The organism is Terrabacter sp. AAH1, assembly GCF_054456855.1.
Map to the genome: position 1 here is coordinate 112,361 of NZ_JBTJJV010000007.1, position 97,628 is coordinate 209,988.

At 71.9% G+C, this 97,628-nt stretch carries 80 protein-coding genes, 1 rRNA gene and 1 riboswitch (1 of these 82 cut by a window edge); of the genes, 67 read left to right on the forward strand and 14 right to left on the reverse strand.

Going from position 1 to position 97,628, the window contains the following annotated elements; translation table 11 throughout:
- A protein-coding gene (locus ACXR8F_RS12855; RefSeq protein ID WP_458800975.1) for a 13E12 repeat family protein crosses the window boundary here: on the forward strand, nucleotides 1-1,420 show its 3' portion. It extends 374 nt beyond the left edge of the window; 1,420 of the gene's 1,794 nt are visible here — the last part of the coding sequence; its start codon lies off the left edge, out of view; its stop codon occupies nucleotides 1,418-1,420.
- A gap of 64 nt (nucleotides 1,421-1,484) precedes the next feature.
- On the opposite strand, the gene ACXR8F_RS12860 is transcribed toward ACXR8F_RS12855, so the two are convergent.
- The gene (locus ACXR8F_RS12860; RefSeq protein ID WP_458800977.1) at nucleotides 1,485-1,631 is read right to left on the reverse strand and encodes a hypothetical protein; all 147 of its coding nucleotides are present in this window, start codon (nucleotides 1,629-1,631) and stop codon (nucleotides 1,485-1,487) included.
- An 86-nt stretch (nucleotides 1,632-1,717) separates the two neighbouring features.
- The gene (locus ACXR8F_RS12865) at nucleotides 1,718-3,163 is read right to left on the reverse strand and encodes an ADP-ribosylglycohydrolase family protein (protein ID WP_458800979.1); all 1,446 of its coding nucleotides are present in this window, start codon (nucleotides 3,161-3,163) and stop codon (nucleotides 1,718-1,720) included.
- A 140-nt stretch (nucleotides 3,164-3,303) separates the two neighbouring features.
- On the opposite strand from ACXR8F_RS12865, the gene ACXR8F_RS12870 reads away from it, so the two are divergent.
- Genes ACXR8F_RS12870 through ACXR8F_RS12880 form a run of 3 tightly spaced genes read left to right on the forward strand, consistent with a single transcriptional unit; the run spans nucleotide 3,304 to nucleotide 5,515 of the window.
- Nucleotides 3,304-3,666, forward strand: coding sequence for a hypothetical protein (locus ACXR8F_RS12870; protein WP_045193058.1), 363 nt, complete (start codon nucleotides 3,304-3,306; stop codon nucleotides 3,664-3,666).
- Complete coding sequence (locus ACXR8F_RS12875; RefSeq protein ID WP_458800981.1) at nucleotides 3,659-4,192, forward strand: hypothetical protein; 534 nt, start codon at nucleotides 3,659-3,661, stop codon at nucleotides 4,190-4,192. Before ACXR8F_RS12870 ends, ACXR8F_RS12875 begins: the two co-directional genes overlap by 8 nt.
- Before the next feature lie 24 nt (nucleotides 4,193-4,216).
- Nucleotides 4,217-5,515: a lipid II:glycine glycyltransferase FemX gene (locus ACXR8F_RS12880; protein WP_458800983.1), complete on the forward strand. Its 1,299-nt coding sequence runs from the start codon at nucleotides 4,217-4,219 to the stop codon at nucleotides 5,513-5,515.
- Between the two features lie 10 nt (nucleotides 5,516-5,525).
- Here the strand turns inward: ACXR8F_RS12880 and ACXR8F_RS12885 are convergent, their stop codons facing one another.
- The 3 genes from ACXR8F_RS12885 to ACXR8F_RS12895 all read right to left on the reverse strand — a co-directional run bounded on the left by ACXR8F_RS12885 (nucleotide 5,526) and on the right by ACXR8F_RS12895 (nucleotide 8,011).
- Complete coding sequence (locus ACXR8F_RS12885) at nucleotides 5,526-6,425, reverse strand: hypothetical protein (protein ID WP_458800985.1); 900 nt, start codon at nucleotides 6,423-6,425, stop codon at nucleotides 5,526-5,528.
- Between the two features lie 70 nt (nucleotides 6,426-6,495).
- Nucleotides 6,496-7,278 carry a hypothetical protein gene (locus tag ACXR8F_RS12890; RefSeq protein ID WP_458800987.1) on the reverse strand — a complete coding sequence of 261 codons (783 nt, stop codon included), beginning with the start codon at nucleotides 7,276-7,278 and terminating at the stop codon, nucleotides 6,496-6,498.
- Between the two features lie 112 nt (nucleotides 7,279-7,390).
- A complete protein-coding gene (locus tag ACXR8F_RS12895) occupies nucleotides 7,391-8,011 on the reverse strand; it encodes a DUF4232 domain-containing protein (protein WP_458800989.1) in 621 nt (206 codons plus the stop codon).
- Between the two features lie 99 nt (nucleotides 8,012-8,110).
- On the opposite strand from ACXR8F_RS12895, the gene hrpA reads away from it, so the two are divergent.
- Complete coding sequence (gene hrpA / locus ACXR8F_RS12900) at nucleotides 8,111-12,046, forward strand: ATP-dependent RNA helicase HrpA (RefSeq protein ID WP_458800991.1); 3,936 nt, start codon at nucleotides 8,111-8,113, stop codon at nucleotides 12,044-12,046.
- Between the two features lie 103 nt (nucleotides 12,047-12,149).
- Nucleotides 12,150-13,073, forward strand: a complete 924-nt coding sequence (locus tag ACXR8F_RS12905) for a PAC2 family protein (protein WP_458800992.1) — start codon at nucleotides 12,150-12,152, stop codon at nucleotides 13,071-13,073.
- A gap of 18 nt (nucleotides 13,074-13,091) precedes the next feature.
- Here ACXR8F_RS12905 and ACXR8F_RS12910 read toward each other — a convergent pair whose 3' ends face one another.
- Both ACXR8F_RS12910 and ACXR8F_RS12915 read right to left on the reverse strand, forming a co-directional pair.
- Entirely contained in the window at nucleotides 13,092-14,849 is a 1,758-nt protein-coding gene (locus tag ACXR8F_RS12910; RefSeq protein WP_458800994.1) for a DNA polymerase, read from the reverse strand.
- Nucleotides 14,842-16,026, reverse strand: coding sequence for a MalY/PatB family protein (locus tag ACXR8F_RS12915; RefSeq protein ID WP_458800996.1), 1,185 nt, complete (start codon nucleotides 16,024-16,026; stop codon nucleotides 14,842-14,844). The genes ACXR8F_RS12910 and ACXR8F_RS12915 overlap by 8 nt, the downstream gene beginning before the upstream one ends.
- 194 nt (nucleotides 16,027-16,220) lie before the next feature.
- Here ACXR8F_RS12915 and ACXR8F_RS12920 point away from each other — a divergent pair, with 194 nt between their 5' ends.
- From ACXR8F_RS12920 to ACXR8F_RS12945, 6 genes are all read left to right on the forward strand, one after another.
- Nucleotides 16,221-16,970, forward strand: a complete 750-nt coding sequence (locus tag ACXR8F_RS12920; protein ID WP_458800998.1) for an EcsC family protein — start codon at nucleotides 16,221-16,223, stop codon at nucleotides 16,968-16,970.
- Nucleotides 16,967-17,467 carry a YkvA family protein gene (locus ACXR8F_RS12925; RefSeq protein WP_458800999.1) on the forward strand — a complete coding sequence of 167 codons (501 nt, stop codon included), beginning with the start codon at nucleotides 16,967-16,969 and terminating at the stop codon, nucleotides 17,465-17,467. Before ACXR8F_RS12920 ends, ACXR8F_RS12925 begins: the two co-directional genes overlap by 4 nt.
- A gap of 97 nt (nucleotides 17,468-17,564) precedes the next feature.
- On the forward strand, nucleotides 17,565-18,737 hold the full coding sequence (locus tag ACXR8F_RS12930) for a DUF4192 domain-containing protein (RefSeq protein WP_458801001.1): 1,173 nt from the start codon (nucleotides 17,565-17,567) through the stop codon (nucleotides 18,735-18,737).
- A 102-nt stretch (nucleotides 18,738-18,839) separates the two neighbouring features.
- Nucleotides 18,840-18,954, forward strand: a riboswitch (SAM riboswitch).
- A 15-nt stretch (nucleotides 18,955-18,969) separates the two neighbouring features.
- On the forward strand, nucleotides 18,970-20,232 hold the full coding sequence (gene metX / locus ACXR8F_RS12935) for a homoserine O-acetyltransferase MetX (RefSeq protein WP_458801003.1): 1,263 nt from the start codon (nucleotides 18,970-18,972) through the stop codon (nucleotides 20,230-20,232).
- A gap of 133 nt (nucleotides 20,233-20,365) precedes the next feature.
- Nucleotides 20,366-20,764: a universal stress protein gene (locus tag ACXR8F_RS12940; protein ID WP_045193071.1), complete on the forward strand. Its 399-nt coding sequence runs from the start codon at nucleotides 20,366-20,368 to the stop codon at nucleotides 20,762-20,764.
- A gap of 341 nt (nucleotides 20,765-21,105) precedes the next feature.
- The gene (locus tag ACXR8F_RS12945; protein ID WP_458801097.1) at nucleotides 21,106-22,737 is read left to right on the forward strand and encodes an RNA polymerase sigma factor; all 1,632 of its coding nucleotides are present in this window, start codon (nucleotides 21,106-21,108) and stop codon (nucleotides 22,735-22,737) included.
- Between the two features lie 54 nt (nucleotides 22,738-22,791).
- On the opposite strand, the gene ACXR8F_RS12950 is transcribed toward ACXR8F_RS12945, so the two are convergent.
- The 3 genes from ACXR8F_RS12950 to ACXR8F_RS12960 are packed head-to-tail and all read right to left on the reverse strand — an operon-like array spanning nucleotide 22,792 to nucleotide 27,375.
- Nucleotides 22,792-25,110 (reverse strand): transglutaminase family protein, encoded by a 2,319-nt coding sequence (locus ACXR8F_RS12950; protein WP_458801005.1) that lies wholly within the window; start codon nucleotides 25,108-25,110, stop codon nucleotides 22,792-22,794.
- The gene (locus ACXR8F_RS12955) at nucleotides 25,107-26,315 is read right to left on the reverse strand and encodes a DUF58 domain-containing protein (protein WP_458801007.1); all 1,209 of its coding nucleotides are present in this window, start codon (nucleotides 26,313-26,315) and stop codon (nucleotides 25,107-25,109) included. Before ACXR8F_RS12955 ends, ACXR8F_RS12950 begins: the two co-directional genes overlap by 4 nt.
- 49 nt (nucleotides 26,316-26,364) lie before the next feature.
- Complete coding sequence (locus ACXR8F_RS12960; RefSeq protein WP_045193075.1) at nucleotides 26,365-27,375, reverse strand: AAA family ATPase; 1,011 nt, start codon at nucleotides 27,373-27,375, stop codon at nucleotides 26,365-26,367.
- A 492-nt stretch (nucleotides 27,376-27,867) separates the two neighbouring features.
- On the opposite strand from ACXR8F_RS12960, the gene mraZ reads away from it, so the two are divergent.
- From mraZ to ACXR8F_RS13050, 18 genes are all read left to right on the forward strand, one after another.
- Nucleotides 27,868-28,299 (forward strand): division/cell wall cluster transcriptional repressor MraZ, encoded by a 432-nt coding sequence (gene mraZ, locus ACXR8F_RS12965; protein WP_386053978.1) that lies wholly within the window; start codon nucleotides 27,868-27,870, stop codon nucleotides 28,297-28,299.
- Nucleotides 28,300-28,646: 347 nt separating this feature from the next.
- The gene (gene rsmH / locus ACXR8F_RS12970) at nucleotides 28,647-29,657 is read left to right on the forward strand and encodes a 16S rRNA (cytosine(1402)-N(4))-methyltransferase RsmH (protein WP_458801010.1); all 1,011 of its coding nucleotides are present in this window, start codon (nucleotides 28,647-28,649) and stop codon (nucleotides 29,655-29,657) included.
- Nucleotides 29,654-30,343 carry a hypothetical protein gene (locus tag ACXR8F_RS12975; RefSeq protein WP_458801012.1) on the forward strand — a complete coding sequence of 230 codons (690 nt, stop codon included), beginning with the start codon at nucleotides 29,654-29,656 and terminating at the stop codon, nucleotides 30,341-30,343. Before rsmH ends, ACXR8F_RS12975 begins: the two co-directional genes overlap by 4 nt.
- A gap of 32 nt (nucleotides 30,344-30,375) precedes the next feature.
- Nucleotides 30,376-32,640, forward strand: a complete 2,265-nt coding sequence (locus ACXR8F_RS12980; RefSeq protein WP_458801014.1) for a peptidoglycan D,D-transpeptidase FtsI family protein — start codon at nucleotides 30,376-30,378, stop codon at nucleotides 32,638-32,640.
- A 47-nt stretch (nucleotides 32,641-32,687) separates the two neighbouring features.
- The gene (locus tag ACXR8F_RS12985; RefSeq protein ID WP_458801016.1) at nucleotides 32,688-34,286 is read left to right on the forward strand and encodes a UDP-N-acetylmuramoyl-L-alanyl-D-glutamate--2,6-diaminopimelate ligase; all 1,599 of its coding nucleotides are present in this window, start codon (nucleotides 32,688-32,690) and stop codon (nucleotides 34,284-34,286) included.
- Nucleotides 34,283-35,659, forward strand: coding sequence for a UDP-N-acetylmuramoyl-tripeptide--D-alanyl-D-alanine ligase (locus ACXR8F_RS12990; protein WP_458801017.1), 1,377 nt, complete (start codon nucleotides 34,283-34,285; stop codon nucleotides 35,657-35,659). Before ACXR8F_RS12985 ends, ACXR8F_RS12990 begins: the two co-directional genes overlap by 4 nt.
- On the forward strand, nucleotides 35,656-36,741 hold the full coding sequence (gene mraY, locus ACXR8F_RS12995) for a phospho-N-acetylmuramoyl-pentapeptide-transferase (RefSeq protein WP_045193082.1): 1,086 nt from the start codon (nucleotides 35,656-35,658) through the stop codon (nucleotides 36,739-36,741). The genes ACXR8F_RS12990 and mraY overlap by 4 nt, the downstream gene beginning before the upstream one ends.
- A complete protein-coding gene (murD, locus tag ACXR8F_RS13000) occupies nucleotides 36,738-38,228 on the forward strand; it encodes a UDP-N-acetylmuramoyl-L-alanine--D-glutamate ligase (RefSeq protein ID WP_458801019.1) in 1,491 nt (496 codons plus the stop codon). The genes mraY and murD overlap by 4 nt, the downstream gene beginning before the upstream one ends.
- Complete coding sequence (gene ftsW, locus ACXR8F_RS13005; RefSeq protein ID WP_045193084.1) at nucleotides 38,225-39,499, forward strand: putative lipid II flippase FtsW; 1,275 nt, start codon at nucleotides 38,225-38,227, stop codon at nucleotides 39,497-39,499. Before murD ends, ftsW begins: the two co-directional genes overlap by 4 nt.
- The gene (murG, locus tag ACXR8F_RS13010) at nucleotides 39,496-40,605 is read left to right on the forward strand and encodes an undecaprenyldiphospho-muramoylpentapeptide beta-N-acetylglucosaminyltransferase (RefSeq protein ID WP_458801021.1); all 1,110 of its coding nucleotides are present in this window, start codon (nucleotides 39,496-39,498) and stop codon (nucleotides 40,603-40,605) included. Before ftsW ends, murG begins: the two co-directional genes overlap by 4 nt.
- Nucleotides 40,602-42,113, forward strand: coding sequence for a UDP-N-acetylmuramate--L-alanine ligase (murC, locus tag ACXR8F_RS13015; protein WP_458801023.1), 1,512 nt, complete (start codon nucleotides 40,602-40,604; stop codon nucleotides 42,111-42,113). The genes murG and murC overlap by 4 nt, the downstream gene beginning before the upstream one ends.
- Nucleotides 42,113-42,880 (forward strand): cell division protein FtsQ/DivIB, encoded by a 768-nt coding sequence (locus ACXR8F_RS13020; RefSeq protein WP_458801098.1) that lies wholly within the window; start codon nucleotides 42,113-42,115, stop codon nucleotides 42,878-42,880. Before murC ends, ACXR8F_RS13020 begins: the two co-directional genes overlap by 1 nt.
- 327 nt (nucleotides 42,881-43,207) lie before the next feature.
- On the forward strand, nucleotides 43,208-44,551 hold the full coding sequence (gene ftsZ / locus ACXR8F_RS13025; RefSeq protein WP_045193087.1) for a cell division protein FtsZ: 1,344 nt from the start codon (nucleotides 43,208-43,210) through the stop codon (nucleotides 44,549-44,551).
- A gap of 82 nt (nucleotides 44,552-44,633) precedes the next feature.
- On the forward strand, nucleotides 44,634-45,380 hold the full coding sequence (gene pgeF, locus ACXR8F_RS13030) for a peptidoglycan editing factor PgeF (RefSeq protein ID WP_458801025.1): 747 nt from the start codon (nucleotides 44,634-44,636) through the stop codon (nucleotides 45,378-45,380).
- Nucleotides 45,377-46,129 carry a YggS family pyridoxal phosphate-dependent enzyme gene (locus ACXR8F_RS13035; RefSeq protein WP_045193089.1) on the forward strand — a complete coding sequence of 251 codons (753 nt, stop codon included), beginning with the start codon at nucleotides 45,377-45,379 and terminating at the stop codon, nucleotides 46,127-46,129. The genes pgeF and ACXR8F_RS13035 overlap by 4 nt, the downstream gene beginning before the upstream one ends.
- Before the next feature lie 39 nt (nucleotides 46,130-46,168).
- Nucleotides 46,169-46,651 (forward strand): cell division protein SepF, encoded by a 483-nt coding sequence (locus ACXR8F_RS13040; protein ID WP_045193090.1) that lies wholly within the window; start codon nucleotides 46,169-46,171, stop codon nucleotides 46,649-46,651.
- Between the two features lie 96 nt (nucleotides 46,652-46,747).
- Complete coding sequence (locus tag ACXR8F_RS13045) at nucleotides 46,748-47,032, forward strand: YggT family protein (RefSeq protein ID WP_045193091.1); 285 nt, start codon at nucleotides 46,748-46,750, stop codon at nucleotides 47,030-47,032.
- Nucleotides 47,033-47,162: 130 nt separating this feature from the next.
- The gene (locus ACXR8F_RS13050) at nucleotides 47,163-48,455 is read left to right on the forward strand and encodes a DivIVA domain-containing protein (protein WP_045193092.1); all 1,293 of its coding nucleotides are present in this window, start codon (nucleotides 47,163-47,165) and stop codon (nucleotides 48,453-48,455) included.
- A gap of 131 nt (nucleotides 48,456-48,586) precedes the next feature.
- On the opposite strand, the gene ACXR8F_RS13055 is transcribed toward ACXR8F_RS13050, so the two are convergent.
- The gene (locus ACXR8F_RS13055) at nucleotides 48,587-49,447 is read right to left on the reverse strand and encodes a hypothetical protein (protein ID WP_458801027.1); all 861 of its coding nucleotides are present in this window, start codon (nucleotides 49,445-49,447) and stop codon (nucleotides 48,587-48,589) included.
- A gap of 19 nt (nucleotides 49,448-49,466) precedes the next feature.
- Here ACXR8F_RS13055 and ACXR8F_RS13060 point away from each other — a divergent pair, with 19 nt between their 5' ends.
- The 8 genes from ACXR8F_RS13060 to ACXR8F_RS13095 all read left to right on the forward strand — a co-directional run bounded on the left by ACXR8F_RS13060 (nucleotide 49,467) and on the right by ACXR8F_RS13095 (nucleotide 63,375).
- Nucleotides 49,467-49,949, forward strand: coding sequence for a TraR/DksA family transcriptional regulator (locus tag ACXR8F_RS13060; protein ID WP_458801028.1), 483 nt, complete (start codon nucleotides 49,467-49,469; stop codon nucleotides 49,947-49,949).
- A 44-nt stretch (nucleotides 49,950-49,993) separates the two neighbouring features.
- On the forward strand, nucleotides 49,994-50,599 hold the full coding sequence (gene lspA, locus ACXR8F_RS13065) for a signal peptidase II (RefSeq protein WP_458801030.1): 606 nt from the start codon (nucleotides 49,994-49,996) through the stop codon (nucleotides 50,597-50,599).
- Entirely contained in the window at nucleotides 50,592-51,524 is a 933-nt protein-coding gene (locus ACXR8F_RS13070) for an RluA family pseudouridine synthase (protein WP_458801032.1), read from the forward strand. The genes lspA and ACXR8F_RS13070 overlap by 8 nt, the downstream gene beginning before the upstream one ends.
- 115 nt (nucleotides 51,525-51,639) lie before the next feature.
- On the forward strand, nucleotides 51,640-55,230 hold the full coding sequence (gene dnaE, locus ACXR8F_RS13075) for a DNA polymerase III subunit alpha (protein ID WP_045193094.1): 3,591 nt from the start codon (nucleotides 51,640-51,642) through the stop codon (nucleotides 55,228-55,230).
- 10 nt (nucleotides 55,231-55,240) lie between these two features.
- Nucleotides 55,241-56,383, forward strand: a complete 1,143-nt coding sequence (locus ACXR8F_RS13080; protein WP_458801034.1) for a winged helix DNA-binding domain-containing protein — start codon at nucleotides 55,241-55,243, stop codon at nucleotides 56,381-56,383.
- Entirely contained in the window at nucleotides 56,384-57,349 is a 966-nt protein-coding gene (locus ACXR8F_RS13085; protein ID WP_458801036.1) for a pseudouridine synthase, read from the forward strand.
- 173 nt (nucleotides 57,350-57,522) lie between these two features.
- Nucleotides 57,523-60,954 carry an ExeM/NucH family extracellular endonuclease gene (locus ACXR8F_RS13090; protein WP_458801038.1) on the forward strand — a complete coding sequence of 1,144 codons (3,432 nt, stop codon included), beginning with the start codon at nucleotides 57,523-57,525 and terminating at the stop codon, nucleotides 60,952-60,954.
- Between the two features lie 312 nt (nucleotides 60,955-61,266).
- Nucleotides 61,267-63,375: a S9 family peptidase gene (locus ACXR8F_RS13095; protein WP_045193097.1), complete on the forward strand. Its 2,109-nt coding sequence runs from the start codon at nucleotides 61,267-61,269 to the stop codon at nucleotides 63,373-63,375.
- A gap of 33 nt (nucleotides 63,376-63,408) precedes the next feature.
- Here ACXR8F_RS13095 and ACXR8F_RS13100 read toward each other — a convergent pair whose 3' ends face one another.
- The gene (locus ACXR8F_RS13100) at nucleotides 63,409-64,668 is read right to left on the reverse strand and encodes an endonuclease (RefSeq protein WP_458801040.1); all 1,260 of its coding nucleotides are present in this window, start codon (nucleotides 64,666-64,668) and stop codon (nucleotides 63,409-63,411) included.
- A gap of 233 nt (nucleotides 64,669-64,901) precedes the next feature.
- Here ACXR8F_RS13100 and ACXR8F_RS13105 point away from each other — a divergent pair, with 233 nt between their 5' ends.
- From ACXR8F_RS13105 to ACXR8F_RS13150, 10 genes are all read left to right on the forward strand, one after another.
- The gene (locus tag ACXR8F_RS13105; RefSeq protein ID WP_458801042.1) at nucleotides 64,902-65,498 is read left to right on the forward strand and encodes a DedA family protein; all 597 of its coding nucleotides are present in this window, start codon (nucleotides 64,902-64,904) and stop codon (nucleotides 65,496-65,498) included.
- 44 nt (nucleotides 65,499-65,542) lie between these two features.
- On the forward strand, nucleotides 65,543-66,910 hold the full coding sequence (gene hisD / locus ACXR8F_RS13110; RefSeq protein WP_045193099.1) for a histidinol dehydrogenase: 1,368 nt from the start codon (nucleotides 65,543-65,545) through the stop codon (nucleotides 66,908-66,910).
- Entirely contained in the window at nucleotides 66,907-68,082 is a 1,176-nt protein-coding gene (locus ACXR8F_RS13115) for a histidinol-phosphate transaminase (protein ID WP_458801044.1), read from the forward strand. The genes hisD and ACXR8F_RS13115 overlap by 4 nt, the downstream gene beginning before the upstream one ends.
- A complete protein-coding gene (hisB, locus tag ACXR8F_RS13120) occupies nucleotides 68,079-68,708 on the forward strand; it encodes an imidazoleglycerol-phosphate dehydratase HisB (RefSeq protein WP_458801046.1) in 630 nt (209 codons plus the stop codon). The genes ACXR8F_RS13115 and hisB overlap by 4 nt, the downstream gene beginning before the upstream one ends.
- Before the next feature lie 16 nt (nucleotides 68,709-68,724).
- Nucleotides 68,725-69,363: an imidazole glycerol phosphate synthase subunit HisH gene (gene hisH / locus ACXR8F_RS13125; RefSeq protein ID WP_458801048.1), complete on the forward strand. Its 639-nt coding sequence runs from the start codon at nucleotides 68,725-68,727 to the stop codon at nucleotides 69,361-69,363.
- Between the two features lie 52 nt (nucleotides 69,364-69,415).
- Complete coding sequence (locus ACXR8F_RS13130; RefSeq protein ID WP_458801050.1) at nucleotides 69,416-69,784, forward strand: hypothetical protein; 369 nt, start codon at nucleotides 69,416-69,418, stop codon at nucleotides 69,782-69,784.
- Between the two features lie 101 nt (nucleotides 69,785-69,885).
- Nucleotides 69,886-72,138, forward strand: a complete 2,253-nt coding sequence (locus tag ACXR8F_RS13135; protein ID WP_458801052.1) for a peptidase M6 — start codon at nucleotides 69,886-69,888, stop codon at nucleotides 72,136-72,138.
- Between the two features lie 130 nt (nucleotides 72,139-72,268).
- A complete protein-coding gene (priA, locus tag ACXR8F_RS13140) occupies nucleotides 72,269-73,021 on the forward strand; it encodes a bifunctional 1-(5-phosphoribosyl)-5-((5-phosphoribosylamino)methylideneamino)imidazole-4-carboxamide isomerase/phosphoribosylanthranilate isomerase PriA (protein WP_458801054.1) in 753 nt (250 codons plus the stop codon).
- Nucleotides 73,018-73,818 (forward strand): SseB family protein, encoded by an 801-nt coding sequence (locus tag ACXR8F_RS13145; RefSeq protein ID WP_458801056.1) that lies wholly within the window; start codon nucleotides 73,018-73,020, stop codon nucleotides 73,816-73,818. Before priA ends, ACXR8F_RS13145 begins: the two co-directional genes overlap by 4 nt.
- A gap of 26 nt (nucleotides 73,819-73,844) precedes the next feature.
- The gene (locus ACXR8F_RS13150; protein WP_458801058.1) at nucleotides 73,845-75,242 is read left to right on the forward strand and encodes a DUF445 domain-containing protein; all 1,398 of its coding nucleotides are present in this window, start codon (nucleotides 73,845-73,847) and stop codon (nucleotides 75,240-75,242) included.
- A gap of 13 nt (nucleotides 75,243-75,255) precedes the next feature.
- Here ACXR8F_RS13150 and ACXR8F_RS13155 read toward each other — a convergent pair whose 3' ends face one another.
- Nucleotides 75,256-75,720: a MarR family winged helix-turn-helix transcriptional regulator gene (locus ACXR8F_RS13155; protein ID WP_045193106.1), complete on the reverse strand. Its 465-nt coding sequence runs from the start codon at nucleotides 75,718-75,720 to the stop codon at nucleotides 75,256-75,258.
- Between the two features lie 65 nt (nucleotides 75,721-75,785).
- Between ACXR8F_RS13155 and ACXR8F_RS13160 the strand changes: the two genes are divergently transcribed.
- Both ACXR8F_RS13160 and ACXR8F_RS13165 read left to right on the forward strand, forming a co-directional pair.
- Entirely contained in the window at nucleotides 75,786-76,214 is a 429-nt protein-coding gene (locus ACXR8F_RS13160; RefSeq protein WP_458801060.1) for an organic hydroperoxide resistance protein, read from the forward strand.
- Between the two features lie 46 nt (nucleotides 76,215-76,260).
- Nucleotides 76,261-77,262, forward strand: a complete 1,002-nt coding sequence (locus ACXR8F_RS13165) for an NADP-dependent oxidoreductase (RefSeq protein ID WP_458801062.1) — start codon at nucleotides 76,261-76,263, stop codon at nucleotides 77,260-77,262.
- A gap of 108 nt (nucleotides 77,263-77,370) precedes the next feature.
- On the opposite strand, the gene ACXR8F_RS13170 is transcribed toward ACXR8F_RS13165, so the two are convergent.
- Entirely contained in the window at nucleotides 77,371-79,437 is a 2,067-nt protein-coding gene (locus ACXR8F_RS13170) for an elongation factor G-like protein EF-G2 (protein ID WP_458801064.1), read from the reverse strand.
- A 169-nt stretch (nucleotides 79,438-79,606) separates the two neighbouring features.
- On the opposite strand from ACXR8F_RS13170, the gene ACXR8F_RS13175 reads away from it, so the two are divergent.
- From ACXR8F_RS13175 to ACXR8F_RS13255, 17 genes are all read left to right on the forward strand, one after another.
- Nucleotides 79,607-80,950: an MFS transporter gene (locus ACXR8F_RS13175; RefSeq protein ID WP_458801066.1), complete on the forward strand. Its 1,344-nt coding sequence runs from the start codon at nucleotides 79,607-79,609 to the stop codon at nucleotides 80,948-80,950.
- A 328-nt stretch (nucleotides 80,951-81,278) separates the two neighbouring features.
- Complete coding sequence (gene infC / locus ACXR8F_RS13180; RefSeq protein ID WP_458801068.1) at nucleotides 81,279-81,887, forward strand: translation initiation factor IF-3; 609 nt, start codon at nucleotides 81,279-81,281, stop codon at nucleotides 81,885-81,887.
- Between the two features lie 105 nt (nucleotides 81,888-81,992).
- On the forward strand, nucleotides 81,993-82,187 hold the full coding sequence (rpmI, locus tag ACXR8F_RS13185) for a 50S ribosomal protein L35 (protein WP_020144695.1): 195 nt from the start codon (nucleotides 81,993-81,995) through the stop codon (nucleotides 82,185-82,187).
- A gap of 96 nt (nucleotides 82,188-82,283) precedes the next feature.
- Complete coding sequence (gene rplT / locus ACXR8F_RS13190) at nucleotides 82,284-82,676, forward strand: 50S ribosomal protein L20 (RefSeq protein ID WP_045193113.1); 393 nt, start codon at nucleotides 82,284-82,286, stop codon at nucleotides 82,674-82,676.
- Nucleotides 82,677-82,731: 55 nt separating this feature from the next.
- Nucleotides 82,732-83,535 carry a TrmH family RNA methyltransferase gene (locus ACXR8F_RS13195; RefSeq protein WP_458801071.1) on the forward strand — a complete coding sequence of 268 codons (804 nt, stop codon included), beginning with the start codon at nucleotides 82,732-82,734 and terminating at the stop codon, nucleotides 83,533-83,535.
- Between the two features lie 36 nt (nucleotides 83,536-83,571).
- Complete coding sequence (locus tag ACXR8F_RS13200) at nucleotides 83,572-84,699, forward strand: sensor histidine kinase (RefSeq protein ID WP_458801073.1); 1,128 nt, start codon at nucleotides 83,572-83,574, stop codon at nucleotides 84,697-84,699.
- A gap of 105 nt (nucleotides 84,700-84,804) precedes the next feature.
- On the forward strand, nucleotides 84,805-85,914 hold the full coding sequence (pheS, locus tag ACXR8F_RS13205) for a phenylalanine--tRNA ligase subunit alpha (protein WP_458801075.1): 1,110 nt from the start codon (nucleotides 84,805-84,807) through the stop codon (nucleotides 85,912-85,914).
- Nucleotide 85,915: 1 nt separating this feature from the next.
- Nucleotides 85,916-88,474 (forward strand): phenylalanine--tRNA ligase subunit beta, encoded by a 2,559-nt coding sequence (pheT, locus tag ACXR8F_RS13210; RefSeq protein WP_458801077.1) that lies wholly within the window; start codon nucleotides 85,916-85,918, stop codon nucleotides 88,472-88,474.
- 45 nt (nucleotides 88,475-88,519) lie between these two features.
- The gene (gene argC / locus ACXR8F_RS13215) at nucleotides 88,520-89,563 is read left to right on the forward strand and encodes an N-acetyl-gamma-glutamyl-phosphate reductase (protein WP_458801079.1); all 1,044 of its coding nucleotides are present in this window, start codon (nucleotides 88,520-88,522) and stop codon (nucleotides 89,561-89,563) included.
- Nucleotides 89,560-90,720, forward strand: a complete 1,161-nt coding sequence (argJ, locus tag ACXR8F_RS13220; RefSeq protein ID WP_458801081.1) for a bifunctional glutamate N-acetyltransferase/amino-acid acetyltransferase ArgJ — start codon at nucleotides 89,560-89,562, stop codon at nucleotides 90,718-90,720. Before argC ends, argJ begins: the two co-directional genes overlap by 4 nt.
- Nucleotides 90,717-91,700 carry an acetylglutamate kinase gene (gene argB / locus ACXR8F_RS13225; RefSeq protein WP_045193121.1) on the forward strand — a complete coding sequence of 328 codons (984 nt, stop codon included), beginning with the start codon at nucleotides 90,717-90,719 and terminating at the stop codon, nucleotides 91,698-91,700. Before argJ ends, argB begins: the two co-directional genes overlap by 4 nt.
- The gene (locus ACXR8F_RS13230) at nucleotides 91,697-92,890 is read left to right on the forward strand and encodes an acetylornithine transaminase (RefSeq protein ID WP_458801083.1); all 1,194 of its coding nucleotides are present in this window, start codon (nucleotides 91,697-91,699) and stop codon (nucleotides 92,888-92,890) included. The genes argB and ACXR8F_RS13230 overlap by 4 nt, the downstream gene beginning before the upstream one ends.
- Entirely contained in the window at nucleotides 92,887-93,372 is a 486-nt protein-coding gene (gene argR / locus ACXR8F_RS13235; protein ID WP_458801085.1) for an arginine repressor, read from the forward strand. Before ACXR8F_RS13230 ends, argR begins: the two co-directional genes overlap by 4 nt.
- 43 nt (nucleotides 93,373-93,415) lie before the next feature.
- On the forward strand, nucleotides 93,416-94,867 hold the full coding sequence (argH, locus tag ACXR8F_RS13240; RefSeq protein WP_045193124.1) for an argininosuccinate lyase: 1,452 nt from the start codon (nucleotides 93,416-93,418) through the stop codon (nucleotides 94,865-94,867).
- A 21-nt stretch (nucleotides 94,868-94,888) separates the two neighbouring features.
- Entirely contained in the window at nucleotides 94,889-95,521 is a 633-nt protein-coding gene (locus ACXR8F_RS13245; RefSeq protein WP_045193125.1) for a DNA-3-methyladenine glycosylase, read from the forward strand.
- 117 nt (nucleotides 95,522-95,638) lie between these two features.
- Nucleotides 95,639-96,898 (forward strand): tyrosine--tRNA ligase, encoded by a 1,260-nt coding sequence (gene tyrS / locus ACXR8F_RS13250; protein WP_045193126.1) that lies wholly within the window; start codon nucleotides 95,639-95,641, stop codon nucleotides 96,896-96,898.
- 632 nt (nucleotides 96,899-97,530) lie between these two features.
- Nucleotides 97,531-97,628, forward strand: a 16S ribosomal RNA gene (locus ACXR8F_RS13255); the annotation flags it as partial.

Consider the following 97,628-nt stretch of genomic DNA (forward strand, 5'->3'; position numbering starts at 1 on the left):
GCGGGTCGAGGAGCTGGAGGCCGTGAAGGCGCGCGTGGAGGCGGACCTGATGGCTGCGTACGGGGCGTTGCACACCATCGCCGAACAGCAGATCCAAGCCTTGCCGGCGGGGTCCTCGCGGCGGGCCGCGGCGCTGGTCTCGCCGGTGCGGGTCGTCGCGGAGGAGATCGCGCTCGCGACCGGCGTCGGGGCCGGGGAGGTCGGGCGCCGGTTGACGCTCGCGACAGCCCCACGGCGACACCGGCGTCTGCTGGCCGCGCTGCGAGAGGGCGGCACGTCGCTCTACCGGGCGGTGCAGGTCGCGTCCGAGACGGTCCAGCTGCCGGATGGGGACGTCGCGGCGGTGGAGGAGGCGGTGCTCGCCCCGTCGCGGGACGGGCGCCCGGTGGGGCAGCGGACGTTCACGGCCCGGTTGCGGCGGGCGGTCGCCTCGGTCGACACCCGCGGCACGGGTGAGCGGCGCGACCAGGCGCGGTCGCGGCGGGGCGTGTTCGGGCGGATGGTCGAGGACGGCATGGGCTGCCTGACGATCACCGCTGACGCGGGAACGGTCGCGGCGATCCTGGACCGGCTCGACACGACCGCGCGGGGTCTGCGCGGCACTGGCGATCCGCGCACGCTGGACCAGCTGCGCTGCGACCTGGCCACCGAAGCCCTGCTGCGCAACGCGCTCACCGCGGGCGGCGCGGGCACTGGCGCTTCGGGTGCCACCCGGCCCGAGGGGGCCGGCGCCGTCCGGACCGCCAGCACCCTGGCCGACGCTGCCGGGACAGCGGGCGGCGCCGCGGGTGCGGGTGCCGGTGTAAAGGGTGTGCCGGAGTCGTTCACGGGTGACGCGGCGGCGCGGGTGTGGCTGGTCGTGCCGTTCGAGGTCGCCACCGGGCAGAGCGACGCCGCGTGCGAGCTGCCCGGGCACGGCTGGGTCACCGCCGCCCACGCCCGCGAGCTCATGACCCGCCCCGGCTCAGTGTGGCAGACCCTCCCGGTGCATGTTCGCGACGGCCACGCGATCAGCCGCCCGACGAAGACCTACCGGCCCACTGACGCGATGGTCGAGCACGTCCGGGCCGTCGACGGCACCTGCCGCGGACCCGACTGCCACGTCCCCGCCGCCCGCTGCGACCTCGACCACGAGACGCCCTGGCCGGCCGGTGAGACGTCGGTGGGCAACTTCTACGCCAAGGAACGCCGGCACCACAACCTCAAGACCCACCAGGTCTGGACCAGCACCCCGGTCGAGCACGACGGCTTGCAGTGGACCACCCTCACCGGGGCCAGCTACACCACCTACCCCAAGAACTGGCGGGACGGCATTGGTCCGCCACAGGGCACGGATCCACCCGATTCGGCTCCGGCAGTGCACGATCCGTCAGATGAACCCCCGCCACCGTTCGGGCTCGACGACGTCCCGCCGTTCTGAGGCTGTCCGAGCTGCACCTCGCTGGTCTCGGGCCTGGACCTGCACGAGAGCGCGCTGACCGGCCTCACTGCTGGGGGAGCGCGGCCTCGTCGGTCAGGCCCAGCACTGCATGCACGCGCGACAGGAGCCAGTGGCGGCGACCGAGGTTGGCATCCCGTACATCCGGCACGAGGCTCCAGTGGCGCAGAGACGCGTAGGCGCGGGCCAGCATCGCGTCATCGTCCTCGGGAGAACGACGCTCGCGACCAAGCAGCTCCCGCGTCGCGTTGTCGAGCTCGACGCCGAGACGCTGGCAACCTAGGCGCCGTGGGCGGCGACGTGCCAGAGCCGTCCCTCACCGCGGAGTCCCGGCAGGGCGTCGCGGATGGAGCGTTCGGCCAGCTCGGGCGCGACACCGAGGTCGACGGCATACCGCAGGGCGACCGCGGGGGTGCGCTTGGTGCCGAGCCGGCAGTGCACGAGCACGCGCTTGCCCTCGGCCCGGAACTGGCGCAGCGCCGAGGACGCGTCGTCGAGCACGAAGTCGAGGTGCGGGTTCGAGTCCTCGTGCTCGCCGTCGTTGATCCAGAACTCGATGTGGTCGCGGGCGGTCATGCCCTCGGCCGGGATGTCGTCCAGCCCGAGCGGACACAGCGACACGATGGCCTGCACCCCGAGCTCGCGCACGCGGCCGAGGTCGGTGATGGTTCCCAGCACGATGTCCGGGTCGATCGGGTGGGGGATGCCCTGCGCGGGGATGTCGGCGTCGGCCATGGTCTCGACCGACGGCCAGATGCCGGGTCGGCGGCCACCCACGGACACCGACACCGCCAGCTCGACGAGGTCGTGGGCGCGCAGGCCGGGCCAGCCGTGGACCATGCGACGCCACTGCGTGGGCACCGCCGACGCGCCGTACCGCGCGCCGAGCAGCGATCCGGCGATGGCGGCGACCGTGTCGGTGTCGTGTCCGGCGCGCACCGCGGCCTGCAGCCCGCGCTGCAGGTGCATGGCCGAGCCGTCGCCGCGGTCGGTCGTCGTGATGGCTGCCCACGCGTCCTGGAGGGCCGTGACCGTGAAGCCGTTGTTGCCGAACTGTCCGGGCTCGGCTCCGGTGGCCGCCTCGATCCAGTCGCCCCACTTGCCGACGTTGGCGGCGCTGACGAGGTCGACGCCGGCGGTGAGGTCGAGCCGCCCCTCGGTGACAGCGACGCGGATGGCTTCCGACCACAGCACGGCCGAATCACCGGCGAGCGGGTCGGCATGGGTGAGCTGCGCGATGGCGCGCGCCGCGCGGGCCGTGCCCTGCCGGTCCTCGAGCGCCGAGAGCCCGACGATCGGGGTGCGCATCAGGGCGCCGTTGCCGGCAGTGAGGCCCGTGCGTGCGTGCAGCGCCTCGCTGGCGGCAGTGAGCCGCTCGTGGGGTGAACCTCGCAGCGACTTGGCGTCGGTCAGCACCGCTTGCGTCTGCACGCCGACGTCGGTGGCTCCGCCGTCCAGCCAGGCGGTGAACGCGTCGGCGATCGCATCGAGCGCCTTCGCCGACGTGAGGTCGTGCCCCTCGGCTGCCACGCGAGCGACGCACAGCGTCATCTGGGTGTCGTCGCTCCACTCGCCCGGGTCGTAGGGCCCGAGGCCGCCGCCCTTCATGACGGCCTCGCCGACGGGCGGGGCCGCCATCTCGTACGGCACCCCCAACGCGTCGCCGCAGGCCTCGCCGAGCAGCACGCCGGCTGCGCGGTCCATGGCGAGGGGCCGGATCGACACGGTCGCTCCTCGAGGTCGGGCCGCGTGGCAGGCAGGGGCGGCAGGTGGCTCGTCGAGAGCAAAATACCGGGCCATGACCTTCGGGCTCGCTCCCGGGACCGCGCGTCGGACAGAGCCCGCGTACGCCGTAGGCTTCTCGCGTGCTGCAACCCCTGACCGTCGTGCTGCTCGTCGCGTGCGCCGTGCTCGGCCTGCTGGCCGCCCATCACCTCCTTCGCGGCCGTCTCGTCGACGACCCGATCGTGCTCGTCGGCGCCGCACTCGAGCTGGCCCTGCTCGTCCAGCTCGTCGTCGGGCTCGGCAAGGCGTCGGCCATCGGGGACGGTGCCGAACGCGCCACCTTCATCGCCTACCTCTTCACCGTGCTGGTGGTGACGCCGGCTGTCGTGCTCATCGCCATCAAGGAGAAGACCCAGTGGGCGATGGGGGTCGTCCTGGGCGGTGCCTTCGTGGTGGCGATCCTCGTGGCCCGTCTGCAGCAGGTCTGGAGCCTCAATGTCTGAGCCGAACGTGAACGCCGAGACCGGTGCGACCAGCGAGACGGGACCCGCCGAGCGACCCCACACCGGCCACGGCTTCGGGCGCCTGCTCGTCGCCGTCTACGGCCTGCTTGCCCTGGCGGCCACCGGTCGCTCGATCCTCCAGATCACGGAGTACTTCGACCGCGCTCCGGTGCCGTTCCTCCTGTCGGCGCTGGCCGCGCTCATCTACCTCGTCGCGACGTTCGGGCTGGCCCGAGGCGACCGCGCGTCGGTGCGGCTGGCCACGATCGCCCTCGTCATCGAGCTGGCCGGTGTGCTCGTCGTCGGCACGTGGTCGCAGGTCCGGCCGGAGGCCTTCCCGGAGAAGACCGTCTGGTCGCACTTCGGGCAGGGTTACGGCTACGTGCCCCTGCTGCTGCCGGTCCTCGGCCTCTGGTGGATCCGCCGCACCGCCCGCGCCACCGAGGACTTCGACCCCGCGGCCGTGGCCGGGCCGGACGAGCACGGCGACCCGACCGGCACGAACCCCGCGCGGTCAGCGGACTGACGCCGCGCCGATAGGGTTGCGGCCATGAGCGAGCAGACCCCTGCCCCTGCGCCGACCACCGCGCCGACCCCCGCGCCGCCCACCTCGCCGAGCCCGGACAGCACGTCCGTGTCAGCGCCCGTGGCCGGCCCGCTGACGGTCCGTGAGATCAGCGCCGACGAGGCCGTCGACACGCTCCTCGAGCTCGGCGGCAGCTTCCTGCAGACCCCCGCGTGGGGTCGGGCCAAGCAGGGCTGGCGCCGCACCCACCTCGGGTGGTTCGACGCCAGCGGCGCCCGGGTGGGGGCCGGTCTCGTGCTCTCGCGCACCATCCCGCGGCTGTCGCGCTCCTACGCGTACCTTCCCGAGGGGCCCGGCCTGCCCTGGGACCTCGTCGCCGCAGAGCCCGCCCGGTGGCTCGACCCCCTCGTCGCCTGGGCCAAGGGCCGCAAGGCGTTCGCCCTGCGCCTCGGCTATCCGGTCGTCTCGCGCATCTGGGACCGCGAGCCGGTGAAGAAGCAGGTCGTCGAGAACGGTCTCCTGAGCTTCACGACCCTGCCCACGGCAGTCGACAACCCGACCGCACGCACCCTCGAGGCGTGGCTCGACCGAAACGGCTGGCTGCCGCTCGGCGCCGACGGCGTGGCTGTGGGCCAGCCGCGACTGCTCTGCATCGTCGACCTGCGCGGGCGCACCGAGGCCGAGCTGCTCAAGGGCATGAACCAGCAGTGGCGCCGCAACGTCAAGAAGGCCGAGAAGGCCGGCGTGCAGGTGCGGGCTGTCGGCCCCGAGGGCCTCGACACCTTCCACGACCTCTACGTCGAGTCGGCGCAGCGTGACAACTTCCTGCCGCGACCCAAGGCGTACTTCGACGCGATGGTCCGCGCCTTCGACTCCGAGGGCGCCGCCGCCAGTGAAACCGAGCCGCGCGTGTCGGCCCGGTTCTACGAGGCGCACGTCGACGGCGACGTGCTCGCCTCCGCCCTGATGATCCGTTTCGGCCGCACGTTCTCCTACCTCTACGGTGGGTCGACCGAGCGCAACCGCGACGCCCGCGCCTCCAACGCCCTGCAGTGGCAGGCGATGCGCGACGCCTCCGCCGCGGGCTGCGACGCCTACGACTTCCGCGGTTTCAACACCTCTCTCGGTGCGACGAGCCCGCTCACCGGGCTGCTGCTCTTCAAGCTCGGCGCCGGCGCCGACGTCGTCGAGATGGTGGGGGAGCGCGAGCTCGTCATCAGTCGTTTCTGGCACTTCGCCTTCGCGCGGGCGATGGCCGCTCGGATCGCGATCAACAAGCGCCGCAAGGCTGCTCGCGCCAGCACCGACGCCGCGGACGTCTGACGGCCACGGCTCAGCGGCGCTGGATGTCGTAGTACGGGCTGATGTAGCAGTTCGCGTAGCCGCGACCCTGCTGAGACGTGACCACGATGCCGTCCACCAGGATGCGGCACGACACCGCCCCGCGGTCACCGGAACCCGTGGGGTCGTAGAGGCGTACGCGAAGGCTGTAGTAGTCGTTGCTCGACACGTTCTTGCCGATCGGTGTCTCGAACGCGACCGGCGCGGTGCGGACCGGGTAGTCGTAGCGCGTGTGGCGGGCGTCCGAGAGCGACACCTCGACGCGGGCGCCGCCGGCGGCATACGACTCGAAGCGGATCGTCCGGGCATCGGTCGGCACCGGGGTCACCGGGATGTCGGGCACCTTCACGATCGGCGGCGGGGCTGTCCGAGGTGAGCGCGTGGGCGCCTGCGCGCCGGAGGGTGGGCGTGGCGCGGCCGGCGACGTGACTCCGGGCAGCTGGGGAACCGCGATGGAGCGCGACGGAACGGCCGGGCGAGACAGGGTGGGCCGGACGCGCGTGGCGCCGGTCGTGGCCCGTTCCAGGGGGTTGTCCGTCCGGCCCGCGACGGCCCAGACGCCGGCCGGGATGAGCAGTCCCGCCACGATCGCGACGATGTGCCACGCCTGGAGGCGGCCGCCGAGGAGGCGGGCAGCCTGACCGCCACGCAGGTCCAGGGTCCGGGATGCGGGGACATCAGGCGCCCCGGACCGCACGGGCGCGTGACCCGTGGGCTGCGCGCCCGACCGCTGCGGCACCCAGCTGGGCTCGGCCGGTGCCTCGCGCCCGAAGGAGCTGTCGTATGCCGGCGGCCCCGCGGGATCGCTGCCGTCGTCGCCCGGGTCGGGCAGGTCGGCAGGGGAGGCCGGGGAGGCCGGGGAGGCCGGCGGCGTCGAGGGCTGGTCTGTCATGGGTTCCCCTGTGTCATGTGGATGCTCGCGAGTGCGCAGCGATCTGGTGTGCCGGTCGCGTCCTGCTGCTTCACATGCGCGGTGAGCAGGTCACGTCCGAGGTCCCGGTGTCGACGGCGACGAGGATGTCGTCGGCGTAGATGCGGCACTGGAGCGGGCCGGGGTCCGGGGTCGAGGTCCGGGCGGTCACGGTGAGCGTGGCGGGACGCTCGTCGAGGAAGAGCTCCTCGGCGTACGGCGCCTGACTCGTGCTGCTCCCCACGGACTGTCCGGCAGCGAAGGACTCGACGTCGATGTAGGAGCCTTGCGCACCGACGACCTCGACGCGGAGGACGGTCGAGTCCGCGGGGACGTCGAGCACGGTCGGCTGGCCCTCCAGGAGAGTGTCTTCGATCGAGGCGGCGTCGACGACGGGTTCGCTGCGGACGAACACCGGGTCGGGACCGGCGCCGCCCATCGGCATCTCGACGCCGGTGCCCCCGTCGCCGGTGTAGCCGACGTCGTCGTGGAAGCCGCCGGAGAAGAAACCGAGCATGACCGGTACGAGCACGAGCGCCGCCAGCACCTTGGCCCCGCGCGAGCCGTTGCCGCTGCGGGAGACCGACGCATACGCACGGTTCGGCGGTGTCGTCAGGACCGAGCCGGGCGGCACGTTCGGCTGCCACGACGACACCGAGGGCGCCGGCTCGGCGGGCCGCGGAGCCCAGGCCTCCGGGGGGAGCGACGTCCCCGCCCCCGCGGCAGCACCCGCTGCGGAGCCGTCCCGACCGATGCCGTCGTCGTCGGGGAAGGCGACATGACGGTCGTGCTGCGGGTCCGGGAGCTCCGGGCGGTGGGGGTCTGAGTCGGACAACTCTGCCTCGTTTCGGGTCGGGACCACGGTAGGTCCTGTGCCACGTCGTTCGTCGCACATCAGACCGCCAGGTTGCTCGGCGAGTTCCCGACGTGGCGGAGACGCTTGCGGCTCAGTCGGCCCCCGGCCTCCACCCGCCCACCCGCACCTCGGTGCCGTCCACGATGTCGACCGGCGAGGTGGGGTCGAGCTGCACGACGGCGGGCGTGGAGCCGTCCGTGACGACGAGCCACAGGACTCCCGCGCGCTCGACGCCGGCGGCGGCAAGGTCGCCGCGCCACCCGAGGTCGACGTGCGCGCTGCCGCCCGGCTCCAGCGGGACCGTCTGGGGGTCGCCGCCGTCGCCGGTGAGGCGGCCGCGCGGGTTGGTGAACGCCGTCCCGGCCGTACCGCGGGCCGCGACCGTCGCGTAGCCCTCCAGCACGCACGGCACACGGCTGTGGTTCGTCACCCTGACCCTCATCTGTCGGTAGCCCAGAGCCGGCTCCACCGGACCAGCCACGAGGTCGAGCTGACCGGGCGAGCAGGGCCCGTCGGGAAACAGCGGCTCGGCAGGGTCGCCCGGCGTCGGCGTGCCCGTGCCGGGCACGGCGATCGACGGCTCCGTCGGCAGCACCGTCATGGCTGTCGAGGTCGGCTCCGGCAGCTCGGGTGGGGGTGGCGATGCGCAGCCCGCGAGCAGGCAGGCCAAGACCACGACGGTGCCGAACGGAAGGGTCACGGTGGATCGCACGACCGCAACGCTAGGCGAGCGATGCCGCCACCCGCGCGCCGAGCACGTGCACGGATATCCGTTCGGAGGCACCGACCCGGCCCGCCTATCCTGTCCGTCATGCCCGAAGAGCCTGCGAACGCCCCAGCGCGCTCGCGGCCACCCCGGCGTCGGGGTCGCCCCGGGCAGGGTTCCCGCCGGCGACCCACGCAGGGCGGACCGACACCCGAGCAGCGAGAAGCACGTCGCGCGGCACGCGCGGCGACCGTCCCGCCGATCACGTATCCGGAGCACCTGCCCGTCGTCGACCGGCGCGAGGACATCGCCGAGGCCATCCGCGACCACCAGGTCGTCGTCATCGCCGGAGAGACGGGTTCGGGCAAGACGACCCAGATCCCGAAGATCTGCCTGGAGCTCGGGCGCGGCCTCGACGGGCAGATCGGGCACACGCAGCCCCGCCGCATCGCAGCCCGCGCGGTGGCCGAGCGGCTCGCCGAGGAGCTCGACGTCGAGCTGGGGCAGGCCGTCGGCTACCAGGTGCGCTTCACCGACCACGCCACCCGCGACACCCTCGTCAAGGTGATGACCGACGGCATCCTGCTCGCCGAGATGCAGCGTGATCGCGAGCTCCGGCGCTACGACACGATCATCATCGACGAGGCCCACGAGCGCAGCCTCAACATCGACTTCATCCTCGGCTACCTCAAGCAGCTGCTGCCGCGCAGACCCGACCTCAAGGTCGTCATCACGTCCGCCACAATCGACCCCGAGAAGTTCGCGGAGCACTTCGCCGACCCGACGACGGGGGAGCCCGCCCCGATCATCGAGGTCTCCGGTCGCACGTTCCCGGTCGAGATCCGCTACCGACCGCTCGTCGACCCCGACCGTCCCGGCGACGACGAGCGCGACATGGTCACGGGCGTGTGCGAGGCCGTCGAGGAGCTGTGGACCGAGCGCCACACCGGCTCGAGCAGCGACATCCTCGTCTTCTTCTCCGGCGAGCGTGAGATCCGCGACGCCGCAGACGCGCTCAACGGCATGAAGCTGCCCGTGACGGAGGTCGTGCCGCTCTACGGCCGCCTCTCCGCCGCCGAGCAGCACCGGGTCTTCTCGCCGCACACCGGACGACGGATCGTCCTGGCCACCAACGTCGCCGAGACGTCCCTCACCGTCCCGGGCATCCGCTACGTCATCGACACCGGCACGGCGCGCATCAGCCGCTACAGCCAGCGCACCAAGGTGCAGCGGCTGCCGATCGAGCCGATCAGCCAGGCCTCGGCGAACCAGCGCAGCGGCCGCTGCGGGCGTGTCGCCGACGGCATCGCGATCCGGCTCTACTCCGAGGACGACTACGACAGCCGCCCCGAGTTCACCGACCCCGAGATCCTCCGCACCAATCTCGCCTCGGTCATCCTCCAGATGACGAGCCTCGGCCTCGGCGACATCGCGCGCTTCCCGTTCGTCGACCCACCCGACTCGCGTCAGATCGTCGACGGCATCAGGCTGCTCGAGGAGCTCCAGGCGTTCGAGCCGGAGGACGACACCCGTCCGACAGGTCGAGGTCGCCGGCGTCCGGGACGCCGCCTGACGGCATACGGCCGCACCATCGCGACGCTGCCGATCGACCCACGCCACGCGCGCATGGTGCTCGAGGCCGACAAGCGCGGCGTGCTGCGTGAGGTCCTCGTCATCGTCGCGGCGCTCTCGATCCAGGACCCCCGCGAGCGGCCCCAGGAGAAGCAGGAGCTCGCCAACGCCTCGCACAAGAGGTTCGCCGACGAGACGAGCGACTTCATCGGCTGGCTCAACCTCTGGGCCTACCTCAAGGAACAGCAGAAGGCCCTGAGCTCCAGCGCTTTCCGCCGTCTCTGCAAGGCCGAGTTCCTGCACTACCTCCGGGTGCGCGAGTGGCAGGACCTGCACAGCCAGGTGAAGCAGGCCGCCAAGCAGGCCGGCCTCGACGTCACGCGCGGCAGCGTGCACGGCGAGGTCGACGCCGACGCCGTGCACCAGTCGCTGCTCTCCGGTCTGCTCTCGCACGTCGGCGTCCGCGACGAGCAGAAGCGCGAGTATGCCGGCGCGCGGGGTGCGCGTTTCGGCATCAGTCCAGGGTCGGCACTCTTCCGCAAGCAGCCGCAGTTCGTCATGGCCGAGGAGCTCGTCGAGACGACACGCCTCTGGGCCCGGATGAACGCGCGCATCGACCCGGCGTGGGCCGAGCAGCTCGGCGAGCACCTCGTGAAGCGGCAGTACTCCGAGCCTCGCTGGTCCGGACGTCGTGGTTCTGCCGTGGCCACCGAGCGCGTCACGCTCTACGGCGTGCCGCTGGTGGTGGGTCGCCTCGTCGGGCTCGGCCGCATCGACCCCGAGCTCGCTCGCGACCTCTTCGTCCGACACGCCCTCGTCGAGGGCGACTGGCACACCGAGCACGCCTTCCTGCGCGACAACGCCGCCCTCGTCGAACGCCTCGGCGAGCTCGAGGCGCGCACCCGTCGACGCGACATCGTCGTCGACGACAGCACCCTGGTCGCCTTCTACGACAAGCGGATCCCGGCCGAGGTCGTGTCGGGCCGGCACTTCGACACGTGGTGGAAGAAGGCCCGGCGCCAGACGCCCGACCTGCTGACCTTCACCGAGGAGCTGCTGCTCCGCGAGACGGCCGGCAGCCTCGCCGACGACGACCACCCGACCACGTGGACGCAAGGTGAGAACGTCCTGCCGGTCACGTACCAGTTCGAGCCCGGCTCGGAGCAGGACGGCGTCACGGTCCACATCCCCGTCGACCGGCTCAACCAGGTCACCGCCGACGGCTTCGACTGGCAGGTGCCTGGCTTCCGGGAAGAGCTCGTCACGGCGCTGATCCGCAGTCTCCCCAAGGGGATCCGTCGCAACCTCGTGCCTGCGCCCGACCACGCGCGGGCCGTGCTGCCCGAGCTCGACCCCTCGACCGGCCCGCTGCTCCCGACGCTCGCGACCGTGCTGCGCCGCCGGGCCGGGGTCGCCGTGAGTGCCGCCGACTTCGAGTTCGAACGCGTCCCCGCGCACCTTCGCGTGACCTTCCAGGTGGACGGTCCCGACGGAAAGCCGGTTGCCACCGGCAAGGACCTGGAGGCCGTCCGTGAGGTCGCGACGCCGCAGCTGCGGCGGCAGGTGAGCCGGGCCGGGTCGGGCATCGAGCGCGCCGGGCTCACCGAGTTCCCCGACGAGGGGGTCGCACCGACCTTCGAGAGCGCGAGCGGCATCCAGGGCTTCCCCGCGCTCGTCGACGTCGGCACGGCGGTCGACCTGCGGGTGCTGCCGACCCGGGCCGAGGCCGACGCGGAGCACCGCCTCGGCGTCCGCCGCCTGCTGCTCCTCGGCATCACGCCGCCGTGGAAGCAGATCCTCGCCCGGCTGACCAACGCCCAGAAGCTCGCGCTCGGGCACAACCCGCACGGCAGCGTGCCCGCCCTGCTCGACGACTGCCTCGCCGCCGCCGTCGACGCGATCCGGGACGATGCCGTCACGGACCGCATCGACCACACCGTGCGCACCCGCGAGGACTTCGAGTGGGCGCTGTCCGCCGTCCGCACCCACACGACCGCCAAGGTCGTGCAGGTCGTCGGCCTCGTCGAGCCGATCCTCGCCAAGCACCTCGCGCTGACGAACCGGCTCGCCGAGCTCGACCGGTCGAGCAGCACCGCCATCCGGCCGATGTTGGCCGACGTGCGCGCCCAGCTGCGCGAGCTCGTGCGACCCGGTTTCGTCGCCGACACGGGCATGCGCCGCCTGCCGGACCTCGACCGCTACCTTCGCGCCATCGCCCACCGGCTCGACAAGGCCCCGGCCAACCTCGCCCGCGACGCGCAGGCCCTCGACCAGGTCGACCTGGTCGAGGGCCGCTACGCCGACCTGCTCGACTCGCTCCGGCCCACCCAGCGGGGTGCCGCCGACGTCGTCGACATCGGCTGGATGATCGAGGAGCTGCGGGTCTCGCTCTTCGCGCAGACCGTCGGCACGGCGTACAGCGTGTCCCCGCAGCGCATCCTCAAGGCCATCGCGAAGGTCAAGGCCTGACCGCTGTCGCCGGAAGCGCCACCCCGCGGTGGGGAATCATGGGGAATCATGGGGTGGAGCGGGACGTTGGACGTGAGGACCGCGTACGACGAAAGGCCAGACCGTGCAGGACCCGACCGAGCTCTTCCAGTTCGAGAGCGACACCTCGCCGAGCATGCTCCAGGAGCTGCAGGCCTCCGTGCTCGTCGTCGCCCTCGGCGGATTCATCGACGCCGGCCACACCCAACGACTGATGGCCGACCACATCCTCGAGACGCACGAGTCGCGCGTCATCGCCTCCTTCGACGTCGACCAGCTGCTCGACTACCGCGGCCGTCGACCCGTGATGGTCTTCGACCGCGACCACTGGACGAGCTACGACGACCCGAGCCTGCTGCTGCACCGCGTCGTCGACAAGGAGGGCGTGCCCTTCCTGATGCTCGTGGGACCCGAGCCCGACTACCAGTGGAACCGCATGGTCGAGGCCACGACCCAGCTCATCGACACGTTCGGTGTCGACCTGACCGTCAGCGTCCACGGCATCCCCATGGCGGTGCCCCACACCCGCCCGCTCGGCGTGACCGCGCACGGCACCAACCCCCGGATCGTCGTCGGCAACGACCCGGCGTTCGGCCAGGTTCAGGTGCCCGCGAGCTTCTCGTCACTGCTCGAGTTCCGTCTCGGCGAGGCCGGACGCGACGCCATCGGGTTCGCTGTGCACGTGCCCCACTACCTGGGCCAGAGCGAGTTCGCCGACGCCGCCGTGCTCGGCCTCGAGCGGGTCCGCGCCGCGACCGGCCTGGACCTCGACCTGCGCGACCTCGCCGCTGCCGCGGGCCTGAACCGCGCGGAGATCGCTCGCCAGATGGAGGAGAGCGAGGAGATCACTGCCGTGGTCCGCGCCCTCGAGCAGCAGTACGACACCTTCCTCGAGGGCCGGCAGCAGCGCAGCCTGCTCGCGACGGACCTGTCCGACCTGCCGACCGCCGATGAGATCGGCGCCGAGTTCGAGGCCTTCCTCAAGGACGTCACCGACGACGAGGAGTAGCCCGCTCCGGGCGCCGGCTCAGGCTTTGGCCTCGCTCCAGCGGCGCACGACCGAGGTGTCGGCGACGAAGCGCACCTCGTCGGTGCCCGCCCAGGTGCGCGCTGCGCTGCCGAGCGTCTGCTCGACGGCCAGGGCTGCTGCCTCGGCGTGCTGCTCGGGCACGTGCACGAGCAGCTCGTCGTGCAGGCACAGCACGATCTGACCGCCCAACGGACGCACCGCGTGCCGCACCGTGGCCGCCCAGGCCTTGAAGAGCTCTGCCGCCGACCCCTGGATGACGGCGTTGCGGGCGTAGCGCCCCCGCGCCCCGTCGGCCCCGGTGGCGGAGAACTCGCCCGCACCGGGACGGCCGGCGGCGAGGTCCTCGGCGACGGCACCCGCCACGGGCACCCCGCCGAAGCGGATGAGCCGGCCGCCCCACGTGCGCACCGGCCTGCGGGCGACCCCGTCGGCGTACGCGCGGTCGAGCAGCCCCATGGCCACGGGGTAGGCGCGCTCGAGGTCCTTGAGCGCCTCACCGGCGGCGCCGGAGCGCTGGCCGTACATCGCGGCGAGCACGGCCACCTTGGCCTTGGGTCGGTCGGCGCCGAGCTTCGCGGCGACCGGGGCGTAGAGGTCGTCGGCGCGCGTGGCCTCGGCGAAGGCACGGTCGGCGCTGACGACGGCGAGCACCCGCGGCTCGATCTGGCCGAGGTCGGCACGGACGAAGACGTGACCGGCCGCGGCGCAGATCGCGGGGCGCAGGGGAGCGGGGAGGTTGTGCAGGCCGTTCTGCGCCGTCATGCGCCCGGCCGCGCCGTCGCACGCCGTCCAGGCGCCCCGGAGCCGGTCGTCGGGGCCGACGTGCTCGTCGAGCCAGCGGTAGCCGTAGGTCGTCGCGATGCGCTCGTCCTTGCGCCAGCGCAGCAGGGCGTCGACGAGCGGGTGGGTGTGGCGGTACGGCTCGAGCACCCAGGCGCGCGTGTTGGGCACGTCGACGCCGACCGAAAGCAGCAGCTCGCGCACCTGGCCCGGGTTGCGCAGGTCGGTGCCCTGACGCCCTCGGGCGTGGCGCAGCACCGCCTCGTCGCGCTCGGCACGGATGGTCGCCGCGTGGGCGTCGTCCCGGGCCCGCGGCCCTGCGGACGCAGCGATGAGGTCCTCGGCCGCGGCCCGGTCGACGGGCAGCCCGTCCCGCTGCAGCTCCAGGCAGAGCACGGCGGCGGCCGACTCGGACCAGACCGTGCGTTCGAGCCGCGCGACGTGCGCGCCGCCGATGCCCTCCAGCGCGTCCCGCTGGGCGCGCTGGCACTCGAGCGCGAGCTGCGCCAGCTCGCGCAGGCGCCCGTCGTCGGTGGCCCGCGCCGACGCGTCGGCGATGAGATGGCCGTCCGGCGTGAAGATCGACACTTCGTCCCCCGCCGCCGCGTCGAACAGGTCGCCGTCGAAACCCCTCAGGCGAGGCACCCGCGGCGCCGGCACCTGCGCCTCGTCGAGTCCCCGACACCCGGCGACGACGTGACCCGGGGTGGCCCACCAGCCGCCGTGGATGATGCGGTGCGCCTCTGCGAGGTCCCAGGTGCGGTTGACCTCGACGCCCCCAGCGAGGACGCCCTGCAGCGCGGCGGCCGCCGACCAGACGACCCAGCGCGGCGCCAGCCGGGCGTTGAGGTCGACGAACCGCGTGGTCACCTCGCCGAGCGGCCACGACTCGTCGACGCCCGGCCCGACGGCATACGCCCCGGACGGCCCCAGCACGAGCGCGACGAGTGGCGGCCCGGAAGCCTTGTCAGCCAAGGGAGCTCGCGATGCGGTCGACGGCCTCGCGCAGGATCTCGGGCGAGGTGCCGAAGTTGAGCCGGGCGCAGGTGCGGTTGCCGGAGCCGAAGATCGCGCCGGGCGAGAGCGCCACGCGCGAGCGGTGCAGCAGCTCGAGCGCCGGGTCGGGGCCCAGGCCGAGGCCGTCGAGGTCGAGCCAGGCGAGGAACGTGGCCTCGGGCATCACGAGGCGCACCCCCGGCAGGCGCTCGGACACCAGGGCCCGGAGCAGGTGCCGGTTGGCGTCGAGCTCGGCGACCAGCCGGCGCAGCCAGTCGCGCCCGTCGCGGTAGGCGGCCGCCTGCGCGATGACACCGAGGTGGCTGGCGCCGTAGGTCAGGAAGGGGTGGAGGCGTCGCACGTCGTCGACGGAGTCGGCGCCCGGCACGACGACGGCCGCCTTGAGCCCCGCGAGGTTCCAGGACTTGGAGGCCGACGTCACGGTGAACCCGCGCTCGGTGCCGGCGACGGTGAGGTAGGGGACGAAGGTGCTCGTCGGCATGACGAGCGGCCCGTGCACCTCGTCGGACACCACGCGCACCCCGTGGGCGTCGGCCAGCGCTGCCAGCGACGCGAGCTCCTCGGCCGAGTGGACCGTGCCCGTCGGGTTGTGCGGGTTGGAGAGCAGGTATGCCGTGCGCTCGCCGGCCGCGGTGAGCTCGCCGAAGACCGTGGCGAGACGGTCGAGGTCGAGTCGGTGGTCAGCGGTGAGCGGTGCCTCGACGACGCGGCGACCGCACGCCTCGATCACCTCGAAGAAGGCGTTGTAGGCAGGCACGCTGGTCACGACCGGACCGCCCGGGTCGGTGAGGAGGCGGAGCAGGTGCGTGACGCCCGACAGCACGTCGGCGACCCCCACCGTCACGGACGGGTCGACCTGCCAGCCCATTTCGTCGGCGGCGAAGGAGGCGAAGGCTTCGATGTAGGACTGCGTCGTTGCGTAGCCGGTGTCACCGCACCCCACGGCGGCCTGGACGGCCTCGACCACGGGCGGGCACGGAGTCGAGTCCATCTCGGCGATCCACATCGGGATGACGTCGTTGGCGTAGCGGCGCCACTTCACCGAGGTGCGGTCGCGGCTCAGCTGCACGAGCGGGACCGACAGGATCGGCGCGTCGCCCGCTGCGCCGCCGACCTCGTCGCGCGTCTCGACCATGGGGTGACCCTACGAGACCGCGCCGACGCCCGTCGGACCGCACCGCCCTGGTGACGTCCCGGCGAGCGCGGGTACGGGCGTAGCAGACCGACGACCTGCGCCGACGCCGCCGCCGACTCATCCGGCATACGGTGTCGACTGCAGGTCCGTCGGGCCGCACACACACGTCGAGCGAAGGATGGAAGCCTGTGGGCATGTTGGGTTGGGGCAGGAACGAGACCGTCGCGGCGTCGGACGCCACCGCCACACGGGTTCGCGACGCCAAGAGCGCCGGCGCGCTCGAACGCGCCGCCCAGCCGCCCCAGGGCGGGCTGTCCGGCGCCGCCACCCGGCTCGTCGAGCGGCTCCTCGACATCGGCATCGACGGCAAGGGCCCGTTCGACTCGGCACACACGGTCGCGGCCAAGGCCCTCCAGCAGGCGGGCGGCGACCGTGACCAGGCGCTGCGCATCCTGCTGCGCGACCACCGCCAGCTCGGCGCGGTGGGCGGCTTCGCCACCGGGCTCGGCGGGTTCTTCACGATGCCGGTCTCGCTGCCCGCCAACGTCCTCGAGTTCTACCTGCTCGCGACGCGGATGACGGCAGCCACCGCCAAGGTGCGTGGCTACGACATCGACCAGCCCGAGATCCGGTCGGCGATCCTGCTCACCCTCACGGGTGCCGACAGCGACGACCTGCTCAAGAAGGCCGGCCTGCAGGTGGCCGGAGGCAAGCTGTCCTCCCTCGCCTTCGAGCGGCTCCCCGCGCCGGCTCTCATGGTGCTCAACAAGGCCGTCGGCTTCCGGCTGCTCGGTCGCATCGGGCAGGGCACGTTCGCCAGGCTCGGCCGCGGCGTGCCGCTCGTCGGCGGCCTCGTGGGGGCGGGCGTCGACGTGTACATGCTCGGGCGCATCGGCAAGCAGGCCGCCAAGGAGTTCCCGCCCGTGGAGACCTTCGGCCGGTGACCCCCGGGCCCGCCATGAAGAACGCTTCGCGCATCAAGACGGCTGCGGCCGTCGCTTCGGTCGTTCGCGCTTCGCTGCGTCCCGGGGGCCCCGGCATCGCCGAGCGGGTGCAGGCGGTGCCACGGCTGGTGCGCAGCACCGTCGAGGGCACGTATGCCGGCACGACCCTCCGGCGCCTCGGGCTCGTCGCGGGTGCGATGGCGTACGTCGCGTCTCCCGTCGACCTGCTGCCGGAGGCGGTTCTGCCCGTGCTGGGCGCGGCCGACGACGCCGTCGTGATCTCGTGGGCCGTCAAGACGTTCTTCGAGGAGACCGACCGGTTCATCGCGTGGGAGATCGGGCAGGGCGCCCACCTGCGTGGGCAGCCCGACCCCGCGCGCCGGAGCTCTGGGCGGACGGAGTCCGGGCGGGCTGAGCCCCTGCGCCTGCCCGAGGGGATGCGCCAGGCGGCCACCGACCGCGTCCTCGAGTCCGTGCGCAGGCGCCTCGAGGGCTGAAGCCGCACGATCCACACCCCCTCGGGCCGAGCGGCCCCGGTCCACAGGCGCGCTCGGGGGTCTGCCGGTGAGCGGCAGACGCGGCCACGCTCGGGACATGCCGAAGATCTCACTGTCAGGGCCAGCGGAGCTGCTGACCATCATTCCCTTCCACCTCGGCTTCCAGCCCGAGCGCAGCGTCGTCGTGGTGTGCTTCCACGGCAAGCGGCTCGGGCTCGTGGCCCGGCTCGACGCCGTCGGCGACCCGCTCGCGTCGGCCTCGGCGGCCCAGCTGCTGCCGACCGTCCTCGAGGGCTCGCCGTCGTCGGTGGCCGTCGTCGGCTTCGAGGACGAGCCGGACGGGTCGCTGCCGCTGCTCGAGGAGCTCGTCGAGGGCCTCGAACGCGCCGGTGTGGTCGTGCGCGAGCGGCTGGTCGTCCGCGAGGGGAGGTGGCGTTCGGTCGGCTGCGACTGCTGTCCCGACGAGGGTTGGCTGCTGCCCGAGCAGGCTGACGTGCCCGCAGTCGCGAGCTACGTGGCGCTCGGCCACTCCGTGCTTCCCGACCGTGCCGGTCTGGCCCGCCTGGTCGAGCCCCTCGAGGCCTCCGCCCCGCGGTATGCGCTCACGGTCGGCGCCATCGAGGACTGGCAGCGGCGGTTCGCCGAGGCCGCACGCCCTTCGCGCAGGCCCGGCCCTGCCCGCGGCGGCCTGAGCGTGCTCGACGGCGGTGAGCTGTCGGCGCGACAGTTCCTCGTCAACGACGCGCTGGTGGCCTGGGGCGGCCTGCTGCACGGTGAGATCGAGGGATTCGGGCTCGAGCACTGGTTGCCGGCGGTGGTCGGCCCTCTTGGCGACAGGGAGTTTCGCGATGCCCTCGTCGGGTGGCTCTGCCCCGGTGCGTCCTCGCTCGAGTCGCTCCCCGACGAGCTCGTGACGATGCTGGAGGTGTTCCTCGGTCCCGACCTCCGGGTCTTCTCTGCGACGCCGGCGGGCCAGGTCGGGGCGACGGGCTCCGCCGGCCGCCTGGACCCGGAGGGTTGGGACGACTGGGACCACGCTGCCGCGCCGCGCCTGCTGCTCTCCCGGCTCGAGGCGGTGTGCCGCATGACGCCGGCCGCCCACGCCGCCCCCGTGCTGTCGCTGCTCGCCTCGCTGGCCTGGTGGTCCGGTGACGGGGCCCGTGCCGGCATCGCGGCCGACCGGGCGCTCGAGCTGGAGCCCGACAACCGCCTGGCCGGGCTGGTCCGGCAGTCGCTCGACCACGGCCTTCGCCCGCCGGCCTGCGCATGAGTGGGGCGACCGTCACGGTGTCCTGCGGACCCGGTGGTCGTCGCGTCCAGGTCGTGGACCGGAGCCTCGGCTGCCGCATCGGGCTCGGTTATGGTGGGTCCAGGTCATGAGTGCCAGCGACAAGCCCCGGCTCGCTGGTCGGCAACCCTCCTTCGCGGTGGGGTGCCCCGGGTGAAGACCTGGCCACACCCGTCCCGGGTGTGCGCAAGCGCGAAGAGCGAGGAGTGCCTTGATGACCGTTACCCACGGGACGCAGAGCACGCGACGCCTGACGCGCCCGGCCGCCGCTCCCGGCTCCGCACCCTCTGTCGACTCCCGTCGCGTCGGGCACGAGCAGGCCCACGACGAGTCGTCGCGACGGCAGCGGACCGACGGCGCGTGGCGTGACGGCGACCCGGTCGGCCGGCGGCAGTTCGCGACGATCGGCGACGTGGAGCTCGAGCGCGGGGGACTGGTGCCCGACGTCCGTCTCGCCTACGAGACGTGGGGCCGGCTCAACGAGGCCAAGGACAACGTCATCCTCGTCGAGCACGCGCTGACCGGCGACAGCCACGTCGTGGGCGAGGCCGGCGACGGTCACGCGTCGCCGGGGTGGTGGAACTCCCTCATCGGCGCCGGCCGCACCGTCGACCCCGACGAGTGGTTCGTCATCGCCGCGAACGTGCTCGGCGGCTGCCAGGGCAGCACCGGCCCCGCGAGCACGGCTCCCGACGGAGAGGCCTGGGGGAGCAGGTTCCCCTATGTCACCGTGCGAGACCAGGTCGCGGCCGAGCGGGCACTGCTCGACCAGCTGGGCATCCGCCGGCTCGCCGCGGTCGTCGGCGGCTCCATGGGCGGGATGCGGGCCATCGAGTGGGCGGTCACCCACCCCGCCGACGTCGACCGCTGCATCGTCCTCGCGTCGACGGCGTACGCGACGGCTGACCAGATCGCCTGGTGCCAGCCGCAGCTGCTGGCGATCCGCAACGACCCGGACTTCGCCGGGGGCGACTACTACGCGGGCGACCGTCGGCCCGATGCCGGGCTCGGTCTCGCGCGTCGCATCGCCCACATCACCTACCGCACCGAGACCGAGCTCGACGAGCGTTTCGGCCGCGAGGCCCAGCTCGGCGAGGACCCCCTCCGAGCAGGTGACCGCGGCCGCTTCGCCGTCGAGTCCTACCTGGACCACCATGCCGGCAAGCTCGCCCGCCGCTTCGACGCCAACTCCTACCTCGTGCTCACCGAGGCCATGAACTCCCACGACGTCGGACGCGACCGTGGCGGCGTCGCCGCGGCTCTCGCTCGCGTCGAGGCGGACTGCACGATCGTCTCCGTCGACACCGACCGGCTCTACCCGCCGCGGCTGTCCGACGACCTGCACTCGGCGCTGCGCCGCTCGCACCGCGAGCACATCACGTCGGCGTTCGGCCACGACGGCTTCCTCATCGAGGAGGAGCAGGTGGGCCGCATCGTGCGCGACGCGCTCGAACGAAGGCCGCACGACCACGCCTGAACCCTGCTGCGGGCCGGGCGTTTCGGCTCGTCCGCGGCGGTGCCGGCCAGGCTCCGCGCGGCACGCGCCGTGTGACGTGATTTCGGGTACGGTGCGAGCACTGCTTGTTTCCGTCCCAAGGAGGTCCGGGAAAGTGGCCATCGTCGTTGGTTATGTCGCCACCAAGGAAGGACGCGCGGCGCTCAGGCGAGCCGCCGAGGAATGCGTCCTGCGAGGCACGAAGCTCGTCGTCATCAGCTCCCACCGGGGAGGCAAGGACTTCGACGCCAACGAGGCGAGCCAGTTCGAGACCGAGCTCGCCCGCGTGCAGACGCTCCTCGAGGAGAAGGGTCTGGAGCACGAGGTGCGCCAGCTGGTGCGCGGCAACGACCCGGCCGAGGACCTCATCTCCGTCGCCGAGGAGGAGAAGGCCGACTTCATCGTCATCGGCCTGCGTCGTCGCAGCCCGGTAGGCAAGCTCATCCTGGGGTCCAACGCCCAGCGCATCCTGCTCGACGCGAGCTGCCCCGTCCTGGCCGTCAAGGGCGACTGACGCCCTCCAACCGGTCGCGACCGGCACCGGACCACCTCCGGAACAGCCGGTCCGCGGCGCGCTGGTGCCCCGTGCGTTCGCTCGCACGCCGCGGGGCGTTTTATAATGTCTGAGTACCGGATCGCACGAGGCGCACCGAGAGATCGACTCAGGGATCGACTCCGACAGGCCAAGCCCTTCCGGCACCAACCCCCATTCTCGTTCGTTGTGATGATGCATGCCCGCGTCCGGGCCGATCATCCGGCGAGACCGTGCGACGAAAGGCGACTGCATCCGTGCCCAAGGCAACAACCGCTGGAGCTCCGAAAACCCTGCCGAAGGTGTTCCAGCACGAGGCGATCATGCAGCTCCTGGTCAAGGGCAGCACCAACGGGTCCATCACCGGCACTGAGATCGCGCGAGCTCAGGTCGACGCCGGTCTCGATCTGAAGCAGATGAAGCCGGTCCTCACGACGCTCGAGGCGCACGACATCGAGATCGTCGTCGACGCGCCGCACTCGAGCACGACGAAGAAGACCCGTTCAGGGACCAAGGGAGGCAGTGTGGCCACCGCACGCAACACGACTGCCGCCGCGACGAAGTCCGCCACGCGGACGACGACCGCGACGACGAAGACCGCAGCGAAGAAGACAGCCGCCAAGACCGCGCCGGCGCGAGGTGCTGCCGCCGACAGCGACGAACCCACCGCGGCCACCAAGGCGACCGCGGCCAAGACGACGACGAAGAAGGCCGCGACCAACGCCGGAGTGGCCAAGGCCGCCGCGAAGCCCGCGGCGAAGAAGGCTGCCACCAAGAAGACCGCCGCGAAGTCGGCCACGAAGACCGCAGACGGCGCCGACGTCGCCGGTGAGGTCGACGAGGATCTCGAGGACGCCGAGCCCGAGGACGCCCCCGAGGGCGAGCTCGTGGAGGTCGAGATCACCGATGAGGGCGCCGAGGACTCCGACGACGCCGAGGGCACCCCGGCCGCAGGCGCCAAGGCCGACGAGCCGGAGGAGTCCGGCTTCGTCATCCGCGACGACGACGAGGACGACGCCCCCGCGCAGCAGGTCGTCACCGCAGGCGCCACGGCCGACCCGGTCAAGGACTACCTCAAGCAGATCGGCAAGGTCGCCCTCCTCAACGCCGAGCAGGAGGTCGAGCTGGCCAAGCGCATCGAGGCCGGCCTGTTCGCCGAGGAGAAGCTCAACTCGGGCGACAAGATCGAGATGAAGCTCAAGCGCGAGCTGTGGTGGATCGCCCAGGACGGCAAGAAGGCCAAGAACCACCTCCTCGAGGCCAACCTGCGTCTCGTCGTCTCGCTCGCCAAGCGCTACACGGGCCGCGGCATGCTCTTCCTGGACCTGATCCAGGAGGGCAACCTCGGCCTCATCCGTGCGGTCGAGAAGTTCGACTACACCAAGGGCTACAAGTTCTCGACGTACGCGACGTGGTGGATCCGCCAGGCCATCACCCGCGCCATGGCCGACCAGGCCCGCACCATCCGCATCCCGGTGCACATGGTCGAGGTCATCAACAAGCTCGCCCGCGTGCAGCGCCAGATGCTCCAGGACCTGGGCCGCGAGCCCACCCCGGAGGAGCTGGCCAAGGAGCTCGACATGACGCCCGAGAAGGTCGTCGAGGTCCAGAAGTACGGCCGCGAGCCGATCTCGCTGCACACCCCCCTCGGCGAGGACGGCGACAGCGAGTTCGGTGACCTCATCGAGGACTCCGAGGCGGTCGTCCCGGCCGACGCGGTGAGCTTCACGCTCCTGCAGGAGCAGCTGCACTCGGTGCTCGACACGCTCTCGGAGCGCGAGGCCGGCGTCGTGTCGATGCGGTTCGGCCTGACCGACGGCCAGCCGAAGACGCTCGACGAGATCGGCAAGGTCTACGGCGTCACCCGTGAGCGCATTCGCCAGATCGAGTCCAAGACCATGAGCAAGCTGCGTCACCCGAGCCGCAGCCAGGTGCTGCGCGACTACCTGGACTGACCGGCGCGACCCGTCGAGAGAGCAGCTCGTCCCCGAGGGGCGAGCTGCTCTCCCTCAGCCGCGGCGCCTGAGCGCGCCCAGCCGGTCGGGCAGCGACCGCCAGAAGGAGACGGCGGCCGCGGGCCAGAGGAATACCTTGACCCGGGTCTGCCACGCACGGGTGCGCCCGACCTGCCTGCGGATCGACTGGATGTCGTGGTGCAGGCGGATGGCCTCCTGCGGGGACGTGCGTTCCGGGCGGTCGTAGCGCGACTTCTCGAGCGTCGCGGTGACGCGGCCCATCGCGGCCGCGTTCTCCTCGTCGAGGTGGCCCTCGGTGACGTACCGCCGCTGCAGCTGGCGCAGGGTGACCCCGTCGGGCGAGGCGAGCCCGAGGTCACCGAGGTGGCTCGTGAGGTCCATCCACTCGACCTCGATGAGCTCCTGCTGGGTGACGGCGGCGCGTCGTCGGCGCAGCCGCAGCCACCAGGCGGTGATCGGCATGATGAAGGCGGCGAGCAGCCCGATGACGATCGCCAGCGCGGTCACGATGTTGCGCACCGAGAACCAGGACCCGATCGAGCCGACCAGCGAGGGCTGCGGGGTAGCGGCTCCGTCGGCGGCCGGGTTGTCCAGCGTCTTCCGGACACTCGTCGCGCCGCCGGTCGCGCTCGAGCTGTCGACGTCACGGCCACCAGCGGTGGAGCCTCCGCCGGGTCCGAGCACGGCATACGGCGGCGGCGTGCCGGAGCGCGCCCCCGGCGTGGGCTCGAAGCGGAGCCAGCCGTAGCCCTGGAAGTAGAGCTCGGGCCACGCGTGGGCGTCGCTCGCGCGAACGGTGTAGCGGTTGTCGCCGGAGGCGAGCCCGGGCAGGAAGCCGATGGCCATGCGGGCCGGGATGCCCTGCGCGCGGGCCATCATGATCATGGCCGTCGCGAACTGGACGCAGTAGCCGCGGCGCGTCTGGTAGAACGCCTGGATCGGCTCGAGGAGCCGGCCCTCGGCGTCGCGCGGCTGCTGGCCGAGGTCGAGCGTGTAGGTGTAGCGCAGGCTGTCGCGCAGGTGGGTCTGGATCGCGATCGCGCGGTCGAGGGGGTTGTCGGCGCCGCGGGTCACCTCGTCGGACCACCGTTGGATTAGGTCACGCGAGCGGTCGGGGATCGAGAGGTCGTCCTCGGTGATGTCGGGGGAGTCCGGCGTGCCCGACTGGCGCAGCTGGGGCGGCGAGGGAGCGAGGTCGGCGTACTTGATGCGGTAGCTGCCCACCGGCGTGGCCACCCGGACGTCACGGGTGATCGGGTCGATGCTCCACTGCGTGCCCGGCATGGAGACCTCGACAACCGGGTAGGGCGCGGCGATGCGCGGCGCGGCCAGCGTGTTGTCGGTGACCGTGATGACGTAGTCACGTCGCTGCGACGCCGGCGGCAGGGATGCGGGGTTGTCGGGCCTGTTGCCGCCCTGGTTGACCACGAGCCAATGGCCGCGCGAGTAGTACGAGGTCGCGAGGACCCGCAGCGGGGCCCGCGTGAACGCGGTCGTCGTGTAGGTCAGGACGGGGGACTGGTCCTGGTTGTTGAGGCTGCGGGCGAGGTCGAGGGTGTCGTTGAAGCCGACCGAGCCCTCTCCGCCGCCTCCGGAGCGTCCGAGCCCCTCGGTGAGGTAGCGCGGCGGGAAGTGCGGGGTGACGGCCGGCACGAGCAGCGCCACCACGACGCCGACGGCGCCGAGCTTGAGGGCGCCGGCCGTGAACGAGCGCAGCGCCTCGCGGTCGTGTGCGGCCTCGTCGATCTCGCTCCGCTCGTTCGCGCTGGCCGTGCCCCAGCGACCGAACTGCGCGCGAGCCGTCGTGTGCAGCATGACGAGCCAGAGCGCGACGGGTACGACGAAGAAGCGGAGCGCCAGCGCGGACTGCCCGTTGGCGGCCGTGATGAGGTATGCCGTCAGCAGTGGCAGTCCCGCTGCGGCGGGGCTGCGCCAGGTGGCGGCCATGGCGTCGACGGCGATCGCCACGGCGGCGATGGCGACGATGAGGCAGAAGGTCACTCCGTCGTTGAGCGGGGCGGGCGCGGAGTAGCGCTGGATGGTGTCGAGGGCCTGGAGCCCGAGGGAGTTGGCGGCCTCGAGGGTGGTCGGCGTCGGCAGCACGAGCCAGAAGCTGTCGCCGGTCCAGCGGGCGAGGATGACGTAGGCGGTCACGAGCACCTGCACCGCGACCACGAGCAGGCGTGACCGGGTGAGGCCGCGGGCGGCGAGGCCGAGTGCGGCGACGAGGAAAACCATGAGCACCGCCTCGGGCAGCCAGCCCGCGTCGGTGAACAGGCTGGTGATCGGGAAGACCGCGGCCAGCGTCGCGAGCGCCGCGAGCAGCGTGATCCTCCAGCGGCGTCGGGTCATCGGCTGCCTCCTACGGTCGCGGCCGTCAACACGGCCCAGACGTGCGCGACGTCGTCGTCGCGCTTCACGGGCACGGCCCGCCAGCCGGCGAGGCGGAGCGCATCGACGTGCGGCTCGGCCTCGTCGGCCTCGGTTGCGCCGAAGCTGTGGGCGTCGAGCACCAGGGCGAGTCCGGTGGTCCCGGGCTGGCGCAGACTCGCGACCCGTGAGGTGACGTCGCGACCGTGCGCCCCGGTGAGCGCCACGAGGAAGCCGCCGGCTGCGGCGAGGCTCTGGGCCGCTCGCAGGATCTCGTCCTCGCCGGTGTCGTCACGTGGCGCGGTGGTGGCCAGCACGTCGAGCACCTCGTCGGCCGTCATCGTCTCCATGGCCCGGCTGGTGTCGACGGTCTCGGCACAGACGAGGTGGACGGCGTAGCCCGACTCGTAGAGGTGGGCGGCCACGGATGCGGCCGCGGTCACGGCCCACTCGAACGAGCTGCTCGCACCCGCCCCGCCGTGTGCGGTCGGGCGCGGGTCGAGGAGCACGACGGCTCGGCGCTGTGCGGGACGGTCCTCCTGGCGCACCATGAGGTCGCCGGTGCGGGCGGTGGCCGGCCAGTGGATCCGGCGCAGGTCGTCGCCGTCGCGGTACTGGCGGATCGTGACGTCGTCCTCACCGTGCAGCGAGATGAGGTGGGCCTGCTCACCCTCGGAGCCGACGCCTGCGCTCGGCTGCCGGTTCGAGGAGAGCGGGTGGACCGCCGGCAGCACGACGAGCTCGGCGGTGCCCTGCAGCACCGCGTGGCGGTTGGCGAGACCGAAGGGGTCCTGCACCTGCACGCCGAGCGGGCCGAGCTGGTGACGGCCGCGCAGGTGCGACCGGACGGTGTAGTCGATGGCGCGCACCCGGCCCGGCGGGATGCGGCCCACCACGAAACGCGGGCGGTCGCCGAGCACGTAGTCGAGCCTCTCCTCGGCGAGGAAGAGCGGGGTCGTGGAGGTCGAGACGTTCTCGAAGGAGAGCGTCACGTGGGCGTCCTGCCCGACGCTGATGCGCTCGGGATGGATGTGCCGCTCGATGCGCATGCGGGTCTTGCGGGTGCGCACCAGCACTGCCGAGATGAGTGGGAGCGCGACGAGCAGCACGCCGAACCGCGTGATGTCACGGAAGCCGAGGACGACCCCGGCGAGGAAGAGCAGGATGCCCGAGAGGAAGAAGGCCATTCCCCTCGTCGTCAGGACGCTGCGCAGGGCGCGCACGGCGTCGCCCCGCTCAACGCGCTGCCGGCGGCACCGGCACCTGGCGCAGCAGGTCGGTGACCACGTCGGCGGTCGTGCGGCGGGCGAGCTGGGTCTCGCTCGAGGGCATGAGGCGGTGGGCCAGGACGGGGCCGGCCAGCACCTGGACGTCGTCGGGGATCACGTGGTCGCGTCCCTCGAGCGCGGCGTACGCCCGGGCGGCCCGGAGCAGGTGGAGGCCGGCTCGGGGCGATGCGCCGAGGCGCAGGGCCGACGTGGAGCGGGAGCGCGCGACGAGGTCGACGATGTACTGGCGTACGGCGGGGCTGGCGTGCACGTGCGCGACGGCCTGCAGGACGCGGTTGATGGTCTCGGCGTCGGTGACGGGGGTCAGCCCGTCGAGGGGCGAGGTGGCCCCGTGGCTCTCGAGAAGGTCGAGCTCGGCGCCGGCCGACGGGTAGCCCATGGAGATGCGCGCCATGAAGCGGTCGCGCTGCGCCTCGGGGAGGGGGTAGGTGCCCTCCATCTCGATCGGGTTCTGGGTCGCCATGACGATGAACGGGGCCTGCAGCGTGTAGGTCGTGCCGTCGACGGTGACCTGCCGCTCCTCCATCGACTCGAGCAGGGCCGACTGCGTCTTGGGGGAGGCACGGTTGATCTCGTCGCCCACGACGACGTTGGCGAAGATCGCACCCGGGCGGAACTCGAACCGTCGTGCATCCTGGTTGAAGATGCTGACGCCGGTGACGTCGCTCGGCAGCAGGTCGGGGGTGAACTGGATGCGGCGCACCGTCGCGTCGATCGACTTGGCCAGCGTCTTGGCGAGCATCGTCTTGCCGACGCCCGGCACGTCCTCGATGAGCAGGTGGCCCCCGGCGAAGAGCACGGTCACGGTCGTGCGGACCACGTCGGGCTTGCCCTCGATGACGCTCGTCATCGCGGCCATCAGCCGGTCGGCCACGTCGTGGATGAGGCCGAGGTCTGCCGCGTCCGCGGCGCCGTCCCGTCCTGCCGTGGTCTCGAGCCCGGTGTCCGTCGTCGTCACACTGTCCTCCGCTTGTCGTCCCCGTGTCCTGCGCCTCGTGCGGCGCAGCCCTTGCCCGGCGGGTGCGTGACCCGTCAGGAGATCTTCTCCCATGGACCCCGGCCGCGGGTAGGGATGCCGCGCACGTGTCGTACGCGGCCGTCACCCTGGGGCGCGGCGGCCGGGACGAGCACTCTTCCACTTTCCTCCACAGGCGACGTCCGCAGGGCCCGATCGGTTCGGTTCGAGGCCCTTCGCCGCGTGCCGTGAGCACGGACGGGGGTCATCGCTCGGTCGCGTCACCCGGTGCCGCTGGATGTCGTGGCCTCGCGGCGGCGCCGGGGCCGTCACGGCCCTCCACATCGCTCCACCCCGCCTGACCTGCGTAAATACGCGACGCGGAGGTCGGATTTCGGTCAAAGTTCGTTGACGGTGGAGCAAAGTGGAGTATCGTGGGGCATCAAGGTAGGGAATGGGGACGCCTGCGGGTCGACAAAGGGGAGGTGGCGGTCCATGTTTCTCGGGACGCACACACCCCGGCTCGACGAGAAGGGCCGTCTGTTCCTGCCCGCGAAGTACCGCGAGCGCATGGCCGGCGGCCTGGTCGTGACGCGCGGCCAGGAGCGCAGCCTGTTCATCTACCCCATGGACGAGTTCGTCAAGGTCGCCGAGCAGATGCGTCAGGCGCCGACCACGAGCAAGGCGGCGCGCGACTACATGCGCGTCTTCCTCTCCGGCGCCTCCGACGAGATCCCCGACAAGCAGGGCCGTTTCACCATCCCCGCCAACCTGCGCCAGTACGCCGGACTCGACCGCGAGGTCACCGTCATCGGTGCCGGCTCCCGCCTCGAGGTCTGGGACAGCGCGGTCTGGAACGCCTACCTCGAGGAGACCGAGCAGAGCTTCGCCGACACCGCCGAGGAGGTGATCCCCGGCCTCTTCTGACCCGCCGCTCGTGGCGCCGTGCACCTGAGTGCCGGCCTCCAGCCGCTCCGCTCCCGGGACGACTTCCCCCGTCCCGGGCGAGGCAGCGGATGGGGACCAGCCCGCAGGTCCAAGACCCGCAGCGCCACCCGAGACAGCCCACCGACGACAGCCCACCGACGACAGCCGACCCAGCCGCCAGCCGATCCAGCGCCGACCAGAACCCTCCACCTGGTCACCGCCACGACTGACGCCGCAGCACATCCGCACCCACCCCGACCACGGTGGACACCTGTGTCCTCCGACGGGTCACACCAGTCACACCAGTCACACCAACAGCAGCAGCACCAGCGTGAGAGGGACGCACCATGAGCGATCGAGGACAGGCGCACGACCGCCACGTCCCCGTGATGCGCGACCGCATCCTCGACCTGCTCGCCCCGGCCCTCGAGCGTCCCGGCGCCGTGCACGTCGACGGCACCCTGGGCATGGGTGGTCACGCCGAGGGCGTCCTCACGCGCTTCCCGGAGTGCGTGGTCATCGGCATCGACCGCGACCGCGAGGCCCTGGCGCTGGCGGGGGAGCGGCTCGCGCAGTTCGGCGACCGGTTCCGGCCCGTCCACGCCGTCTACGACGACATCAAGGACGTGGTGGCCGGCCTCGACGTGCCGGCCGTCGACGGCATCCTCTTCGACCTCGGGGTCAGCTCGCTGCAGCTCGACGAGGCCGACCGCGGGTTCGCCTACCGCGTCGACGCCCCGCTCGACATGCGCATGGACCAGTCGACCGGCAGGACCGCCGCCGACGTCCTCAACACCTACTCGGTCGAGGACCTGACGCGGATCCTGCGCGACTACGGCGAGGAGCGGTTCGCGAACAAGATCGCCAAGGTCATCGTCCACGACCGCGACCTCGAGCCGTGGACGACGTCGGGGCGGCTCGTCGAGATGCTGCGTCGCGTCATCCCGGCGGCCTCGCAGCGACACAGCGGGCACCCGGCCAAGCGCACCTTCCAGGCGCTGCGCATCGAGGTCAACGACGAGCTCGAGGTCTGGCGCCGAGCCATCGACGAGGCGATCGACGTGCTCGCGGTCGGCGGCCGGATCGCCGTGCTGTCGTACCACTCCCTCGAGGACCGGGCCACCAAGCGCGCCTTCGCCGAGGGTGCGACGTCGAGCACCCCGCCCGGTCTGCCCGTCGAGCTGCCCGAGCACGCGGCATACCTCCGCCTCGTCACGCGCGGGGCCGAGGCGCCCGGCGACGACGAGGTCACCACGAACCCCCGGGCCGCGTCGGCCCGCCTCCGTGTCGCCGAGCGCGTGCGCGACACCGGCACGCACCCCTCAGCCAGAAGCCCCAGGAAGGGAACCCCCCGATGAGCCAGATGACCGCCACGGCCCGGCCGCTCCGTGTCCCGCGGCGTGGGCCCGCCCCCACGCCGCTGCGCGTCATCCCGGCCCGGATCACCCGCACCGGCAACGGCGCCTTCGTGGCGATCTGCATCGGGCTGCTCACCGGCGGTCTCATCTCGCTGCTGCTGCTCAACACCGCGCTCGCCCAGGGCTCGCTCGCGCTCGGTGACCTCAACCGGGAGTCCGCGCGGCTCGGCGACACGGCGGGCAACCTGCAGGAGGAGATCGACCGGGCCTCCGCCACCGGCGCCCTCGCCCGCAGCGCAGCCGGGATCGGCATGGTGCGGATGAACACCCGTGGCTACGTCGACCTGTCCAAGGGGACCGTGACGGGTGACGCCGAGCCGGCAACGACGAACAACGCCTTCCCGATCGTCACGAGCCCGACTCCGCCGGCCGTCACGGCCAGGGTCAAGAAGCTGCTGTCGTCGGCGACGACCGCCACCAACGCCGCCTCCCACGCCGACCTCGCCCAGCAGGCCAAGGCCGACCAGCAGAAGGCCGACAAGGCGGCGTCCGACAAGGCGAAGAACGACAAGTCCAAGGCCGACAAGGCCGACAAGGCCGGGAGCGGCGGCCAGGGCGCCACGCCGACGGTGCCGGGTGCAACGGACGGGACGTCCGGGGCGCCCACACTGGGCACCACGGACTAGCAGACTCTCGACGACGACGGTGAGGTGAGACCGTGACGCAGCACCGAGGCGCCGACCCCCGGCGGACCGGCCGCGGCGCCGCGCCCGCCCGTGCCACCCGGCCCTCACGCGCCACCGGCGCCGGCGCCGGCACCGGGCAGGTCAGCTCCGGGAGGCCGGCCAAGCCCACCGGCAAGGTCGCCGGCCAGCCCGCCGGCAAGCAGCAGCCACGTCAGGCCGGCGGCGTCCGTCGGCAGGCGCCCTCGCGTGCGCGCGCTGCAGGTGCCGCTGCAGCGTCGGCCCCCCGACCCGGCGCCCGACCCGGCGCCCGACCCTCGGCCCGGACCGCGGCGCGACCGGGCACCACCTCCCGCAAGGCCCCCGCCCGCGGACGAGGCCCAGCGCCCAAGCGGGCTGCTGCGGCGGGCGCCGGCCGGGGCGCCCGAGGTCCCCGTGGCCCCAGAGGCCCTCGCCGGCCACGCCGCCCGCTCCGCATCTCCAAGGCCAACCCGCGCCGCAGGGCGCGGGTCATGTTCGTCGCCGTTCTCTTCGTCTTCACGATCTTCGCCGGGCAGCTGCTGCGCATCCAGGCGTTCGACGCGTCGGCGACCCAGGAGGCCGCGCAGTTCAAGCGGTCGGTGAAGACGACCACCCCGGCCATGCGCGGACAGATCCTCGACACCAACGGCCAGGTGCTCGCCGACTCCGTCGAGCGCTTCACCATCGCGGCCGACCCCAAGATCATCCCCGAGTACACCGTCAAGGTCGACGGCAAGCGCGCGAAGGTCGGTGTCACCCGTGCTGCCACCGACCTCGCGCCCCTGCTCGACATGTCCACCGCCGCACTGACCAAGCTCTTCACCCGGTCGAACACCCGCTACGTCGTGGTGAAGAAGGAGGTCAACCCCGCGATCTACCGCGAGATCCGCGCGCTTGGCATCCCCGGCATCACCGGCTCGCGCACCGCCCAGCGCATCTACCCCACCTCGATGGCACTCGGCCAGCTCGTCGGCTTCGTGCGGCCAGACGACCAGAGCGGTGCCGGCGGGGTCGAGCAGATGCTCGACACCGCGCTCAAGGGCACGCCCGGGGTGAGCGTCGCCGAGCGGGCGCGCGACGGCTACATCATCCCGGGCTCGCAGCGCGTCGACACGCCGGTCGTCAACGGCCGCGACGTCAGGCTGACGATCGACGCCGACCTGCAGTGGTACGCCCAGAACGCCCTCGCGAAGCAGGTCACCGGCGTCGGGGCCGAGTCGGGCACGGCGGTCGTCCTGGAGGTGGCCACGGGCAAGGTGCGGGCCGCCGCGAGCTACCCCACCTTCGACCCGAACGACCTCGCCGACGCCAAGAAGGCGTCGCTGGGCAACTACGCCTTCAACGACGCCTTCGAGCCCGGGTCGACCGGCAAGCTCATGACGATGGCCGCAGCCCTCGAGCAGAAGGTGATCACGCCCGACACCGGTGTCATCGTGCCCCCGCGCCTGCCCCGTGCCGGCACCTCCTTCAAGGACAACGAGCCGCACGGCGTCGAGAACATGACGGCCACGGGCGTGCTCGCCAAGTCGTCGAACATGGGCACCATCCTCATCGGCGAACGCGTGACGCCGCAGGTCATGGAGGCGTACTACCGCAAGTTCGGCATCGGCGCCAAGACGCCGGTGGGCTTCCCTGGTGAGTCCGCCGGGCTGCTCGCCGGCGCGAAGGACTGGGTCTCGACGCGCCGCTACACGATCCTCTTCGGCCAGGGCTATGCCGTGACGGCGATCCAGCAGGCCGGCGTCTTCCAGACCATCGCCAACAAGGGCGTACGCGTGCCGCCGTCGCTGGTGGAGGGCACGGTCAACGACAGCGGTACCTTCATCCCGTCCGCCGCGACGACGCCGTCGCGGGTCGTCACCGAGGACACCGCCGTCAAGCTGTCGCGGATGATGGAGGAGGTCACGGGCCAGAACGGCACCGCGAGCGCCGCCCGCATCAAGGGCTACCGCGTGGCCGGCAAGACGGGCACGGCCGACCGCTACGACGACAAGCTGAAGCGCTACAACGGTTTCACGGCCTCGTTCATCGGTTTCGCGCCGGCCGAGGCGCCGAAGTACGTCGTCGCGGTCTTCATCCAGAAGCCCTCGGCCGGCATGTTCGGCGGCATGCTCGCCGGGCCGGTCTTCAACCAGATCATGACCTACCTGCTCGAGCGCACCGGTGCCCCGCCCAGCCCCGCGTCGAACCTCGACTACCACGTCTGGGCCGAGAAGCCGCTGTCGTCCGACGACCCCCGGGTCATCAGCAATGCGCGGGCCCTGCGGGATGGCCTGTAAGTTGGGATGACGTGTCACCTTCCCCCCCAAGACCCGCCTCGTCGCGCGTGCACCTCCGCGACCTGACCGCCCGGATCGGGGCCTCGGCCGAGCTCGACGGACTGGCCGACGGACTGGCCGACGGAGTGGCCGACGGAGTGCTCGTGACCGGTGTCACGCTCGACAGCCGTGCCGTCGTCCCGGGCGACCTGTATGCCGCCCTGCCGGGCTTCAACGTGCACGGGGCGCGGTTCGCCGAGGACGCCGTGCAGGCCGGGGCCGTCGCCGTCCTGACCGACCCGGAGGGCGGCGACCGGCTCGCCGGCTGCGCCGTGCCGGTCCTCGTGGTGGACGACCCTCGAGCCGTCCTCGGTGACGTCGCCGACCTCGTCTACGGGCACCCGTCGGCCGACCTCACCATGGTCGGGATCACCGGCACCAACGGGAAGACGACCACCGCGTACCTGGTGGAGTCGGCGCTGCGCGCGCTCGGCCGGCGCACCGGCCTCATCGGAACCGTCGAGACGCGCATCGGCGACGAGCGCATCGAGTCGGTGCGCACGACCCCGGAGGCCACCGACCTCCACGCACTGCTGGGGGTCATGCGCGAGCGCGGCATCGACGCCTGTGTGATGGAGGTCTCGAGCCACGCCCTCGAGCTGCACCGGGTCGACGGGGTCGTCTACGACGTGGCCCTGTTCACGAACCTCTCCCAGGACCACCTCGACTTCCACGACTCGATGGACGACTACTTCGCCGCGAAGGCGTCGCTCTTCACCGCGCGGCGCGCCCGCGCAGCGGTCGTCTGCGTCGACGACGCGTGGGGCCGTCGGCTGGCGGAGCAGTCCGGAGTGCCCACGACGACGCTCGCGACGGGGTCCGGGCCCGAGGCGGGGACGCCCGAGGCGGGGACGCCCGACCCGGCCGACGCGGACTGGACCGTCGAGGAGTCGTCCGGCGGTGCGTTCCACCTGCGGGAGCGGGCGACGGGAGCCGCGCTCGCGCTGGTCTCGCACCTCCCCGGGCACTTCAACGTCGCCAACGCCGCCCTGGCGGTCCTCGCCCTTCTACGGCTCGGCGTCGAGCCCGCCGACGTCGAGGCCGCGATGGCCGTGCAGCCCGACGTGCCCGGGCGCATGGAGGTCGTCGCCCCCGGTGGCCCCGACGGGCCCCGGTGCATCGTCGACTTCGCGCACACCCCTGATGCCGTCGACGCGGCGCTCTCGGCCCTGCGCTCCACGACCGAGGGCCGCCTCATCGCCGTGCTCGGCGCCGGTGGCGACCGCGACCGTGGCAAGCGCCCGGCCATGGGCGCCGCCGCTGCGCGCCGCGCCGACGTCGTGGTCGTCACCGACGACAACCCGCGCTCCGAGGACCCCGCCGAGATCCGCGCGGCGGTCGTCGAGGGGGCGCAGCAGGTGGTCCGTGACGGCGCCGCGCGGGCGACTGAGATCATCGACGGCGGCACGCGCGCCAGCGCGATCGCCGAGGCCATCGCGCTCGCGGTGGTCCACTCGGGGGACGACCGCCCTGTCGACACCGTCGTGGTGCTCGGCAAGGGACACGAGAAGGGTCAGGAGATCCAGGGAGTGAAGCACCCGTTCGACGACCGCGACGCCGTCCGCGCCGCCCTCGCAGCCGCCACCTCCTCGGGGGTGACGGCGTGATCCCCTTGTCGCTGAGTGAGATCCGCGACCTCACCGGGGGCGAGGTGCACGGCACCACCGCCCCGGAGGAGATCTCGGTCGAGGGCACCGTCACGACCGACTCGCGCGAGTGCGAGCCCGGCAGCCTCTACGTCGCCCGGGTCGGCGAGACGGCCGACGGGCACGACTACGTCCCGGCCGCGGCCGCAGCCGGGGCCGTCGCAGCCCTGACCTCGCGGGCGGTCGATGGCCTGCCGTGCGTCGTCGTCGACGACGTGCAGACGGCCTTCGGTCGCGTCGCCCGCGGCGTCGTCGACCGTGCCCCCGAGCTGCGCGTCGTCGGCATCACCGGCTCGTCCGGCAAGACGAGCGTCAAGGACCTGTTGGCCTCCGTGCTCTCGTCCGTGGCCGAGACCGTCGCACCGGTCAACTCGCTCAACGGCGAGATCGGCGTCCCGCTGACCGTGTGCCGGGTGACCCCGACGACCCGATTCCTCGTCGCCGAGATGGGTGCCCGTGGCATCGGCCACATCGACTACCTCACGCGCATCGCGCCCCCGCAGGTGGCGATCGTGCTCAACGTCGGCAGCGCGCACGTCGGCGAGTTCGGCTCGCGCGAGAACATCGCGATCGCCAAGGCCGAGCTGCCCCGGGCGGTGCCCGCCGAAGGCCTGTCGATCCTCAACGCCGACGACCCCGTGGTCGCCGCCATGGCCACCGGTCTGCGCTCACGCGTGCAGCTCGTGGGGCTCTCGGCCGATGCCGACGTGCGCGCCGAGGACGTCGTGCTCGACGAGCGCGGCAGGGCGGCATACACCCTCGTGTGCCCGCAGGGCACCGCGTCGATCTCCTTGCGCCAGAGCGGAGCCCACCACGTGGGCAACTCCCTCGCCGTCGCGGCCGCCGCTCTCGAGCTCGGCCTCTCGCTCGACCAGGTCGTCGCCGGGCTCGGTGCCGCCGAGGCCGTGAGCCGATGGCGCATGGAGATCACCGACCGTCCCGACGGGGTCGTCGTCGTCAACGACGCCTACAACGCCAACCCCGACTCGATGCGGGCGGCACTCGATGCCGTCGCCGCGATGACGACGACGGGGGAGCGGTGGGCCGTGCTCGGCGGGATGCTCGAGCTCGGGGCCGACAGCGACGCCGAGCACGCGGGCGTGGGGGCGTATGCCGCCGAGCTGGGTCTCGACCACGTCGTCGCCGTGGGCGAGGGGGCGCGCCCCATCGCCGAGGCGTTCCCGGGCGCCGAGTGGGTGGCCGACACCGACCAGGCCTACGCGCTGATCTCGTCGCGCGTGCGGCCCGGCGACGTGGTGCTGCTCAAGTCGAGCCGTGACAGCGGTCTGCGCTGGCTCGGCGACCGCCTCGCCGCCGAGGCGGTGGCGCGGTGAAGGGCGTCCTCCTCGCAGCGTCCATCTCGCTGCTGATCTCGCTGTTCGGCACCCCGCTGTTCATCAAGTTCCTCGTCAAGCGCGGCTACGGCCAGTTCATCCGCGACGACGGCCCGACCTCGCACCACACGAAGCGCGGCACGCCGACGATGGGCGGGGCCGTCATCCTCGCCGCGACGCTCGGCGCCTACTTCCTCGCACACGTGCTCACCCTCAACCCGCCGACGGCGAGTGGGCTGCTCGTGCTCTTCCTCATGGCCGGGCTCGGCTTCGTCGGCTTCCTCGACGACTTCATCAAGATCCGCAAGCAACGCAGCCTCGGACTGCGCTCCAAGCAGAAGCTGCTCGGACAGGCCCTCGTCGGCATCACGTTCGCCGGCCTCGCGCTGCAGTTCCCCAACGAGCAGTACCGCACGCCCGCGTCGCTGCTCGTGTCGTTCGTGCGCGACACCAACATCAGCCTCGCGCTCGGCGGCAGCACCGTCGTCGGCGTCATCCTCTTCGTCATCTTCGCCAACGTCATGATCGCCGGCGCCTCCAACGGCGTGAACCTCACCGACGGCCTCGACGGCCTCGCGACAGGCGTCTCGACGATGGTCTTCGGCGCGTACGTCCTCATCAGCATCTGGACCTACAACCAGAACTGCCAGACCAACCCGGGCATCAAGTGCTACGAGGTGCGCGACTCCCACGACCTCGCCCTCGTCGCCGCGGCCGGGATGGGCGCGTGCTTCGGGTTCCTCTGGTGGAACGCGACGCCGGCGAAGATCTTCATGGGCGACACCGGCTCGCTCGCCCTCGGCGGCGCGCTCGCGGGCCTCGCCATCACGACGCACACCGAGATGCTGCTCGTGATCCTCGGCGGCATGTTCGTCCTCGAGACCCTTTCCGTCGTCGCGCAGGTCGCCTCGTTCAAGACCACCGGTAAACGGGTGCTGAGGATGGCACCGCTCCACCACCACTTCGAGATGGTCGGGTGGAACGAGGTCACCGTCGTGGTCCGCTTCTGGATCATCGCCGGACTCTTCGTCGCCTTCGGCCTGGGCGTCTTCTACGCCGAGTGGGTGGTGGGCTCCCAGTGACCTTCGACCCCACCTACGAGCCCCGAGAGGGCCTGACCCACCGCGACGCCGACTGGCCCGGCATCAACGTGCTCGTCGTCGGCCTCGGGGTCTCCGGCTTCGCCGCTGCCGACGCGCTGTCAGAGCGCGGGGCGCGGGTCACTGTCGTCTCGCGCGACACCACCGACGTCATCACCGAGCGCGCGACCATCCTCGGGATCCTCGACGTCGACGTGCGCCTCGGGCCCGAGCACGTCGTCGAGCCGCCCCCGGGCACCGAGCTCGTCGTCACCTCGCCGGGCGTCCCACCGCACGACCCGCTCATGCTCGCGGCCGCCACGGCCGGCATCCCGGTGTGGGGCGAGGTCGAGCTGGCCTGGCGCATGCGGGCGCGCGAGGGCGCCGCTCCCTGGCTCACCGTGACGGGCACCAACGGCAAGACCACGACAGTCAACATGCTCGCCTCGATCCTCCAGCACGCCGGCCTGCGCGCGACGTCGGCCGGCAACGTCGGCACGCCGCTCCTCGAGGCGGTGCTGCACCCCGAGCCCTACGACGTGCTCGCCGTCGAGCTCTCGAGCTTCCAGCTGCACTGGCAACGCTCGATCTCCGCCGTCGCGTCGGCCGTGCTCAACGTCGCCCCCGACCACATCGACTGGCACGGCAGCTACGCCGAGTACCTCCGCGCCAAGGGCAAGATCTACGAGAACACCCACCTCGCCTGCATCTACAACGTCGCCGACATCCAGACCGAGCAGCTCGTCATGGAGGCCAACGTCGTCGAGGGCTGCCGCGCCATCGGCTTCACGACGGGCATCCCGGCGCCCTCGATGGTCGGCATCGTCGAGGACGTCCTCGCCGACCGCGCCTTCGTCGAGCAGCGGCAGCGCTCCGCCGCGGAGCTGTGCACGCTCGCCGACCTCCAGGGCGACGCGCCCTCGGTCGCGCCCCACTACGTCGCGAACGCGCTGGCCGCCGCCGCCCTGGCGCGGGCGTACGGCGTCGGCCCCATGGCCGTGCGCGACGGGCTGCGTGCCTTCCGCCCCGACCGCCACCGCATCGCCGAGATCGCCACGGTCCAGGGGGTGCGCTTCGTCAACGACTCGAAGGCGACCAACCCGCACGCCGCCGCGGCGGCGATCCGCTCCTTCGACTCCGTCGTGTGGGTCGCGGGCGGCCTGCTCAAGGGCGCCGACGTCGACAGTCTCGTCGAGGAGATGGCCTCGCGGCTGCGTGGCGTCGTTCTCATCGGCGCCGACCGCGCCCAGATCGCCCTCGCCCTTTCCCGACACGCGCCCGATGTGCCGGTCGTCGACGTGTCCGAGACCGACACTGGAGTCATGGACCGTGTCGTCAGGGAGGCAGCCCGCCTCGCCCAGCCGGGCGACGTCGTGCTGCTCGCTCCTGCCGCCGCGTCGATGGACATGTTCACCAACTACGGGGCCCGCGGAGACGCCTTCGAGGAGGCGGTCCGGCGGCACCTGGAGGCACACGGGGGTCCGGAGTGAGCGCGACGACCGCCGACGACAAGGCGGGCACCGCCTCCACCGGGCCGCGCCCGCTGCCCGTCATCGGCAAGCTCGAGTCGCCGCTGACGACCTACTACCTCATCCTCGGCGCCACCTCCACGCTCGTCGTCTTCGGCCTGATCATGGTGTTCTCCGCGTCGAGCGTCGAGGCGCTCATCGCCGACGAGGCCTCGTACTCGATCTTCGTGCGCCAGCTGCTCTTCGCCGTCGTGGGCGCCGTCCTCGCCGGCCTCGCCAGCCGGCTCGACGTGAGCTGGTGGAAGCGCCTCGCCTTCCCGACCATGGTGGTCTCGGTGCTGCTGCTGGCTGCCGTGATCCCGTTCGGCAAGACGGTCAACGGCAACCGCAACTGGATCGCCCTCGGGCCGGTGCAGTTCCAGCCGGCCGAGTTCGCCAAGGTGGGTCTCGTGCTCGTCGGGGCCGTCATCTTCGCCAACAAGGCATCGCGGATGGCCAGCATGCTGCACGTCGCGCTGCCCTACCTCATCCCCGTCGCCACCGTCGTGCTCGGGCTCATCCTCGCCGGGCACGACCTGGGCACCGCCATGGTCGTGCTCGTCATCATCGCGGCGGTCCTGCTCGTGGCGGGAGCCCCGATGCGCGTCTTCGCGATCGCGGGCGCCCTCGCGGCCGTCGGTGTCGCCGTCATGGTGACGGGCAGCAGCAACCGCATGGACCGCATCGCCCGGTGGCTCGACCCGACCTGCCAGGCCGACCCCGACGGCTGGTGCGGCCAGTCGGTGCACGGGCTCTACGCGCTGGCCGACGGCGGCTGGTGGGGCGTCGGGCTCGGGGCGTCCAAGGAGAAGTGGGAGTGGCTCTCCGAAGCGCACAACGACTTCATCTTCGCGATCATCGGTGAGGAGCTCGGCCTGCCCGGCACGCTGATGATCCTGCTCCTCTTCGGCATCCTCGCGTGGGCGTGCTTCCGGCTCGTCAGCCGCACCCAGGACCGCTTCGTGCGCATTGCCGGGTTCGGCATCATGGCCTGGCTCCTCGGACAGGCCATCATCAACATCGGTGCCGTCATCGGTCTCTTCCCCGTGATCGGCGTGCCGCTGCCGCTCGTCTCCGCGGGCGGCTCCTCGCTCGTCACGACCCTCGTGGCGCTGGGCATCCTGCTGTCCTTCGCCCGCAACGAGCCCGGCTGCAAGGCGCTGCTCGACGCACGCCCCAGCCTCGTCCGTCGGTCGCTCTCGGTGCTACCGTCCCGGGTGCGGTCCGTTCCGCAACGTCGCAGAAGTCGGTGATCCCCCTGTCCTCGCCCACCTCCGTCCTGCTCGCCGGGGGAGGCAGCGCCGGCCACGTGTCGCCCCTGCTCGCCCTCGCCGACGCGCTGCGGCGCCGCCACCCCGACATCAGGGTGACCGCGCTCGGCACGCAGGAGGGCCTCGAGGCGCGCCTCGTCCCGGCCCGGGGCTACGACCTCGCGGTCGTGCCGAAGGTGCCGCTGCCCCGCCGCCCGAGCGCCGACCTGCTGCGCCTGCCCGCCCGGCTCAAGGCCGCCGTCGACGCCGCGGGCCGGGCCATCGACGAAACCGGGGCCGAGGTCGTCGTGGGCTTCGGCGGCTACGTCAGCACGCCCGCCTACCTCGCCGCGCGGCGCCGCGGCGTCCCCATCGTCATCCACGAGCAGAACACCCGGCCGGGGCTCGCCAACCGGCTCGGCGCCCGGTGGGCCACTGCGGTCGCGACCACCTTCGCCAGCACGTCGCTGCCCGGCGCCCAGCGCATCGGCATGCCCCTGCGCCACGAGGTCGCCACGCTCGACCGTGCCGCGATGCGACCCGAGGCCAACGCGCACTTCGGCCTGAGGTCGGGCCTTCCCACCGTGCTGGTCACCGGTGGGTCGCTCGGCGCGCAGCGCCTCAACGACGCGTTCCGGGCGCGGGTCGAGGCGCTGAGCCGCGCCGGGGTGCAGGTGCTGCACGTGACCGGCCTCGGCAAGGAGTTCGCCCCCGAGGCGCCGGCCGAGGGCGCCCCGTACGTCGTCGTCCCCTACGCCGACCGCATGGAGCTCGCGTATGCCGCCGCCGACCTCGTCGTGGCCCGGTCGGGCGCCAACACCGTCTGCGAGCTGACCGCGGTCGGGCTGCCCGCCGTCTACGTGCCCCTGCCCGTCGGCAACGGCGAGCAGCGGGCCAACGCCTCAGAGGTCGTCGCCGCCGGCGGAGGCGTGGTCGTCGACGACAGCGACTTCACGCCCGCCTGGATCGACGCCGAGCTGCTGCCGCTCGCCACCGACGCCGAGCGGGTGTCCCGGATGGCCGCGGCCGCCCACTCCCTGGGTGAGCCCGCCGCCGACGAGAAGCTCGCCGACCTCGTCGACCGTGCAGCAGAGAGCAGGACCCCGTGACCCAGAGCCCGCGCACGCCCACCGTCGACGACCCGTTCGCGTCGGCTCGTTTCGACTTCCGGGCCCCGGTGCCGAACGCCGCGGACCTCGGCCACGTGCACTTCCTCGCGATCGGCGGCGCCGGCATGTCGGGCGTCGCGCGCATCATGCTCGCCCGCGGCATACGCGTCACCGGCAGCGACGCCAAGGACGTGCCGGTGCTCAAGGCCCTGGAGAGCGAGGGGGCCGGCGTCTGGGTCGGCTTCCACGAGGGCCACCAGGAGCGAGCCGACGCCATCGTCATGAGCAGCTCCATCCGCGACGACAACGTCGAGCTCGTGGCGGCCCGCGAGCGCGGCGCGACGGTGCTGCACCGGGCCCAGGGGCTGGCCGCGCTGATGCACGGACGGCGCCCGGTCGCCGTCGCCGGCGCCAACGGCAAGACGACGACCACCTCGATGCTCACGGTGGCGCTCCAGGGGTGCGGCCTCGACCCGTCGTTCGCCGTCGGCGGCGAGCTGGCCAAGCACGGCACCAACGCCCACGACGGGTCCGACGACGTGTTCGTCGTCGAGGCCGACGAGAGCGACGGGTCGTTCGTCGTCTACCGCCCCGAGGTCGCGATCGTCACGAACGTCCAGCCCGACCACCTCGACTTCTACTCGAACTTCAAGGTTGTCGAGGCCGCCTACGACGCGTTCGTCGGCACCATCCGACCCGGCGGCCTGCTCGTGACGTGCGCTGACGACCCAGGTGCCGTGGCCCTCGCCGAGCGCGCCCGGGCTGCCGGCACGCGGGTGCTGACGTACGGCTTCGACCCGGGGTCCGACGTCGTGCTCGGCGACCACCACCAGGACGGCGTGACCTCCTCGGTGACGCTCGTCGACCGCGTCGCCCGCGTCGACCGCGTCGACGACGCTGCGGGGGAGCCCGAACGGCTGATGACGCTCGGCGTCCCCGGGCGCCACAACGCCCTCAACGCGGCGGCCGCCTACGTCGCGGCGGTCCACGGACTCGGGCAGCAGCCCGATCGGGTTCTGGCGGGGCTCGCCTCGTTCACCGGCACCCGACGCCGGTTCGAACCCAAGGGGGAGGCCGGCGGGGTCGTCGTCGTCGACGACTACGCCCACAACGCGGGCAAGGTCGCGGCCGTCGTCGAGACCGCGAAGGCGCTGGTCGGCGAGGCCGGCCGGCTCGTCGTCGTCTTCCAGCCGCACCTCTACAGCCGCACCCGGGACTTCGCCACCGAGCTCGGGGCAGGCCTGTCGCCGGCCGACGTCGTGGTCGTGATGGACGTCTACGCCGCGCGGGAGGACCCCGTCCCGGGTGTCTCGGGTCAGCTCGTCGCCGACGCCGTCAGTGCGGCGCGGGCCGGTGCGGAGGTCCACTACGTGCCCTCGTGGTCCGACGTCGCGGGCCGGGTGGCCGCGCTGGCCAGAGCCGGTGACCTCGTGCTCACGGTCGGTGCCGGCGACGTGACGATGGTCGGCCCCGAGGTGCTCCGACTCCTGGGAGGAGAGTCGTCGTGATGCTCGAGCGGGGGGCGGCCCGGCGGGTGGCGGGCACGGGTCTCGCGTCGTCGCGCACGCGCTTCGAGAAACGTGCGGCCGCCGCGCGGCGTCGTCCGCGCCTCGTCGCGGGCGTGCTCGTGGGCCTCGTGCTGGTGGCGGGCTTCGTGGCCTGGCTCGGCTGGTTCAGCGGCGTGCTCATCGCATCCAAGGTCGAGGTGACGGGGGTCCCTGCCGCGGGTGCCGCGCAGGTGCGCAGCGTCGCAGCGGTGCCCCTCGGCGGGCCGATCATGCGCGTCGACACCGACGAGGTCGCTCGTCGCCTGGTCGAGGGCAAGGCCTGGAGCGGGGTAGCGGTGAGCCGGAGCCTGCCCGACACCATCCACATCGACGTGAACCCCAGGGTGGCCGTCCTGGCCGTGCGCAACCCTCGAGGTCAGGTGGACGTGGTGGACCGAGACGGCTTCGCGTTCCGTACCGTGTCCACGCCGCCGGCAGGCGTGCCCCTCGTCAGTGCGGGCTCCGACCAGGTGACGAAGGCCGGCGTGACCGCGGCCCTCCAGGCCCTCGGCTCCCTCGAGGCGGCGGTGCGAGCCGACGTGTCCGGCGTGTCGCTGTCGTCCGCCGACCAGGTCTCCTTCACGGTGCAGTCGGGGGAGCGGCGCAAGACCGTCGTGTGGGGCGGCGCCGGCGACGGGGAGCGCAAGGCGAAGCTCGTGAAGATCCTTATGGCAGAGCCAGGTTCGACCATCGACGTGAGCGTGCCCTCGTCACCCGTGACCCGTTGAAGTGTCCGCCCGGGAGTCGTGGCAGGGTCGGTCGGGGGAGCGTGCTGACACCTGTCATCCGTGTGTTAGATGGGGCTGTTGTTGCTGCTGGGACCCGCTAGCGGCAAATGCCTCAATCCCCGTCGCGACACGCCGCGGCGTGGGTTGATCGGCCTTGCGCCTCGTCATACCGTCGGGGCACTGGTTCGTGACCCAACTGTAACCTTTATCTCCACGTTTAAGGTTTGAGGGCTTACAGGCTCACCACGAGCCGCGACACCGACAGCTCCACGCACCGTCCCCAGACCATCGCAGCACCGGCACCACCAGTCAGGAAGGCCCACTCTCGTGGCAGCAGCACCGCAGAACTACTTGGCCGTCATCAAGGTCGTCGGCATCGGCGGCGGCGGCGTCAATGCCATCAATCGCATGATCGAGGTCGGCCTCAAGGGCGTCGAGTTCATCGCCATCAACACCGACGCGCAGGCGCTGCTCATGAGCGACGCCGACGTCAAGCTCGACGTCGGTCGCGAGCTCACCCGCGGCCTCGGCGCCGGCGCCGACCCCGAGGTCGGCAAGAAGGCCGCCGAGGACCACGCCGAGGAGATCGAGGAGGTCCTCAAGGGGGCCGACATGGTCTTCGTGACCGCCGGCGAGGGTGGCGGCACGGGCACCGGTGGGGCGCCCGTCGTGGCCCGTATCGCCCGCGAGCTCGGCGCCCTGACGATCGGCGTCGTCACGCGACCGTTCACCTTCGAGGGTCGCCGCCGCGCCAACCAGGCCGAGTCCGGCATCGGCAGCCTCCGCGAGGAGGTCGACACCCTGATCGTCATCCCCAACGACCGGCTGCTCTCGATCAGCGACCGCAACGTCTCGATGATGGACGCCTTCCGCTCGGCCGACCAGGTCCTGCTCTCCGGTGTCCAGGGCATCACCGACCTCATCACGACGCCGGGCCTGATCAACCTCGACTTCGCCGACGTCAAGTCGGTCATGCAGGGTGCGGGCTCGGCCCTCATGGGCATCGGCTCGGCCCGTGGCGAGGACCGCGCCGTCCAGGCCGCCGAGCTGGCCATCAGCAGTCCGCTGCTCGAGGCCTCGATCGACGGCGCCCACGGCGTGCTGCTCTCGGTCCAGGGCGGCAGCGACCTCGGTCTCTTCGAGATCAACGAGGCCGCCCGCCTCGTCCAGGAGGCCGCCCACCCCGAGGCCAACATCATCTTCGGTGCCGTCATCGACGACGCCCTCGGTGACGAGGTGCGGGTCACGGTCATCGCCGCCGGTTTCGACAGCGGCGGTCCCAGCCAGCGACACGACGACCGCGCGCTCGGCCAGGTCATGGGGCGGTCGCAGCCGGCACCTCAGCAGCGTCCCGCCGCGCCGGCACCCCAGCAGGCTCCGCAGCACTCGAACGGCGTGGCGCAGACCACCAACGGAGTCGCCCACGGCCAGCAGGCCCCCCAGCACTCCGCGCCGGCGGCGGCCCCGCAGGCCCAGCCCGCCCAGCAGCTGCCGACGCAGCAGCAGGTCCCGGCCCCGGTGCAGCACCAGCAGGCGCAGCCCCAGCACGCGCAGCAGCCGCAGCACGCGCAGGCCCAGCACCACGCGCCCGCCCAGCCCGTGCAGCAGCCGCCCCGACAGGTGACGTTCGACGAGGGCGACGACCTCGACGTCCCCGACTTCCTCAAGTAGTCGAGCCGCATCATCACCGCGACGGGCGGGAGGCGACCACCGCCTCCCGCCCGTCGCGCGTGCCGGGGATAGGTTGGTCCCCGTGTTCTACTGGCGATCCTCGACCGACACCGAAGCTCCCTCCGGGGCCGTCGAGCTCGGCTTCACGGGACGGTCCGCGGGCCGGGGCACCGGGCCGTATGCCGGACTGAACCTCGGCGGTCACGTCGGCGACGACGCCGGGCAGGTCGAGGACAACCGTCGCGCACTCGCCGCGGAGCTCGGCCTCCCTCGTGAGCGGGTGGTCTTCATGAACCAGGTGCACGGCGCCGAGGTCGTCGAGGTCGGCGGCCCCTGGGTGGGGGAGCCTCCTGCCGTCGACGCGGTCGTCACGCGCGCCCCGGACCTCGCGGTCGCGGTGCTCGTCGCGGACTGCGTCCCCGTCCTGCTCCACGACGACGACGCCGGTGTGCTCGGCGCAGTGCACTCCGGACGTCCCGGCCTGCTCGCGGGCATCGTCGGACAGGCCATCGGGGCCATGCGCGACCTCGGCGCCAGGTCGATCTCGGCCACGGTGGGTCCCTCCGTCTGCGGCCGGTGCTACGAGGTGCCCGAGGAGATGGCTCGAGCCGCTGCCGCCACGACCCCCGCCTCGGCGGCCCGGTCGTGGACGGGCACCACGGCGATCGACGTCGCGGCCGGCGTCGTGGAGCAGCTCGCCGAAGAGGGGGTGGGCGTCCAGTGGGTGCCCGGCTGCACCCGGGAGAGCGACGACCTCTACTCCTACCGCCGAGACGGGCGCACCGGCCGGTTCGCCGGAGTCGTGCTGCGCCGGTCGGTGACGGCATGACGCCGCCCTCCGGTGAGCGGCCCGTGGCACCCGACCAGCAACGCCTCGACGAGCTCCGCGGCAACCTGGCCGCCGTCCACGACCGCATCGGGCGCGGCTGCGACGCCGCCGGGCGCGACCCGCGCGAGGTCACCCTCGTCGTCGTCACCAAGTACTTCCCCGTCTCGGACGTCCTGCTGCTCCACCGGCTCGGGGTGCGCGACTTCGGCGAGAACCGTGACCAGGAGGCCGGCGAGAAGTTCCGCGCCGTCCGGGCCGCGCTGACCGAGGCCGGCGAGGACGACCTGACCCTGCACTTCATCGGTCAGCTCCAGAGCAACAAGGCAGGCCACGTCGCCGGCTATGCAGACGTCGTGCAGTCCGTCGACCGGTCGAAGATCGTGGGGGCCCTCGACCGCGGCGCGCACGCGGCCGACCGTCGGCTGCGTCTGCTCCTCCAGGTGAGCCTCGACGGCGACACGGCGCGTGGCGGCGTGCTCCCCGAGGAGGCGGCGCACCTCGCCGACGAGGTGGCGGGCCACGAGCTGCTCTCGCTCAAGGGTGTGATGGCCGTGGCGCCGCTCGGCGCCGATCCCGACGAGGCCTTCGCCCGGCTGCGCGAGGTCGGCGACGGCATACGGGCGCGTCACCCCGACGCTGACTGGCTCTCGGCGGGCATGAGCGCCGACCTCGAGGCGGGGCTCCGGCACGGGGCGACACACCTGCGTGTCGGCACCGCAATCCTCGGATCACGTCCGTCACTTCTGTAACGTCGGCACCGACCGCAATCGAGCGTTTGGGAGTTGGCCATGGCAGGGGCACTGCGCAAGACGATGGTGTACCTCGGACTCAGCGAGGAGGACCAGCGCCACGACCGTTACGACGACTACGACGCCTACGACGAGTCCGACCGCTACGACGACGAGCCCGAGCACACCGCTGCCGTGACGCAGCTGCCGACCAAGCGACCCGTCGCCGCGGTCGTCCGCGACGTGGAGGTGGGCTCGCTCAACCGCATCACCACGATCCACCCGCGCACCTACAACGAGGCCAAGAACATCGGTGAGTGGTTCCGCGACCAGGTGCCGGTCATCATGAACCTCAGCGACATGGACGACGCCGACGCCAAGCGCCTCGTCGACTTCGCCGCCGGCCTCGTCTTCGGCCTGCACGGGACCATCGAGCGGGTCACCTCCAAGGTCTTCCTCCTCTCGCCCGCCCACGTCGAGATCTCGGCCGACGAGCCCGAGACGCCCACCGCCTCCACCCGCGGCTTCTTCAACCAGAGCTGAGCAGCCGGTCCGAGAAGAGCCTTTCGGGGTCACGGTCGCGCATTGATCTCGACCCCGGTTCACACTCTCGCCCGCAGATCAGAGACACTGGCCGACATGGACGCGTTCTGGACCATCTACGGGGTGGTGGTCTTCACCTTCTTCATCGCCCTCATCGGTCGCTTCGTCATCGACTGGGTGCAGGTGCTGGCCCGCTCGTGGCGGCCCTCCGGGGTGGTCCTCGTCCTGGCCGAGGCGGTCTACACCGTCACCGACCCGCCCCTGCGAGCCCTCCGAAAGGTCATCCCGTCGCCGAACCTCGGTGGCGTCCGACTCGACCTCAGCTTCCTCGTCCTGATGTTGCTGACCTCTCTCGCCCTCAACGTGCCGAGCTTCTTCTGACCGTCGGCGTTCGTCGGATCTCGCGGTGCGGGAGACGACCAGCACGCCGATCCGTGAGGATGGCTTTGGTTCGTGACCGGAACGTTAGATACCGTTGACCCGAACCATTACGTCTGTATCGAGGTGACACATGGCGCTTACGCCGGAACAGGTGCTCAACAAGCACTTCCAGACCACGCAGTTTCGCCGTGGCTACGAGGAGCGGGACGTTGACGACTTCCTGGACGAGATCGTGGCGGAGATGCGCTCGCTCATCGAGCAGCGAGACGACTACCTGAAGCAGCTCAACGACTGCCGCGCGAGCAAGAACCAGTCTGCGGTGCGCGCCGACGGCGCGACCGCTGCCATGCCTGCCGTCGGGCGCCCCGGCGACGAGGCGAAGCTCGGTGGGCTCACCGCGAAGATCCAGGACGCCGAGCGTGCGTTCAAGGCAGCCACCGACCGTGCCGCCAAGGCCAAGGCCGACGCCGAGAACGCCGAGCGTGCGGCCAAGGAGCGCATCGAACGCGCCAAGGCCGAGGCGGAGCGTGCCGAGGCTGCCGCGAAGGCAGCGGTCGACTCGCAGGCCCTCAACGACGCCCAGGCCAAGCTGAACGGCCTGAACTCCCAGGTCGCCGAGGCCGAGGCCAAGCTCGCCAAGGCCCAGGAGAACGCCCGCGCCGCCGACGAGCGCGCCGCCAAGGCGCTCTCCGACGCCGAGGCCGCAGCGGCCGACGCCAAGCGCGTGCGCGACGAGGCCGCCGCCGACGCTCGGCGCCAGCGCGAGGAGGCCGCCAAGGCGCCCGCCGCTCCGGCTGCCGCTGCCGCCGCCGCGGCCCCCGACACGCAGGCCGTCTCGGGCAACCTCGACGCCGCAGGCGTCATCGCCCTCGCACAGCGACTGCACGACGAGCACGTCGCCGCCGGCGAGGCCAAGCGCAACGAGCTCATCACCGAGGCGGAGACCCGCCACCGTGACATGCTCGCCGCCGCACAGGCTCGCCACGACGAGCTCATCAACACCGGTCAGGCCCGTCACGACGAGGCCACGCAGCAGGCCGAGCAGCTGGCCGCCGCCGCGGCGACCCAGCGCGACCAGATGATCGCCGAGGCCACCTCGCAGCGCGACCAGATGATCGCCGAGGCCACGTCCAAGCGCGACCAGATGCTCAGCGACGCGAGCGCGCAGCGCGACCAGATGCTGACCGAGGCCCGCGAGCGCGCTACCGGCATGGTCGCCGAGGCGCAGCAGAAGAAGGCGGCGCTGCTCGAGGAGCTCGACAAGCAGAAGGGGCTGCTCGACCGCAAGATCTCCGAGCTGCGAGGCTTCGAGAAGAACTACCGCACCAACCTCAAGTCCTACATCGAGGGCCAGCTTCACGACCTCGACTCGAGCGTCCAGGAGCCGGCTCACGCCGGTGCCGGAGACGGCAACCAGGGCTGACCCCCACCCTCGAACAGACGCACGCAGGCCGTCCGGGAACCCTCCCGGGCGGCCTGCGTTGTACTCGAGGGGCGAACACTTCGGACGCATCTGCGTTTCGCGTTTGTGCACGCCCCGTGAGGGGCTTATTGTCAGCCCCACTTGTCAGCGTCGACGGCTCGAGCGACGGAGGATCTGATGGCGGCGAAGAAGACGACGGCAGCGGCGACCGCGGCCACCCGCTCGACCGCGACCAGCAGGACGCGGGCAGTGACGAGCACGAAGAGCACGTCGGCAGCGTCGAAACGCTCTGCGGCGCCATCGAAGGCTGCTGCAGCCCAGAGCCCCTCGAAGAACGGCTCCGCGAAAGCCGCCTCGAAGACCTCCGCGAAAGGCGGTGGCGCACGCACCGCCGTGGCACGCACTGCCGCGAAGGCTGCCGGTGCGGTGAAGGGCGCCGTCGCGCGAGCAGCGGGCCGCAAGGCGAGCAGTGCTCCCGCAGCCAAGGCACCTGCCAAGGCACCGACCAAGGCACCTGCCAAGGCGGCAACCAAGGCAGCAGCCAAGAAGTCGCCCGCCACGAAGAGCGCCACGAAGAGCGCCACGAAGAGCGCCACGAAGAGCGCGGCCAAGGCGGCAACCGTGAAGAAGGCCGCGCCCGCGAAGAGCGCGGCTGCCACGAAGAGTGCGACGGCCAAGCAGGCGGCCAAGGCCGCACCCGCGAAGACGTCGGCTGCGAAGGCCACCGCCAAGACCGCCGCCAAGACCGCCGCCAAGACCGCGCCCAAGACCGCGTCGAAGCCGACGGCGAAGACGACGACCAAGACGACGACCAAGACGACGACGACGACGGCGAAGAAGGCGGCCACCACGAAGAAGGCCGCCGCGAAGAGTGCATCCGGGGTGACCGCCCGCACGTCCCCCCGAACCGCAGCGGCCGGAAAGCCGTCTCCCACGACATCCACCCGAGCGGGTGCGGCGAGCACGAAGTCCGCCGCGAAGGCCCCCGCCACGCGTACGAAGAAGGCAGCAGTGACGACGAGCTCAACCGCAGGTCCCCGCTCCAGCGCGACGAAGACCGCGACGAAGACGGCAAGCAAGCCCAGCGCCCGCGCCATCGCCGAGCGCCTGAGGGTCAAGGACGACGAGTCCCCCTGGAGCGAGGACGAGATCCGCGAGGTGCGCGAGGTCCTGGTCGAGGAGATCGAGCAGCACCGGGTCGAGCTCAAGCTCGCCGAGGACGAGCTCGACGACCTGCTCCGGGCCTCGGGTGACGGCGCCGGCGACGACCAGGCCGACGCCGGTGCCAAGACGGCCGAGCGTGAGCACGAGATCTCCGTGGCCGCCAACGCCCGCGCGAGCCTGCGCCAGGCCGAGCACGCGCTCGAGCAGCTCGAGGCCGGCACGTACGGCATCTGCGAGAACTGCGGCAACCCGATCGGCAAGCTTCGACTTCAGGCCCGTCCTCGTGCGACCCTGTGCATGACATGCCAGCAGAAGCAGGACCGCCACTGACGCCAGATCACGCCACGTCGACGCCCCGAGCGGGCGTCGATGGCGTGTCCACCACGACCACCGACGAGACCGTGAGCTCGACCCCTCCCGACGAGAGCCGCCCGACGCCAGCCCGGCGCCAGCGCCTCTTCGTCGTCCTCGGGGTCGTCGCGGTGCTCGCCTACCTCAGCGACCAGCTCACCAAGCTGGTCGCGCTCGACGTCCTCGCCGACGGCGAGCCACGGCCGTTCATCGGCGAGTTCATCCGCTTCAAGCTCATCGGCAACCCCGGCGCGGCGCTGTCGCTCGGCTCCGGCAACACGTGGGTGATGACGGGCATCGCGATCGCCGTGCTCGTGGCGATCGTCGTCGTCGCGCGCCAGCTGGGCTCGCGCGCCTGGGCGGTTGCCCTCGGCCTGCTGCTCGGGTCGGCCATCGGCAACCTCACCGACCGCTTCGTGCGGCCGCCGGGTGGTGGCCAGGGCCACGTCGTCGACTTCATCGACTACAACCGGTGGTTCATCGGCAACGTCGCCGACATCTGGATCGTCAGCGCGGCCGGCCTCATCGTGGTGCTCGCGCTCGTCGGCATCGGCGTCGACGGTCGCCGTGAGCACGGTTCGTCGAAGGCTGACGGCGACACCTCCGGTGGGCGGCGCGACGATGCCTGACGTGCGCACCCTTCTCGTTCCCGACGGGCTCGAGGGAGAGCGCGTCGACGCCGGCGTCGCCCGCCTCTTCGGGGTCTCACGCACCAAGGCGGCCGACCTCGCCGCCGACGGCCACGTCGTCGTCGACGGCAAGACCGTCGCGAAGTCCGAGCGGCTCTCGGCCGGTGCGATGCTCGAGGTGTCGCTGCCCGCCGCCGAGCAGAGCCCCAGCATCGCGGTGATCGCGCAGCCCGTGCCCGGCATGACGATCGTCCACGACGACGACGACATCGTCGTGGTCGACAAGCCCGTGGGCGTCGCGGCGCACCCGAGCCTGAACTGGACCGGGCCCGACGTCGTCGGGGGACTGGCCGCCGCCGGCTACCGCATCTCCACCTCGGGCGCCCCGGAGCGACAGGGCATCGTGAGCCGGCTCGACGTCGGCACGTCGGGCCTCATGGTGGTCGCGAAGAGCGAGTACGCCTACTCGCGCCTCAAGCAGATGTTCCGCAGCCGCCAGGTCGACAAGACCTACCACACCCTCGTGCAGGGGTTGCCCGACCCGCTCGTCGGCACGGTCGACGCGCCCATCGGCCGGCGTCCCGGGGCGGAGTTCAAGTTCGCGGTGATGAGCACCGGCAAGCCGTCGGTCACGCACTACGAGGTGCTCGAGGCGTTCCGGCACGCGAGCCTGCTCGAGGTCCACCTCGAGACCGGGCGCACCCACCAGATCCGCGTCCACATGGCCGCCCTGAAGCACCCGTGCTGCGGCGACCCGCTCTACGGCGCCGACCCGAAGCTCGCCGCGCGCCTCGGGCTCGACCGCCAGTGGCTGCACGCCACGGGGCTCGGCTTCGAGCACCCCGGCACGGGTCAGTACGTCCACTTCGAGAGTGCCTACCCCGAGGACCTGCAGCGCGCGCTCGACATCGTCGCGACGCTCTGATCCTTCACCCTCGAGCAGAGGGTGAAGCCTGCCGTCGGCGGGAGCCGTATGCCGTCGCCGACACCCCCGACGACACGCGCGGGGGCGTCGGTGGCCGGGCTTAGACTCGTCCACGATGTCGACCGAAGCAGCCCCGCGCAACGACCAGAACTTCGTGCACCTCCACGTGCACACGGAGTACTCCATGCTCGACGGTGCGGCCCGCATCGGCGACCTCTTCTCCGAGGCGGCGCGCATGGGCATGCCGGCGCTGGCGACGACCGACCACGGCTACGTGTTCGGCGCCTACGAGTTCTGGAAGAAGGCGCAGGGCACGGGCGTCAAGCCGATCATCGGGGTCGAGGCCTACATCACGCCGGGCACGCACCGCACCGACCGCACCAAGGTCAGCTGGGGCGACGGGGGCCGCGACGACATCTCGGGCAGCGGCGCCTACACGCACATGACGATGCTCGCCCAGAACAACGAGGGCATGCACAACCTGTTCCGGATGAGCTCCATCGCGAGCCTCGACCAGGTGTACACGAAGTGGCCGCGCATCGACCGCGAGCTGCTCTCGACCTACGGCAAGGGCCTGATCGTCACCACCGGGTGCCCGTCGAGCGAGATCCAGACCAAGCTCCGTTTCGGCATGTACGACGAGGCCCGCGAGGTCGCCGGCGAGCTGCGCGACATCTTCGGCAACGAGAACGTCTACGTCGAGCTCATGGACCACGGCCTCGACATCGAACGGCGCACCCAGAAGGACCTCATCCGACTGGCCCGCGATCTCAAGCTGCCGCTCGTCGCCACCAACGACCTCCACTACACCCGAGCCGAGGACGCCAAGGCGCACGCGGCCCTGCTCTGCGTGCAGTCCGGCTCGACCCTGATGGACCCCAACCGGTTCAAGTTCGACGCCGACGACTTCTACCTCAAGTCCGCCCAGGAGATGCGCCACCTGTGGCGCGAGCTGCCCGAGGCCTGTGACAACACGCTGCTCATCGCCGAGCGCTGTGAGGTCTCCTTCACCGAGGGCGAGGGCCGCTACATGCCGCGGTTCCCCTGCCCCGAGGGCGAGGACGAGACGTCGTGGTTCATCAAGGAGGTCGAGACCGGCCTGCAGCGGCGCTTCCCCGAGGGGGTGCCCGACTACGCCCGCAAGCAGGCGGCCTTCGAGGAGGACGTCATCGTCTCCAAGGGCTACCCCGGCTACTTCCTCGTCGTCGCCGACTTCATCAACTGGGCCAAGCGCAACGGCATCCGCGTCGGCCCCGGCCGCGGCTCCGGTGCGGGTTCGATGTGCGCCTACGCGATGGGCATCACCGACCTCGACCCGGTGCCGCACGGACTCATCTTCGAGCGGTTCCTCAACCCCGAGCGCATGTCGATGCCCGACTTCGACGTCGACTTCGACGAGCGCCGGCGCGGTGAGGTCATCAAGTACGTCACGGAGAAGTACGGCTCCGAGCGCGTCGCGCAGATCGTCACCTACGGCACCATCAAGGCCAAGCAGGCCGTCAAGGACGCCAGCAGAGTCATGGGCCACCCGTTCGCGGTCGGCGAGCAGCTGACCAAGGCGATGCCGCCCGACGTCATGGGCAAGGGCGTGCCGCTCTCCGAGATCTACAACCCTGAGCACAAGCGCTACAACGAGGGCGTCGACTTCCGGGCGCTCGTGCAGACCGAGAAGCACTTCCAGGACGTCGTCGACACCGCCAAGGGCCTCGAGGGCCTGAAGCGCCAGTGGGGCGTCCACGCAGCTGGCGTCATCATGAGCAGCGAGCCGCTCGTCGACGTCATCCCCATCATGAAGCGGTTGCAGGACGGCCAGGTCATCACGCAGTTCGACTACCCGAGCTGCGAGTCGCTCGGCCTGGTCAAGATGGACTTCCTCGGCCTGCGCAACCTCACGATCCTCGACGACGCCATCGAGAACATCAAGGTCAACCGCGACGAGGACATCGACCTCGACGCCCTGTCCAAGGACATGAGCGACAAGGCCACCTACGACCTGCTCGGTCGCGGTGACACGCTCGGTGTCTTCCAGCTCGACGGTGGCGGCATGCGGGCGCTGCTGCGCCTCATGCAGCCCGACAACTTCGAGGACATCTCGGCCGCCCTCGCGCTCTACCGGCCGGGCCCGATGGGTGTCAACGCCCACACGAACTTCGCGCTGCGCAAGAACGGCAAGCAGGAGCTCATCCCGCTCGACCCGCAGCTGAAGGGCAAGCTCCAGCAGGAGATGATCGACGCCCTCGACCCGATCCTCGGCATGACCTACGGCCTGGTCATCTACCAGGAGCAGGTCATGGAGATCGCCCAGAAGCTCGCGGGCTACACCCTCGGCAACGCCGACCTGCTCCGCCGCGCGATGGGCAAGAAGAAGAAGGAGGTCCTCGACGCCGAGTACGTCCCCTTCTCCGAGGGCATGAAGGCCAAGGGCTTCAACGAGGCGTCGATCGCGGCCCTGTGGGGCGTCCTCGTCCCGTTCTCCGACTACGCGTTCAACAAGGCGCACACCGCGGCCTACGGCCTCGTGTCCTACTGGACCGGCTACCTCAAGGCCAACTACCCCGCCGAGTACATGGCGGCGCTGCTGACGAGCGTGCGCGACGACAAGGACAAGTCGGCGCTCTACCTCAACGAGTGCCGCCACATGGGCATCAAGGTGCTGCCGCCCGACGTCAACGAGTCGGTCGCCAACTTCGCCGCCGTCGGCACCGACATCCGCTTCGGGCTCGCCGCCATCCGCAACGTCGGCCTGCCGGTCGTTCAGGCCATCGTCAAGGCCCGTGAGGAGAAGGGCGCCTTCGCCTCGTTCAAGGACTTCCTCTCGAAGGTGCCGGCGGTCGTCTGCAACAAGCGCACCATCGAGTCGCTCATCAAGGGCGGCGCCTTCGACTCGCTCGGCGAGAGTCGGCGCGGCATGGTCGAGGTGCACGAGCGCTACATCGACGCCCTCGTCGAGGTGAAGAAGCAGGAGGCCATCGGCCAGGACAGCCTCTTCGGCAGCTTCGACGAGGCCGACACGGGGGCCGCCGACGGGCCGGGGGCCTTCGACGGCCTTCCGCCCGTGCCGTCGATGGAGTGGGACAAGGCGACACTGCTCTCGTTCGAGCGCGAGATGCTCGGTCTCTACGTCAGCGACCACCCGCTCTTCGGCATCGAGCACATCCTCGCCACGCACGCCGACACCTCGATCGCCTCGCTCATGGGCGACGACCCCAAGGCCGACGGCACTCCCGTCACGGTCGCGGGCCTCATCACGAGCCTTCAGCTCAAGCGCACCAAGAAGGGCGACCTCTGGGCCATCGCCACGGTCGAGGACCTCGACGGCGCCATCGAGTGCCTCTTCTTCCCGTCCGCCTACATGACCTACTCGACGATGCTCGCCCAGGACACGGTGTGCGCCGTCAAGGGCCGCATCAGCGCCCGCGACGACTCGATCTCGATCTTCGCCCAGGAGCTGACGATCCCCGACATCAAGGAGGGGCCGCGCGGTCCGGTCGTGCTGACGCTGCCGCTCGGGCGAGCCACCCCGGCGGTGGCCGAGAGCCTCAAGCGTGTGCTCGGTGAGCATCCCGGAGCGACCGAGGTCCAGGTCAAGCTGACGCAGCCGGGCCGGTCGGTGCTCATGTCGCTCGACGACTCGCTGCGCGTCAACGCGACGTCCGCGCTCTTCGGCGACCTCAAGGCTCTGCTCGGTCCGGCGTGCCTGAGCTGACGTGAGCCCGATGACGGCGGCCGACCGCAAGCGCTTTCGCCGGGCGCGGATGGCCGCCCTCGGGCTCGCCCCCGCTCTGGGCGGTCCCGCCGGCCCGGTGTCGGCCCTCGGCGTCGCCCGCAGCCTCGGCGCCCTCCAGGCCCAGGACTACGGCAGCGGCGTCTGGTCGCTCGGCGTGCGCTCAGGCCTCACCCTCGCCGAGGTCGAGCAGGCCGTCGAGCGCCGTGAGATCGTTCGCACCTGGCCGATGCGTGGCACCATCCACTGGGTGCCGGCCGAGGACGCCCGTTGGATGTGCCAACTGCTCGCGGCCCCGCGCAGCACGGCGCTCGCCACCCGCTACGCCCAGCTGGGCATCGGCGAGTCCGACATCGAGCTCTCCGGGCGCCTCTTCGAGGAGCACCTGGCCGAGCCGATGAGCCGCCCCGACGTCGTCGCGCTGCTCGTCGACGCCGACATCGACCCCACCGACCAGCGGGCCTACCACCTCGTGGGTCACCACTGCATGACCGGGCTGCTCTGCCAGGGGCCCGTCATCGGCAAGCAGCCCAGCTTCGTGCTCATCGACAGCTGGGTTCCCCACTCGCGCAAGCTCTCTCGCGAGGAGGGCTTGGCAGTCATGGCCGAGAGGTACCTCCGTGGCCACGGCCCGGTCACCGAGAAGGACTTCGCGGGCTGGCTGCTCAAGCCTCTCGGGATCGCGCGCGAAGCACTCGCCCTCGTCGAGCAGCAGGTCGTCCGCGAGCAGCTCGACGGCCAGGTGTGGCTGTCGCACGTCGACGCGGCCCAAGATCCCGCTGGCGGCTCGGACGCGCCGGAAGCCCTGGGGCACAGCGGAGTCCACCTGCTGCCGCAGTGGGACGAGTTCCTCCTCGGCTACAAGACCCGTGACGTCACGCTGCCGCCCGAGCACTTCCACCGGGTCGTCCCGGGCCGCAACATGGTCTTCAAGCCCACCCTCGTTGTCGACGGCGAGGTGGCCGGCACGTGGCGACGTCGGCAACGGTCGCGGCAGACGGTGCTCGAGGTCCTGCCGTTCGTGCCGCTGGGCAAGGCGAGGTGGCGCGACGTGGAGCGGGCGGCGACGGCATACGGCCGGTTCCTCGGAGCCGACGTCGACGTCGTGTGCCTCGACACCGCTGAGGTGGGCTGAGTGGCACGTGGCGCCATCCCGCCGTCTCCGCTGCCCCCGCGCCACGGCGTCGACGCCCAACGCTTCCGTATGCCGCAGGGCGGGCCGTGGTCGTCCCTGCGCGACCACCTCGTGGAGCGGCTCGCCCCCGGGCTGCCGCCCGACGAGGTCGACCGCATGCTGGTGACCGGCGAGTTCGTCGACGCCGCCGGGACGCCCGTCCAACCGGACGCTCCGTTCGTGCCGCAGTCGGTCGTGTGGGCCCACCGCGACCTGCCGGTCGAGGTGGCCCACCCCGAGGAGCTCGTCGTCCTCCACCGTGACGACCGCATCGTCGTCATCGACAAGCCGCACGACATGGCGACGATGCCGCGCGGCCGCCACGTCGTGCAGAGCGCGCTCGCTCGCACGCGGGTGCTCACCGGGCTCGACCGGCTGACCCCTGCCCACCGGCTCGACCGGCCCACGGCGGGCGTGCTGATGTTCACGACCGAGCAGCGGTGGCGCGGCGCCTACCAACGGATCTTCGCCGAAGGACTCGCGCACAAGGAGTACCTCGCTGTCGCTCCCGTGCGCGACGACCTCGCCCTCCCGCTCGTGCGACGCACGCACCTGATCAAGCAGCACGGCACCCACCAGGCCCACGAGGTCCCGGGAGCCGAGCCCAACGCCGAGACGCTCGTCGAGCTGCTCGACACGGCCCGAGGCCTCCGCGCCGAGTCGGGCGCCGAGGTCGGGCTCTACCGCCTGACGCCTCGCACCGGGCGCACCCACCAGCTGCGCTGCCAGCTCGACGGTCTCGGCATCCCGATCCTCGACGACCCGCTCTACCCGGTCGAGGTCGACGTGGCCCTCGACGACTTCTCCCGGCCCCTGCAGCTGCTCGCCGCCGTCCTGGCCTTCGATGACCCCGTCGACGGCCGACCCCGGCGGTTCGTCACGCGGCGTCGACTGGCGGCCTGGCCCGGCCCTTGGCCGGCCCTCTGATCGTCCCTCTGATCGTCCCTCCGATCGTCCCTCTGATCGTCGTCGAGGCGGAGCCGCTTCCCTGTCGCCGGCCGTTCAGCAGGGCGACGGGATCTCGACGCGCGAGACGGCGGGACCCCGTCTAGGGTGACCCGCAGACCGAGCGGAAGAGCCGGTCCCAGGGAGGATCTTCAATGCGTCAATCTCGTCCTGCCCTGCGTCGGGTCGCCGCGGTCACCACCGCTGCGCTCGCCGTGGGCATCACCCCCTTCGTCGCGGCCGGACCGGCCTCAGCGGCACCCCCGAGCGAGCTGTTCTTCAGCGAGTACGTCGAGGGCTCGAGCAACAACAAGGCTCTCGAGATCTACAACGGCACCGGTGCCACGGTCGACCTCGCCGCGGCCGGTTACACCGTGTTCATGTCGTTCAACGGTGGCACCACGACCGGCACGGTGCCGCTGACCGGAAGCGTCGCCAACGGCGACGTGTACGTCTTGGCCGCCTCGACCGCGTCTGCCCAGATCCTCGCGCAGGCGGACCAGACGACCTCTGCGTCGCTGTACAACGGCGACGACGCGATCGTCCTCCGGAAGGGTTCCGCGTCGGTCGACGTCATCGGGCAGATCGGGGTCGACCCCGGCTCCGAGTGGGGTTCCGGCCTCACCTCGACCATGGACAACACCCTGCGCCGCAAGGCGTCGGTCACCGCCGGCGACACGAACGGCTCCGACGCCTTCGACCCCGCCGCACAGTGGGACGGCTACGCCGTCGACACCTTCGACGGCCTCGGCAGCCACGCGGTCGACAGCGGTCCGGCGGACGACGTGGCGCCCACCGTCTCCTCGACCACGCCGAGCCAGGGCAGCACGAACGTCGTTCCCGGTGCGAACGTCTCGGTCACGTTCTCCGAGCCGGTCACCGCTCCTGCGAGCGCGTTCTCCCTCGTCTGCTCGGTGGGCGGTGCGAGGGCCTTCACGCTGAGCCAGACGGCGCAGACGACCTACACGCTCGACCCGACGTCGGACTTCGCAGCCGGCGACTCCTGCACCCTGACCGTCTCGAGAGGCGCTGTCGCCGACGTCGACACCATCGACCCGCCCGACACCCTCGCGGCCGACTTCGTGCTGCGCTTCTCCACGCCGGCCGGCAACCCCTGCGAGGCGTCGATCACGCCGATCCCCGAGATCCAGGGCACCGGAGCCACGAGTCCGCTCGTCGGCCGCTCGGTGACGACGCGCGGCGTCGTCGTGGGCGACTACGAGGGCGCGTCACCGGCGCTGCGCGGCTTCTTCATCCAGGACCCGGCCGGTGACGACGACCACGCGACGTCAGACGGCCTCTTCGTCTTCGAGGGCAGCAACGCCGACACCGTCAAGGTGGGCGACCTCGTCACGGTGACGGGTGCCGTCGGCGAGAACCAGGGCCAGACCCAGATCAGCCTGCCGCCCGGGGCCGCGCCGTCCGTGTGCGGCACCGGCTCCGTGACGCCCACCGAGGTCCGTCTTCCCGTCGAGTCCGCCACGACCCTCGAGCAGTTCGAGGGCATGCTCGTGACGCTCCCGCAGCCGATGAGCGTCACCGAGCACTTCCAGCTCGGTCGCTTCGGCCAGGTGACGCTCTCGCAGGGCGGCCGCCTCGAGCAGCCGACCAACGTCGCCGCCCCGGGTGCCGACGCAGCCGCGGTCCAGACCGCCAACAACCTGCGCAAGATCATCCTCGACGACACCTCGCAGGCCCAGAACGTCGACCCCATCGTCTTCGGGCGCGGTGGTCAGCCCCTCACGGCCGGCAACACGCTGCGCGGTGGTGACACCGTCACCGGTCTCAAGGGTGTGCTCACCTTCACCTGGGGTGGCAACAGCTCGAGCCCGAACGCCTACCGGATCCGCCCGGTGAACCCCCAGGCGCGCGTCGACTTCCAGCCGACCAACCCGCGGCCGACCAGTGCTCCGGGCGTGGGCGGGCAGACCCGCGTCGTGGGCATGAACCTGCTGAACTTCTTCAACACCCTCGACACCACGGGCAACAACTGCACCGGGGGCACGACCGGCGCGCCGATGGACTGCCGCGGCGCCAACACCACCGCCGAGTTCGACCGGCAGTGGCGCAAGACGGTTGCGGCCGTGTCCGGCACGGAGGCGGACGTCGTCGCCTTCATGGAGATGGAGAACGACGGCTACGGAGCCACGAGTGCCGAGCAGTTCCTCGTCGACCGACTCAACGAGGCCGACGGGGAGGGCACGTGGTCGTTCATCGACGCGGACGCCCGCACGGGCCAGGTCGACGCGCTGGGCAGCGACGCGATCAAGGTCGGCATGCTCTACAAGCCGAAGGCCGTGACGCCGGTCGGCACCACGGCAGCGCTCAACACCGTCGACTTCGTCAATGGTGGCGACTCCGCCCCGCGCAACCGCCCGTCCCTGGCGCAGGCCTTCCGCGACAACACGACCGGCGGCACCTTCGTGGCCGTGGCCAACCACCTCAAGAGCAAGGGCTCGGCCTGTGCCGCGCCCGACGCCGGCGACGGCCAGGGCAACTGCAACGCCGTCCGGGTGCGCTCGGCCCAGCTCCTCGCGGAGTGGCTCGCCGGCGACCCGACCGGCACGGGTGACCCCGACGTGCTCGTCCTCGGCGACATGAACTCCTACGCCAAGGAGGACCCGATCACCACGCTCGAGAAGGCCGGGTTCACCAACCTCATCGAGCAGCGCAACGGGCGCGAGGCGTACTCGTACGCCTTCGACGGGCAGTGGGGCTACCTCGACCACGCGCTCGGCTCGGCCTCGATCGGCGGTCAGGTGGCCGGGGTGGCCGACTGGCACATCAACGCCGACGAGCCGTCGATCCTCGACTACAACACCGAGTTCAAGACGGCGAACCAGATCGGCACGCTGTACGCGCCGGACGAGTACCGCATCTCCGACCACGACCCGGTCGTCGTCGGTCTGGACCTGACGAACGCCGCCCCCGTCGTCGGCGACGTCACGGGGCCGTCGGCCGCGACCTCGGTCGGCAGCCCGGTGGAGGTCGGTGCGACCTTCTCCGACGCGGACCGTCTCGACACCCACACCGCGTCGATCTCCTGGGGCGACGGCGCCGTGACCGCCGGCACCGTCGCGGGCTCGGCGGCCGCCGGCAACCACGTCTACACGGCTGCCGGCGAGTACACGGTGACGGTCACCGTCACCGACCAGTGGGGTCACAGCGACGCGGGCACGACGACCGTCGTGGTCTACGACCGCGCGGCCGGGTTCCTCACGGGCGGCGGCTGGTTCACGTCGCCGAAGGGCGCCGTGACCGGCGACCCCGCCGCCACGGGCAAGGCACAGTTCGAGGTGTCGGCGCAGTACGCCGCGGGTGCGACCCGGCCCGACGGCTCCCTCACGCTGGCGACGCCCGGGCTCACGCTCGCCTCCACGGGCCTCGACTGGCTCGTCGTGACGGGCGACACCGCGCGCCTCGCCGGCACCGCCACCGTCGGCGGCCTGCCGGGCCGCCGGTTCGAGGTGACCGCGGTCGACGCGGCCAGCGGCGACACGATGCGTGTCGTCGTGCGCGACGCCTCGGGCGCGGTCGTCTACGACAGCGGCACCCAGCGCGTCCAGGGCCAGGTCAAGGTCCACTGACCGGGTCAGCCGCTGGAGCACGGCCCGGGATCCTCGTGATCCCGGGCCGTCCCGCATCAACCGGACGCCAATGCTCTACCTCCGGCGTGGCCCCGACTGGGTGGTGGCAGCCTCGAACGGCGGCGCCGACTGGGAGCCCGGCTGGTGGCTAGCACCTGTGGCGCCGGCTCGACGAGCACGTCTTCGACGACGACGGCTAGCAGGCCAAGGTCAGCCGCACGATCGCCCTGGTCGTGCTCGCTCCCGTGACCGCCTGACGCGGCCGCGACCCGGCTGCCCAGGGAGTTGACCCCGTCCTCCTAGACTGCTCGGATGCTGGAGCCCCCCGTCGCGCGTCGCGACCCCGTCGTCCGCGAGCACCACGGCGACCGCTTCGAGGACCCGTACGCCTGGATGGCGGACCGCGACGGTGACGAGCTGCGCGAGCTGCTCGCCGCCGAGAACGCGTGGGCGACCCAGTGTACCGAGCACCTGCGGCCCCTCGCCGACCAGGTCTTCGAGGAGTTCCGCTCGCGGATCGAGGAGACCGACCTCTCGGTGCCGGTGCGCCACGACCGCTGGTGGTACTACTCGCGCACCGTCGAGGGCGAGCAGTACGCCGTCGAGGCTCGGGTGCTTGCGGCAGACCATCCGCAGCGTCCCGTGCTCGAGGACGGCCGCCCGCCGGCGGGGGAGCAGGTGCTGCTCGACCAGAACGTGGAAGGCCGCGACCACGAGTTCTTCGCCGTCGGAGCCAGCGAGGTGTCGCCCGCGGGGGACCTGCTCGCGTATGCCGTCGACGTCGTGGGCGACGAGCGCTACGACGTGCACGTGCGGCGCATCGCGGACGGGGAGCAGCTCGACGACTCGGTCCGCCGCACCGGTGGCTCGCTGGCGTGGTCTCTCGACCAGCGCCAGCTCTTCTACACCAAGGTCGACGACGCGTGGCGCCCGCACCAGGTGTGGCGTCACGAGGTCGGCACCCCCGCAGAGGCCGACGTGCTGGTCCACGAGGAGACGGACGAGCGGTTCTTCGTCGGGGTCGGCACCTCGCGCGACGACCGACTCGTCATCATCGCCATCGGCTCGAAGACGACGAGCGAGTTCCGCCTCCTCGACGCCGACGACCCGTTGGGCAGGCCCCGGGTCGTCGCGCCACGCAGGCAAGGTGTCGAGTACGACATCGAGCCGTTCGGCGAGCAGCTGCTCGTCACCCACAACGCGAACCGGGTGAACTTCGAGCTCGCCGTCGCCCCCGTCACGTGCACCTCGGCCGACGAGTGGGTGCCGCTAGGGGTCACCACTGAGGACGAGTACGTCACGGGCGCGGAGGGTTTCGACGACTTCATCGCCGTCTCGCTGCGGCGTGAGGGCGGCACGGGCATCCGCGTCGTGCTGCGCGACGCGCAGGCGCCTAACGGCCTCGGCGAGGCGCACGACATCGCGGTCGGTGAGCCCATCGGCACGCTGCTCGTCGGCGTCAACCCCGAGGCGAGCACCCGCACGCTGCAGGTCGTTCACGAGTCGCTCGTCACGCCCCGCACGGTCGAGGACTACGACGTGCACGCCCGCACCTTCACGCTGCTCAAGCAGCAGCACGTGCGCGGCGATGTCGACCTCGGCCGATACCGGCAGCGGCGCGAGTGGGCCACGGCTCCGGACGGCACCCGCATCCCGATCTCCGTCGTGCACCGCGACGACGTCGTGGCCGACGGCACCGCACCCGGGCTGCTCAACGCGTACGGCGCCTACGGCATCGCCAGCGACCCCTGGTTCTCGGTGCTGCGCCTCTCGCTGCTCGACCGTGGCTGGGTCTTCGCGATCGCCCACGTGCGCGGCGGGTCGGAGATGGGTCGGACCTGGTACGACGACGGCAAGCTCGAGGCCAAGCCCAACACGTTCAGCGACTTCGTCGCCTGCGCCGACCACCTCATCGAGACCGGCATCGTCGCCCCCGACCGGCTTGCGGCAGAGGGTGGTTCGGCCGGTGGCCTGCTCATCGGCGCCGTCGTCAACCAGGCGCCTGACCGCTTCCGGTTCGTCCACGCGCAGGTGCCCTTCGTCGACGCCCTGAGCTCGGTGCTCGACCCCAGCCTGCCGCTCACGGTCGTCGAGTGGGAGGAGTGGGGCAACCCCGTCGACGACCCGGCGGCATACGCCCTGATCCGCTCGTACACGCCGTACGAGAACGTGCGCCCGGGCCCCCGGCCGAGCATCCTCGTGACGGCAGGTCTCGACGACACGCGGGTCCTCGTGACCGAGCCGGCCAAGTGGGTGGCAGCGATGCGCCACGCCGACCGGGCCGCGCCGGAGGGGACGAGGACGCCGCAGCTGCTCTTCCGCACCGAGATGGCGGCCGGTCACGGTGGCCGCTCGGGTCGCTACGACCTCTGGCGCCAATGGGCCTGGGAGACGGCCGTGCTCATCGACCAGACGTCGTGAGCACGGCCGTCCCGAACCAGCCGGTCGTGGCGGTCAGGAGCCCCAGATCGAGGTGACCCACTCGGGGTGGTCGACGAACGGGTTCCGGTTGTGCTGCCAGGTGTCGTAGATGACCTGGTTGCGACGCTTCTCGAACGCGTCGGGCGGGTCCTGCAGGTTCCACTGCTTGAGCACCGACAGCTTGCCGATGTACGGGGCGGTGCCGTTGTTCACCGACTCGTTGGGCTCGAGGTCGGGCCACGCGTCGTCGCCCTCGTAGCGCACGGCCATGTAGAAGATCATCCGCGCGACATCACCCTTGACCGCGTCGCGCGGCTGGAACGAGTCGGCGTCGCGGAGACAGCCGGTGCACTGTGCGACCGCTCCGCCGCCGTTGTCGAAGTCGAGGTTGCCGCGGTCGCTGTTGACGGTGACGTCCTCAGGGCGCAGGTGGTGGACGTCGGTGCCGGGCCCGTTGGCGGTGCCGAAGTCGCCGTGGCTCTTCGCCCAGACGTGCTCACGGTTCCACTGGTCGACGCCGCCGCCGTTGTCGGACTTGGCGATGGAGCGGCCCGAGTAGATCTCGACGACGTTGTTCGTGTTGTTCGGGTCCTGGTCGGTGTCCTTGAGCGCGGTCCAGACCTGGTCGTAGGTGAGCACCGTCTGCGTCCTGATGATGCCGTGCAGCGAGGTCCGCAGCGCCGACCCGCTCTTGCCGACGGCGGATGCGTAGTACGTCGAGTCGTAGGGCCCTCTCGTGCTGGTCGGAGTGCCGGTCGAGGTGGTCGAGGTGGTCGTGGTCGGCGGCGGTGTCGTTCCCGACCCGCTGCTGAAGGCGAAAGCCGTCGTGCCCGTCATGCCGGGGTGCGAGAAGTAGGCGGAGAGCGCGCCGGTGACGTCGATCTGGCGGCCCATGAGCGACGGGTTGGTTCTCAACCCCCAGGCGGCACGGAAGGCCGAGGGGATCTGCACGTAGAGCATCCGGCTCGTCGAGGTCTCCGACGCGGAGTCGGCGACGGCGAGGGCGTAGTCGTTGGGGAACCCGGACGTGACGACGGTGCTCGTCGCGGTGGGCTGGCCGACGACGTAGCCGCGCACGGTGGCGCTCTGGCCCGTCTGGCCTGCGATGGCCTGCGACACGGTGAGCGGGGCTGCGGCGACGGCTGCCGGGGCGGCCGGTGCCACGGCGGGAAGGGGCAGCGCCGAGGCCGGCGCGCCGGCGGCAGCCGTCAGCGCGACGCTGGCCGGCACGACGGCGACGACGGCACCGGCGAGGGCCGCGGCGAGGCGGCGCCGGGGGATGACGACGGGCACGGGTTCTCCTGTCGGGTGGGGGCGCAGCGACCCGGTCGGGAAGCGGCCCGACGAGCGTGGCGGACGCGCGGTGGGCGACGGGTCAGCCGTTGGTCAGTCCTTGCCCTGTCGCGGGTCAGGATTCCGTAGGCGCACCGCCGCACGGTCTCGTGGCGACGGGAGTTCACGCCGCGTTGGCGTGCGGGAGGCGGAAGAAGGGGTGCCGCGTCATCCGCCGCCCCTACCGTCCGCTCATGGGTGACACCGCGCTCGAGCTCGTCAGCACCGTCATGACGTCGCCCTGGCTCTACGTCCTCCTCGTCGGCCTGGCGGTGCTGGACGCCTTCCTGCCCCTCGTGCCGAGCGAGACCGCCGTGCTGCTGGCCGGCACCTTCGCGGCCGGCCACGGGCCCGACCTCGCGCTGGTCGTGGTCGCCGGCGCTGCCGGCGCCGTCGCCGGCGACCACGTGGCGTATGCCGTCGGGCGGGCGCTGGGGACCCGCGTCCTCTCCCGCGTCCGCCCGGGCACGCGTACGGCGAGGGCTCACGCGTGGGCCGCGGGGGCGACGGCTCGAGCGGGTGGCCCGGTCCTCGTGGGCGCGCGCTTCGTGCCGGGGGGCCGCACGGCGACGACGCTCACGATGGGGGCGACCGGCTTCCCGATGCGACGCTTCGCCGCCTACGACTCGGTGGCCTGCGTCCTGTGGGCGAGCTGGTGCTCGGGCGTCGGCTACGTCGGCGGTCGCGTCTTCGCCGACCACCCTTTCGTGGGCGCTGCCGCCGGCACGGTGCTGGCGCTCCTCGTCGGTCTCGTGGCGGCCCTCGCGCACCGGCGCTCCACCGCTCGCTGAGACGTGGCGTCGGGCACCTCCGCGCGGCTTTTAGACTTGGGGCCATGATGTCTTCCCTCGACCTGCGCGGACGCACGCTCGACGTGCGCTTCCTGCGCCGGGCCCTGCCCCGAGCCGAGTTCGACGTCACGGCCGCCCTCGAGCAGGTGCGGCCGATCTGCGAGGACGTCGAGCATCGAGGAGCCGCGGCGCTGCGCGACCTCGGCGAGCGCTTCGACGGCGTGCGCCCCGGCCACCTGCGCGTGCCACGCGCCGTGCTCCGGTCGGCGCTCGACCGCCTCGACCCCGACCTCCGCGCGGCGCTCGAGGAGTCGATCCGTCGCGCCCGCCTCGTGCACGCCGACCAGCGCCGCACCGACACCGTGACCCAGGTCGTGCCCGGCGGCACCGTCACCGAGCGCTGGGTGCCGGTCGACCGGGTCGGCCTCTACGTGCCCGGCGGCCTCGCGGTCTACCCGAGCAGCGTCATCATGAACGTCGTGCCGGCGCAGCTCGCCGAGGTGGGTTCGCTCGCGGTCGCGTCCCCGCCGCAGCGCGAGAACACCGGTGAGTTCGCCGGCTACCCCAACCCGACGATCCTCGCCGCGTGCGCGCTGCTGGGGGTCGACGAGGTGTACGCCGTGGGCGGCGCCCAGGCGGTCGCGATGTTCGCGCACGGCTTCGTCGACGACGACCCCGAGTGGGGCACCGTCGACGGCGAGCAGGTCTCGTGCGACCCCGTGTCGCTCGTCACCGGGCCCGGCAACATCTGGGTCGTGGCGGCCAAGCGCCTGCTCAAGGGTCTCATCGGCATCGACGCCGAGGCCGGTCCCACCGAGATCGCGATCCTCGCCGACGACTCCGCCGACGCCGACCACGTCGCCGCCGACCTCGTCAGCCAGGCGGAGCACGACCCGCTCGCCGCCTCGGTGCTCGTCACCGACAGCGAGTCGCTCGCGGAGGACACCCAGCGCGCCCTCGCGCGACGCGTGCCGGCGACGAAGCACTCCGAGCGCGTCACCGAGGCGCTCGAGGGCACCCAGTCGCGCATCGTCCTCGTCGACGACCTCGACGCCGGTCTCGACGTCGTCAACGCGTACGCCGCCGAGCACCTCGAGATCCAGACCCGCGACGCCGCCGACGTCGCCGCGCGCGTGCGCAACGCCGGCGCGGTCTTCGTCGGCCCGCACAGCCCGGTGAGCCTCGGCGACTACGCCGCCGGCTCGAACCACGTGCTGCCCACCGCCGGCTGCGCCTGCCACAGCAGCGGTCTGTCGGTGCAGTCGTTCCTCCGGGGCATCCACGTCGTCGACTACGACGAGACGGCCCTGCGCGACGTGGCCCGTCACGTCGTCACGCTCGCGCAGGCCGAGGACCTGCCGGCCCACGGCGAGGCCGTCACCGCACGCTTCGGCGACGAGGTCCCACGGTGACCGACGACACCGCCACGGCGGCCGCCCCGGCCACCGCGGCCGACGAGGTGCAGCGGCTGCTGCGCCCCGACCTGCGCGGTCGCACGCCCTACGGCGCGCCGCAGCTCGACGTGCCGGTGCGGCTCAACACCAACGAGAACTCCTACCCGGTGCCGCAGGTCGTCGTCGACGCCGTGCTGGCGGCGCTCGCCGACGACGTCTCCGCACTGAACCGCTACCCCGACCGCGAGTTCACCGAGCTGCGCAAGGCGCTCACGGCCTACCTCGAGAAGCAGTCGGGGGTGGCCCTGACGCCCGAGCAGCTCTGGGCCGGCAACGGGTCCAACGAGGTCCTCTCCCACGTCGTGCAGGCCTTCGGTGGTCACCGCCGCGTCGCGCTCGGGTTCACGCCGAGCTACTCGATGCACCCGATCATCACCGAGACGCTCGGCACCACCTGGGTCGACGGGCTGCGCTCTGCCGCAACCGATCCCGACGCGTTCGACCTCACGCCCGAGTCGGCAGCCCGCCAGGCGCGCCAGCACGACCCCGCCATCGTGTTCCTCTGCTCCCCGAACAACCCGACCGGCACCGCCCTGCCGTTCGAGGTCATCGGTGCGGTGCTCGAGGCGGCACCGAACGCCATCGTCGTCGTCGACGAGGCCTATGCCGAGTTCGCCCGGCCCGGAACCCGATCCGCGCTGACACTGCTCGCCGAGCACCCGCGACTCGTCGTCACCCGCACCATGAGCAAGGCCTTCGCGTTCGCCGGTGGCCGGCTCGGCTACCTCGTCGCGGCGCCCGAGCTCGTCGACGCGCTCCGCCTCGTGCGGCTGCCCTATCACCTGAGCAGCCCGACGCAGACGATCGCCCGCGTCGCGCTCGAGCACGCCGACGTCATGCTCGGCACGGTCGAGGTGATCAAGCAGCAGCGAGACCGCATCGTCGAGCGGCTCGCCGAGCTCGGCGCACGGCCCGTCGCGAGCGACAGCAACTTCGTGCTCTTCGGCGGCCTGCGCGACGAGAAGGCCACGTGGCAGGCGCTGCTCGACGAGGGCGTCCTGGTGCGCGACATGGGCATCGCCCACCACCTCCGCGTCACGGCGGGCGACCCGCACGAGACGACTGCATTCCTCGAGGCCATGACGCGCCTCGCCCCCACCCACGTCGACCGCCAGGAGCCCACGCCATGAGCAGCCCAGCCGGCCAAGCCAGCCCCGCAAGCCGCACCGCGAAGATCACCCGCGCGACGTCCGAGTCGTCGGTCGAGCTCTGGCTCGACCTCGACGGCAGCGGCCGGTCCGACGTCTCCACCGGCGTGCCGTTCTACGACCACATGCTCGCGTCGCTGAGCAAGCACTCGCTCATCGACCTCACGGTCAAGGCCACCGGCGACGTCGACGTCGACGTGCACCACACCGTCGAGGACACGGCGATCGTCCTCGGGCAGGCGGTGCGCGAGGCGCTCGGCGACAAGGCCGGCATCTCCCGGTTCGGCGACGCCACCGTGCCCCTCGACGAGGCGCTCTGCCACGCGGTCGTCGACGTCGCCGGTCGTCCCTACGTCGTCCACGAGGGCGAGCCCGAGGGGCAGCAGTACGCCCTCATCGGCGGTCACTTCACCGGGTCGATGACGCGGCACGTCCTCGAGTCCTTCGCCTACAACGCGGGCCTCTGCCTGCACGTGCGCGTGCTCGCCGGCCGCGACCCGCACCACATCGTCGAGGCGCAGTTCAAGGCCGTCGCGCGGGCCCTGCGCGCCGCCGTCGCGCCCGACCCGCGCGTCGTCGGCATCCCCAGCGCCAAGGGAGCCCTCTGACCATGGTGGGTCCCCGATGACCGCCGACGTCGTCGTCCTCGACTACGGCAGCGGCAACGTGCGCTCGGCCGTCCGCGCGCTCGAGCGGGTGGGAGCGAGCGTCACGCTCACGGCCGACCCGGTGCGTGCCCTCGGGTGCGACGGGCTCTTCGTCCCCGGTGTCGGCAACTTCCACGCCTGCATGGCCGGTCTCGCAGCGGCGCACGGTCCGCGCATCATCGGTCGGCGCATCAGCGGTGGCCGGGCCGTGCTCGGCGTCTGCGTCGGCATGCAGGTGCTCTTCGACGGGTCCACCGAGCCCTCCGCGACACCGCTCGAGGGCATGGCCGAGTGGCCCGGCACGGTCGAGCGCCTGCCCGCCGACGTCGTGCCGCACATGGGGTGGTCGGAGGTCGAGCCCGCCGAGGGCTCCCGTCTCTTCGCGGGCGTCGAGCAGGAGCGCTTCTACTTCGTGCACTCGTACGCCGTCCAGCAGTGGACGCTCGAGGCCACCGGCGCGTTCGCGCGGGTAGCGCCCCGGGTCACCTGGGCGAGTCATGGTGCGAAGTTCGTCGCCGCGGTCGAGAATGGGCCACTGAGCGCGACGCAGTTCCATCCCGAGAAGTCCGGCGACGCCGGGCTGCACCTCTTGGAGAACTGGGTCCACAGCCTGTGACGGTGCCCGAGATCCCTTGACAGCCAAGGGGTCTGGCCGACGAGGAGGAGCCATGGCGACGAAGAGGTCCACGAGCTCGTCGGCGCGCACGAAGAGGTCGACGGCCCGGAGGACGACGAGGCGCACCTCGACCTCCTCGACCCGGCGCCGAACGACGTCCGGTTCGCTCTACCCTCGCCGCCGGGCGAGTGGGCCCGGCCTGCCCACGACGGTCGGCACGGCCATCGGCACGCTGGTGGTCACGACGTTGCTCGACCTGTCCTGGCCGATGCGCCTGCTGCTCATCGGGGTCGTGCTGGTGCTCGGTCTCGGCTACGTGCTGTGGCGCCACCGGGCAGAGATCGCAGCCTCGTCCGAGCCGACGCCGCCTGAACCAGCAGGGCCCCCGGCCGGGCCGGAGGTTCCACCGACGTCCTCCTGACGCCTCCGCGACCATTGACCCCGGTCCGGCACGGGTGTCTGATGGCTGGCATTCGTGGGTCCGTCGGAGTGCCCGCGAGCCAGGGACGATAGGGGAGTCAGATGCGTGGACGACGCTTCACCTTGATCGGCACCGCAGTGCTGGCCGCGGTTGCCATGGCGGCACCGGCCGGGGCAGCCACGGCGCCTGCGGTCGCACCGGCGGCCTCGCCGCCCGCGGCCACCAGCGCGCCGCCCGGAGCATCCGATCCACGGTCCGACGTCAAGGAGCTGAAGCGCAAGGACTTCCGTCTCGACGGCAAGCCGGTGAACGTCCCCGACCAGTTCTCGGCGAAGCGCTCGGCGCGGCTCGCGCCCCGCGCCCTGGCCGCCACCCCCGAGGTCGGGACCGTGCGCCAGTGGCTCGGGCTCGACGACTTCAACGGCCTGCTCTACCGCAAGGACTACACGCTGCGCGCCGTCGGCGCCAAGATCGAGGTCTGGGTCGCCAACGACACCTCGTTCCCTGCCGGTGACTGCCGCACGGCGGCCGACCCGCAGTCGACGGTCGTCACCGACGCCCAGGTCAACGACCTCGTCAAGGAGTTCGACGCGAACATGTTCCCGAAGGAGTCCGAGGCCTTCAGCGTCGCCCCGGACCGTGACGGCAGCAACGCGCTCATCGGCCCGGACGCGAACGGCAACGGCGGCGTCTACGACGGCGCCGGCGACAAGATCGTCACTCTCGTCGACAACGTGCGCGACGACAACTACTACACGTTCCCCGCGGCCCCGACCTACATCGCCGGCTTCTTCTCGGCGCAGTTCAACGAGCTGTTCGACCGCAACGTCATGACGATCGACGCCTACGACTGGGCGCACCGCACGGGCGTCAACCCTCCCGACGCGCCGACCACCGACCTCTGCTCGACCCGGCCCGCCCGCCCACGGCTCTACGAGGGCACCTTCGCCCACGAGTACCAGCACCTGTTGCAGTACTACACCGACCCGTTCGAGTCGATCGCCGTCAACGAGGGCCTCTCCGACTTCGCCCAGACCCTCGTCGGCTACGTGGACGCGACCAAGACCGTCTTCGACCGCGGCGGCGACAGCCACCTCTACTGCTTCCAGGGTTTCGGCACCGTGACGACTCCGTTCAACACCAACCCGCGTGACTGCGGGGGACCGGAGAACTCGTTCAACCTCTGGGGCGAGGGCGGCAACCCGAACGCCGTGCTGGCCGACTACGGGCACGCCTACTCCCTGATGCTCTTCCTCTACGACCGCTACGGCACGGCGTTCATGTCCGAGCTGCACCGCGACGGCGCCCACCAAGGACTGGCCTCGATCGAGGCAGCGCTCGCCGCTCGGGGCGCCGACCTCTACACCGTCCTGCACGACCACCAGTCGATGGTGCTGCTCGACAAGCTCGTCGACGACGCTGCCAAGGTCAAGCTCAAGGGCCTGTCGCGGCAGCGGGTGACGAGCGCGAGCCTCCGCTCGTCGGTCAACCTCGCCAACCCCACGGCATACGCCACGCCGGGAGCGGCCCCGAACGGCGCGGACTACGTCCCGCTGACGGCGCGCGGTCGCGCCCTCAAGGGTGAGGACCTCCGGTCGGTCACCTTCCGCGGGGCGAGCGAGCTGCCCTCGCAGCCGCTGCTCTGGACGGTCGTCGGCAACGACCCCGACCGCCCGGGCAACCCGGTCCTCTGGTCGGGCAACGCGAGCAACCTCGACTCTGCCGCCGTCGCCTCGGTGACAGTCCCCGCGGCCGACCCGACGCTGCGGTTCCTCGCCAAGTACGGCGCCGAGCAGGGCTTCGACTACGCGTACGTCGAGGTGTCGACCGACGGCGGCAAGACCTACACGCCGATCGCCGGCGACCGCACCGTCGCCGGCCCGAACGGGCCCGCCCTCAACGGGACGACCGCCGGCTTCGAGCCGCACACATACGACCTCTCGGCGTATGCCGGCCAGACCGTCCTCCTGTCGCTGCACTACGTGTCGGACGGCGGCGTCAACGAGGGTGGCCTGCTCGTCGACGACGTGACGGTCGGGGGGACGCTGGTGAGCGACGGCTCCAGCCTGGCACCGTTCCGGTCGCCGACCCAGATCAGCCCCACGCCCGTGGCCAACTGGCACCTGAAGCTCGTCGGCATCAGGACCGGCAAGGAGCTGTCGGTCACCCAGATCGAGTTCGACGGCCGCAACGCCGTGCACCTGTCACGCGGGCAGCTCTCGCGGTTGCGGTCCGCCACCTCCGTCGTCGCGATCGTCTCGTACGACGAGCCGACCGAGACCGTGCGCCAGTACGCGCCGTACGCCCTGACGGTCAACGGATCGCTCCAGCCCGGTGGTGGCACCGAGGGCTGACCGGAACGAGCCGGACCGGGCGGGCGGGGCACCTCGGGTGTCCCGCCCGCCTGACGGTCCGGTCAACGGCGTCAGGTTGCCCCACGGCATACTCGGAGGTCGACGATCGACCCGAGGAGTGCGTGACCGAATGACCACACCGACCGACCAGCCACGGCTCGAGCTGCTGCCCGCCGTCGACATCTCCGACGGGCAGGCGGTGCAGCTCGTGCAGGGCGTCGCCGGCAGCGGAGGCCGGTTCGGTGACCCGTGGGAGGCAGCGAAGGCGTGGCAGGACGCCGACGCCGAGTGGATCCACCTGGTCGACCTCGATGCGGCGTTCGGGCGGGGGAGCAACCGCGAGCTCATCGCCTCGATCGTGGGCCGGCTCGACCTGCAGGTCGAGCTCTCCGGTGGCATCCGCGACACCGAGTCGCTCGAGGCGGCGCTCGCGACGGGTTGCCGCCGGGTCAACATCGGCACCGCGGCGCTCGAGGACCCGGAGTGGACGGCCCGCATCATCGCCGATCACGGCGACCGGGTCGCGATCGGCCTCGACGTGCGCGGCACGACCCTCGCAGCCCGCGGCTGGACCCGCGAGGGCGGCGACCTCTGGGAGACCCTCGAGCGGCTCGACCGTGAGGGCTGTGCCCGTTACGTCGTCACCGACGTCAACAAGGACGGCATGCTCCAGGGCCCCAACGTCGACCTGCTCCGCGACGTGTGTGCCCGCACCGACCGTCCTGTCGTCGCCAGCGGGGGTGTCTCCACCCTCGACGACATCGCGACCATCCGCACCCTCGTCGGTGACGGGGTCGAGGGCGCCATCGTCGGCTCGGCCCTCTACCGGGGCGCGTTCACGCTGCCGGAGGCGCTCGACGTCGCCGGTCGTCCCTCCGCATGAGCGGCGCGTCCGACGACCCGACCGCGTCCGGCCACGTCGACGCGCACGGCCGTCCTGCGGACTCGGCCGGCCAGGCCTGGGAGGGCAAGTCGATCCCGTCGCACGGGTTCTCGGGCGACGACGGTTCGGCGGACGAGGGGCTGCTCGCTGCGCTGCGAGCCGTCCAGTCGACGCCGGGCCCGGACGCCGAGCTCGTCCTCATGCGCAGCGTGGCCACCAGCCGGTGGCTCGTGCCGGTCGTGGCGGTCGCCACCGAGGTCGACGACAGCGGTGCGCACGCGATGGACACTCGCAGCGACATGGCCGCGGTGACGCTGACGGCACCCGACGGCTCGCGGGCCCTGCCGATGTTCACCTCGCTCGAGAGCCTCGCCGCGTGGGACCCCGGGGCGCGACCGGTGCCCGTGCGGGCCGCCGCGGCCGCGCAGGCCGCCATCACCGAGGAGTGCCACGTGCTGCTCGTCGACGTCGCCTCTGCCCACGCCGGCGTGCTGCGGCCCAGCATGCTGTGGGCGCTGGCCCAGGAGCGCGAGTGGCGGCCCAGCCACCTCGACCCCCACGTCGCCTCCGCCGTGAGCGCGGCCGTGGCCGTCGAGGCATCCGTCGAGAACCACCGGCTCGAGGCCGGTGAGCCGTCCGGGGCGGGGGTGCTGCGCGTCGTGCTGGCGCTCCGACCCGGGCTCGAGGCGGCCGACGTGAGCGCCGTCGCGACCCGCATCGGCGAGCGCATAGCAACTGATGGCGAGACGCGTGCGAGGATCGATGCTCTGACCTTCGCGCTCGAGACGGCGCGCTGAGCACACCACCAGTGGAGGTGCCGGACGTGGACACCACACCCCAGGCGACGCGGGAGCGCGACGCCGCAGCGCCCTCGGCCGAAGCCGGCCCGCCCCCGAGCGCCGGCGCGAGGTCTCCCGAGCCGCGCGCCGGCAGCCGGCGCCGGGGCACGGGCGCAGGCGGTCCGCTCGGGTTCATCGTCGACCCGGCGCTCGAGGCCCAGCGTCGCCGCGACCTGCGCCAGATGCGACTCGTCGCCACGGGCCTGCTCGTGCTCGCGGCGATCGTCTACGTGCTCACCCGCGGCCACGACGACGGCTTCCTCGGCTTCGTCAACGCCGGCGCCGAGGCCTCGATGGTGGGTGCCTGCGCCGACTGGTTCGCCGTGACGGCGATCTTCCGCCACCCGCTCGGCCTGCCCATCCCGCACACGGCGCTCATCCCGCGCAAGAAGGAGATGATCGGGCGCAGCCTCGAGGAGTTCGTCAGCGAGAACTTCATGCGCGAGGACATCATCCGCGAACGGGTGCTCGACGCGGAGCCGACCCGCAGGGCTGCCGAGTGGGCGCTGGCGCCGGGCCACGCGAAGCGCCTCGTCGACGAGGTCGCCACGGTCACGGTCCACGCCCTGCACCGCATCCCCGACGAGGACGTCCGGGCGGTCATCGAGCAGGCCGTCCTGCCGCGTCTCGCCCAGGAGCCGGTCAGCTCGCTCGCGGGTGGCCTGCTCGACCAGGTCGTGCGCGACGAGGCCCACGTCGGTCTCGTCGACCTCGCGCTGGACGAGATCCGCGTGTGGCTCGTCGACAACGAGGACCTCTTCGAGTCGCTCATCACGCAGCGCGCCCCGGCCTGGGTGCCCGACGCCATCAACGACATCGTCGCCCGCAAGATCCACGTCGAGGCCCTCAAGTGGCTCGCCGACATCCGCAACGACCCGCGCCACGACGTGCGCCAGGCCCTCGACAAGCTGCTCATCGACCTTGCCGACGACCTCCAGCACGACCCCGCGACGCAGGCCAAGGCCGAGCGGCTCAAGGAGCGGGTCCTCTCGCACCCGCAGGTGGCCGACACCGCGATGTCGCTCTGGGGCTCACTCCGGTCGGTCGTCGTGGCCGCGCTGGAGGACGAGGGCGGCCCGGTCCGGGTCCGCGCCGTCCAGGAGGTCACCGCGCTGGCCGAGCGGCTCCTCACCGACGAGGCCCTGCGCGACCGCATCGACGCCCGCATCTGCGACGCGACCATCTACGCGATCGACCGCTACGGCACCGAGCTGACCCGCATCATCAGCGACACCGTCGACCGCTGGGACGGCAAGGAGACCGCCGAGAGGGTAGAGCTGCAGGTCGGCCGCGACCTGCAGTTCATCCGGATCAACGGCACGCTCGTCGGCGGCCTCATCGGGATGCTCATCCACGCCATCGCGATCCTGCTGCCGTCCTGAGGTCGACGTCGCCTCAGTCGCCGGGCTGGTGGTCGAGGCGCTCGGTCACGGTGCGCAGGGTCTGGTGCAGGGCGAGCAACTGCTCGCGTGTGAGCCCGCTCCGAGCAGCGATGCGCTGGGGCATGTCCTGCAGCGCTGCGAGCTTGTCACGCCCGGCCGCGGTGACGCGGACGAGGACGCGCCGCTCGTCCTCCGGGTCGCGCGAGCGGCCGACGAGCCCCGCCGCCTCCATCCGCTTGAGCAGGGGGGAGAGGGTGCCCGAGTCGAGGCGCATGTGCTCGCCGAGGCTGCTGACGGTCATGGGACCGTGCTCGCCGACGCCCATGAGCGCGATGTACTGCGGGTAGGAGAGCCCGTGCTCCGCCAGGAGCTCTCGGTAGACGGCGTCGAACGCCCGCACCGTGGTGTGCATGGCGTAGCAGATCTGCTGCTCGAGGCTGAGGGTGCCGGCGGCGGTGGTCGGATTGGACGGGCTCATGCACCAAGCGTACTATCAAATTGCGCACAACTTAATGGTTCGCAATTCGTCACCCGAGGAGACCCATGACCACCGCCACCCAGACCGCCCAGTACGTCGCCTCCGCCACCGCCTCCGGTCGCGAGGGACGCGCCGTCACCTCCGACGGTCGACTCGACGTCACCCTCGCGGCACCCCGCGAGCTCGGCGGCAGCGGCGAGGGCACCAACCCCGAGCAGCTCTTCGCCGCCGGGTATGCCGCGTGCTTCGCGAGCGCCCTCGGTCTCGTCGCGCGCAAGCGTCGGGTCGAGGACTTCGACGTCGCGGTCACGGCCGACGTCAGCCTCAGCGGCTCGTCGAGCACGGGCTTCGGCCTCGGCGTCGTCCTGCACGTCGAGCTGCCCGAGGGTGTCGACGCCCAGCTCGGCCGCGAGCTCGTCGACGTCGCGCACCAGGTGTGCCCCTACTCCAACGCGACTCGCGGCAACATCCCCGTCGAGATCATGATCGACTGAGCCCGGCCACCCGTACCTCAGAAACACTGCTGCACAAGGAGATCCGATGACCAACCCCCGCGAGGTCCAGCTCGTCAGCCGCCCCGTCGGCTGGCCCACCCACGACGACTTCGCCCTCGTCGAGAGCGCGCCGGTCGAGCTGGCCGACGGCCAGGTCCGCGTCCGCAACGAGGTCATGTCGGTCGACCCCTACATGCGCGGCCGCATGAGTGACGCCAAGTCCTACGCCGAGCCGTACGCCCTCGGTGAGGCCATGCACGGCGGCGCCGTCGGCGTCGTCACCGAGTCGAAGACCGACGACATCGCCGTCGGCGACCACGTGCTCCACGGCCTGGGCTGGCGCGAGGAGGCCGTCGTCGACGGCACCGCCGTCCGCGTCGTCGACACGTCCGTCGCACCCGCCTCGGCATACCTCGGCGTGCTCGGCATGACCGGCCTGACCGCATACGCCGGCCTGACCCGCATCGCGAAGATCAAGGAGGGCGACGTCGTCTTCGTCTCCGGTGCCGCGGGCGCCGTCGGCTCGGTCGTCGGCCAGGTCGCCAAGGCGCTCGGTGCCAGCCGCGTCATCGGCAGCGCGGGTTCGCGGGAGAAGGTCGACCACCTGCTCGACGACCTCGGCTTCGACGCCGCGTTCAACTACAAGGAGGGCAAGGTCTCCACGCTCCTGCGCGAGGCAGCCCCCGACGGCATCGACGTCTACTTCGACAATGTCGGCGGCGAGCACCTCGAGGCCGCCATCGGTTCCCTGCGTCTCGGCGGTCGCATCGCGATCTGCGGCGCGATCTCGGTCTACAACGACACCGAGCCGGCTCCCGGCCCGCGCAACCTCGCGCGTCTCATCCAGACCCGGGGCACGATCACCGGCTTCCTCGTCGGTGACCACTGGGACCTCGCCGGCGAGTACGCCCAGCGCGCGGCCGGCTGGATCGCCGAAGGCTCGCTGACCTCCCGCGAGACGTTCGCCGACGGCATCGACCACGCGGTCGACGCGTTTCTCGGCGTCCTGCGCGGCGAGAACACCGGCAAGATGGTCGTCCGCCTCTGAGCCAGCGGCCCCCCGCGCACGCCCTACCCCCCTTTTCAATCGAGAGAACGCTCTGTCACGTGACGGAGCGTTCTCTCGATTGTGGCTGGGGAGGGCTCCCGGCGGCGTTCAGGCCTTGAGGAGGTCGCGCACCTTGTCGGCCGGGAGCAGGTCGTGGCGCACCGGCTCGCGCACGAACGAGCCCGTGCCGTGCGACACCGAGCGCAGGTCGATGGGGTAGCGCGACAGCTCCGACGACGGCACCTCCGCGTGCACCACGGTCCAGCCGCCCTCGGGTCCCATCGCGTCGGCCGGCTCGGTGCCGAGCACCTGGCCCCGCCGACCGCGCAGGTCCGACATCACCGCGCCGAGGTACTCGTCCGCGATGGTGATGTCGACCCGGTCGATCGGCTCGAGCAGCGCCATCGTCGACTCGTTGGCGGCCTCCTTGAGCGCGAGGGCCGCGGCGGTCTGGAAGGCGACGTCGGACGAGTCGACGGAGTGGGCCTTGCCGTCGGTGAGCGTGACCCGGACGTCGACCACGGGGTGTCCGGTGAGCAGACCCTTCTCGAGCTGGAGCCGGGCGCCCTTCTCCACCGACGGGATGAACTGGCGCGGCACGGCGCCGCCGACCACCTTGTCGACGAACTCGAAGCCGGCCCCGCGGGGGAGCGGCTCGATCTCGATGGAGCAGACGGCGTACTGCCCGTGCCCGCCGGACTGCTTGACGTGACGTCCCTGCACGCTGCACTTGCGCACGAAGGTCTCGCGCAGCGCGGTGCGGTAGGGCTCGGCGGTCACCGTGACGCCGTAGCGGTCGGCGAGCTGCGCGATGAGGTCGTCGACGTGGGCCTGGCCCATCGTCCAGAGGACGACCTGCTCGGTCTCGGCCGAGTGGTCGAGCCGCACGGTGACGTCCTCGGCGACGATGCGCTGGAGCGCCGCGGCCAGCTTGTCCTCGTCGGACTTCGTCGCCGCCCGGATCGCCACCGGCAGCTGGGGCTCGGGCAGCAGCCACGGTGCGACGACTGCGGGCCGCTCCGCGGACGAGAGGGTGTCGGACGTCTCGCCGCGGGTCAGCTTCGACACGAGGGCGAGGTCGCCGGCGATGGCGGTCCCCCTGGGCCGGTGGCCGTCCATGAAGGGGGCCGCGAGGGGCCCGACCCGCTCGTCGTCGTCGTGCGCGGGGTGGCCGGCGACCTCGTGGCCGACGAAGTCGCCCAGGTGGCCCGAGACGTGCACCGTCTCGTCGACCCGCAGGGTGCCGGAGAAGACCCGCACGAGGGAGAGGCGCCCCACGTACGGGTCGGTGGTCGTGCGCACGACCTCGGCCACGAGCGGCTGGTCGGGGTCGCAGGCGACGCCGCTGATCGCGCCACCCGCAGGGCTGGTCACCGTCGGCAGCGGGTGCACGGTCGGGTCGGGGAAGGCGCGCTCGACCATGCCCAGGAGCTCCTCGACGCCCGCGCCGGTGAGCGGCGACACCGGGACGATGGGGAAGAAGGTGCCCTGCGCGATGGCGGCGCGCAGGTCCGTGAGGAGCGACTCGGTGTCGATGGCCTCGCCCTCGAGGTAGCGGTCGAGCAGGGTGGCGTCCTCGGACTCCTCGATGACCGACTCGATGAGGGCCGACCTGGCGTCCTCGTGCTCCTCCGAGGTCTCGCCCGTGAGCAGGCCGACGACACCGGTGACCTCGCCGTCGGAGACGGTGGGCCAGTGCGTGGCACGGGCGTCGCCGAAGGTGCGACGGCACGTCTCGACGGTGGCCGCGAAGTCGGCGCGGGGCTGGTCGAGGTGCGTGACGACGACCGCCCGCGGCATGCCCACGGCCGCGCACTCGCGCCACAGCAGCGACACGGGGCGGTCGATGTCGTCGGCCCCCGAGATCACGAACACCGCGGCGTCGGCGGCCCTCAGCCCGGCGCGCAGGTCGCCGACGAAGTCGGGGTAGCCGGGGGTGTCGAGCAGGTTGAGCGTGACCGGGCCCGAGTCGAACGAGGCGGCGGTGAGGGTCGTCGTGCGCACGTGCTCCGTCGCGCCGGTGCGCTGACCGGGCACGCGGGCCGCCACGAGGGCCTCGAACAGTGCGGTCTTGCCGGCCCCGCCGGGTCCGACCAGCACGACGTTGCGGATGTCCTGCGGCGAGGCGGGGTTGGGGGCCGCAGGAAGGTCTGATCTGCCGGGCGTCTTTGCCATGACCCCACCTTTCCCCTGTCGCCCACGCGTCACAAGACCCTTTGGCGTATGCCGTCGCGCCGCCTTTCGCGGCGAGGCTCCCGACCCGACCCGAGCGCGAAACCCGAGCGCGAAACCCGAGTGCGAAACCCGAGTGCGTCGTGTCGGTGCGAGGTGACAGGCTGGCGCCATGGATCTCGGGGCGTACCGGCCGGTGCTGGCCAACCGCGACACGCGGGGCGCGCTGCTGCTCGGCTTCTTCATCCGTGTGCCGATGTGGGCCGGTGCCGTGATCCTCACGCTGCACGTCGTGTCGTCCCTCGGCCGCAGCTACGGCGAGGCCGGGCTCGTCACCGCGGCCTCGACGATCGCCGTCGCGGTCTCGGGTCCGTGGCGCGGGCGCCTCCTCGACCGCATCGGGCTGCGGCGCACGGTCGGCCCGTCGCTGGTCGTCCAGGTGGTCTGTTGGTCCATCGCGCCCTGGGTGGGCTACGCGCCGCTCGTCGGCTTCGCGGCGCTCGCGGGGCTCTTCGTCGTGCCGACCTTCTCGATCCTGCGGCAGGTCATCATCCGCTCGGTGCCCGCCGACCAGCCACGCACCGCGCTCTCGCTCGACTCGTCGGCGACCGAGCTCTCCTTCATGGCCGGCCCGGCCATCGGCGTCTGGCTCGCCACCAGCTACGACACGGCCTGGGCGCTGCTCGTGTGCGAGCTGACCTCGGTCGCGGCCGGCTTCGTGCTCTGGCTGGTCAACCCGCCGCTCACCTCCGACACGACGACGCCCGCCACCGACGAGCAGGGGGAGGGCGCCCGCGCCGACGCGATCGCCACGGCCGAGACCGGGTCCGAGGCGGCGGGCCGGACGGGCCGCGCGCCGCGTGCGCTCCGCGGCTTCATCACCGTGCCGGTCGCCGCCGTCTACCTCGCGGCCGCCTGCTCCACGCTGGTCCTGAGCGGCACCGACGTCTCCATCGTCGCGGCCCTGCGCACCTACGACGCCACGCAGTCGATCGGCTGGGTGCTCGCCCTGTGGGGCGCCGGCTCCCTGGTGGGCGGCCTCGTCTACGGCGCCTGGCACCGGTCCTTCTCCGTCTTCTGGCTCCTCGGTGGTCTCGCGGCGCTGACGCTGCCCGTCGCGCTCGCCGTCGGGGTGCCCAGCTTCGCGGTGCTCGTCACGGTCTCGGGTCTGCTCTGCGCGCCGACCATCACCGCGACGGTCGAGCAGCTGAGCCGCCTCGTCCCCGAGCGCTTCCGCGGCGAGATGATGGGCTGGCACGGCTCGGCCATGACCGCTGGGTCGGCGCTCGGTGCGCCGCTGGCCGGGTTCGCCATCGACCACGGCGGCTGGCAGTGGGGCTTCGTCGTCGTCTCGCTGCTCGGCGTGCTCGTCGCAGCAGCCGGCCTGGTGGCCGCCGGGCGCTCTCGCTCCCGCGGCGCGGGCTCGGGTTCGCTGCCGTCCGCCGCCACCGGGACGACGAGCGGCTCCGGCGCCGATTCGGATCGAGCCGTCCCGGCTGCTAACATGGAGCACTGACCAGCCGTCACCCGACTCCCGCTCCGGCGGAACAGGGTGACGACGTGCAAGAGAAGCTCGCTTCCACCCGCGTCGACCTCAGGGTTGCCGGGTCAAGGTCTGCTCGACAGGCGTGCCGTCCCGCGGTGCGCGTGACGAGCCGTGTGACGTGACGGCGACCGTCCGGCATACGCGATCCTTGGGCTCCTCGTGCACACACGGGGAGCCCTTTTCTCGTTGTGGTCGCAGCAGGACAGCAGAACCCGTCTGGTCACCCATTTCTCGAACTTAGGAGCACCACATCAGCGAGCCTCGCATCAACGAGCGCATCCGGGTCCCGGAAGTGCGCTTGGTTGGCCCCAACGGCGAGCAGGTCGGCATCGTCCGCGTCGAGGACGCGCTGCGTCTGGCCGAGGAGGCGAACCTCGACCTCGTCGAGGTGGCCCCCATGGCCAAGCCGCCGGTCGCCAAGCTCATGGACTTCGGCAAGTTCAAGTACGAAGCCGCCATGAAGGCACGGGAAGCGCGCAAGAACCAGGTCAACACCGTCATCAAGGAGATCAAGCTCCGACCGAAGATCGACCCGCACGACTACGGCACCAAGAAGGGCCACGTCGAGCGGTTCCTCAAGGCCGGCGACAAGGTCAAGGTGACGATCATGTTCCGCGGTCGCGAGCAGTCGCGACCCGAGCTCGGTCGCCGTCTGCTCGAGCGCCTCGCCGAGGACATCGCCGAGCTCGGCTTCGTCGAGTCGGCCCCGAAGCAGGACGGCCGCAACATGATCATGGTGATCGGCCCGACCAAGAAGAAGGCGGAGGCCAAGGCCGAGCAGCGTCGCTCCCGCGAGCAGCGCCCGGCGACGGCCGAGCAGCCCGCAGGCGAGCAGCCGGCAGGCGAGCAGCCCGCGGCCGCAGAGGCCGCCCCGCAGACCGACGAGGCCACCGCCGCCGCCGAGTGACAGGCGCGCGGTGACCCGCCGGAGGCGAGAGCCCAGTCTCGAGCACCCGGCACGACAGACCACGTACGTCCACTGACGCACGCAACACGAAGGAGATCGGCCCCCATGCCGAAGATGAAGACGCACAGCGGTGCGAAGAAGCGTTTCCGCCTCACGGGCACCGGCAAGGTCATGCGCGAGCAGGCCGGCGGTCGCCACCTGCTCGAGCACAAGTCGAGCAAGAAGATGCGTTCCATCGCGAACGACGTCGAGCTCGCCAAGCCGGACGCCAAGAAGGCCAAGAAGCTCCTCGGCAAGTGAGCCGGGACCCCCACCAATCAGCATCTCGCTGAGCAGCCGGGTCTCCGGTAAGCCAGCAGCACGAAGCACTGCACCAAGCAGAGAAGGAGTATTCACGTGGCACGCGTGAAGCGGGCGGTCAACGCCCAGAAGAAGCGTCGCGTCGTTCTCGAGCGCGCGAGCGGTTACCGCGGTCAGCGGTCGCGTCTCTACCGCAAGGCCAAGGAGCAGGTCACCCACTCGCTGGGCTACGCCTACCGTGACCGCCGCGCCAAGAAGGGTGACTTCCGTCGCCTCTGGATCCAGCGCATCAACGCCGCGGCCCGCGCCAACGGCATGACCTACAACCGGTTCATGCAGGGCCTCAAGGCCGCCGGTGTCGAGGTCGACCGCAAGATCCTCGCCGACCTGGCCGTCAACGACGCGCCGGCCTTCACCGCGCTCGTGGAGCTCTCCCGCGCCAACGTCCCGGCACAGGCCGAGGCGAAGGTCGCCGGCGACGCAGCCTGAGCGACGCCGCCTGTCCACTGACAGCCGCAGCGCACACCGAACGCCGGGACACCCCGTGCTGACCAACACCCGATCCGATCGGGTCAAGGCCGTACGGGCGCTGTCCCGGCGTTCGGTGCGTTCGCGCACCGGGGAGTTCCTCGCGGAGGGGCCGCAGGCCGTCCGTGAGGCGGTCGCCTTCCGGCCCGAGCTGGTCCGCGACGTCTACGTGACCACCGAGGCGGCCGAGCGGCATACGGCCATCGTCGACGCGGCCCGCGCCGCCGAGCTCTGGGTGCACGAGGTCAGCGCGGAGGTGCTCGCCGCCATGTGCGACACCGAGTCCCCGCAGGGCATCGCGGCCGTCTGCCGGGTGCTCGACGTCCCCCTCGAGGAGGCGCTCGCCGACCTGCCCGCCGACGCTCTGGTCTGCGTCCTGACGAACGTGCGTGACCCCGGCAACGCCGGCACCGTCATCCGCGGAGCCGACGCCGCCGGAGCCGACGCCGTCATCGTCAGCGACGCGAGCGTCGACGTCTACAACAGCAAGGTCGTGCGCTCCACCGTCGGTTCCCTCTGGCACCTGCCCGTGAGCACCGGCGCGACGGTGGCCGAGATCCTCGACGCTCTGCGTGCCCGCGGCATCCGACTGCTGGCCGCCGACGGGGCCGGCACCACCCTGCTGCACGAGGCCGACCTCACCGGCGCCCATGCCTGGGTGATGGGCAACGAGGCGTGGGGGCTGCCCCTGGAGACCCGCGACGCCTGCGACGAGGTCGTGCGCGTCCCCATCTACGGGCACGCCGAGTCCCTCAACCTCGCCATGGCGGCAACCGTCTGCCTCTACGCCTCGGCCGAGGCACGCCGCACCCGCCGCTGACCCAACGCGCGGTCCGCCGTGGCTATCCTCGGGACCATGACCTCCGCCGACGGGACCGGTTCTGGCCTCCCCGAGTCGGCGGCCAGCGTGGCACCGGTCGCGCAGATGGGCGAGATGCTCCCCGACGGCCTCGTCGTCGTCGGCGGTGACCGGCGCATCCGCTTCGTCAACACCGAGGCGCTGCGCATCCTCGAGTGCGACAAGGCCGACCTCGAGGGGCGACCGCTCGACGAGGGGCTGCCCCTCACCGACAAGTACGGGCGCGACTGGTGGGCCCACACCGACCCGTGGAACGGCCTCGCCAGCCGCCCCGGCCACCGCGAGAAGCTCCTCGTCGCACCCAAGGGCCACGACGTCCTCGTCACCGCCCGCTACATCCGCTCGGGGCCGGACGGCGCGGTCGCACGCGTCATGCTCGGCCTGCGGGACGCCGAGGCGCGCCAGCGCGCCGAACGCGACCAGGCCACCGTCCTCTCGACGGTGGCGCACGAGCTGCGGGCGCCGCTGACGTCCGTCACCGGCTTCACGAGCAGCCTGCTCCGAAGGTGGGAACGCTTCACCGACGAGCAGAAGCGCCTCATGATCGAGACGATCGAGGCGGACGCGACCCGGCTGACCAGGCTCATCACCGAGCTGCTCGACATCTCGCGCCTCGACTCCGACAACCTCAACCTGCGCCGAGGCCCCGTCGACCTCCACGCGCTGTTGTCGAAGCACGTCACCCGCTACGAGCTCGGTCGCTCCACGGGCACGGTGCGCCTGCAGCTGGGCGCGGAGGCGTCGTCCGACGGACTCCCCGAGATGTGGGCCGACACCGACCGGCTGGAGCAGATCTTCTTCAACCTCATCGAGAACGGCCTGCTCCACGGCGACGGACGCGTCACGGTGACCCTCGACCGCGGGGGCGAGCTCGGCGACTCACCCGAGTCCGTGGTCGTCGAGGTCGACGACGAGGGTGACGGCATACCCCCGGCCGACCGCGAGAAGATCTTCGGCCGCTTCTGGCACGGGCCCTCCAACGCCAGCACCGGCCTCGGCCTCTACGTCGTCCGCGGACTCGTCGAGGCCCATGGGGGCACGGTGCACGTCTCCGACAACGCGGCGGGCGGCGCCCGCTTCGTCGTGCGGCTGCCCGCCGGGCTGCCCGAGGCCTTCGGGAGCTGACCGCGGGCCGGGCGGGCGGCAGGCCCGGTCGCACACGCCCCTAGACTGGCAGCCCAGAACCGACCCCATCGAGACCCCCCGAGCGAGAGCAGCGAACGCACGCCGATGTCCGGACCCAACACGAACTACGACCCGGTCGAGGTCTCCGCGCTCGACCCGGCCAACGTCGACTCAGCCGTGCAGGAGGCCCTCGCCGCGATCGCGGCCGCCGCCTCGCTCGACGACCTCAAGGCCGTGCGCATCGCGCACCAGGGCGAGAAGAGTCCGCTGGCCCTCGCCAACCGCGAGATCGGCGCGCTGCCGCCGAGCGCCAAGGCAGAGGCCGGCAAGCGCGTCGGCCAGGCCCGCGGACGGGTCGGCCAGGCCCTCTCGGCGCGCCAGGCCGAGCTCGAGGCCGAGCGCGACGAGCGCATCCTCGTCGAGGAGCGCGTCGACGTCACCGTGCCCGCCCTGCGTCGCCTCACGGGTGCGCGGCACCCGATCGAGCTCGTCGCCCAACGCCTCGTCGACGCCTTCGTCGGCATGGGCTGGGAGGTCGCCGAGGGCCCCGAGCTCGAGAGCGAGTGGCTCAACTTCGACGCCCTCAACCTCGGCCCGGACCACCCCGCGCGCCAGATGCAGGACACCTTCTTCCTCGACCCGGTCGACTCCGGCCTCGTCCTGCGCACCCAGACCTCGCCGGTGCAGATCCGCACCATGCTCGAGCAGGAGCCGCCGATCTACATCGTGGCCCCGGGCAAGGTGTTCCGCACGGACGACCTCGACGCGACGCACACCCCGGTCTTCCACCAGATCGAGTGCCTCGCCATCGACAAGGGCCTGACGATGGCCCACCTGCGCGGCGCGCTCGACGCGTTCGTCCGCATCATGTTCGGCGAGGACACCCGCACCCGGGTGCGCGCCAACTACTTCCCCTTCACCGAGCCCAGCATGGAGACCGACTTCCTCTGCTTCGCCTGCCACGGCGAGGAGACCTGGGGCAGCGCCGAGCCGTGCCGCACCTGCGGCGGCTCCGGCTGGATCGAGCTGGGAGGCTCCGGCATGGTCAACCGCAAGGTGCTGCGCACGTGCGGCATCGACCCCGACGTCTACTCCGGCTTCGCGTTCGGGCTGGGCATCGAGCGCGCGCTCCAGCTGCGCCACGGGGTGCAGGGCATGCACGAGATCGTCGAGGGCGACATCCGCTTCTCGCAGCAGTTCGGGATGGGGGCCTGACATGCGTACGCCGCTCAGCTGGCTCGCCGAGTACACCGATCTCGCGCCCGGGGCGCGCGGCGCCGACGTGGCTGCGAGCCTTGTCAGCGTGGGCCTCGAGGAGGAGGACCTCCACGGGGGCGACATCACCGGCCCGCTCGTCGTGGGTCGCGTCCTCGAGCTCGAGGAGCAGGTCCAGAAGAACGGCAAGCCGATCCGCTACTGCGTCGTCGACGTGGGGCAGAACGGCCAGATGCTCACCGAGGGCAAGCACCAGGAGATCGTCTGTGGCGCCACGAACTTCGAGGTCGGCGACCTCGTCGTCGTGGTGCTGCCCGGCGCCGTGCTGCCCGGTGGATTCGAGATCTCGGCGCGCAAGACGTACGGCCGCATGTCCAACGGCATGATCTGCGCCGAGGACGAGATCGGCCTCGGACACGACCACGAGGGCATCATCGTGCTCAGCCGGCTGCTGGGCGAGGAGCGCGCCGCATCGCTGAGCCCCGGGGACGACGCCATCGCCCTCCTGGGGCTGGCCGACGAGACGGTCGAGACCAACGTCACCCCCGACCGCGGCTACTGCTTCTCGCTGCGCGGGCTCGCCCGCGAGTACTGGCACGCCCAGGGCAGCCCCGAGGGCGGCTTCCGCGACCCGGCTGCCGTGGTCGCGCCCGACGCCAATGGCGACGGCTACACCGTGGAGCTCAAGGACGACTCGCCGATCGACGGCAACGAGGGCTGCGACCGCTATGTCGCCCGCATCGTCCGTGGCATCGACCCGACGCGACAGACGCCGTCGTGGATGGCCCGGCGGCTGACGCAGGCCGGGATGCGACCCATCTCGCTGGCCGTCGACGTGACGAACTACGTCATGCTCGCCGTGGGTCAGCCGCTGCACGCCTTCGACGTCGACCGGCTGTCCGGATCGGTCGTGGTGCGCCGCGCGCGCGTCGGCGAGAAGCTCACGACCCTCGACGACGTCGAGCGCGCGCTGAACGTCGACGACCTGCTCATCACCGACGGCGGTGAGCAGCCGCTCGCCATCGCGGGTGTCATGGGTGGCGCGTCGTCCGAGGTGTCCGACACGACCACCGACGTGCTCATCGAGGCCGCGCACTTCGACCCGACCACGGTCGCGCGCTCGTCACGCCGCCACCGCCTCGTCACCGAGGCCTCCAAGCGCTTCGAGCGCGGCGTCGACCCGAAGGTGACGGCGGCGGCAGCCCAGCTCGCCGTCGACCTCCTCGTGGAGCACGGCGGCGGCACCGTCGACCCGGGCGTCACCGACGTCGACCGCACGACCGACCGGGTGGCCTACCGCCTCGACGTCACCGAGCCCTCTCGCATCGTCGGTGTCGACTACGCCCGCGAGCGGGTCGTCGGCATCCTGCGCGACCTCGGGTGCTCGGTCGACGAGCAGGGCGCCGGCACCGACGACCGGCACGTCCTCGTCACCCCGCCGTCGTGGCGCCCCGACCTCGTCGACGCGCCCGACTACGCCGAGGAGGTCGCGCGGATCGACGGGTACAACAACATCCCGTCGATCACCCCGACCCCGACCGAGGGCCGTGGGCTCACGCACGCCCAGCGGGCTCGTCGCGTCGTCGCCGACGCCCTCGCGGGCTTCGGCCTGACCGAGGTGCTCAGCTACCCGTTCGTCGCCGAAGGTCTGGCCGACCAGCTCATGCTCCCGGCCGACGACGACCGGCGTCACGCCGTGCGCCTCGCCAACCCGCTGTCCGAGGAGCGGCCGCTGCTGCGCACGTCGATCCTGGCGAGCCTCGTCGACACGCTGCGCCGCAACGTGGCCCGCGGGCAGAAGGACGTCGCGATCTACGAGCTGGGTCTCGTCTTCCGCCCGGGCGGCCCGCTGGGCACCGCGCCGATCCCGAGCGTGGCGACGCGTCCCGACGCCGACACCCTCGAGCGCCTGTATGCCGCCGTGCCGACACAGCCGCGTCGCGCGGGCATCCTCGCGACCGGCCAGACGGAGCCCGCCGGCTGGTGGGGCCCGGGCCGTGCCGCGGACTGGAGCGACATGGTCGCCGCGGTCCAGACGGTCGCGTCCGCCCTGGCCGTGCCGGTGGTCGTCGCGAACGACCCCGCCCACGCCCCGTGGCACCCGGGCCGGTGCGCACGCATCACGCTCCTCGACGGCACGCTCGTGGGCCACGCCGGCGAGCTGCACCCGAAGGTGGTCGCCGCGCTGGAGCTGCCGGCGCGAACGGTGGCCGCCGAGGTCGACGTCGACGTGCTCATCGCGGCCAGCGCCGAGCCGGTCCAGGCGCAGGCGTTCTCCACGTTCCCGCCCGCCCTGACCGACGTGGCGCTGCTCGTGGCGTCCGACGTGGCCGCGGCCGACGTCGAGTTGGCGCTGCGTTCCGGCGCGGGGGAGGCGCTCGAGTCGGTGTCGCTCTTCGACGTCTACGAGGGCGAGCACGTGGAGGCGGGTCGCAAGTCGCTCGCCTACCGCCTCACGTTCCGCGCGACCGACCGCACGCTGACTACCGAGGAGGTCAACGGCTTCCGTGACGCCGCCGTGGCGTCCGCGGCGTCGGCGACGGGGGCCGTCCAGCGCTGAGACCGTCCATGCACGAATATGCATGATCGTGTATAGTCATGCATTGTGATCAGGGCAGCAGTAGCGGGGGCGAGCGGCTACGCCGGAGGAGAGATCCTCCGGCTGCTGCTCGCCCACCCGCAGTTCGAGGTCGGTGCCGTCACGGCGGCGAGCAGCGCGGGGGAGCGGCTCGGTGCCGTCCACCCCCACCTGGTCCCGCTCGCCGACCGCGTGCTCGAGGAGACGAACGTCGACACGCTCTCGGGCCACGAGGTCGTCTTCCTCGCGCTGCCGCACGGCCACTCGGCCGCGCTCGCGGCCCGGCTGCCCGACTCGGTCGTCGTCATCGACTGCGGGGCCGACTTCCGGCTCGAGTCCGAGTCGGCGTGGACCACCTTCTACGACACGGCGTATGCCGGCTCGTGGCCCTACGGCCTGCCGGAGCTGCCCGGGCCGGCCGGCTCCGTGCAGCGCGAGCGGCTCGCCGGGGCGCGGCGGATCGCGGTGCCGGGGTGCTACCCCACGGGCATCTCGCTCGCCCTCGCGCCCGGCTTCTCGGCCGGCCTGCTGGAGCCCGACGACGTCGTCGTCGTCGCCGCCTCCGGCACGTCCGGCGCGGGCAAGTCCCTCAAGCCCCACCTGCTCGGCAGCGAGGTGATGGGCTCCATGTCGCCCTACGGCGTCGGTGGCGGACACCGCCACACACCGGAGATCGAGCAGAACCTCGGCCGGGCGGCGGGTGGGCCGGTCACCGTCTCGTTCACGCCGACCCTCGCCCCCATGCCGCGCGGCATCCTCGCGACGTGCACGGCTCGCCTGCGGCCCGACGCCGACCCGGCGGCGGTCCGCGAGACGTGGGAGAAGGCGTACGCCACGGAGCCCTTCGTCCACGTGCTGCCCGAGGGCTCCTGGCCCACCACGGCTGCGGTCGTCGGCAGCAACCACGTCCAGCTGCAGCTCGCCGTCGACGAGCGGCTGGGCCGGGTCGTGGTCGTCTCGGCGGTCGACAACCTCACCAAGGGCACGGCCGGCGCCGCCGTCCAGTGCGCGAACATCGCCCTGGGTCTCGACGAGACCCTCGGCCTGCCCATCGCGGGGGTGGCACCGTGAGCGCGCCGACCGTTCGGCTGCCGGCCGGCTTCCGCGCCGCCGGGGTGACCGCCGGCCTCAAGGCTAGCGGCACGCCCGACCTCGCCCTCGTCGTCAACGACGGTCCCGACCACCACGCCGCCGCCGTGTTCACCAGCAACCGGGTCGAGGCCGCCCCGGTCACGTGGTCGCGCCAGGTCGTGGCCGACCGTCGGGTCGATGCCGTCGTGCTCAACTCGGGGGGTGCCAACGCGTGCACCGGGGCCCAGGGGTTCCTCGACACGCACCGCACGGCCGAGCACGTGGCAGGGGTGCTGGGTGTCTCGGCGGGTGACGTCGTCGTCTGCTCGACCGGCCTCATCGGCGAGCTGTTGCCGATGGACAAGATCATCGCCGGCATCGACGCCGCGGCGGGGGCGCTGTCGCCCGACGGACACGAGGACGCGGCGGTCGCCATCAAGACCACCGACACCGTGCACAAGGTCGCGACCCACGCCGGTGAGGGGTGGTCCGTCTCCGGCATGGCCAAGGGGGCCGGCATGCTCGCCCCCGCGCTCGCGACGATGCTCGTCGTGGTCACGACCGACGCCGTCGTCGACCCCGCCGACCTCGACGCCGCCCTGAGGTCCGCCACCGCGCTCTCCTTCGACCGCATCGACTCCGACGCCTGCATGTCGACCAACGACACCGTGGTCGTGCTCTCCTCGGGCGCGTCGGGCGTGACGGTGGGGCGCGAGAGCCTCACCGACGCCCTGACGGCCGTCTCGTCCGACCTCGCCCGACAGCTCATCGCCGACGCCGAGGGCGCCGCCCACGACATCGCGATCGAGGTGACGGGTGCAGCCACCGTCGACGACGCCCTCGAGGTCGCGCGGGCCGTGGCGCGCAACAACCTGTTCAAGTGCGCGATCTTCGGCAACGACCCGAACTGGGGCCGGGTGCTCGCGGCCATGGGCACCACCCGGGCGGCGTTCGAGCCCGCCACGCTCGACGTGTCGATGAACGGCGTCCAGGTCTGCCGCGCCGGCGGCGTCGGCGACGACCGCGGCCTCGTCGACCTCACGCCGCGCGAGGTCCACGTCCTCGTCGACCTGCACGCCGGGTCCGATACCGCCACCGTCTGGACCAACGACCTGACCCACGACTACGTCCACGAGAACTCGGCCTACAGCACATGAGCCCCGACAACGCCCGCGCCACGTCCACGCGCGGCAACCTGCGCGGACTCATCGACGCCGCCGCCATCCGCGTGGCAGCGAGCAAGGCCGCCACCCTCGTGGAGGCGCTTCCCTGGCTCGAGCGCTTCCGCGGCGCCCTCGTCGTCGTGAAGTACGGCGGCAACGCGATGGTCGACGACGCCCTCAAGGCGGCCTTTGCCGAGGACATCGCCTTCCTCCGGTACGCCGGGCTGCGGCCCGTCGTCGTCCACGGCGGCGGTCCGCAGATCAAGGCCATGCTCGAGCGCGTCGGCCTCGAGAGCGAGTTCAAGGGGGGCCTGCGCGTCACCACGCCCGAGGTCATGGACGTCGTGCGCATGGTCCTCACCGGCCAGGTGGGGCGCGAGCTCGTCGGCCTGCTCAACCAGCACGGCCCCATCGCGGTCGGGCTCTCCGGCGAGGATGCCGGGCTGCTCGGCGCCCGGCGTCGCGGCACCGTCGTCGACGGCGAGGAGGTCGACCTGGGTCTCGTGGGCGACGTCGAGAGCGTCAACCCGTCGGCCATCATCGACATCCTCGACGCCGGTCGGGTCCCGGTCGTCTCCACGATCGCCCCCGACCTCGACGTCGAGGGCCAGGTCCTCAACGTCAACGCCGACACCGCCGCCGCGGCCATCGCGGTCGCGCTCGGCGCCGAGAAGCTCGTCGTGCTCACCGACGTCGAGGGCATCTACGCCAGCTGGCCCGACCGGGGCTCGCTGCTGTCGACCATCACGGTCAGCGCGGCGCACGAGCTGCTCTCTCGCGTCGACCACGGCATGGTGCCCAAGCTCGAGGCCTGCATCCGGGCCGTCGAGGGCGGCGTGCCGCAGACACACGTCGTCGACGGGCGCACGCCGCACTCGATCCTGCTCGAGATCTTCACCGACGAGGGCATCGGCACGATGGTGCTGCCCGACATCTCCGGCTCGCTCGGCGCACCGGCCCAGGAGGACGCATGACGACCGGGAGCGAGCTGCTCGGGCGCTACGCCGGCGCGATGGTGCAGGTGTTCGGCGCGCCGCAGCTGGTCCTCGCCGAGGGCCACGGCTGCTGGGTCACCGACGTCGACGGCAAGCGCTACCTCGACCTGCTCTCGGGCATCGCGGTCAACGCCCTCGGCCACGGCCACCCGGCACTCGTGCAGGCGGTGGCCAAGCAGGCCGAGTCGGCCATCCACATCTCGAACTTCTTCACGTCCGAGCCGGCCATCGCGCTCGCTGAGCGGATCCTGTCTGTGAGCGGCGCCCCGGCGGGCTCCGGGGTCTTCTTCGCCAACTCCGGCACCGAGGCCACCGAGGCGGCCGTCAAGCTGTCGCGGCGCACGGGCCGCAGCCGCATCGTGGCGCTCGAGGGCTCCTTCCACGGCCGCTCGACGGGCGCGCTGGCCCTGACCCACAAGGCGGCCTACCGCGAGCCGTTCGAGCCGCTCCTCCCGGGCGTGGTCTTCGTGCCGCCGAACGACGTCGAGGCCCTGGACGCCGCCGTCGACGGCTCGACCGCCGCGGTGTTCCTCGAGCCGATCCAGGGTGAGGCAGGCGTACGCGAGCTGAGTCCCGACTACCTGCGTGCGGCCCGCGCCGCCACCTCCCAGCACGGCGCCCTGCTCGTGCTCGACGAGATCCAGACCGGCATCGGCCGCACCGGCGACTGGTTCGCCCACCAACCCTCCGGCGTCGTCCCCGACGCGATGACGCTGGCGAAGGGTCTCGGTGGAGGAGTGCCCATCGGGGCCCTGGTGACGTTCGGCCCCGAGGTCACCGGCATGCTCGCGGCAGGGCAGCACGGCACGACGTTCGGCGGCAATCCACTCGCCTGCGCCGCGGGTCTCGCCGTCCTCGACACCATCGAGCGCGACGGGCTGCTCGCGCACGTCCGCGAGGTCGGCGCCCTGCTCGACGATCTCGACGTGGAGGGCGTCGCCGGCACCCGCGGTCGGGGTCTGCTCCGCGCGGTCGAGCTCGACGGCATACCGTCGGCAGCGGCCATGGCCGCGGCGCGCGAGGCCGGCTTCATCGTCAACGCCGTCACGCCGACCGCGATCCGGCTCGCCCCGCCCCTCGTCATCTCCGAGCGCGAGCTGCGCGGGTTCCTCGACGCCCTCCCGGCGATCCTCGCGTCCGCGCGGGCGGCGGGGGAGGCCACGTCATGAGCCGCACCCAGCGGCAGCGCCGCATCGTCGAGCTCCTCGGCGCCCACGCCGTGCACAGCCAGGGGGAGCTGTCCGACCTGCTCGTCGCCGAGGGCACCGAGGTCACCCAGGCGACGCTCTCGCGCGACCTCGTCGAGCTCGGCGCCGTCAAGGTACGCCGCGGGCGGGCCCTCGTGTACGCCGTCCCCGGGGAGGGTGGAGAGCTGCCCGCCGTCGGCTCGATCGGTGACGCGGCCTCGGCGCGCCTGCGTCGCACGTGCGAGGAGCTGCTCGTCTCGGCGACACCCGCGCAGAGCCTCGTGGTGCTCCGCACCCCGCCGGGTGCCGCCAACTACCTCGCCTCGGCCATCGACCAGGCCCGCGACCCCGACGTCGTGGGCACCATCGCCGGCGACGACACGATCATGATCGTCACGGCGGGCGCGAAGCAGGCGGTGGCGGTGGCCGAGCGGCTGCAGGCCCTCGTCGGTCCGCGCGACTGATCCACCCGTTGTTGACCCGTACCACGTGCAGGAGGCACCACCGATGACGACCGACGCCCCCACCGGCACCGGCGAGAAGCCCGCCGACCGCGTCAGCCTCTGGGGCGGGCGCTTCGCCGGTGGCCCGGACCAGGCGCTGGCCGCGCTGTCGAAGAGCACGCACTTCGACTGGCGTCTCGCCCCGCATGACATCGCGGGCTCGCGGGCGCACGCGCGGGTGCTGCACGCCGCCGGGCTGCTCACGCCGGAGCACCTGACCGGCATGCTCGAGGGCCTCGACCGGCTGGAGGCGGACGTTGTGTCGGGTGCGTTCGTGCCGGCGGAGGACGACGAGGACGTGCACACCGCCCTCGAGCGCGGCCTCATCGAGAGGGTGGGCCCCGAGCTCGGCGGCCGCCTTCGTGCGGGGCGCTCGCGCAACGACCAGGTGGCGACCCTCTTCCGCATGTACCTGCGCGAGCACGCCCGGGTCGTCGGTGGTCTCGTGCTCGACGTCGTCGACGCGCTCGTCGCGCAGGCGCAGCAGCACCTCGGGGTCTCGATGCCCGGGCGCACGCACCTGCAGCACGCCCAGCCGGTGCTGCTCAGCCACCACCTGCTGGCCCACGCCTGGGCGCTGCTGCGTGACGTCGACCGGCTGCGCGACTGGGACGCCCGCACCGACGCGTCGCCCTACGGCTCCGGTGCCCTGGCCGGCTCGTCGCTCGGCCTCGACCCCGAGCTCGTCGCCAAGGACCTCGGTTTCGCCCGTGCCGTCGAGAACTCCATCGACGGCACAGCCTCGCGCGACTTCGTCGCCGAGTTCGCCTTCGTGGCGGCGATGACCGCGGTCGACATCTCGCGCATCGCCGAAGAGGTCGTCATCTGGGCGACGAAGGAGTTCTCGTTCGTGACGCTCGACGACGCGTACTCCACCGGGTCGAGCATCATGCCGCAGAAGAAGAACCCCGACGTCGCCGAGCTCGCGCGAGGCAAGGCCGGCCGTCTCGTCGGCGACCTCGCGGGCCTGCTCACGACCCTCAAGGCGCTGCCCCTCGCCTACAACCGGGACCTGCAGGAGGACAAGGAGCCCGTCTTCGACGCGGTCGACACCCTCGAGGTGCTGCTCCCGGCCTTCTCCGGCATGGTCGCGACGCTGACCTTCCACACCGACCGGCTCGAGTCCCTCGCGCCGCAGGGTTTCGCACTCGCGACCGACATCGCGGAGTGGCTCGTGCGCGAGGGTGTCCCGTTCAGGGTGGCCCACGAGGTGGCGGGGGCCTGCGTGCGCGACTGCGAGTCCCGCGGCATCGAGCTGTGGGACCTCACCGACGACGACTTCGCCCGCATCAGCGAGCACCTGACGCCCGAGGTGCGCAGCGTGCTCTCTGTCGAGGGCTCCCTCGCGTCGCGTGACGCGGTGGGTGGCACCGCCCCCGTCCGGGTCGGCGAGCAGCTCGTGGCTGCCGGCGAGCGAGCAGCCCTCGCCCGCGCGTGGGTCGACGCCGGCGTCTGAGGCTCCGGCTACGGTGACGAGGTGTCCGTCGACGAACGCCTCCCACGGGAGTTCTTCGCCCGCCCGTCCGTGGAGGTCGCGCCCGAGCTCCTCGGCCGACACCTGTCGTACGGCGGGGTCACGCTCCGGCTGACCGAGCTCGAGGCGTATGCCGGCGAGATCGACCCCGGGTCGCACGCCTTCCGCGGCATGACGCCACGCACCCAGCCGATGTTCGGCCCGGCAGGCTTCACGTACGTCTACTTCACCTACGGCCACCACTGGTGCGTCAACCTCGTGGCGGGTGAGGTGGGCACGGCCGCGGCCGTCCTCGTGCGCGCCGGCGAGGTGGTCGCCGGCCACGACCTCGTCCGCTCCCGCAGGGGACCGGTGCGCGAGCGAGACTGGGCCCGCGGGCCCGGGCGCCTCGGCCAGGCGCTCGCGATGGGGCGCGAGCAGACCGGGCTCGACTTCTGCCGCCCGCCACTCGGCGAGCCCATCGACCTCGTCGTCAGCGCGGGGGAGCCGGTCGAGGCGGCCGACGTGCGCGTGGGCCCCCGCGTCGGGGTGAGCGGACCGGGTGGTGACGGAGCGAGGTATCCGTGGCGCTTCTGGGTCGACGGCGAGCCCAGCGTGTCGGCCTACCGGCCCGGGGTCGTGCGCAAGCGACGCTGACGCGCGGGGCGGCCGGACGGCCATCCGTCGGTACTCGGTGGCTCCGGCAGGGCGGCATACGGCAGGCTTGGCCGCGGCGGGCAGGGAGCCCGACCGACAGAGAGGACACCGATACCCGTGACGGACATCTTCGACGAGCTGCAGTGGCGCGGCCTGGTGGCGCAGTCCACCGACGAGGCGGCGCTGCGCGAAGCACTCGCGGAGGGACCCCTCACGCTGTATTGCGGGTTCGACCCGACCGCTCCGTCGCTGCACTTCGGCAACCTCGTGCAGCTCGTCGTCCTGCGGCACTTCCAGCGGGCGGGGCACAAGGTCATCTGCCTCGTGGGTGGGTCCACGGGGCTCATCGGTGACCCGCGTCCGACGTCCGAGCGGGTGCTGAAGACCAAGGAGCAGACGGCCGACTGGGTGGCGCGCATCCAGGAGCAGGTGCGACCGTTCCTCGCGTTCGAGGGCGACAACGCGGCGCTGCTCGTCAACAACCTCGACTGGACGGCGCCGATCAGCGCCCTCGACTTCCTGCGCGACATCGGCAAGCACTTCCGGGTCAACCAGATGGTGCGCAAGGACGCCGTGGCAGCCAGGCTCGAGAGCGAGCAGGGCATCTCGTACACGGAGTTCAGCTACCAGATCCTCCAGGCGCTCGACTTCCTCGAGCTCTACCGCGCCCACGGCTGCACGCTCCAGACGGGAGGGGCCGACCAGTGGGGCAACCTCACGGCCGGCGTCGACCTCGTGCACCGCGTCGAGGGAAAGTCGGTGCACTGCTTCACGACGCCGCTGCTCACCGACGCGGCCGGCACGAAGTTCGGCAAGTCGGAGGGCAACGCCGTCTGGCTCAGTGCCGACATGACGAGCCCGTACGCGTTCTACCAGTACTGGATCAACGTCGAGGACGCGTCGGTGGTCAAGCTGCTGAAGGTGTTCACCGACCGCACTCCCGACGAGATCGCCGACCTCGAGAAGCAGGTGGCGGAGGAGCCCTTCCGCCGCACCGCGCAGCGCGTGCTCGCCGCGGACGTGACGACGCTCGTCCACGGGGCCCAGGCGACGGCTGCGGTCCAGGCGGCGTCCGAGGCGCTGTTCGGCAAGGGCGACCTCAGTGGTCTCGACCCACGCACCCTCGGCGACGCGACCGCCGAGCTGCCCGGGGCCGACGTCGCGGTGGGCACCTCGCTGGTCGACGCCCTCGTGGCCGTAGGCCTCGTCGACTCGCGCAACGGGGCGAGGCGAGCCATCGGCGAAGGAGGAGCGTCGCTCAACAACGTCAAGGTCACCGATCCCGACCAGGTGCTCGTCGAGGACGACTTCCTGCACGGTGCGGTGGCCGTGATCAAGCGCGGCCGGCGCAACCTCGCTGCCGCCAGGCGTGGCTGAGCACGCTGGAGAGGCCGCATCGACGGCCTGAGCGCGCGTCAGGAGGGCGGATCCCGTTGTCACACAACGCGATCCGCCACTTCTGACGCGTGTGGAGCCACGGATTTGTGTTTTCCGCGAGGGCCCGGTTAATGTTCTCTTCGTCAGCCCGACAGGGAGGAACGGACGCCACCGCGGCGGTGAGAGATCACCGAGCGAAGCTGGCCGGTCCCGGGGCTGGATGAAGGTCCGGAGCGCTCGAGATGATCGGGTAGGCTCTGGAGGGTAGGAACCGCTGATTCCAAGCGGGTCGATCCGGACGGTCTGAAGGCTGGTTCGCGGGTTTGACTCCCAAGCTTGAGGCGGGTAAGTTTGAAGGGTTGCCCCGGAGGCCTCCTCGTGGAGGTGGTTGATGGTGTGTGTCCGATTCTTGAGAACTCAACAGCGTGTCAAAAATCGATGCCAATTACCTCGTCCCGAGGCGCGGCACGGCCACTCGATAGCGGGTGGGTGTGTGGTGTCTTGGACGAATTATCCTTTGGTTGAATTGAACTTCTAGCTATTTTGAGCTGGTTGTTCGACTTCAGTCAGGTTTTCGGACCCTTCAGGGGTTCAAAGTTTGCTCACTCTTTTTCGGGGTGGGTGTTTGAACATCAACGGAGAGTTTGATCCTGGCTCAGGACGAACGCTGGCGGCGTGCTTAACACATGCAAGTCGAACGGTGACGATCAAGCTTGCTTGGTCTGATCAG

What these genes read in the sequence shown, in the direction of transcription:
- ACXR8F_RS12860 (WP_458800977.1), bottom strand. Translation starts at nt 1,631, where the DNA reads ATGCTGGCCCGCGCCTACGCGTCTCTGCGCCACTGGAGCCTCGTGCCG.
- ACXR8F_RS12875 (WP_458800981.1), top strand. Translation starts at nt 3,659, where the DNA reads ATGTCTGAGCCGAACGTGAACGCCGAGACCGGTGCGACCAGCGAGACG.
- ACXR8F_RS12880 (WP_458800983.1), top strand. Translation starts at nt 4,217, where the DNA reads ATGAGCGAGCAGACCCCTGCCCCTGCGCCGACCACCGCGCCGACCCCC.
- ACXR8F_RS12885 (WP_458800985.1), bottom strand. Translation starts at nt 6,425, where the DNA reads ATGACAGACCAGCCCTCGACGCCGCCGGCCTCCCCGGCCTCCCCGGCC.
- hrpA (WP_458800991.1), top strand. Translation starts at nt 8,111, where the DNA reads ATGCCCGAAGAGCCTGCGAACGCCCCAGCGCGCTCGCGGCCACCCCGG.
- ACXR8F_RS12915 (WP_458800996.1), bottom strand. Translation starts at nt 16,026, where the DNA reads ATGGTCGAGACGCGCGACGAGGTCGGCGGCGCAGCGGGCGACGCGCCG.
- ACXR8F_RS12920 (WP_458800998.1), top strand. Translation starts at nt 16,221, where the DNA reads ATGTTGGGTTGGGGCAGGAACGAGACCGTCGCGGCGTCGGACGCCACC.
- ACXR8F_RS12930 (WP_458801001.1), top strand. Translation starts at nt 17,565, where the DNA reads ATGCCGAAGATCTCACTGTCAGGGCCAGCGGAGCTGCTGACCATCATT.
- metX (WP_458801003.1), top strand. Translation starts at nt 18,970, where the DNA reads ATGACCGTTACCCACGGGACGCAGAGCACGCGACGCCTGACGCGCCCG.
- ACXR8F_RS12945 (WP_458801097.1), top strand. Translation starts at nt 21,106, where the DNA reads ATGCAGCTCCTGGTCAAGGGCAGCACCAACGGGTCCATCACCGGCACT.
- ACXR8F_RS12950 (WP_458801005.1), bottom strand. Translation starts at nt 25,110, where the DNA reads ATGACCCGACGCCGCTGGAGGATCACGCTGCTCGCGGCGCTCGCGACG.
- ACXR8F_RS12955 (WP_458801007.1), bottom strand. Translation starts at nt 26,315, where the DNA reads ATGGCCTTCTTCCTCTCGGGCATCCTGCTCTTCCTCGCCGGGGTCGTC.
- mraZ (WP_386053978.1), top strand. Translation starts at nt 27,868, where the DNA reads ATGTTTCTCGGGACGCACACACCCCGGCTCGACGAGAAGGGCCGTCTG.
- rsmH (WP_458801010.1), top strand. Translation starts at nt 28,647, where the DNA reads ATGAGCGATCGAGGACAGGCGCACGACCGCCACGTCCCCGTGATGCGC.
- ACXR8F_RS12975 (WP_458801012.1), top strand. Translation starts at nt 29,654, where the DNA reads ATGAGCCAGATGACCGCCACGGCCCGGCCGCTCCGTGTCCCGCGGCGT.
- ACXR8F_RS13020 (WP_458801098.1), top strand. Translation starts at nt 42,113, where the DNA reads ATGCTCGAGCGGGGGGCGGCCCGGCGGGTGGCGGGCACGGGTCTCGCG.
- ACXR8F_RS13035 (WP_045193089.1), top strand. Translation starts at nt 45,377, where the DNA reads ATGACGCCGCCCTCCGGTGAGCGGCCCGTGGCACCCGACCAGCAACGC.
- ACXR8F_RS13040 (WP_045193090.1), top strand. Translation starts at nt 46,169, where the DNA reads ATGGCAGGGGCACTGCGCAAGACGATGGTGTACCTCGGACTCAGCGAG.
- ACXR8F_RS13045 (WP_045193091.1), top strand. Translation starts at nt 46,748, where the DNA reads ATGGACGCGTTCTGGACCATCTACGGGGTGGTGGTCTTCACCTTCTTC.
- ACXR8F_RS13050 (WP_045193092.1), top strand. Translation starts at nt 47,163, where the DNA reads ATGGCGCTTACGCCGGAACAGGTGCTCAACAAGCACTTCCAGACCACG.
- ACXR8F_RS13070 (WP_458801032.1), top strand. Translation starts at nt 50,592, where the DNA reads ATGCCTGACGTGCGCACCCTTCTCGTTCCCGACGGGCTCGAGGGAGAG.
- dnaE (WP_045193094.1), top strand. Translation starts at nt 51,640, where the DNA reads ATGTCGACCGAAGCAGCCCCGCGCAACGACCAGAACTTCGTGCACCTC.
- ACXR8F_RS13080 (WP_458801034.1), top strand. Translation starts at nt 55,241, where the DNA reads ATGACGGCGGCCGACCGCAAGCGCTTTCGCCGGGCGCGGATGGCCGCC.
- ACXR8F_RS13090 (WP_458801038.1), top strand. Translation starts at nt 57,523, where the DNA reads ATGCGTCAATCTCGTCCTGCCCTGCGTCGGGTCGCCGCGGTCACCACC.
- ACXR8F_RS13095 (WP_045193097.1), top strand. Translation starts at nt 61,267, where the DNA reads ATGCTGGAGCCCCCCGTCGCGCGTCGCGACCCCGTCGTCCGCGAGCAC.
- ACXR8F_RS13105 (WP_458801042.1), top strand. Translation starts at nt 64,902, where the DNA reads ATGGGTGACACCGCGCTCGAGCTCGTCAGCACCGTCATGACGTCGCCC.
- hisD (WP_045193099.1), top strand. Translation starts at nt 65,543, where the DNA reads ATGATGTCTTCCCTCGACCTGCGCGGACGCACGCTCGACGTGCGCTTC.
- hisB (WP_458801046.1), top strand. Translation starts at nt 68,079, where the DNA reads ATGAGCAGCCCAGCCGGCCAAGCCAGCCCCGCAAGCCGCACCGCGAAG.
- hisH (WP_458801048.1), top strand. Translation starts at nt 68,725, where the DNA reads ATGACCGCCGACGTCGTCGTCCTCGACTACGGCAGCGGCAACGTGCGC.
- ACXR8F_RS13130 (WP_458801050.1), top strand. Translation starts at nt 69,416, where the DNA reads ATGGCGACGAAGAGGTCCACGAGCTCGTCGGCGCGCACGAAGAGGTCG.
- ACXR8F_RS13135 (WP_458801052.1), top strand. Translation starts at nt 69,886, where the DNA reads ATGCGTGGACGACGCTTCACCTTGATCGGCACCGCAGTGCTGGCCGCG.
- priA (WP_458801054.1), top strand. Translation starts at nt 72,269, where the DNA reads ATGACCACACCGACCGACCAGCCACGGCTCGAGCTGCTGCCCGCCGTC.
- ACXR8F_RS13145 (WP_458801056.1), top strand. Translation starts at nt 73,018, where the DNA reads ATGAGCGGCGCGTCCGACGACCCGACCGCGTCCGGCCACGTCGACGCG.
- ACXR8F_RS13155 (WP_045193106.1), bottom strand. Translation starts at nt 75,720, where the DNA reads ATGAGCCCGTCCAATCCGACCACCGCCGCCGGCACCCTCAGCCTCGAG.
- ACXR8F_RS13160 (WP_458801060.1), top strand. Translation starts at nt 75,786, where the DNA reads ATGACCACCGCCACCCAGACCGCCCAGTACGTCGCCTCCGCCACCGCC.
- ACXR8F_RS13165 (WP_458801062.1), top strand. Translation starts at nt 76,261, where the DNA reads ATGACCAACCCCCGCGAGGTCCAGCTCGTCAGCCGCCCCGTCGGCTGG.
- ACXR8F_RS13170 (WP_458801064.1), bottom strand. Translation starts at nt 79,437, where the DNA reads ATGGCAAAGACGCCCGGCAGATCAGACCTTCCTGCGGCCCCCAACCCC.
- ACXR8F_RS13175 (WP_458801066.1), top strand. Translation starts at nt 79,607, where the DNA reads ATGGATCTCGGGGCGTACCGGCCGGTGCTGGCCAACCGCGACACGCGG.
- rpmI (WP_020144695.1), top strand. Translation starts at nt 81,993, where the DNA reads ATGCCGAAGATGAAGACGCACAGCGGTGCGAAGAAGCGTTTCCGCCTC.
- ACXR8F_RS13200 (WP_458801073.1), top strand. Translation starts at nt 83,572, where the DNA reads ATGACCTCCGCCGACGGGACCGGTTCTGGCCTCCCCGAGTCGGCGGCC.
- pheS (WP_458801075.1), top strand. Translation starts at nt 84,805, where the DNA reads ATGTCCGGACCCAACACGAACTACGACCCGGTCGAGGTCTCCGCGCTC.
- pheT (WP_458801077.1), top strand. Translation starts at nt 85,916, where the DNA reads ATGCGTACGCCGCTCAGCTGGCTCGCCGAGTACACCGATCTCGCGCCC.
- argB (WP_045193121.1), top strand. Translation starts at nt 90,717, where the DNA reads ATGAGCCCCGACAACGCCCGCGCCACGTCCACGCGCGGCAACCTGCGC.
- ACXR8F_RS13230 (WP_458801083.1), top strand. Translation starts at nt 91,697, where the DNA reads ATGACGACCGGGAGCGAGCTGCTCGGGCGCTACGCCGGCGCGATGGTG.
- argR (WP_458801085.1), top strand. Translation starts at nt 92,887, where the DNA reads ATGAGCCGCACCCAGCGGCAGCGCCGCATCGTCGAGCTCCTCGGCGCC.
- argH (WP_045193124.1), top strand. Translation starts at nt 93,416, where the DNA reads ATGACGACCGACGCCCCCACCGGCACCGGCGAGAAGCCCGCCGACCGC.